106 protein-coding genes, 1 other RNA gene, 1 pseudogene and 1 riboswitch (2 of these 109 running past the window's edge) are annotated in these 113,865 nt (G+C 60.8%); of the genes and pseudogenes, 49 read left to right on the top strand and 59 right to left on the bottom strand.

Translation table 11 applies throughout. The features are described from left to right. On the bottom strand, positions 1-3,587 hold the 5' portion of the coding sequence (locus tag WC811_RS04535; RefSeq protein ID WP_372641418.1) for an AsmA-like C-terminal region-containing protein. The gene continues 118 nt to the left of window position 1, outside the view; only the first 3,587 of its 3,705 coding nucleotides appear in the window; the start codon lies at positions 3,585-3,587; its stop codon lies beyond the left edge, outside the window. A gap of 247 nt (positions 3,588-3,834) precedes the next feature. On the opposite strand from WC811_RS04535, the gene WC811_RS04530 reads away from it, so the two are divergent. Together WC811_RS04530 and WC811_RS04525 are read left to right on the top strand one after the other, a co-directional pair. Beyond that, positions 3,835-4,302 (top strand): peroxiredoxin, encoded by a 468-nt coding sequence (locus tag WC811_RS04530; RefSeq protein ID WP_372641416.1) that lies wholly within the window; start codon positions 3,835-3,837, stop codon positions 4,300-4,302. A gap of 234 nt (positions 4,303-4,536) precedes the next feature. Further along, on the top strand, positions 4,537-5,070 hold the full coding sequence (locus tag WC811_RS04525; protein ID WP_372641414.1) for a polymer-forming cytoskeletal protein: 534 nt from the start codon (positions 4,537-4,539) through the stop codon (positions 5,068-5,070). A gap of 49 nt (positions 5,071-5,119) precedes the next feature. Here WC811_RS04525 and WC811_RS04520 read toward each other — a convergent pair whose 3' ends face one another. The 6 genes and pseudogenes from WC811_RS04520 to WC811_RS04495 form a co-directional block, all read right to left on the bottom strand. Further along, positions 5,120-7,381, bottom strand: coding sequence for an ATP-binding protein (locus WC811_RS04520; RefSeq protein WP_372641412.1), 2,262 nt, complete (start codon positions 7,379-7,381; stop codon positions 5,120-5,122). Further along, positions 7,378-8,511 carry an exonuclease SbcCD subunit D gene (locus WC811_RS04515; protein ID WP_372641410.1) on the bottom strand — a complete coding sequence of 378 codons (1,134 nt, stop codon included), beginning with the start codon at positions 8,509-8,511 and terminating at the stop codon, positions 7,378-7,380. The genes WC811_RS04520 and WC811_RS04515 overlap by 4 nt, the downstream gene beginning before the upstream one ends. A gap of 74 nt (positions 8,512-8,585) precedes the next feature. Further along, positions 8,586-9,125: a GNAT family N-acetyltransferase gene (locus WC811_RS04510; protein ID WP_372641408.1), complete on the bottom strand. Its 540-nt coding sequence runs from the start codon at positions 9,123-9,125 to the stop codon at positions 8,586-8,588. Between the two features lie 40 nt (positions 9,126-9,165). Continuing rightward, a complete protein-coding gene (locus tag WC811_RS04505; RefSeq protein ID WP_372641406.1) occupies positions 9,166-9,573 on the bottom strand; it encodes an adhesin in 408 nt (135 codons plus the stop codon). A 129-nt stretch (positions 9,574-9,702) separates the two neighbouring features. After that, a pseudogene (locus tag WC811_RS04500) lies at positions 9,703-10,343 on the bottom strand (MarC family protein). Further along, complete coding sequence (locus WC811_RS04495; protein ID WP_372641404.1) at positions 10,336-10,524, bottom strand: hypothetical protein; 189 nt, start codon at positions 10,522-10,524, stop codon at positions 10,336-10,338. Before WC811_RS04495 ends, WC811_RS04500 begins: the two are co-directional and overlap by 8 nt. Before the next feature lie 44 nt (positions 10,525-10,568). On the opposite strand from WC811_RS04495, the gene WC811_RS04490 reads away from it, so the two are divergent. Beyond that, positions 10,569-10,856, top strand: a complete 288-nt coding sequence (locus WC811_RS04490) for an usg protein (protein ID WP_372641402.1) — start codon at positions 10,569-10,571, stop codon at positions 10,854-10,856. A gap of 693 nt (positions 10,857-11,549) precedes the next feature. Here WC811_RS04490 and WC811_RS04485 read toward each other — a convergent pair. Beyond that, entirely contained in the window at positions 11,550-12,563 is a 1,014-nt protein-coding gene (locus WC811_RS04485; protein ID WP_372641400.1) for a sensor histidine kinase, read from the bottom strand. A gap of 289 nt (positions 12,564-12,852) precedes the next feature. On the opposite strand from WC811_RS04485, the gene WC811_RS04480 reads away from it, so the two are divergent. The 4 genes from WC811_RS04480 (at position 12,853) to WC811_RS04465 (ending at position 16,661) form a co-directional block, all read left to right on the top strand. Further along, a complete protein-coding gene (locus WC811_RS04480; RefSeq protein ID WP_372641398.1) occupies positions 12,853-13,230 on the top strand; it encodes a DUF930 domain-containing protein in 378 nt (125 codons plus the stop codon). Positions 13,231-13,619: 389 nt separating this feature from the next. Beyond that, positions 13,620-13,832 carry a hypothetical protein gene (locus WC811_RS04475; protein WP_372641396.1) on the top strand — a complete coding sequence of 71 codons (213 nt, stop codon included), beginning with the start codon at positions 13,620-13,622 and terminating at the stop codon, positions 13,830-13,832. A gap of 296 nt (positions 13,833-14,128) precedes the next feature. Further along, positions 14,129-15,595 (top strand): ArnT family glycosyltransferase, encoded by a 1,467-nt coding sequence (locus WC811_RS04470; RefSeq protein ID WP_372641394.1) that lies wholly within the window; start codon positions 14,129-14,131, stop codon positions 15,593-15,595. Positions 15,596-15,761: 166 nt separating this feature from the next. Further along, positions 15,762-16,661: a hypothetical protein gene (locus tag WC811_RS04465; RefSeq protein ID WP_372641392.1), complete on the top strand. Its 900-nt coding sequence runs from the start codon at positions 15,762-15,764 to the stop codon at positions 16,659-16,661. Here WC811_RS04465 and WC811_RS04460 read toward each other — a convergent pair. Then, on the bottom strand, positions 16,653-17,261 hold the full coding sequence (locus WC811_RS04460) for a DUF1285 domain-containing protein (RefSeq protein WP_372641390.1): 609 nt from the start codon (positions 17,259-17,261) through the stop codon (positions 16,653-16,655). The two genes, WC811_RS04465 and WC811_RS04460, sit on opposite strands and share 9 nt — an antisense overlap. A gap of 190 nt (positions 17,262-17,451) precedes the next feature. On the opposite strand from WC811_RS04460, the gene WC811_RS04455 reads away from it, so the two are divergent. The 12 genes from WC811_RS04455 (at position 17,452) to WC811_RS04400 (ending at position 32,197) form a co-directional block, all read left to right on the top strand. After that, complete coding sequence (locus tag WC811_RS04455; protein WP_372641388.1) at positions 17,452-18,450, top strand: AAA family ATPase; 999 nt, start codon at positions 17,452-17,454, stop codon at positions 18,448-18,450. Between the two features lie 7 nt (positions 18,451-18,457). Then, a complete protein-coding gene (locus tag WC811_RS04450; RefSeq protein WP_372641386.1) occupies positions 18,458-19,456 on the top strand; it encodes a DUF58 domain-containing protein in 999 nt (332 codons plus the stop codon). Next, positions 19,453-22,476, top strand: a complete 3,024-nt coding sequence (locus WC811_RS04445; RefSeq protein ID WP_372641384.1) for a DUF4159 domain-containing protein — start codon at positions 19,453-19,455, stop codon at positions 22,474-22,476. Before WC811_RS04450 ends, WC811_RS04445 begins: the two co-directional genes overlap by 4 nt. Positions 22,477-22,487: 11 nt before the next feature. Further along, positions 22,488-24,629 (top strand): hypothetical protein, encoded by a 2,142-nt coding sequence (locus tag WC811_RS04440; protein WP_372641382.1) that lies wholly within the window; start codon positions 22,488-22,490, stop codon positions 24,627-24,629. A 19-nt stretch (positions 24,630-24,648) separates the two neighbouring features. Next, positions 24,649-25,443: an NAD(P)-binding domain-containing protein gene (locus WC811_RS04435; RefSeq protein ID WP_372641380.1), complete on the top strand. Its 795-nt coding sequence runs from the start codon at positions 24,649-24,651 to the stop codon at positions 25,441-25,443. A gap of 89 nt (positions 25,444-25,532) precedes the next feature. Then, positions 25,533-27,137 carry a DUF4332 domain-containing protein gene (locus WC811_RS04430; protein WP_372641378.1) on the top strand — a complete coding sequence of 535 codons (1,605 nt, stop codon included), beginning with the start codon at positions 25,533-25,535 and terminating at the stop codon, positions 27,135-27,137. Positions 27,138-27,346: 209 nt separating this feature from the next. Beyond that, positions 27,347-27,455: riboswitch (TPP riboswitch) on the top strand. Positions 27,456-27,565: 110 nt separating this feature from the next. After that, complete coding sequence (thiC, locus tag WC811_RS04425; protein WP_372641376.1) at positions 27,566-29,413, top strand: phosphomethylpyrimidine synthase ThiC; 1,848 nt, start codon at positions 27,566-27,568, stop codon at positions 29,411-29,413. Between the two features lie 91 nt (positions 29,414-29,504). Continuing rightward, positions 29,505-29,915, top strand: coding sequence for a hypothetical protein (locus WC811_RS04420; RefSeq protein WP_372641374.1), 411 nt, complete (start codon positions 29,505-29,507; stop codon positions 29,913-29,915). A 19-nt stretch (positions 29,916-29,934) separates the two neighbouring features. Then, positions 29,935-30,393 (top strand): DUF6790 family protein, encoded by a 459-nt coding sequence (locus WC811_RS04415; RefSeq protein WP_372641372.1) that lies wholly within the window; start codon positions 29,935-29,937, stop codon positions 30,391-30,393. Between the two features lie 7 nt (positions 30,394-30,400). Continuing rightward, positions 30,401-31,105 carry a glutathione S-transferase family protein gene (locus tag WC811_RS04410; protein ID WP_372641370.1) on the top strand — a complete coding sequence of 235 codons (705 nt, stop codon included), beginning with the start codon at positions 30,401-30,403 and terminating at the stop codon, positions 31,103-31,105. Between the two features lie 84 nt (positions 31,106-31,189). After that, positions 31,190-31,474, top strand: coding sequence for a hypothetical protein (locus WC811_RS04405; protein WP_372641368.1), 285 nt, complete (start codon positions 31,190-31,192; stop codon positions 31,472-31,474). A 69-nt stretch (positions 31,475-31,543) separates the two neighbouring features. Continuing rightward, a complete protein-coding gene (locus WC811_RS04400) occupies positions 31,544-32,197 on the top strand; it encodes a hypothetical protein (RefSeq protein WP_372641366.1) in 654 nt (217 codons plus the stop codon). A 650-nt stretch (positions 32,198-32,847) separates the two neighbouring features. Here the strand turns inward: WC811_RS04400 and WC811_RS04395 are convergent. Next, complete coding sequence (locus WC811_RS04395; RefSeq protein WP_372641364.1) at positions 32,848-34,236, bottom strand: polysaccharide deacetylase family protein; 1,389 nt, start codon at positions 34,234-34,236, stop codon at positions 32,848-32,850. 221 nt (positions 34,237-34,457) lie between these two features. Between WC811_RS04395 and WC811_RS04390 the strand changes: the two genes are divergently transcribed. Both WC811_RS04390 and WC811_RS04385 read left to right on the top strand, forming a co-directional pair. Beyond that, a complete protein-coding gene (locus tag WC811_RS04390) occupies positions 34,458-34,769 on the top strand; it encodes a hypothetical protein (protein WP_372641362.1) in 312 nt (103 codons plus the stop codon). Positions 34,770-35,021: 252 nt separating this feature from the next. Continuing rightward, complete coding sequence (locus WC811_RS04385; protein WP_372641360.1) at positions 35,022-35,534, top strand: polymer-forming cytoskeletal protein; 513 nt, start codon at positions 35,022-35,024, stop codon at positions 35,532-35,534. Positions 35,535-35,650: 116 nt separating this feature from the next. On the opposite strand, the gene WC811_RS04380 is transcribed toward WC811_RS04385, so the two are convergent. Next, positions 35,651-35,959, bottom strand: coding sequence for a hypothetical protein (locus WC811_RS04380; protein WP_372641358.1), 309 nt, complete (start codon positions 35,957-35,959; stop codon positions 35,651-35,653). A 205-nt stretch (positions 35,960-36,164) separates the two neighbouring features. Here WC811_RS04380 and WC811_RS04375 point away from each other — a divergent pair, with 205 nt between their 5' ends. Then, complete coding sequence (locus WC811_RS04375; RefSeq protein ID WP_372641356.1) at positions 36,165-37,130, top strand: magnesium transporter CorA family protein; 966 nt, start codon at positions 36,165-36,167, stop codon at positions 37,128-37,130. Between the two features lie 3 nt (positions 37,131-37,133). Here the strand turns inward: WC811_RS04375 and chrA are convergent, their stop codons facing one another. Next, positions 37,134-38,462, bottom strand: a complete 1,329-nt coding sequence (gene chrA / locus WC811_RS04370; protein WP_372641354.1) for a chromate efflux transporter — start codon at positions 38,460-38,462, stop codon at positions 37,134-37,136. A 587-nt stretch (positions 38,463-39,049) separates the two neighbouring features. Between chrA and WC811_RS04365 the strand changes: the two genes are divergently transcribed. Together WC811_RS04365 and WC811_RS04360 are read left to right on the top strand one after the other, a co-directional pair. Further along, positions 39,050-39,580 (top strand): septal ring lytic transglycosylase RlpA family protein, encoded by a 531-nt coding sequence (locus tag WC811_RS04365; RefSeq protein ID WP_372641352.1) that lies wholly within the window; start codon positions 39,050-39,052, stop codon positions 39,578-39,580. 262 nt (positions 39,581-39,842) lie between these two features. After that, positions 39,843-40,352: a septal ring lytic transglycosylase RlpA family protein gene (locus WC811_RS04360; protein WP_372641350.1), complete on the top strand. Its 510-nt coding sequence runs from the start codon at positions 39,843-39,845 to the stop codon at positions 40,350-40,352. On the opposite strand, the gene WC811_RS04355 is transcribed toward WC811_RS04360, so the two are convergent. After that, on the bottom strand, positions 40,331-40,714 hold the full coding sequence (locus tag WC811_RS04355; protein WP_372641348.1) for a lysozyme inhibitor LprI family protein: 384 nt from the start codon (positions 40,712-40,714) through the stop codon (positions 40,331-40,333). The two genes, WC811_RS04360 and WC811_RS04355, sit on opposite strands and share 22 nt — an antisense overlap. A 229-nt stretch (positions 40,715-40,943) precedes the next feature. On the opposite strand from WC811_RS04355, the gene WC811_RS04350 reads away from it, so the two are divergent. Beyond that, on the top strand, positions 40,944-41,741 hold the full coding sequence (locus WC811_RS04350; protein ID WP_372641346.1) for a helix-turn-helix domain-containing protein: 798 nt from the start codon (positions 40,944-40,946) through the stop codon (positions 41,739-41,741). On the opposite strand, the gene WC811_RS04345 is transcribed toward WC811_RS04350, so the two are convergent. From WC811_RS04345 to WC811_RS04335, 3 genes are all read right to left on the bottom strand, one after another. After that, positions 41,742-42,239 (bottom strand): DUF3280 domain-containing protein, encoded by a 498-nt coding sequence (locus WC811_RS04345; protein ID WP_372641344.1) that lies wholly within the window; start codon positions 42,237-42,239, stop codon positions 41,742-41,744. Between the two features lie 150 nt (positions 42,240-42,389). Continuing rightward, on the bottom strand, positions 42,390-43,481 hold the full coding sequence (locus WC811_RS04340) for a patatin-like phospholipase family protein (protein ID WP_372641342.1): 1,092 nt from the start codon (positions 43,479-43,481) through the stop codon (positions 42,390-42,392). Positions 43,482-43,814: 333 nt separating this feature from the next. After that, positions 43,815-44,720 carry a metallophosphoesterase gene (locus tag WC811_RS04335; RefSeq protein WP_372641340.1) on the bottom strand — a complete coding sequence of 302 codons (906 nt, stop codon included), beginning with the start codon at positions 44,718-44,720 and terminating at the stop codon, positions 43,815-43,817. A 96-nt stretch (positions 44,721-44,816) separates the two neighbouring features. Here WC811_RS04335 and WC811_RS04330 point away from each other — a divergent pair, with 96 nt between their 5' ends. From WC811_RS04330 to WC811_RS04315, 4 genes are all read left to right on the top strand, one after another. Continuing rightward, complete coding sequence (locus WC811_RS04330; RefSeq protein ID WP_372641338.1) at positions 44,817-45,269, top strand: NUDIX domain-containing protein; 453 nt, start codon at positions 44,817-44,819, stop codon at positions 45,267-45,269. A gap of 50 nt (positions 45,270-45,319) precedes the next feature. Continuing rightward, the gene (locus tag WC811_RS04325) at positions 45,320-45,838 is read left to right on the top strand and encodes a GNAT family N-acetyltransferase (RefSeq protein ID WP_372641336.1); all 519 of its coding nucleotides are present in this window, start codon (positions 45,320-45,322) and stop codon (positions 45,836-45,838) included. Positions 45,839-46,022: 184 nt separating this feature from the next. Further along, positions 46,023-48,215: a DUF1217 domain-containing protein gene (locus WC811_RS04320; protein ID WP_372641335.1), complete on the top strand. Its 2,193-nt coding sequence runs from the start codon at positions 46,023-46,025 to the stop codon at positions 48,213-48,215. Between the two features lie 243 nt (positions 48,216-48,458). Next, entirely contained in the window at positions 48,459-48,767 is a 309-nt protein-coding gene (locus tag WC811_RS04315) for a hypothetical protein (protein ID WP_372641333.1), read from the top strand. 16 nt (positions 48,768-48,783) lie between these two features. On the opposite strand, the gene WC811_RS04310 is transcribed toward WC811_RS04315, so the two are convergent. From WC811_RS04310 to glmM, 8 genes are all read right to left on the bottom strand, one after another. Continuing rightward, positions 48,784-49,617: a hypothetical protein gene (locus WC811_RS04310; RefSeq protein ID WP_372641331.1), complete on the bottom strand. Its 834-nt coding sequence runs from the start codon at positions 49,615-49,617 to the stop codon at positions 48,784-48,786. Positions 49,618-49,863: 246 nt separating this feature from the next. Beyond that, on the bottom strand, positions 49,864-50,658 hold the full coding sequence (locus WC811_RS04305) for a YdcF family protein (protein WP_372641329.1): 795 nt from the start codon (positions 50,656-50,658) through the stop codon (positions 49,864-49,866). Positions 50,659-50,687: 29 nt separating this feature from the next. Then, positions 50,688-51,977 carry an adenylosuccinate synthase gene (locus tag WC811_RS04300; RefSeq protein WP_372641327.1) on the bottom strand — a complete coding sequence of 430 codons (1,290 nt, stop codon included), beginning with the start codon at positions 51,975-51,977 and terminating at the stop codon, positions 50,688-50,690. Between the two features lie 100 nt (positions 51,978-52,077). Further along, positions 52,078-53,760, bottom strand: a complete 1,683-nt coding sequence (locus WC811_RS04295; protein ID WP_372641325.1) for a mucoidy inhibitor MuiA family protein — start codon at positions 53,758-53,760, stop codon at positions 52,078-52,080. A 155-nt stretch (positions 53,761-53,915) separates the two neighbouring features. Further along, positions 53,916-55,088 (bottom strand): phosphoserine transaminase, encoded by a 1,173-nt coding sequence (locus tag WC811_RS04290; RefSeq protein WP_372641323.1) that lies wholly within the window; start codon positions 55,086-55,088, stop codon positions 53,916-53,918. A 92-nt stretch (positions 55,089-55,180) separates the two neighbouring features. Then, positions 55,181-56,053, bottom strand: coding sequence for a hypothetical protein (locus WC811_RS04285; RefSeq protein WP_372641321.1), 873 nt, complete (start codon positions 56,051-56,053; stop codon positions 55,181-55,183). 278 nt (positions 56,054-56,331) lie between these two features. Then, the gene (locus WC811_RS04280) at positions 56,332-57,120 is read right to left on the bottom strand and encodes an outer membrane protein (protein ID WP_372641319.1); all 789 of its coding nucleotides are present in this window, start codon (positions 57,118-57,120) and stop codon (positions 56,332-56,334) included. A gap of 258 nt (positions 57,121-57,378) precedes the next feature. Next, a complete protein-coding gene (gene glmM / locus WC811_RS04275; RefSeq protein WP_372641317.1) occupies positions 57,379-58,731 on the bottom strand; it encodes a phosphoglucosamine mutase in 1,353 nt (450 codons plus the stop codon). 350 nt (positions 58,732-59,081) lie between these two features. On the opposite strand from glmM, the gene WC811_RS04270 reads away from it, so the two are divergent. The 3 genes from WC811_RS04270 to WC811_RS04260 are packed head-to-tail and all read left to right on the top strand — an operon-like array spanning position 59,082 to position 61,849. Further along, positions 59,082-59,990, top strand: coding sequence for a ParA family protein (locus WC811_RS04270; RefSeq protein ID WP_372641315.1), 909 nt, complete (start codon positions 59,082-59,084; stop codon positions 59,988-59,990). 25 nt (positions 59,991-60,015) lie between these two features. Next, positions 60,016-60,486: a hypothetical protein gene (locus WC811_RS04265; protein WP_372641313.1), complete on the top strand. Its 471-nt coding sequence runs from the start codon at positions 60,016-60,018 to the stop codon at positions 60,484-60,486. Positions 60,487-60,514: 28 nt separating this feature from the next. Continuing rightward, complete coding sequence (locus WC811_RS04260; RefSeq protein WP_372641311.1) at positions 60,515-61,849, top strand: APC family permease; 1,335 nt, start codon at positions 60,515-60,517, stop codon at positions 61,847-61,849. Here the strand turns inward: WC811_RS04260 and WC811_RS04255 are convergent, their stop codons facing one another. From WC811_RS04255 to WC811_RS04150, 22 genes are all read right to left on the bottom strand, one after another. Beyond that, on the bottom strand, positions 61,850-62,473 hold the full coding sequence (locus WC811_RS04255; RefSeq protein WP_372641309.1) for a pyridoxamine 5'-phosphate oxidase family protein: 624 nt from the start codon (positions 62,471-62,473) through the stop codon (positions 61,850-61,852). It abuts the gene before it with no gap. Positions 62,474-62,485: 12 nt separating this feature from the next. Next, the gene (locus WC811_RS04250; protein WP_372641307.1) at positions 62,486-63,085 is read right to left on the bottom strand and encodes a glutathione S-transferase family protein; all 600 of its coding nucleotides are present in this window, start codon (positions 63,083-63,085) and stop codon (positions 62,486-62,488) included. A 129-nt stretch (positions 63,086-63,214) separates the two neighbouring features. Next, positions 63,215-64,318: a dihydropteroate synthase gene (gene folP / locus WC811_RS04245; protein WP_372641305.1), complete on the bottom strand. Its 1,104-nt coding sequence runs from the start codon at positions 64,316-64,318 to the stop codon at positions 63,215-63,217. Then, positions 64,315-64,887: a hypothetical protein gene (locus tag WC811_RS04240; RefSeq protein ID WP_372641303.1), complete on the bottom strand. Its 573-nt coding sequence runs from the start codon at positions 64,885-64,887 to the stop codon at positions 64,315-64,317. The genes folP and WC811_RS04240 overlap by 4 nt, the downstream gene beginning before the upstream one ends. A 1-nt stretch (position 64,888) precedes the next feature. Continuing rightward, positions 64,889-65,089, bottom strand: coding sequence for a hypothetical protein (locus WC811_RS04235; protein WP_372641301.1), 201 nt, complete (start codon positions 65,087-65,089; stop codon positions 64,889-64,891). A gap of 29 nt (positions 65,090-65,118) precedes the next feature. After that, positions 65,119-67,071: an ATP-dependent zinc metalloprotease FtsH gene (gene ftsH, locus WC811_RS04230; protein WP_372641299.1), complete on the bottom strand. Its 1,953-nt coding sequence runs from the start codon at positions 67,069-67,071 to the stop codon at positions 65,119-65,121. Between the two features lie 150 nt (positions 67,072-67,221). After that, entirely contained in the window at positions 67,222-68,568 is a 1,347-nt protein-coding gene (tilS, locus tag WC811_RS04225; RefSeq protein ID WP_372641297.1) for a tRNA lysidine(34) synthetase TilS, read from the bottom strand. Between the two features lie 57 nt (positions 68,569-68,625). Then, complete coding sequence (gene ybgF, locus WC811_RS04220; protein ID WP_372641295.1) at positions 68,626-69,645, bottom strand: tol-pal system protein YbgF; 1,020 nt, start codon at positions 69,643-69,645, stop codon at positions 68,626-68,628. Positions 69,646-69,796: 151 nt separating this feature from the next. Beyond that, a complete protein-coding gene (locus WC811_RS04215; protein WP_372641293.1) occupies positions 69,797-70,588 on the bottom strand; it encodes an OmpA family protein in 792 nt (263 codons plus the stop codon). 153 nt (positions 70,589-70,741) lie between these two features. Next, positions 70,742-71,254, bottom strand: a complete 513-nt coding sequence (gene pal, locus WC811_RS04210; RefSeq protein ID WP_372641291.1) for a peptidoglycan-associated lipoprotein Pal — start codon at positions 71,252-71,254, stop codon at positions 70,742-70,744. A 622-nt stretch (positions 71,255-71,876) separates the two neighbouring features. After that, positions 71,877-72,011 carry a hypothetical protein gene (locus tag WC811_RS04205; protein ID WP_372641289.1) on the bottom strand — a complete coding sequence of 45 codons (135 nt, stop codon included), beginning with the start codon at positions 72,009-72,011 and terminating at the stop codon, positions 71,877-71,879. Between the two features lie 256 nt (positions 72,012-72,267). Next, positions 72,268-73,608, bottom strand: a complete 1,341-nt coding sequence (gene tolB / locus WC811_RS04200) for a Tol-Pal system beta propeller repeat protein TolB (RefSeq protein ID WP_372641287.1) — start codon at positions 73,606-73,608, stop codon at positions 72,268-72,270. Between the two features lie 86 nt (positions 73,609-73,694). Beyond that, positions 73,695-74,888, bottom strand: a complete 1,194-nt coding sequence (gene tolA / locus WC811_RS04195; protein ID WP_372641285.1) for a cell envelope integrity protein TolA — start codon at positions 74,886-74,888, stop codon at positions 73,695-73,697. A gap of 271 nt (positions 74,889-75,159) precedes the next feature. Further along, positions 75,160-75,609 (bottom strand): protein TolR, encoded by a 450-nt coding sequence (tolR, locus tag WC811_RS04190; RefSeq protein WP_372641283.1) that lies wholly within the window; start codon positions 75,607-75,609, stop codon positions 75,160-75,162. 4 nt (positions 75,610-75,613) lie between these two features. Beyond that, positions 75,614-76,330 carry a protein TolQ gene (gene tolQ / locus WC811_RS04185; protein ID WP_372641281.1) on the bottom strand — a complete coding sequence of 239 codons (717 nt, stop codon included), beginning with the start codon at positions 76,328-76,330 and terminating at the stop codon, positions 75,614-75,616. A gap of 406 nt (positions 76,331-76,736) precedes the next feature. Beyond that, on the bottom strand, positions 76,737-77,228 hold the full coding sequence (locus tag WC811_RS04180) for a YbgC/FadM family acyl-CoA thioesterase (RefSeq protein WP_372641279.1): 492 nt from the start codon (positions 77,226-77,228) through the stop codon (positions 76,737-76,739). Beyond that, positions 77,225-78,160: a metallophosphoesterase gene (locus WC811_RS04175; protein WP_372641277.1), complete on the bottom strand. Its 936-nt coding sequence runs from the start codon at positions 78,158-78,160 to the stop codon at positions 77,225-77,227. The genes WC811_RS04180 and WC811_RS04175 overlap by 4 nt, the downstream gene beginning before the upstream one ends. A 102-nt stretch (positions 78,161-78,262) precedes the next feature. Continuing rightward, a complete protein-coding gene (gene ruvB, locus WC811_RS04170) occupies positions 78,263-79,309 on the bottom strand; it encodes a Holliday junction branch migration DNA helicase RuvB (RefSeq protein WP_372641275.1) in 1,047 nt (348 codons plus the stop codon). An 87-nt stretch (positions 79,310-79,396) separates the two neighbouring features. Further along, positions 79,397-79,834, bottom strand: coding sequence for a hypothetical protein (locus tag WC811_RS04165; protein ID WP_372641273.1), 438 nt, complete (start codon positions 79,832-79,834; stop codon positions 79,397-79,399). A gap of 52 nt (positions 79,835-79,886) precedes the next feature. Then, positions 79,887-80,510 carry a Holliday junction branch migration protein RuvA gene (gene ruvA, locus WC811_RS04160; RefSeq protein ID WP_372641271.1) on the bottom strand — a complete coding sequence of 208 codons (624 nt, stop codon included), beginning with the start codon at positions 80,508-80,510 and terminating at the stop codon, positions 79,887-79,889. After that, positions 80,507-81,034, bottom strand: a complete 528-nt coding sequence (gene ruvC, locus WC811_RS04155; protein WP_372641269.1) for a crossover junction endodeoxyribonuclease RuvC — start codon at positions 81,032-81,034, stop codon at positions 80,507-80,509. Before ruvC ends, ruvA begins: the two co-directional genes overlap by 4 nt. Continuing rightward, complete coding sequence (locus WC811_RS04150; protein WP_372641267.1) at positions 81,031-83,133, bottom strand: hypothetical protein; 2,103 nt, start codon at positions 83,131-83,133, stop codon at positions 81,031-81,033. The genes ruvC and WC811_RS04150 overlap by 4 nt, the downstream gene beginning before the upstream one ends. A gap of 162 nt (positions 83,134-83,295) precedes the next feature. Between WC811_RS04150 and WC811_RS04145 the strand changes: the two genes are divergently transcribed. Next, a complete protein-coding gene (locus tag WC811_RS04145) occupies positions 83,296-83,610 on the top strand; it encodes a hypothetical protein (protein ID WP_372641266.1) in 315 nt (104 codons plus the stop codon). A gap of 24 nt (positions 83,611-83,634) precedes the next feature. Here the strand turns inward: WC811_RS04145 and WC811_RS04140 are convergent, their stop codons facing one another. The 6 genes from WC811_RS04140 to WC811_RS04115 all read right to left on the bottom strand — a co-directional run bounded on the left by WC811_RS04140 (position 83,635) and on the right by WC811_RS04115 (position 86,740). After that, positions 83,635-84,384, bottom strand: a complete 750-nt coding sequence (locus WC811_RS04140; protein ID WP_372641264.1) for a YebC/PmpR family DNA-binding transcriptional regulator — start codon at positions 84,382-84,384, stop codon at positions 83,635-83,637. 100 nt (positions 84,385-84,484) lie between these two features. Next, complete coding sequence (locus WC811_RS04135; protein ID WP_372641262.1) at positions 84,485-85,312, bottom strand: TIGR00282 family metallophosphoesterase; 828 nt, start codon at positions 85,310-85,312, stop codon at positions 84,485-84,487. Between the two features lie 18 nt (positions 85,313-85,330). Then, entirely contained in the window at positions 85,331-85,900 is a 570-nt protein-coding gene (locus tag WC811_RS04130) for a 5-formyltetrahydrofolate cyclo-ligase (RefSeq protein WP_372641260.1), read from the bottom strand. 43 nt (positions 85,901-85,943) lie between these two features. Then, a non-coding RNA gene (gene ssrS, locus WC811_RS04125) (6S RNA) lies at positions 85,944-86,104 on the bottom strand. A gap of 60 nt (positions 86,105-86,164) precedes the next feature. Next, positions 86,165-86,473, bottom strand: a complete 309-nt coding sequence (locus tag WC811_RS04120) for a cell division protein ZapA (RefSeq protein WP_372641258.1) — start codon at positions 86,471-86,473, stop codon at positions 86,165-86,167. Between the two features lie 45 nt (positions 86,474-86,518). Then, entirely contained in the window at positions 86,519-86,740 is a 222-nt protein-coding gene (locus WC811_RS04115; RefSeq protein WP_372641256.1) for a hypothetical protein, read from the bottom strand. A gap of 282 nt (positions 86,741-87,022) precedes the next feature. Here WC811_RS04115 and gap point away from each other — a divergent pair, with 282 nt between their 5' ends. Both gap and WC811_RS04105 read left to right on the top strand, forming a co-directional pair. Then, a complete protein-coding gene (gene gap, locus WC811_RS04110) occupies positions 87,023-88,033 on the top strand; it encodes a type I glyceraldehyde-3-phosphate dehydrogenase (protein ID WP_372641254.1) in 1,011 nt (336 codons plus the stop codon). A 78-nt stretch (positions 88,034-88,111) separates the two neighbouring features. Then, on the top strand, positions 88,112-89,146 hold the full coding sequence (locus tag WC811_RS04105; RefSeq protein ID WP_372641252.1) for a class I fructose-bisphosphate aldolase: 1,035 nt from the start codon (positions 88,112-88,114) through the stop codon (positions 89,144-89,146). Positions 89,147-89,225: 79 nt separating this feature from the next. On the opposite strand, the gene WC811_RS04100 is transcribed toward WC811_RS04105, so the two are convergent. Beyond that, positions 89,226-91,601, bottom strand: coding sequence for a L,D-transpeptidase family protein (locus WC811_RS04100; RefSeq protein WP_372641250.1), 2,376 nt, complete (start codon positions 91,599-91,601; stop codon positions 89,226-89,228). A gap of 336 nt (positions 91,602-91,937) precedes the next feature. Here WC811_RS04100 and WC811_RS04095 point away from each other — a divergent pair, with 336 nt between their 5' ends. From WC811_RS04095 to WC811_RS04075, 5 genes are all read left to right on the top strand, one after another. Beyond that, positions 91,938-92,561: a thiamine phosphate synthase gene (locus WC811_RS04095; protein ID WP_372641248.1), complete on the top strand. Its 624-nt coding sequence runs from the start codon at positions 91,938-91,940 to the stop codon at positions 92,559-92,561. Next, entirely contained in the window at positions 92,558-93,649 is a 1,092-nt protein-coding gene (locus tag WC811_RS04090; protein WP_372641246.1) for an SEL1-like repeat protein, read from the top strand. Before WC811_RS04095 ends, WC811_RS04090 begins: the two co-directional genes overlap by 4 nt. An 84-nt stretch (positions 93,650-93,733) precedes the next feature. Beyond that, positions 93,734-94,531 carry an inositol monophosphatase family protein gene (locus WC811_RS04085; RefSeq protein ID WP_372641244.1) on the top strand — a complete coding sequence of 266 codons (798 nt, stop codon included), beginning with the start codon at positions 93,734-93,736 and terminating at the stop codon, positions 94,529-94,531. Positions 94,532-94,663: 132 nt separating this feature from the next. Further along, the gene (locus WC811_RS04080; RefSeq protein WP_372641242.1) at positions 94,664-95,716 is read left to right on the top strand and encodes a flagellar motor protein MotA; all 1,053 of its coding nucleotides are present in this window, start codon (positions 94,664-94,666) and stop codon (positions 95,714-95,716) included. 3 nt (positions 95,717-95,719) lie between these two features. Further along, positions 95,720-96,748 (top strand): peptidoglycan -binding protein, encoded by a 1,029-nt coding sequence (locus WC811_RS04075; protein WP_372641240.1) that lies wholly within the window; start codon positions 95,720-95,722, stop codon positions 96,746-96,748. 223 nt (positions 96,749-96,971) lie between these two features. On the opposite strand, the gene WC811_RS04070 is transcribed toward WC811_RS04075, so the two are convergent. Beyond that, on the bottom strand, positions 96,972-98,795 hold the full coding sequence (locus WC811_RS04070; RefSeq protein WP_372641238.1) for an ABC transporter transmembrane domain-containing protein: 1,824 nt from the start codon (positions 98,793-98,795) through the stop codon (positions 96,972-96,974). 274 nt (positions 98,796-99,069) lie between these two features. Between WC811_RS04070 and rpmE the strand changes: the two genes are divergently transcribed. After that, a complete protein-coding gene (gene rpmE / locus WC811_RS04065) occupies positions 99,070-99,294 on the top strand; it encodes a 50S ribosomal protein L31 (RefSeq protein ID WP_372641236.1) in 225 nt (74 codons plus the stop codon). Between the two features lie 90 nt (positions 99,295-99,384). Here rpmE and WC811_RS04060 read toward each other — a convergent pair whose 3' ends face one another. Both WC811_RS04060 and WC811_RS04055 read right to left on the bottom strand, forming a co-directional pair. Then, entirely contained in the window at positions 99,385-99,933 is a 549-nt protein-coding gene (locus WC811_RS04060; RefSeq protein WP_372641235.1) for a DUF1465 family protein, read from the bottom strand. Positions 99,934-100,314: 381 nt separating this feature from the next. Further along, positions 100,315-100,506 (bottom strand): DUF1192 domain-containing protein, encoded by a 192-nt coding sequence (locus tag WC811_RS04055; protein WP_372641233.1) that lies wholly within the window; start codon positions 100,504-100,506, stop codon positions 100,315-100,317. A gap of 154 nt (positions 100,507-100,660) precedes the next feature. On the opposite strand from WC811_RS04055, the gene WC811_RS04050 reads away from it, so the two are divergent. Then, complete coding sequence (locus tag WC811_RS04050; RefSeq protein WP_372641231.1) at positions 100,661-101,659, top strand: NAD(P)H-quinone oxidoreductase; 999 nt, start codon at positions 100,661-100,663, stop codon at positions 101,657-101,659. A 12-nt stretch (positions 101,660-101,671) separates the two neighbouring features. Here the strand turns inward: WC811_RS04050 and WC811_RS04045 are convergent, their stop codons facing one another. Next, complete coding sequence (locus WC811_RS04045) at positions 101,672-102,529, bottom strand: TIGR01459 family HAD-type hydrolase (protein WP_372641229.1); 858 nt, start codon at positions 102,527-102,529, stop codon at positions 101,672-101,674. Positions 102,530-102,648: 119 nt separating this feature from the next. After that, positions 102,649-104,706, bottom strand: coding sequence for an EAL domain-containing protein (locus WC811_RS04040; RefSeq protein ID WP_372641227.1), 2,058 nt, complete (start codon positions 104,704-104,706; stop codon positions 102,649-102,651). Positions 104,707-105,032: 326 nt separating this feature from the next. Here WC811_RS04040 and WC811_RS04035 point away from each other — a divergent pair, with 326 nt between their 5' ends. The 7 genes from WC811_RS04035 (at position 105,033) to WC811_RS04005 (ending at position 113,238) form a co-directional block, all read left to right on the top strand. Beyond that, positions 105,033-105,773, top strand: coding sequence for an SDR family NAD(P)-dependent oxidoreductase (locus WC811_RS04035; protein ID WP_372641225.1), 741 nt, complete (start codon positions 105,033-105,035; stop codon positions 105,771-105,773). A 102-nt stretch (positions 105,774-105,875) separates the two neighbouring features. Further along, positions 105,876-106,781 (top strand): LysR family transcriptional regulator, encoded by a 906-nt coding sequence (locus WC811_RS04030; protein ID WP_372641223.1) that lies wholly within the window; start codon positions 105,876-105,878, stop codon positions 106,779-106,781. Positions 106,782-106,987: 206 nt separating this feature from the next. Continuing rightward, entirely contained in the window at positions 106,988-107,518 is a 531-nt protein-coding gene (locus WC811_RS04025) for an NAD(P)H-dependent oxidoreductase subunit E (RefSeq protein WP_372641221.1), read from the top strand. Then, positions 107,515-109,080: a formate dehydrogenase beta subunit gene (locus WC811_RS04020; protein ID WP_372641219.1), complete on the top strand. Its 1,566-nt coding sequence runs from the start codon at positions 107,515-107,517 to the stop codon at positions 109,078-109,080. The genes WC811_RS04025 and WC811_RS04020 overlap by 4 nt, the downstream gene beginning before the upstream one ends. Positions 109,081-109,137: 57 nt before the next feature. Continuing rightward, positions 109,138-112,035 carry a formate dehydrogenase subunit alpha gene (gene fdhF, locus WC811_RS04015; protein ID WP_372641754.1) on the top strand — a complete coding sequence of 966 codons (2,898 nt, stop codon included), beginning with the start codon at positions 109,138-109,140 and terminating at the stop codon, positions 112,033-112,035. A gap of 36 nt (positions 112,036-112,071) precedes the next feature. Further along, on the top strand, positions 112,072-112,890 hold the full coding sequence (gene fdhD / locus WC811_RS04010; RefSeq protein WP_372641217.1) for a formate dehydrogenase accessory sulfurtransferase FdhD: 819 nt from the start codon (positions 112,072-112,074) through the stop codon (positions 112,888-112,890). 36 nt (positions 112,891-112,926) lie between these two features. Further along, on the top strand, positions 112,927-113,238 hold the full coding sequence (locus WC811_RS04005) for a formate dehydrogenase subunit delta (RefSeq protein ID WP_372641215.1): 312 nt from the start codon (positions 112,927-112,929) through the stop codon (positions 113,236-113,238). Positions 113,239-113,319: 81 nt separating this feature from the next. Here WC811_RS04005 and WC811_RS04000 read toward each other — a convergent pair whose 3' ends face one another. Then, positions 113,320-113,865: the end of an elongation factor G gene (locus tag WC811_RS04000; RefSeq protein WP_372641213.1), read on the bottom strand. The gene runs 1,539 nt beyond the window's last position; 546 of the gene's 2,085 nt are visible here — the last part of the coding sequence; its start codon lies beyond the right edge, outside the window; the stop codon is at positions 113,320-113,322.

Raw genomic sequence — 113,865 nt, 5'->3', positions numbered from 1 at the left:
GGGTCGTCGGGAGGTCCAGCGCGAATGGCGCTCACGGCCGGCGCCTGTCGGCCGCCATCGTCGCGAACCTGAATGGTCGGGTCCATCGACGTCATCTGGAAGATGTCGCGGAAGATCCCGGGCGCGACGAGAGAAAACGGATTGACGATAACTTGCGGTGATGATGTCGGTCCTTGCACCGCGAAGGTCATGCCCAAAATACCTTCGCCCTGCGTCCCCGACAGGATCTGGCCAAGCACCGGAATATCCCCAAGCGCACCGTTGAGGCCCTGCAGCGGAATATAGGTGCCCCCGATGTTCACGCGCTTGGTCCTGAAATCGACCTTGCCCCTGAGCGTCGCACCAAGCAGCGGCCCTTTCAAATACGACTCTTGCAAAACGAATTGCCCATAGCCGACTGAAAACGGCGCGCGCATTCTGTTGAACTCGAACACTTCGCGCGTCACGCTCTGGTTGCCGCTGATGGCCGGACGGCCGCTATCCGCGCTGCTGACGACCTCCGTCACGATCGAGTCGCCGAGAATTCTAAAATTGTCGACGACGAGCGTCCCCGTCTTTTCCGCCGGACCCGAGCCGTCGAGCCCGACCTCGAGGCGCATGCGTCCACCCTGCATGTTCGGATAGAAATTGACGAGCTTCATGACCTGCCCGGCGTCGGTCGATGTCACGACGAGGCGACGCGAACCCGAACTTCCATCGAGCGAGGCGACCAGCGGAGCGCCCCCGTCGAGCGTACCCCGAGCGTCGAGGCTCGACAGGTTTCCGTTTCGCGTTTCGACCTCCGCCTTGAGATTGCGCAGCGAAACATCGGAGCTGCCGATCATGTTGGCAATATCGAGCGAGACGTGTGTTCCCTTCGCCGCCGGCTTGTCCTTGCGGTCCGGGCCGTTGCCCACGCTAAACAGCGACTTGAAGAAATTGCGACCGTCGTAGTTTGAGCCGCTGATGTTGACTGTCCAGAAATCGTCGCTGCTTCGTTTGCCGTCAACGTCGAGTTTCGAAATGACGTTGAGATTAAGCCCCGGAAAATCGAATTCCTTGATCTTGTTGTCCGGACCGAACAGGATCTGGCCATCAGCCGCGATATTGTCGCTGATCACCTTGAAATTCTGCAATTCCGTGTCGCGCGTCGGCGTTGTCACGACATCGGTATCGAGTGACGCCGTCCGCCCAGGAGCCTTGCGCCACTGCAATTTATCAATGGTGATCTCGGCATTCGTCAGGTCGGCATGGACCTTGATCGCGGGTTCGGGACGATCGCCTTTCTGATACGAAATCTCGACCGGCACGACACCATGCACCATATCGTTGATATCGAGACCGAGTTGCGTTCGGTCGGTTTCGTCAAGCTTCGCGACGATTTTCAGCGGCGGCTGCTCACCCGCGTCCGGTCCGAGCAGGCGTTGCGCGACGACCTTTGCGGGAACGCCATTGACGAGCAGGTCGCCTTTCGCATCGAGAGACGTCTCGGTCAGGTTGAGATCGAGCGTGAAGCCCTGAACATCGAAGCGTCCAGCGACCTTTCCAAAGCGTCCATCCGAAATCCGCGCCTTCCCCGTAATGGTCATGTCATCACCCGTCACTCCCGGAAAGAGCGGCAGCTTGATCGCGAATTGCGCATTGACTTTTCCTTCGCCCGCCTTCGGCAAAGGCGACGCTTGGCGGACCGCCTTAACGGGGAGCTGCTCGATCGCCTCGACAAACGGCCCAAGATCGCCGGTCGCCGTCAGTGCGATCTCGCCGTTTGGACGTGGCGACATAATATCGTCGGCGCGCATCACGCCGTCGCTGAGCGGCACCTGCCTTCCGTCCGGCAGCGTGACCGAGCCCTCGGGAACGACGATACGAAGCGCGTTGTCTTGAAGTTGGATCGACGCCGATGGCGCCGTAATCGGCAGCATACCCGGGAGCGGCGTGAACACCGCATTTTCAGCTTCGAAGTCTGCGGTGGCCTTCTCCGTCGCGGTCTGCACCGTACCCGGCTCGATGCCGCCGACATTGCTGTTCGTAAACGTCAGCGTGCCGCCTTTGAAATCGACGGCGGTCACGTTCTTGCCGACCCAGTCGCGCGAGCCGGTTGCCACCGCGCGCGGCCAGAGCGCCTTCAGCGTGTTGAGCGGCATCGGCGAAACGTGAAATTCTGCCGACATACTCTGGCCCTCGGGCCTCGCCTTCATCGAAGCTTTGACGGTCGCCTCGCCGCCACCGCCCGCAAGGCGGAACTCGTGGAGGTCGACCAAACCGCGACGCGGAATGACCGTCCCGCTTGCCGTCCAACTGTCGATCGACACCGGCGGCACGTTGAATTCCGGTGCCTCGAAAACCCCGTTCTTGCCGTCGACGGCAAATTTCCAGGTCGGAGGCTCCGATCCCGTCGCGACGTCCATCATGCTGCCGGTGAACATGATCGTCCCGTCCGCCCATTTGACCGGGCTCGGCTTCAGATCCCAGCGCTTGCCCTTGCCGTCGTAGACAAGTTTGAACAGGCCAGCCGTTACGTCCATGGGCTGGACCATATAGGGCAGCCGCGCGCGGCCCTGACCGACCTCGACCGCGAGGTCCGCAGCTTCAATGTCGCCGACCGTCGAAAGATTGACCGTCGCATCGCCCGAAACCGGAAATTCGAAGTTGCCGAGGAGCGCGAGCGGCGGCGCCGCCGAAGCCAGCGTCGACGGCACCAGATCGCGCACCGTCGCCTTCACCTCGAGCTTCCCCGTCTGCTCACTCTCATCTGTCAGGAAGGACACCGACCATGGCCCTCTCGGCGAGGCGACGGTTGCCCGGCCCGAAATGACGCTCCGCCGCGTCGCATGATCGAAATCGACGCTAGCTTCGTCGATCCGCCACGAACTGCGCCGGCCTTCATAATCGACGACGAGGGTCGCGTTCGAAATCCCGAATTCCGTCAGATACGACGTTGCATCGAGCCGTTGGCGCGCCCGGCGCGAAGACTCGCTGAGCATCTTCGCGAGATTGACTTTCGTTCCTGTCGCGGCGGGCTCCTGGGTGACAATCGTCGTTCCGGCCGAACCCACGGCGGCAGCTGCGGCGGGTGAGCCAGCATCCGGATGCAGAGGCACCGGCTTTGGAATGGCCCGCTCGAACACGAAGCCCGACTGCTCCGAATAGGCGAGCGCGATAATAGGATCGATCAGCTCGATACGGGCTGGAACGATGCGCGCCCGCATCAGCGCTCCCATCGAAATCTTCACGGCCGCGAGTGGCGACGAAAGCACCACGTCTCCGCCCTTCTCGAGCACGCTGACGTCTCGCAGCCGGAACTCAAGTTCACCCGTCGGCCCCAGGCGCAGCTCCGCGCCATCGATCTTCACCGAACTGGTGATAAGTTCGGCGTTGATGCCCTGTTCGATCGGCGCGACGACGAAGTCGAATGCGATCGGGCCGTGCCGAAGCCGCACATACAAAATGCCGATCGCCATGACCGCAAACAGTGTCAGCGGCATCACCAGATAGAACAGGATCCGACAGCCACGAAAGAAATGCCGCACGCTTCGAGCCACGGCCGTGTCGTCTGGCAGCGCAGGAGGCGGCGATGCCGGGTCATCTCGCTGTGGAGGTGCCGACATGCGTTGCGAGGCATTTCGCTGCGCGTTTTGGTCAGCGCCGCGCCGAATAGGAGCGCGTCCGCCGGTTACCAGTCTCGTCAACTCCGCTCCTCAAAAACCCCTGCCAGCCCGTTGCGGACCGGTCTCCCGTACTGTAGCCGGGAACGGACGGAAAATGCTTTCAAAAGAAAGTCTAAACCCCTTGGCCCCCGCCACATGCAATGTCAGCTACTAGCGGGAAAAACGACAAAAGAAAGGCACTTTCAAGATGATCGAAGACGGCTCGAAGGCGCCCAACTTTGCGCTGCCGGACGACACCGGCGAAAAGGTCCAACTCTCGAAGCTCAAAGGCCGTCCGGTTGTCGTGTATTTCTATCCGAAAGACGACACCTCGGGCTGCACGCGAGAGGCCAAGGACTTCACCTGTCTCGCCGACGATTTCGCGGCAGCCGGGGCTGAACTCATCGGCATTTCGCCCGACAGTCCCGCAACCCACCGGAAATTCAAATCGAAACACGAGCTTTCCATTCGATTGCTCGCCGACGAGCAGAAGGAAGCCGCCAATGCCTATGGCGTATGGGTCGAAAAATCGATGTACGGCCGAAAATATATGGGGATTGAACGCTCCACGTTCCTGATCGACAAAGGCGGCAAGCTCGTCAAAAGCTGGCGCAAGGTCAAAGTTCCTGGGCACGCCGAAGAAGTCCTCGCTGCACTCCGAGCGCTTAAAACGTAACCATACCCGCCATAACATTAGCCACCGTTGATCTTCCGCCACACTTCTTCCTCAAGAAGAGAGCTGCTGCGTCAAGACGGGGAATTTCCGGTGGAAAGCCTCTGGGGATACGGTGGACTGACGCTTCAAAAGTGCTACGCGAATCAAACGCGCTCGTCGCAAAGCGATATTGTGATGCGTTGAGTCGCTTCGGGTGCGGATCGTTGCTTAAGTTGTGTTAGAGGGAAGTCCGACATGTTGCCAAATTTCCGCCGTTCCGAGCCTGAGTTGTCGAAATCTCAGCCGACGGGGTCCGCAACCGACACGAACCCTGCATCCACCGCTCCGACGTTTCAGCCGCGCCCCTTCTTGACGGTCCCCCGTGCGGCCGCCAACGGTCCGAAATCGATGTCGGTTATTGGAGCTGATCTCACCATTTCCGGCAATCTCATCTGCAAGGGTGAAGTCCAGGTCGACGGCACAGTCGAGGGCGACATCTTGGGTAGCAATGTCGTCATCGGCGAGGGCGCGACCGTCACCGGCAGCATTTCCGGTGAGGAAGTCATCGTCCGCGGCCATGTCATCGGCACAGTTCGTGGCCGCCGCGTGATGCTGCAGACGACCAGCCAGGTCGAGGGCGACATCTATCACCAGTCTCTATCCATCGAGCAAGGCGCGCTGTTCGAAGGCAAATCTCGCCGCACCAAGGAAGATCCCCGCACGGTCGAGATCAAGTCCGAGCCGATCGGCTTCGTTCTGCCTTCGCGCCCGCCTGAATTGCCGAACTGAGTTTACACGACCCCAAACCCCCAAGACCCTTCCCCCAAGGGTCTCAACTTCACCTTTCCGGTCGCCAGTTTGTAACAGTCAGTCGGCGGCCGGGAAGGATTTCAAAAGCTCGCTCCCGGCAGGTGAGAAGCACGATTTGGGGAACGGCGCTTGACGCCGAAAGCTCACCGCAGACGGCCGCGAACCGCGCATCATCAGCATAAACCAGCGGATCGTCGAGCACCAACGGCACACCGTTGCCGCTCCCGGCAAGGATCTCCGCAAACGTCAACCGCACCAGAACGGCAAGTTGCTCGCGCGTCCCATCCGACAACGCCGATACTTTCTCCACCGCGCCACCGCGCAACATCGTATCGACGGCGAAATCATCGCGGAACGTCAACTCGGACGCTCCGAACACACGCGCCAGATGCCCGCTGAGGCGGCGCGAGACCGGAACGAAATAAGCTGACTTCGCCCGCCCCTCGATCTCGATCAGAGTCCGTTCGAGCAGACGCAATGCTTCCGCTTCGTGACGCAGCCTTTGGAACTCGGCCTCTGAGCGCTCAAGATCGCCCTCGCGCGCGGCAAGCTCGCTGGCCCGGCCGCTTTCGTCGATCGCCTGCTGCGCGCCCTTAGCGTGCGCAAGCCCGTCCTTCAACCTCCCGATCTCGGCTTTGCGACCCTCTTCCGCTCTCCGTGCCGTGACGATCCCGCTTTCAAGTCCACGGAAAGCGTCGTCCGGCATCGCTTTGGCGTTCAGCGCATCAAAGGTCGCGCGGGCATCGAGCGCGATCGCCTTCAACCGCTGCACATCTTCGTCCGAGATCGACGATTGCGCATCGGCGTTGAGCACGGCCTCCATATCGGCGATCTCTTTTGCAAGACCTGAAACACCGCGCGGCGAGAGATCGGCAAGCCGCGTCCGGGCCGCCGACACGTCTGTTCCTTTCTTCGCACGCGACAATCCGCGTTGACGCGCGTCCTCGATCGTTGCGACGCCGAGGCGGTTCAAGGTATCGGCGATCTCCCGCGAAATCGCTTCGCTCTCTGTTCGTAACTCAGCGCCCCGCGCCGCATGCGCCGTCGACACGCGGATCGCCGCGATGCCCGCGATGCGGATTTCGAGCGGCTCGACGACTGTGAAGCGAGCGCTCTCCGTAAGCACGCGATCACCGGCTAAGACTTTGCCTTTGCCGCCCTCTTCAAGCGCGATATCGACCGTCGCCGCATGGCCCGAAAGCTCCGCTTCGGCAAGCGCCTTTGCTTTGTCGAGCGTTCCAAGCCGATCGATCACGGATGGAATGGCCGGATCGGCATCAATGTCCGATACCAACGCTTCGATCTGCTGAGCGATCTCGACGGCTTTGTCATGTATGGCCCGCTTTTCTCCAAGCGAGGCGACGTGCTTTTGACGCGACGTCAAGGCGCCAAGCGCGGCACCGTATTCAGCTTCGCGCGCCCGCATCGCCTCGCGTGCAAGATCGCGCCGGGAACGCACGTCGAGTTCGGCGGCGCGCCGCTCCTCAAGCTCCGGAAGCCGCGAACCCGTCTGGACAATGGACGCCGCCTCGCCTTCGAGGTCCGAAAGCTGGGACGTCATCGCCGCGATTTGATTCAACCGCTGCTCCGCCGCGCGCACGATCTCGAACGTCTCATCGCGCTTCGTCTTGGCATCCTCGCGAAGTTGGTGCGCGACGTACAATGGCCCATCTTTTTTCATCTTGTCGCGCGACGGCGTCGACAGAAGATCCAGCGCGCGTTTTGTCTTTTCGAGCACACCGCCGAGCGCCACGTCGGATGCCGCAGCTTCGATCTCGCGGCCGATCAATTCGCGCAGCACGGCTTTCTCGCCGCGCGCCTTTTCCTTCCCGGTTTCGGGATCGAGATCCGGATCGGGCGGCAAAAGACTCCGCTGCTGACGAACCCAGACCAATCCGAGCCCACCCGGTAATTCACCGCTTCGTCCGGTCAACGCCGCGAGACGCTCCTCGGCTTCCGCATTCCGCGCGACGATCGAGCCCGCCTCAAGGTCGCTCAGGGCAGCGCTCGCCCCGCGCCCGAACTGCTTTCGAATTCGCCAGCGCCCGCCTTCAGCCTCAAAATCCACTTCGACAAGCGGCTCGCCACCCGTATAGGGTCGCATAGCGTCGAGCGCGGCGCCGCTCACCTTGTGCCGCAATAGAAACGCCGCTTCCAAAGCATGAAACAGCGTCGACTTTCCCATTTCGTTCGGGCCGCCAAGCACGTTCACGCCGTCGCCAAACGTCTCGATTGCTACGCCGCCGTCAAACCGTCTGAAAGCGGAAACGCGAAGAGCCAGAATTTTCACGATCCCGCCTCGCGTCGTCCCTCGGCCACGAATCCGGCAAGCCGGAGCAGTGCCGTTGCCGCAATTTCGTGATCGGGCCGCGAAGGATCCGAGCCCATTGCCGACAGGTGCCGTGCCGCTTCGAGCAGCGATCCCGAAAGCCCAAGACTTTCGAAATCGGCCGTGCCGGAGGTGACGGTCAAGGCGCGGTCGTCAATTTCGAGGCGGCGCACCCGCGCGCCCCAATCCTCCCGCCAAGCATCGAGCGCGGCGCGATCCGTCAACGACAGATGGCCGCTCACGCTGAGCCGCACCAAAGTCTTTCCGAGCGTTGTTGTCGACGCACGAACATCGCGCTCGATCGCGGTAAAATCCGCCGCCGTCCGCACCGCCCGATCAAGCTTTAGCCAATCGAATTCCGCACTCCGAACCTTTTCGACAGAGGTGAGGTTGGACCCGTCGACCGTCACCAGCAGCGCGAAGCCCGGCTCGTTATCGGGATATTGATCGGGCTCAGGCGTGCCCGAATACCAGGTGTCGTCGGTAACGCGCTGCGCCCCATGCCAATCGCCGAGCGCCAGATAACAAAGCCCGGCCCGCTTTGCGCGATCCACTGCCAGAAGAAGGTCCGCATTGTCGTCGCTGCCGAAGCCCCGGATCGAACCGTGTGCGAGCCCGATCCGCGCGATGCCCGACGCGGTGGCCGCTCCATCCATCCACTCAGTGATATCGCGGCCCGGGGATTTCGATGTCACTGGCGCGGGCAGCACGACGGCCTCACCGCCGATAACATATGGCGACGGCGCGTCGAACATCACGACATTGCCGGGCAGGCCGATGCGCGCCGCTTGCTCCCAGACCCCGCTGAGGCGCAATGGATCGTGGTTGCCGGGCAGCAGCAGCCAGACGATATCGCGCTCCTCGGCAAGCTGCGCCAGCGCCCGCCGGATTTCACTCGTCGCAATCAATTCGGAATCAAAGATATCGCCCGCGACAAGCACATGCCGCGCACCGCGTTCACGCGCAATCCTGGCCAGCCGGCCGATGATCGCCAGCCGCGCCGCCGCGAGCTCGCCCGCCAACGCCGGCTCGAAACGCCGGAATGGCTTCGCGATGTGCCAATCGGAGGAATGCAGAAAACGGAAGGTCATGGGCGCGAGGTTTCGCCTCTTCGTCCGTCAAGTTCAAGGCGACTCTGCCAGCAAAGCCCCCCGGACCAAACTTTTCACAGCGTCCGTGCCAAAAAGACGAGCCGCCCATCCTTTCCCGCCCGTGCGACCTCCGAAAAGCCGTTACGGTTGTAGAAGCCGACGTTCTCGGCACCCACGCTCGTGACCACGTGCACGCCCGGAGCGCGGGCCGTTTTCGCGGCGGCGACGAAGCGGTCGATCAGCCGCCCTCCGATCCCCTGGTTCCGAAAACCGGGGCTGATGTTCACGTGGAGATGCGCCGGAAATCTTTCGGTCTGCTCGGCGAGGTCCGCGAAATATCCGATGTCCGAGAAGCGTGCCGCTTTCGCGGGATCATCGACCGATCCGACGATATAGCCGACGACCGTGCCGTCGCCCGTCCGCGCCAGAAAGGCGAGCGCCGGATCGTGCGTCAGGTAGCGTCCCAGCCAGCGCTCGCGAAAAGCCGCCCGCGCGTCGTCGCTCACGAACGACTTGGTGTTGCTCGCTTCGAAAAAGATCGCGTCGATCTCTTTCGCCAGTTCCGGCGTTTGGGCTATATCGGGATAGCGGCAGATAGCGATAGGTTCGGACATTCGCCGGACTTATCATGCCCCGCGATCGCCCGCACGCGGCTCAGCCAGCGGCATCAACCGCCGCCGCAAGCTGCCGGCGAAACGTCGGCGGTAAATCGTCGGGAATAACCGTCCTCACCGGGGCCATGTCATTCGAAGCTTTGACCGTAGGTTGGGCCGGTATCGTGCTTGCCGGATTGGCGCCGCCGTAATTCGGGCTGAAGGGCTGGTTCGGGTCGTCTGGGAGCTGCCGAATTTGCGCCGACGGCGCAGCCTGCACCGGCAGCCCGTCGCTTTCCATCTGCACGGCCCGGCCCTGCGCGACATAGGTCGCCGGCGCTCCATTGGCGGAATATCCGTTGTTGGTGTTGGCGCATCCTCCGGCCGATATCGCGGCAGCGCTCGCAACAAGAGATAAAAATCCCGCACGCACGGATTGGGCCGTTGAGCGGATAAGAAACGCGGACATCGGATACGCCTTCGACAACGCAACAAAACGCTACGCAAGATCAACAGTTGTCCGGGATTGAAACAGCGAGGCGTTAAAAGCGCCCTAACGCCCGACGATATTCGAGATCAGAACGAGTTGTGGTGGCCGCTAAGGAATCTTCGTTCCCGGCGGAATTAGCCCCGATGCGCCGATGCCGTTGAACAGCGCCTGCACGGCAATCGCCGCCAGCAGAATGCCGAACACCCTGACAAGCACACGCTGCGCCGTGACACCGAGGATGTGATTGAGCTGATTGGCCATCATCAAAAGGATCAGCGTGATCGCCATCACGGCGGCGAGCGCTCCGGCAACGACGGCAAGTCCTAGCGGTTCGCCATGCGCGTTGGCGGCGAGCAGAATTCCGGCACTCATCGCACCAGGCCCCGCGAGCAGCGGCGTCGCCAACGGAAAGACCGCGACGTCGTCGCGCGACTGCGCCTCGGCACCTTCCGGCGCCGTCAGCTTGATCGACCCGCCCGGCCGCGCAAAGATCATGTCGAGCGCGATCATCAGCAGAATAACCCCGCCTGCAACGCCGCGAGCGAAACGCCGAGCTGATTGAGGATCGGACCGCCAAGCAGCGTGAAGAAGGCAAGAATCGCCGAGGCGATCAGCGTCGCGCGCACGGCGATAGCCTGGCGTTCCGCATGCGCCATCTTCGGCGTCAGCGTCGCGAACAACACTGCGGCTTCGATCGGACCGACCGTCGCGAAAAAGGTCGTGAAGCTCTTGAGCGCGATTTCAAGCATGCGCGTTGGTTCCATCGAAAGCGGAAAGCCGCGGCGCGAAATTCGTTCGCGCACATCCGGTCAGCGCCTTGCACAGCGCTTCGGCAGAAAGTGCCAGCACTCGATTGCCACGCTTGCTAACAATGCAAATTTGCTCATCTTCTCGATGGACAAGGAACGAATCTCGCTTGATCATCGTCATTTCAGGGAGGGCGCCCAATCACCTAATTCAAAGGAGATTGCTACGTGACCGAACGGGAAATGTCTTGCGATAACGGCTTCAAGGCTCAGCTTGCAGGGTTCAGCCTGACGACCGCGGAGATCCTCTATCGACTTCCGGATCATCCGTCACTTCTACAGAGCTATATCTGGCAGGAATACGATTCCGCGCCGCGTTTTCCGAAACTCAAATCCTTCCTCGATTTTTGGTCGGCAAAACTCGAAGGCAAGCTTTATCGCGTAACTGTTGCGCATTCGAAGCTTATCCGCCCGTGCGAACTCAAGCTCATCGACGCGGAATTGAAGCTTCACTAGTTCCCGCATTCCGCAATCGCACCGACCACGCGCCGCCGATGCCGCTGAGGGCAGAATCTCTGATCAGACACCGTCTGCCTTCTCGACGATAGACGCGCTCAATTTAGACGGCCGAGCCTGCGCGCCTCGTCGCGAATGCAGCGCAACGAATGCAACGCGCTGCATGTCGATGATCGCTCTCGATCGCAGCTGGCCCCGCCACAGCAGGCGCGACGGCGACATCTCTTTGATGCTTCTACGACAACGACTTTACGAAAGAGTAAGTACCCCGTGCCCGCCGCATCAGTTTAGCTACGCCCCGTTACACGAAGCACGACGCTAGACGGACAACGCCGCCGGGAATGGGCCGGGCTTCGAATTCGAGATCGCTCTCGAATTCGGGGAGATTATGGGCTGTGTCGGCGGTTCGCTCGAGGAGAGAAACCATGAAGTCATTATTGGCCGCGACCGCTGTCGCTGCACTCGCTTTCGGTTTTGCCGGAGCAGCAAGCGCTGCTCCCGCGGATGGCGCATTCGGTGGTATTCACGCCGGTGCAAGCCTTGTTCAAAAGACCGGTTACGATCACCGCCGGCGCCATTGCGCTTGGCGCCACGGCCACCGCCACTGTTGGTGGCGCTGAGCCCTCGGTTTCATCCGAGACTCAGTCACTGAGGCGGTGCGCAAGCACCGCCTTTTTTCGTGCGATACGCTGCTCATTTCACCGACGTTATCGGAATGAGCACGACAACCGCCATTCCGGGCGACATCCGCTCGAACGTGAACTTGCTGTTGAGTTGCGCCGCTAGCATCCCCATCAGTTTGTTCCCTATGCCACCATTCGATACATCGCCGTTGCCGACGCCATCATCGGCCACGACAAGCTTGTAAACGTTTACCTCACGACGAAAATTGACGGTGATATTACCTTGCCTCCCGTCCGGGAAGGCATGCTTGGCGGCGTTCGTCACGGATTCGTTGATGATCAGTCCGAGCGGCACCGCCTTCTCTAAGCTGATCGAATGGCTCTCGACGTCGCACGTAATCGCGATAGGCCGCATCGCGAGACGCGAAAGGCGAAGATCGGCGCACAATTCGCCGATGTAGGATTTCGTATCGACCACGACCCGGTCATTGCGAAGCTCCAACCGCCGATGGACCCGCGCAATGGTCTGCACGCGTTCGGCGGCCGATGTCAGAGCTTCTCGCGCTTCGGCATTGGCCGACCGCGATTGCAGGTTCAGCAAAGTGACGACATTGGCGAAATCGTTTCGCGTGCGATGCGCAAGCTCATTCAGCAGCAGATCTCGGTCGCGCACAGCGGTCTTCGAGCCTTCCCGCTCGGTCGCAAGCGCCACGAGGCCGGTGTGCAGCGCCTCGACGACTGACGAAATACCAAAACCGATGACGATGAAGAGCACGAACGCTCCCTGGTCGCCGGGCTGCACGACAGACAGCGAATGCGGAGGATCGAGAAAGTAATACCTGCACGCAGCCGCACTCAGCACGGTCGCTAGAAAGCCGTTTCCGCGATCGAATAGCGTGCCACATACGAAAACAACGGGTATGAAGGTAAGAAAGGGATGGCAATCGACCGTTCCACTTCCCCACGCGAGTTGCACGCCGACGGTCAACGTCACGAGAGCGACCGTTATTGCGTAGCGCAACGCAACCGGAATGGCGCGGGCCGCGAGCGCGGCGTTGTGAATTGCGGAGATCCATTTGTCCATCGGGATCAAAACGCGGCTGGCGCCCAAATTGTTCAGGTCCGCTTGTGTGACATTCGAACGGCCACCAATCTCGCATTTAAATGCCTACGGGTGGAACCTTAGACCTATCCGCGCGTTTGGATATCCCTCAATCAGCAAGTGCCCCAATCCGCATCGCCGTGAGACGTCATGCGCGGCATTACCATGGCAAGTGCAGTGCGATACGCTGAGATAAGTTTTTTGACGCCCGTCGCAATCGACGCTAAGTCGAGACCGGTCGCAGCGCACAGCGCGCGACGACGGAGGGGGAATGTATCGCTGGTATCTGATTATTCTTGTGGGCTTGGTCACGCCCGCACACGCTGCTTCAATGGACGAAACGCTGATGAGGCTGGAACCGGAGGAACGCGCGCATCAGGCGTGCATTCTTCGCGGCATCGACACGCTTAAACGCTCGAAGAAACTGAAACGAGTCGACCGCCTGAAGACGAGCATCCTATCCCGAGCCAAGTTCGATGGCACCACTGTCACGGCTAAGGGCGGCGCCGTTCGCGCCGACGGCCATTGGTACGAATTGAAATTCACATGCGGCGTCGGCAAGGAGCAATTGAAAGCCACGTCTTTCGACTACGAACTCGGCCCTGAAATACCGGAGGGCCGCTACGAAGACCTCGGGCTTTGGAAATAACGCACGCGGACCGGACCAATGGCGATCACCACTTATCACAATCCGTATTGCGTACGCCGCGCGACACCCTCGCGATGATCCGTAATAGCGGAGTAGAACCGCGCATTATCGAATAAAAAAAAATGCCGCCCAGGCACGCCGAGCGAACGTCCCTTGTCCACGCCATGGACATGGCTCCCCGAGATCTTGAAAGAAGACGGTGAAATCGCCCCGGCTCGAAAGAAGTAAAAACGGTGGCAAACCAAGCGAGCGAACGCATTGGACAGCACGCGGAGGAGATCTTACACCGACTTGTTACAAATGTGGGATATGGGGCCTGGGCGAACTGGGCTCTTCCACCTGAGGATTGGCCGCGAGTCCGCTGACAATCCTATGGGGGGAGCCACCTTATGAACTCAAAAATCCTGCTCGCCGTCGCGGCCATCGCGATTGCATTCGCCGCCACGCCTGCCGCCTACGCCGGCAAGGCCAAGACAGCCCATAAGCACCACGGCCATCACAAATCGCACCACATCAAGGGCTGGAAAGCGTGCAAAGGCACCTACAAATACCTCAAGGACGGCAAGTGCCTCGACGCACGAAGCAAGAAGTCGAAGAGCTGATTGCTTCGCACCTCTTGTGAATATTCGGCGCAACCGGCCAGCGCTAAGGGGCGGCATCGGTTGCGCCGCCTCTTCCGTCATCCGCAAACGGGTGAGCCGCGCGACCTTGTTCGAGAATCCAGCGCGAAAATTGCCGACGGCATCAACTAGCTCCTACGCTTGGGCTAAGCCGAAAGATCTACCTCCCGACTCCAAAGACGCAACGCATACAGAATGGTATGGACGCAAACTCGATTCCGCCTTGTATGGTGGACAAACACTCTCGCCGAGTAGCTCCGAGGTGAGGTGAACAGAAAATGACGGCCGCAAACGATGATTTCAGCATACGAGAAAAACGGCGCCCCTCATCAGTTCAACAATCCGCTCAACAAATTGTTCTATTTTGGGATTGGATCGCCCGCGGAGATTTCTCGTATCTATTGATTATCGGCGTCTGGTTTCTCGTCTCGGTTCCGCCCGCCATTTTTCACGGCTATCACTATGTAGAGGGACTGACGGTAACAATCGCTCAAAGCGCGTTGGACGACGGCAATTGGCTCACTCCGCATCTATATAATTTGCGATGGATAGAGCGCCCGACGCTCCTGTCGTGGGTTATCGCGGCAATGAGCTTTCCATTCGGTCACGTCACTCCGTTTATCGCACGCCTCCCAATAATTCTCTCTCTTCTGACCGGCGCTTTTCTAATCTGGCGAGCTCTGCGGTCCGTAGCAAGTCCAGGCGCGGCGATGTTCGGAGCGCTCGCTTTTTTAGCGTGTCCTGTTGTGATGCGATATTACGTGACATCCGTCGCCGACTTACCGCTCGCCGTTACTCTGTTCGGCGCTTTCCTCCTCTGGTGGAGTGCATTCGTCACCGGACGTATTTCGGTCAGTCGGTGGATTGGCATTGCATGTCTTTTGGCGACCGCGGCGCTCATGAAAGGCCCTCAGCCCGTGGCCTACTTTGCGCTTGGCCTTCTCACCTTTGTGCTTCTGACATCGACGTGGTGGCAAATTCCGGGCCTTGCTCTCGCCGGTGGTCTTGCCATTCTTCCCACCGCATTGTGGTATGTCCACGTTTTCGCCCCCGGCGACCAAAGCGAATGGTTGAGGTACACGCGGCTTTCATCGGACGGTATCGCGCAACCGCACCCCATCGCCAACACGGTCAATTTCTTTTTCGAATGCTTTCCAGCGGCGTTGTTAGCCGGCGCGCTTTTTATGACGCGCGCCAATTCCGGTAAAAAGACCGTACCTCAAAATTTTGTCTTGGCACTGAGCTGCTATGCTTTCGCATGCACGTTGATCATTCTGTTTTGGCCCGCCGAAATTAATCCTCGTTATATCTTGCCGATGGTGCTCCCATTGTGTGTGCTTGCTGGCATAGCGTACGATGCTCTGCCGGATGGATGGGCCCCCCTCGTCGCAAGCGGCATTGGCATCGTGGTGGGTCTGTTGGGATATGCGGCAACCCATTCAGCGGCCGATGTGTTGCTCACGCCGGCATATAATCATTCCAAGATCGCCGGCGCACAAATTGCTAAACTCGTCCGCAGTGCGCCGGCCCCGATTTATCGAACAAATTCGAGCTCGGGCCTGAATGAACTTCCATATGCGCCTTACAGGGTTTCGACGATCACCCCTGCCGCGATATCGATGATCGCAAAGCCCGCATGGATCGTAGTTCCCACTGCCGACGCTCCCGCAATGATTGCACGAGCCAATGGACGAATAAAATCTCGGTTGGTCTTAGACAAATCTATTTTGCTCAGATCGGAATAGGTCGGTGGAGGCTTTTGGTCGAAAAGCTGACCACCTACCCCATCCCCCCGCACACCCGAGCCCTCAACTCCATCCTTCGGATTCAGCAAAGGGATCTGGGGCGCAGCGAATCGGATAGCTTGGATCTGTGTTTTTGCGCGCCTTTTTCTACAGATCTCGCATCCCTATGACGCTCGTACTCGCGGCAATCAGTAAGGAGGCTATTTGGGTCGTCGCTGATCGGCGATTGTCCCAGCGAGGTCGTGCGCTCATTGATGACGCATGCAAAATTATGTTTCTCGAGACAACCGATGGCATAGCAATTTTGAGCTACGCGGGACTCGGGCGAACGATTGCTGGTGTGCAACCATCGGAATGGATGAGCGCCGTCGTTCGGGGGCGGAACCTACCGCTGGAGCAGACACTGGGCCTTCTGGCTGAAGCTATGCAGAGAGAGCTGCCCAAGCACTTGCTTAGATTTCCGCCTGGGATGATGCCGAGCCACACAATCATCGCGCCCGCGTTCGTTGATGATGAACCGAGGCTCTACATCTTAGAGGTGGTTTTGTCAGCTGACCGAAAGCAAAAGAGCTTTCGATTTGTCCGACAAAATGATGCTGGCGGCCGCAAACCTCCGCTACTGGCCGTTGCTGGATCGGGGGGCATGAGTTTATTCCATCGTCGGAAATACTGGATGCGCCCTCTGATGAGAATTGTCCGTGCATACGATCGAAGCCGTGTTTCAGCACAGACCGTGGCCAACCACATGGCAACGCTGAATAACGATGTCCATGCCGTCGATGTTTCAGTTGGCCCCCGCAGCATAGTTGCGTGGCGAAACAGAAAATCTGGAATATACAAAGGCGGAGGGGCCCAGGAGTTCTTCAATAACTGCCAGCGCCAAAATGATTCTATGATTATTCCCACAATAGCATCCGGCATGGATGTGCGGGGAATAGTGCAGGTCCTCTGGGACGACATGATGAAGGGTCGCTTCGGCCTGGATGCGGATTATCACCCCAATACAGACGAAATTAATGCAAAAATCGCGACCTTGCCTCACGGGCCAGACGAGAGCTTACCGTGATGCAATCGCCCACCAGACGCCCCCACTCCACACACCAACCACGTCCCCGCCTTCGTCCCGCGCCGCCGCCAACTCCACCAACTCCGCGTAAACCGCGCGCGTCGCCAGCGCTTCCAATCGTCCTCGCACCACGACATAGGGCTTCAACCCGCCGTCCGGACCTGACGCCTCGAACCGCAGCGGATGCTCGGCATCGACCGCCGCCACGTCGTCCAAATTCGTGCGAAACGTCAGCTGCTGCGCGCGGCCTTCGCCATCCACCGCCAGCTCGACGGCAAGGAACGGCGCGTCCTCGACCGCGACGTCGACCTTCTCGGCAGGCGTCACCAGATACGTTCGTCCGTCGTCGTCCTTTCTCAGGATCGACGCGAACAGCTTCACAAGCGCGATGCGGCCGATCGGACTGCCCTGATAGAACCACGTCCCGTCGCGGCGGATCTCCAAGCCGATGTCGCCGCAGTAGGGCGGATCCCACTTTTCCACCGGTCTCACGCCTGTGGCTCCGCCCTCGGAAGCTCCGCGCAAAAGTGCGTCGAGACCCGATGCGCGTGCGTCAGAATTTCCATTCGACGCCGCAACTTGCGGTTTTTCATTCGGCATTTGCGGCCGCCTATTCGAGGTTCGTTCGGATGCACAACATCCTAACGTAACATTCACTTGACCCTATGAGGGCCGGGCAGGATCGTCTAGGCTTAGGTAAATGCCGGGAACGCCGCCACTCGGCCATTGTTTTATAAGGCGAATTTCGCCGCCAAGAATGACAATAAGCAGCACGCGCGAGGCCTCCGGAATGAGCACTGTCGTCGAAACCCACACCGATATCGTGCCGCGGCTCGAAGCCGCCGCCGAGCGCGTGCAGCGCGCCCACAAAGCCGCCGCGAGCGTCATATTCGGGCAAGACGAAGTGATCGAGCGGACTTTGATCACGATTTTGTCCGGCGGGCACGGCCTGCTGATCGGCGTGCCGGGCCTTGCAAAGACGCTGCTCGTTGAAACGCTCGGCAAGGTTCTTGGTCTCGACGCCAAACGCATTCAGTTCACGCCGGATTTGATGCCGTCCGATATTATCGGCTCGGAAGTCCTGGAGGACGAGCCGGGCCGCGGCCGCGCCTTCCGCTTCATCAAGGGCCCGATCTTCACGCAGCTCTTGATGGCGGACGAAATCAACCGCGCCTCACCGAAGACGCAGTCGGCGCTGCTGCAGGCAATGCAGGAACATCACGTTACCGTCGCCGGTCAGCGTCACGATACACCCGCGCCGTTCCATGTGCTCGCAACTCAGAACCCGCTGGAGCAGGAAGGCACATATCCGCTTCCCGAAGCTCAGCTCGACCGCTTTCTGCTTCAGATCGACGTCACCTATCCTGATCTCGTCGCCGAGCGCCGCATGCTCTACGCGACGACGGGCACCGATACGCCGAAGCTCGAAACCGTCATCAGCGCGCAGGAGCTGATGGCGACGCAGCGTCTTGTCCGCCAGATCCCGGTGCCGGATAAAGTTGTCGAGGCCATTCTAAAGCTCGTCCGCTCGGCGCGTCCAGGCACGAGCGCCAACGCCGATACCGATAAATTCATCGCCTGGGGTCCGGGTCCTCGCGCCAGTCAGGCGCTCATGCTCGCGGTTCGCGCCAAGGCGCTGATCGAGGGCCGCCTCGCGCCGTCCGTCGACGACGTGATCGCACTCGCCGAGCCAATCCTGAAGCACCGCATGGCGCTGACGTTCGCGGCCCGCGCCGAAGGCGAAGACCTGAACCATATCATCGCGCGCCTCGCTGCGGCCGTGGAGTAGGTACGGCATGGCGAGCCCACTCGGGCGGACAGGCGCGGGAAGCGAAGGCCCGGGTTCGGAAACGCGGCGCGTTCTGAAGCTTGAACGCGAAGCCGTAACGCTTGTCGACCGCATGCCGGAGCTTCTGATGGAAGCTGCGCGTATTGCGTCGACCGTCGCGCAAGGCATTCACGGCCGCCGACGCGCCGGTCCCGGCGAAACGTTCTGGCAGTTCCGCCAATATCAGTCGGGCGAAAACGCCAGCCTCGTCGATTGGCGCCGTTCGGCAAGCTCCGATCACCTCTACGTCCGCGAACGCGAGTGGGAAGCTGCGCACACGCTCTATCTTTGGCCTGACATCTCGCCGTCGATGGATTTCAAGAGCCACCTCGCACCCATCACGAAGCGCGACCGCGCCCTTGTGCTGGCGCTAGCGTCCGCCGAGCTTCTCGTCCGGGGCGGCGAGCGCGTCGCGCTCCTGGCCCAAATGCTCCCAACGGCCAATCGCAATGCCGCGACCCGCATCGCCGAGACGATAGCGACCAACGCCAATTCCGAGACCGTCCAGAAGAGCTTGCCGCCGAACGCTGGTCTCAATCGCTTTTCCGGTTTGATCCTGTTCAGCGATTTTCTGGCACCTGTGCATGCCATCCGCGAGCGCCTCGAAGGCTATGCCGGCAATGGCGTCGGCGGCCACCTCGTGCAGGTCATCGACCCGGCGGAAGAGACGTTGCCCTACCACGGCCGCACGGAATTCCTGACGCCGTCCGGCAGCCAACGTTGGGTTGCCGATCGCGTCGAAGCTTTACGCCCGAAGTATCGGGCCCGCTTCGCGGCACACCGCGCCGAACTTGCCGAAATGGCGAAGCGCCTTGGCTGGTCGCTGCTGACCCATCACACCGATCGACCGGCGTCCGAGCCGCTACTCTCTCTTCTCATGCGCCTCAATGGCTCGGCCTCCGGCTATCGCTGGCTGTCATCGAGCTCCGACGCCGTCGCCACCGGCGGCAAGGAGCGGCCCCGATGAGTTTCGGCCCGCTCGCGTTCCTCAATCCCTGGCTGCTCGCCGCACTCGTGACGTTGCCGCTGATCTATTGGCTGCTGCGCGCCGTACCGCCACGGCCGACACAAATCGAATTTCCCCCGACGCGCATTCTCGTCGGCATCGAGAACGACGAAAAGACCGCCGAAAAGACACCATGGTGGCTGACGTTGCTGCGCCTCATCGCGGCAACTCTCGTCATTTTCGCCCTCGCCGACCCGATCCTCAATCCGTCGAAAAACAAGGGACTGGCCGGAACTGGTCCTGTCGCGATCTTTGTCGATAACGGCTGGGCTGCCGCCTCGCGCTGGCCAGAACGCGCCAACGTCATTCAGCGCATCGTCAGCGAAGCCGAGGGCGCCGGTCGTCCCGTGATCATCGTTCCGACCGCCGCCGTGAGCAAATTGCCGACCGTCAAGATCGAACCGCCCGGCGAAGCCCGCAGCACGGCCGCCGCCCTCAATCCCCAGCCGTTCGAGCCGGATCGCGAAGCGGCCTTCAGCACGCTGAAAACGGCACTGTCGGATGCCGGCGTGAAGAACCCGTCGATCGTCTGGATTCAAGACGGCATCGACCACAAAGGCGCTGTCGCCGACGTTGCGAACAAATTGCTAGACCTCGCGGGCGCCGGTACGCTTTCGGTCATCGACGAAACCAAGGGGCATGAAGCGCTCGGCCTTGTCGCCGACCTCGCCGAGCGCGGCAAGCTCGAAGCGACGGTATTGTCGGCCGGCGGATTGGCGCGCGAAGGCATGATCAACGCCTATTCCGGTCGTGGCGAACGCCTCGGAGAGACGCCATTCAAGCTTGCAGCCGGAGCGACGTCTGCGAAAGCCGCTTTCGAAATGCCGCTCGAACTGCGCAACCAAGTTTCCCGCATCGAGATCGCGGGCGAGCGTTCGGCCGGCGCCGTCAGCCTCATCGACGCAATGACGCAATGGCATCGCGTTGGATTGCTTTCAGGCGAAAGCCGCGAAGAAGCGCAGCCTCTCCTGGCGCCGCTCTATTACATTGAGAAGGCGTTGAAGCCTTACGCCGACGTCGTCGCCGCAAAAGATGCCAACCTCGTACAAGGCCTCGACTCGGTGTTGAAGCAGAACATCTCCGTATTGATGCTCGCCGACATCGGCACCCTCAATGGTGAAGCCGCCGAGAAGGTCGACGAATTCGTAAAGCACGGCGGTCTGCTCGTCCGCTTCGCAGGTCCTCGGCTGGAGAAAGCGGGCGACGACATGCTGCCCGTCGTTCTGCGCAGCGGCGGCCGCTCGCTCGGTGGCGCGTTGTCATGGTCATCGCCACAAGCACTCGCACCTTTCGATGAAAGCAGCCCGTTCTCAGGCTTGACCGTCCCGAAGGATGTCACGGTCAATCGCCAGGTTCTCGCCGACCCGGCCGAGTTGACGCCCGACGTCGAGATCTGGGCTCGCCTTCAAGACGGCACGCCGCTGGTCACGTCGGCGAAGCGCGGCAACGGCCGCCTCGTGCTCTTTCATGTAACCGCCAATTCCGATTGGTCGAGCCTGCCAATGTCCGGCCTTTTCGTCGAGATGCTCCGCCGCCTCTCGACAATGGGCACGGTCGGCGCCGCCGCATCAGCGGAGAACGGCGGCCAATCGGAAGCCACAACCACGGCGTCCGACGCGGCGCCGCGCACCAACGCTCCCGGATCGAGCGTCCTCGCGCCGCTCAAGACGCTCAATGGCGTCGGCACGCTCGTTGCTCCGCCGCCGACGGCCGAGCCTTTGAAGTCCGCCGAAATCGGAATAGTCCGGCCGAACTTCGAGCACCCGCCGGGATACTATGGACAGTTGGCAACACCCCGCGCCGTCAACGTCCTGACGCCGAAGAGCGTCCTCGCCCCGTTTCCGGCACTTCCCGCAGGCGTTACGAGGCTGAGCTATGACGACGCCGCCAGCACCTCATTGAAACCCGCCATGCTGGCGCTCGCCCTTGGCTTGCTCTTCATCGATATCATCGCCGTAACGCTTCTGCAGGCAGGCGGCATTGCCGGCCTGTTCGCCCGCCGGCCCGGGACGCGCAGGCGGCCCGCAACCGCCGCGTCGATTGCCCTCGGCGTGCTGGCCTTGAGCGCCGCTGTTCTGACAAGCCTCGCGTTTGGCGTAACGACCGCGAAAGCACAGGAACTCCCGCCGGAATTCCGCGACGCCATTCCCCAACTCGACGGCTTCGCTCCAATTCAACCGTCGCAGCAACAGCAGGGGCCGATCGTCGTCCGGCCGCCCGCATCGCCCACCGACAACGCCGCGATCGACGCGACAAGCAAAGTCACGCTCGCTTACGTAAAGAGCGGCGACCGCGAAACCGATGAAGCGAGCCGCGCCGGATTGCGCGGTCTCGGCCGCGTCCTGCAAACGCGGACCGCCGTCGAACCGGGTGAGCCCGCAGGCGTCGATATCTCCAAGGACGAAATCGCCTTCTATCCGGTCCTCTACTGGCCGGTTCTCAAATCCGCCGAGGCGCTCCCCGATGGGACGATCGCCAAGATCGACGCCTATATGAAAGAAGGCGGCCTGATTGTTTTCGACACGCGCGACTACGGCCAGGGCGGCGCCGATCTTCTCCCGCTCGCCGGAAGTGGCGGGACTGCCTTGCAGCGGCTTCTGAGCAAGCTCGACGTGCCGCCGCTCGAACCCGTCCCTGAAAATCACGTCGTGACGAAATCGTTTTATCTGCTTCGATCTTTTCCGGGCCGATGGGACGGCGGCCAGCTCTGGGTCGAAGCGACACCAAAGAACGACAACGACCCGCACAAGGCTCGCGTCTCTGACGGCGTGACGTCGATCATGATCACGTCGAACGATTTCGCGGCGGCGTGGGCACTCGACGATCGCGGCCGCCCGCTCTATCCCGTCGTCCCTGGCGGCGAGATGCAGCGTGAGATGGCTTTTCGCGGCGGCATCAACATTGTCATGCACGCCCTCACCGGCAACTACAAAGCCGATCAGGTTCACGTACCCGCGCTTCTCGAGCGGCTGGGTCAATAAAGGTATAAAGTTTGAACTGGTCGATTACGTTCGCGCCACTTTTACCGCTGCCGATGATGATCGGCCTGTCGGTCTTGGCGCTCGCGCTCGTTCTGGTGCTGCTCTTCCGCCGTTCGCGCGGCGCCCTTCTGCGCGCAGCCGCCCTTGCTGCGCTGATCGCAGCGCTCTTTAATCCGATCCTCAAGGAAGAACAGCGCGAAAGCCTCGCCAACGTCGCCATCGTCGTGCTCGACGAGAGCCCGAGCCAGAAGCTCGCCGACCGCACCAAGCAGATGGACGAAATCCGCGCCGTTCTCGAAACGAAGTTCTCGAAAATCCCGAACCTCGACATCAAATGGGTGACGGGTGGCGTTCCGTCTGAATCGGCGGCGGCTGGAACGAACCTTTTCACCGATCTTAACGCCGCCCTGAATGACACCGCTCCCGACCGCATCGCCGGCGTCGTCTTCATCACCGACGGGCAGGTGCATGATGTTCCGAAATCTGCCGCGGCTCTCGGTTTCGACGCACCCGTCCATACGCTCCTGACCGGCAAGCGCGACGAATTCGATCGCCGCATCCAAGTGATCGAAGCCCCCCGCTACGGTCTCGTCGGTCAATCGCGCGACATCGAGGTCGCCGTTCGCGAAACCGGGAGCGCTTCCTCGGCAAACTCCGGCGCCGCGACGCTGAAAGTCCGCCGCGAGGGACAGCCCGACGAAACGATCCGGACGGAAATCAACCGCAACGTCAAGATCGACATGCCGATCCCCCATACAGGCACGAACATCGTCGAGATCGAGTTGCAGCCCGTCGACGGCGAACTGACCACCGCCAACAACCGCGCCGTCGTCGCGGCGGAAGGCGTGCGCGAAAACTTGCGAGTGCTGCTCGTTTCCGGCGAGCCGCACCCCGGCGAACGCACCTGGCGCAACCTTTTGAAGTCCGACGCCGCGGTCGACCTCGTGCATTTCACGATTTTGCGTCCGCCCGAGAAGCAGGACGGCACCCCGATCAATCAGCTCTCGCTGATCGCATTCCCGACGCGCGAACTCTTCTCCGAGAAGATCAACGAGTTCGACCTGATCATCTTCGACCGGTACGAGCACCGCGGAATTCTGCAGCTTCTCTACTACGACAACATCGCCCGCTACGTGAACGAGCACGGCGGCGCGCTGCTCGTTGCCGCCGGCGACGACTACGCAAGTCCGTACAGCATTTATAATACGCCGCTCGCGCCCGTGCTTCCCGCCGCGCCGACAGGCCGTGTCCTCGAAATGCCGTTCAAGGCCAAGGTGACGGCCGAAGGCCAGAAGCATCCCGTCACGCGCGATCTTCCCGGCTGGAACGGCGCCCAGGTCGCCGACAATTCTCCGCAGCCGTCGTGGGGCAAGTGGTTCCGTCAGGCGGAGGTGACGCCTTTGCGTGGCCGCGTTCTGATGAATGGCGCCGAGGACAAACCTCTGCTTATTCTTGATCGCAAGGGCAAGGGCCGCGTCGCTCTATTGACGTCCGATCACGCCTGGCTCTGGGCTCGCGGCTACGACGGCGGCGGCCCACACACCGATCTCCTCCGCCGCTTGTCGCACTGGCTCATGAAAGAACCCGACCTCGAAGAGGAGCGCCTGATCGCTTCCGCCAAGGGTCTGAAGCTCACCGTCGAGCGTCGCTCGATGGACGACAAGATTCCGACGGTGAAGGTTCTTGGTCCGGGCGGAGACACATCCACCGTCACGCTCCAGCCGGTGCCGGTCGAAGCGGGTGTCTGGCGTGCGGCCATCGACGTGAAATTACCCGGCCTCTACAAAGTTGAGACTGACGGACCCGACGGCCCGCTGACGGCAGTCGCCAACGCCGGTGTCGAAGATCCCCGCGAGATGAGCGAAGTGACCGCTACCGCTCAGAAAATGAAACCAATCGCCGACGCAACGGGCGGCGGAATTTTCTGGACGAAGCCATCCGGGCTCCTGGCGTCTGCAACCGATATCGAAGTACCGCGTATCTCTATGATGTCAGCAGCCAAGGTGATGGCAGGCTCGGACTGGCTCGGTCTCAAGGACCGGCAGGCCTTCCTGACCCGCGGCGTAAAATTGACACCGATGTTCACGGGCTTTGCGGCGCTTTCCGCTTTGCTCGCTCTCATCGCCTTGGCTTGGTGGAGAGAGGGACGATAACGACGGGGCAGGAAATTTCATGGACAGCGCTTCGAACGCTCATCCGATCGGCATCATCGGCAACGACGAATTCGGTCCAGCCATTGCTGAGCGCATAGCCGCTTGTCACGTATCGGCGCTGTATGCGGCGCTCCCGGGATCACCGGCAGCGATCTACAGCGACCATCTACAGCCGGTATCGCCCGAAGCGCGCGGCAGCATGTCCGAATGCCCCATCGTGCTCGTCGCGATCGAGGACACCGAAACATTTCGCGCGCTCCTGACCGGCCGCAGCGCCGCCGCACCCGGCTTTTCTCTCCAATCCGCGTCCGTCCTTGTCGATCTCGGAGCCCGCACGCCCCGCGAACTCGACGCCTTGCTCGAACTCATCCAAGCGCATGGCGTTTCGCTGACGGACGCCGCCTTGATTGGAGGCCCCGAAGCCGCCGTCGACGGCCGCGCCAAGGTCTTGCTCGGCGGCAATGACGAGTCCGCGGTCGAAATCGCTCAATCCGTTGTTTCCCTTCTCGGCCATGTCGAACGCACCGGCCCGCTCGGTAGCGCCCATGCCGCCGCCGCGCTGATGGGCTATATCGAAGCCGCCCATGCCGTCGCGCGCGAGGAAGCGATGGCCCTTGGCGCAGCTTGCGGCTTGACGCCCGACATGATCGCGCGCGTCCTATCCGAAAGAGCCCCTCCGCACGGAATGAACGTCGTGCAACTTGCCCGGCGAGCCGATCTCGCGCGCCGAATCGCGCGTGACCGAAATATCGGCGCCGACATCATCGACCTCGCAGCCGAAAAACAGGCGCGCGCCAATCGCGAAAACCGTTGATGACGGGGGTTGTCCCTCCCACACGGATCGAGCCCGAACCCCGACTCGCGTAAGCATCGAGCAATTGACCGCTAGATCAGGGGCCGCCGATGTCGCCGCTTTTTCGAATTGTGTATGCCACACATGCCAACGGCACCCATCACAAACTGGCGCTCGACGCGCTGGAGGCAATGACGCGCCCCGACAGCGCCGACTGGACACGCGTCTTCCTCAAATACGTCGAGAAATATCTCGAGGGCTCAAAGGCGCCCGATGTCACCTTCAAGGATTTCAAGAACCACGTCCTGCACGTATCGGACAACTATTGGGGCGGCGCGCCCGAGAAGACGCAGGAATGGTACAACCGCACCGTTTTCGAACTTAAAACCGGTAACTGGCCGGAAGCCGTCTACGCGGCCGGTGTCCTCAGCCACTATTTCACCGATCCCGTGATGCCGTTCCACACCGGGCAGACGGAAGCCGAGAACGCCATCCATCGTGCTACTGAATGGAGCATCAACCGCTCGTACAACACCTTGCGCACTCTTGGCGAAAGTCGCTTCGGAAGACTGAGTGTGGCCGTTCCCTCCGGCCCCAAGTGGCTTTCGAAATTCGTCTGCGATGGCGCCGAGTTTTCGCATCGCTACTACGAAAAACTGATCGCCCATTACGACATCCACAAAGGCGCGACGCGTCCCGAAGAAGGCCTCGATGAAATCGCCAAACCCATCGTCGCGGAGTTGCTGATCTACGCGGCGACGAGCTTCGGCAAAGTCCTCGACAAGGCCATCGCGGAGTCTGGCGTTTCAGCGCCCGAGGTGACGTTGACGGCCGAAACCTTCCTCGCCATGACGCAGATCCCGCGGAAATTCATCGAGAAGCGTCTCTCGAACGAAGAAGACCGCAAGCTCGTCGCCGCCATCTACGACGAATTGAAATCGACTGGCCGCGTCGAACACGCGCTAACCGAAGATGATCGCACCATCCGCGATCTCCATAACGCTGAAGTCCTCGCGCCGAAGCTCGCCCAACAGAGCGCCGCCCGAGCGGCTCGTATCAATGGCCCCGACGATACTCACCTCGAACTCGCCGTCGCTAAATCGGCGGTCGCGAAAATGGCGATTTCCGAGACGCCGCCCACGATTCCTCTTTCTAAAACGCCGCCGCCGATGCCACTCGCGGCTGCGGGCATCGCCGCGCGCATAGAGCCCATTCGCGCTCCCGAACCTCCGCGCCCCGCCGCAACAGTGCCCCCGCCGCGGCCATCGCGGGACCGCCCGTCCGAAACAAAAGTCTATCTCAGCGAGAACGACGATCTCGAGGCCGCGCCCTCCATCGGCCCCCGGATGGCGGAGCACTTCTCCGCCGTCGGCATCCATACGGTTCGCGATTTCCTCGCGCAGGATCCGGTTCGTCTCGCCGAGCAACTCGACGACCCGCATTTCGATGCCGAGACCCTGCTCGAATGGCAGGATCAAGCCAAGCTCGTGATGGCTGTGCCCGGCCTTCGCGGCACGCATGCACAATTGCTCGTCGGCGCCGGGCACCGAACGGCGCAAGCCGTTGCCGATGCCGATCCCGTCGCGCTATCCGCCGCCGTCCTCAAATTCGCGATGACGTCGTCCGGCAAACGCGTTCTCCGCGAGGGCCGCCCGCCCGATATCGAGAAGATCAAAGGCTGGGTCGAATTCGCCAAACAAGCCGCTGCGGCCTAACCCCACTCGCCGTCATCCTCGGCCGAGCGCGGCTGATCTGCGTCGAAGGCCGGGGATCCAGCACAAGACTCGTCGTGAGGCGCAATTAAAGTGCCTTCGGCGTTTCTTATGCTGAATCCTCAAACGCTTTCGCCGCGCTTGCGCGTTCGTGGATGACGAAGCTGCTATAAGCTCGCTTGCCAACCTCACCCATCCGCGCCACAATGGCGCTGTTTTCCGAGGGGCGCCGGTATTCCGGCTGAGATCGCGCAAGAACCGCGAGCACCCTTAGAACCTGATCCGGGTCATGCCGGCGAAGGGACGGAGCACGACGTGGCGCACGCCACATTCCGCACCTTTCCGGACAACGCATTTCTGCGCGCGCATCGCGTTCGCATCTGTGGTGGAGCACTCCCTTACCAAGGGAGAGGCCGAGAGGAACCAACGTCATGAACGAGATTACCCGTGCCACCGACATTCAGACGCCCAAGGTGACCGTCGGCCCGATGAGCGCTTCGACGAAAGCGTATTCATCGCCCGAGGGACATGACGATATCCGCGTACCGTTCCGTGAAATCGCGTTGACCGATGTGAAAGAGCGGTCGTTCCGCGTCTACGACGCCTCGGGTGCCTACGCCGATCCATCCGCGACGATCGACGTCGCAAAGGGCCTGCCGCGCACCCGCGACGCGTGGATTGCCGAGCGTGGCGGCACCGAAACGTACGAGGGCCGCATCATAATGCCCGAGGACAACGGCAACGTCTCCGGCGCCCACGCCGCCCGCGTATTCCCGATCGTGCGTCATCCATTCCGCGCCTCTGACGGCGACGCGCCACTCACCCAATTCGAATACGCTCGCGCCGGCATCGTCACCAAAGAGATGATCTACGTCGCGCACCGCGAAAATCTCGGACGACAGCATGCCCTCGCCCGCGCCAAGGACGCGCTGACCGACGGCGAAAGCTTCGGCGCCGAAATCCCCGAGCACATCACGCCCGAATTCGTGCGCAGCGAAATTGCCCGCGGCCGCGCCATCATCCCGTCGAACATCAACCACGGCGAATTGGAGCCGATGATCATCGGCCGCAATTTCCTCGTGAAGATCAACGCCAACATCGGCAATTCCGCCGTGACGTCGTCGGTCGAAGAGGAAATCGAGAAGATGGTGTGGGCGATCCGCTGGGGCGCCGACACAGTCATGGATCTCTCCACGGGCCGCAACATCCACACCACGCGCGAATGGATCATCCGCAATTCGCCCGTGCCCATCGGCACAGTGCCGATCTATCAAGCGCTGGAAAAATGCGGCGGCGATCCCGTGAAACTCACGTGGGAGCTTTATCGCGACACGCTGATCGAGCAATGCGAACAGGGCGTCGATTATTTCACCATCCACGCCGGTGTGCGCCTGCCCTTCGTGCCGCTGACCGCAAATCGCGTAACGGGCATCGTCTCGCGTGGCGGCTCGATCATGGCCAAGTGGTGCCTGGCGCATCACAAGGAAAGCTTCCTCTACGAACGCTTCGATGAGATTTGCGATCTGATGCGCAAGTACGATGTCTCGTTCTCGCTCGGTGACGGCCTGCGTCCCGGCTCGATCGCGGACGCGAATGACCGCGCGCAATTTGCAGAACTCGAAACCCTCGGCGAGCTGACGAAGATCGCCTGGGACAAGGGTTGCCAAGTCATGATCGAAGGCCCCGGCCACGTACCGATGCACAAGATCAAGGCCAACATGGACAAGCAGTTGAAGGCCTGCGGCGAAGCCCCGTTCTATACATTGGGACCGCTGACGACCGACATCGCCCCCGGCTACGATCACATCACCTCCGGCATTGGCGCCGCAATGATCGGCTGGTTCGGCTGCGCGATGCTTTGCTACGTCACGCCGAAGGAGCACTTGGGCCTGCCAAACCGCGACGACGTCAAGGTCGGCGTCATCACCTACAAGATCGCCGCCCACGCCGCCGATCTCGCGAAGGGTCACCCCGCGGCGCAACTCCGCGACGATGCCCTCTCGCGCGCCCGCTTCGACTTCCGCTGGCAGGATCAGTTCAACCTGTCGCTCGATCCCGACACAGCCATGTCGTTCCACGACGAAACGCTACCGAAGGACGCCCACAAGGTCGCGCACTTCTGCTCGATGTGCGGTCCGAAGTTCTGCTCGATGAAGATCACGCAGGACGTCCGCGACTACGCCGCGACGCTGAACGATAAAGAACTCGGCATGGCCGGCATGAGCGAGAAGTTCAAGGAAATGGGCAACCAGATCTATGTCGAGGCCGAAAAGTCATAGGCAGTGGACGCCCTTTTGATAGGATCGCGGTTGGCGGGAGCAGTACCATTGCGGCATCTCCCCCGCCCGATGCCAAGCGCGGGGAAGCACCATGGGGTTCAGAGGATATCAGATCGGCGAATTATTGGGGATTGCTCTGCTGCTCGGATCGACGGCGGTGCAAATGTTTTACCTCGATCCCTTGAAACGCGAGATCGAATGGCGGCTCGCTGCCTTCAGTATCCAGCAATCGGCTCAAATCCAGATCAAAGCGGTTCACGACAATCGCATCATATTTCTACAAACATTGAATGCGGCCGCCGATAAAATCAAGGAAGCGGAAGCCGCGCGCGAAGAGAGCCTCAACCGTTTCAAGACAGCCGACGCCAATATCTCCGATTTCATGATCGCAAAAGAAAGCGTCGAGGATAATCTGCAGCTCGTCGTGCTCGCGTCGTTCGGTCTCGGTACTCTGCTTGCCGGATTTGGACGCGCGATGGAAATGCGCGCGCATCGCAACTGAGGCGAAAGATCGGAGCATCATGTATTTCGTCACGGTCTTTCATCTGCTTTTCCTGCTTCCTGTTCTCTCCGTTATCGCCGAGGCGCTGCATATCGGCGCCGGAGCCGACATCATGTGGCTCGTCGGAAAATGGTTCGTATTCTGGGCTTGCGGCGTGCGCCTACTTCTTGCCGGAATTATGCAAACGTCACGGCCGGAATTCACGGCCAAGTCCATTTTCGCTATCGATGCGCCCGCAGCGGCCGCAATCGTGCGTGAGGTCGGCTTCGGCAATCTCGCAATGGGAACACTCGGGCTCGCCAGCCTTGCAGAACCTTCTTGGGTCGTGCCCGCTGCGATTGTCGCCGGCCTCTATTACGGACTGGCGGGGTTAGGACATCTCTTCCGGAAGGGAAACTTGAAAGAACAGATCGCGCTATGGTCGGACCTTGGCATCTTCCTGCTGCTCGCAGCCTTCGTCATCAGCCGGTGGGCGTGACGGCATCATGCTCACTCTCTATTCATACCCGACTCTCTTCGGTGTCGCCGATAACAACGGCTACGGCCTCAAAGTCTTCGCGTTCCTGAGACTCGCGGGCGTGCCCTTCCGTCATGAGCACATTTTCGATGCGTCGTCCGCGCCACGCGGGCAACTGCCCTATATCGTCGACGACGGCGAGACGATCGGCGACAGCGAAGCCATCATTGCCCACGTCAAACGCAAATATCACCTCACGATCGACGACGACCTGACCACATCGCAACACGACACCGACCTTCTCGTCACGCGCATGCTCGACGACCTCTACTGGATCATGTCGTATTCGCGCTGGAAGGACGAGCGCTATTGGAAGCAGTTCCGCGATGCGCTCCTGCGCGAGCATCCGCAGCTAACCGAGGAAGGCCTCGTCGGCGCGAAAGACTACAATGCTAAGCGCTATTACTTCCAAGGCATCGGCCGCTGCGAGCCCGACGATGCGATGGCGCGTGGCGTCGCCGACCTCCGAGTTCTGAGCCACCTCATCCCGGCGACGGGCTTCCTGCACGGGCCGAAACCAACAAGCATAGACGCTGGCATCTACGGCTTCATCGCCAACATCTATTTCTACGACATCGAAACGCCGCTGAAAAAATTCATAACCGCACACGACAATATCGCGCGCCACTGTCGGGCGATCCACAACGCGGTCACCAGCCGCGCGAACGCATAAAAAGTTCCGGCCAAACTCGATGAAGTCCGCCAAATCCGTAGCGTTGGAATTGAATTACGCAGCAAACCGCGTATTTTGCGATCTATGCGCATTTACATTCCTCTCCTCGCCATTGACGCTATCGCGTTATTGATCGCCCTCTATTTCTTTGTCGTAGGGATCGGTGACGGCACCGTCTCCTCGTTCAACATACTGCTATGGCTTGCGGTACTTGGCGGCCTCAGTGCGATCATTTTGGCGGGCCGCTATTTCCGAACGCGGCGACGGCTCCTCGCCGCTAATGTCGTGCTTGCCATCGTCGGTGTTCCGGCCATCCTCGCTGGCCTGTTCGTCATTTCGCTGTTGATTTCCCAACCCCGCTGGAACTGACAGGCTCGCCGTCCGACTATGGTCACATCGGCAGGCTAGCCCTTCTCGAAACATAAGAAGGATGACCGCATGCGCATATTGACGATCGCGCTGTTCGCTCTGATCTCAATCGCGACCGCCTGGGTGATGGCTCAGGATGCCCCGAAGCCCGGAAAGAGTGTCGACGCGTCCGCGGACGATGCGCCGATCTTCGGTCAGCGGGTGACGTTCACCGAGCCCCCGAACTTCTCCACCGTCGTCGATCAATCTTCGCTCGACATGTATGTCCGCAAATCCGTGCCGAAGGGCGAAACCTCCGATCATTGGACATCAATGATCACGCTAACCGGAGCGAAAAACGCCGCAACGAACCCGCAAATGTCCGCGCAATATTTCGCTGCCCAGATCGCCGCCGGATTTCAGAAGGCTTGCCCCATGACGTTCTCGGTGAAGCCGCTCGGCCCGACGGCCATCAGCGGCCAGGAGGCGTTCATCGCCGTCGCGAGCTGCGGCAAGGTCGATGCGAGCGCCGAGAAACACAGCGAGACGGCGATCATCGTCGCGATCAAATCGGCAACGAATGTCTACACGGTGCAATGGGCCGAGCGAACGCCAGCGAATGCGGAAAATCTGACGATCGACGAGAGCAAATGGAAAGACCGGTTAGCCAAGCTCGCTCCGATCCGCGTCTGCACGATCAAGCCCGACGAAAAGCCGCCCTATCCAAGTTGCTCCGACAAATGACGCGAGAGAAACTTAACAAAGCGTCATGAAACAGAGTCTTTTCAAAGCTCGCAAACAATGCCAGCTTATCTCATCTTTCAACAACAGAGAGGAGGTGATCCGATGTCGAGTGGGATCTTGAGGCGGTCGATGTCGTGGTCGCTCGGGCTTGCATCCGGAACTCTCCTGGAGTGCATCTGAGACCAAAGCGGCAGACATTGCACACTCCGCTTTCAGAACGATGATCTCACGAAGGGCCGCTTTAACGAGCGGCCCTTTCTTTTTGCCCGACGATGCGCGCAGATAAAGACAATCCACAACAAGATATGGCGGGCACGGATTATTCACTTCGTTGTATCTGAGCCGCAACACCGATTCGGATTAACGCCGAACTGATTCGTTTTCTGTGGAAGCGCCCTCCGACCTCCAATAGCCTCTTGTTGTGGGCAGTCGATCGGGGGGTCGATTGGGGGACCAAAGCCCACACGATGCCGGAAACGTTACGCCTCTGATTATCAGCGTCAGACCGTAGCGAACGCCCAAGAACTTGCCGCTGCGCTGTTGTGCGCTCGGGCATAAGACTTGGTTTGCGGCGGGCCCGGGGGGGCCTTACAGGGCGTCCAAAAAGAATTGGGTGGCACACCCTGCCGCCCAATTCTTTTTTTATTCGCCTATTCGCCGAACCAGAACCGCCAGGTTTCCTTTAGCTTTTCCGAAATCGATTTCGGCGGCTGAGCCGGATGCGTCTCGCCGAGCGTATCCGTGTTGTCAGAAGCCACCACGGCGTGCGCCGCTGTAGTCGCGCCCGGCGCTGCTCCCGACACCGTCTTGATCGGCGAAGTGTCCGCAGCAGCAATGCTCACCCGCGCGGCCGGAGCGACGCCCGCTATTGAGGACACCGTCGCGACCGGCGAAGCGATAGGGAGAATGGCTTGCTCTTCTGCAGTTGTCTTCTCTCCATCCGAGATAACGCCTTCCGGCTTTCCAGACTCCGTCGAGGACTGCTTGCCCGGCGCGGCCGGAGGAGTCGCGGCCGGAGCCGGCGGTTGCGGCGAAGACGCTGACGGCGACGCCGGGAATGCGGGAAGAGGTGACGTCGCCGGAGCCGAAGACGCGGCTTCCGGCGGGGGCGATGTCGGCATTCCTTCGGGCTCGCCGCCGCTCGAAGACGATGCCTCGCCCGCGGGTGGCGTCCCCTCGATCGTCTTTACGATGCTCGATACCGGCCGCTCCGCGCCGATCTGCGGCAATCCCTTAGCTTCCTTCTCGATGGCCTGATCGTACGCCGCGACCGTCGTCACCGGGGACTTCGCGGTCATATGAACGATTTTATAGCCCTTGGCCTTGAGCTGCGCGATCAGCATCGGCAGGGCCTTGGCCGTCGTCTTGTGGATGTCGTGCATCAAAAGGATGCCCTTGCCCCTCTTGTCGAGCTTCTGCATCAACGACGTGACGAGATGATCCGCGCTCTGCGGCTTGAAATCCATGCTGTCGATATCGGTCGAGAAGATCGCGATATTGCGCTTACCGAGATACGCAACGGCCTCGGGCGTATCGACGAGCGTCGGAAAACGAAAGAATGGCGCGATCGGCCCACCAACCGCACGATGCACGGCGCTGATGCCGCGCTCGATCTCATCTTTTCCGTCATCGAAGGTTTTGAGCTTGGCGATCGCCTTATGGCTCCAAGTGTGCGTGCCGACCGTATGTCCGGCCTTCGCGACCTCGCGGATGATTTCCGGGTAACCGAGCGCCATCTTGCCGATGGAAAAGAAAGTGGCTTTCACGCATTCGTCCGCCAGCGCCTTGAGCACGGCCTCAGTCGTATATTTCTGCGGACCATCATCGAAGGTCAGCACGACTTCCTTGTCCTGCAGGAAGTCGTAGGCCTTGTAATGCTCCATGCCGAAACCTGGGCCGCCGGTCGTATCGATTTCGACCGTGCGCGAAACGCCGAGCGTGCCAGCTCGCGGACAGGCACCTTCGTCCGCAGCGCGCGCCGGGGAGAAACCGACAAGTGCCGTCAACAGAATGGCAAGCCCCACCCGGCGAATGAGCATGTCGTCCTCCCCTTTTTTGTTAATGAAGCCTAACAGACTCCCTCCGTCCCGGAAGTCCGGAACGTAAATTCCACAGGGTACGTCACATTACGGCGTCACCGATTGGATCACATTGAGCATAAAAGCCCGTTGGTCAGCCATTTGCCGCATTGAAACTTGCGAACCAAAAGCGCGCTTCCTAGTTTTCATGGCGTAGAAGCAAAAACGGAAAGAGTGTTGTCATGACGGTATTTTCCCGTCCCTTAGTAGCTATTTCGGCGGCCATTGCGTCGCTTCTGGCGGCCTCCGCGGCCAGCGCCTTGCCGGTCGCAAAGCCCGCGGCGGCGGAGCCCTCTCCCAACCTCGTGAAGGTAGACGACCGCTACGATGGCCGCTATCACCGCCATTATTATCGTGGTCGCCGTGTCGTGCACGCTCCGTTTTCCCGAGTCGAAACTGGACGTCGGACGGTGGTCGACGCGCCGTTCGCCCATGTCTACAGCGGTCGCCGCGGAACGCACGTCGTGGCTCCGTTCGTCGATCTTTGGCGCTAAGCTTCAGCCGGCGAACTTGCGGATACGCGGATTTGAACGAGCGGGCCTCCGGTCACGGCGGCCCGCTTCGCTTTTGGGCTCTCCTGCCGCGACAGCCCGGCGCATGAACGATTTGCTTGCGAAATCAAATCGAACCGCGGCGAAACAATCCTGGCGCCTCCGCCGACTTGGACATAATGTGCCCAAACTAGCGTGACTATTCTGCTGCAGCGGGACGGGCGACAGCAGTTATTTTTTGTTGGGGGTAAACCGATGTTCAACCGCGTAGCGACGCCGGATCAACGCGTCGCAGAGCCAGCCAAGACACTCACGCCGCAAACGCCACCGATTGCTTCGATGGCGCCAATCAAGGCCCCGGCTCCGCCGCTGTTCGGCTCGCCGATTCAACATTCAAATTCACACACTCACGCCATCGATGCGCCGACGTCCGTTCTCGGGCAGGACATCACCATTTCGGGCCAGCAGCTCGTTATCAAGACTCGGGGCTCGCTTCTCATCGCCGGACACATCCAGGGCGATGTCCACGGCGAGTCGGTCACGGTCGGCGAGACCGGCAGCGTCGTCGGCGTCATTACCGCCCGCACGATCACGGTTCAGGGTGAGGTCAGCGGCGCCCTCAAGGGAACGTCCGTGAACCTCAACGCCACATCACGCGTCGAAGGCGACATCATCAAGCAGACGCTCTCGATTGATGAAGGCGCTCAGTTCGACGGTAGCGTTCGCCGCGCCAAGGATGTGAGCGAAGTGACCCCCGATCTCCGCTGAGAGATCAACGGCCGGCAATCTGCGGCTGTCAGCTTCATTTGAAGAATATGCGGTGACGATCGCGAAAAGCGGTCGTCACCGTTTTTGTCTCTGAACGCGCGCCCGTGTCCGCGCAACTAGAAGCGTCCGCGACCCGCCGGATTGACCTCGTCGCAGGATTCCTTGATCCGGATATCCTGGCCGATGAACCTGCAAAGGCGCTGCTTGAACATCGGATTGTTGCGAACCTCCGCCGCCGACGCCTTGAATCCATACTCGTGCGCGACCTCGGCGACATAATTATCTTGACAGTAAGGCGTCGAAAGCCACGAGCCTTGGACGTTCTGGAAGCCCTTGTTGCACTGGATTGCCGCCTGCGCTGGCACAGCGAGGCTCGCCAGGAAAAGTCCAGCGGCGCCCGCCGCGATTTTCAATCTTGGAGACATGTGTCGCGCTCCATTAAGAATCAATTTGTCATGCCGGAGACCTACACCCACGACAAAAGCCGCGTAACCAGTCTCGTCCATTTAGCAGACTTGCCCGGCGTCGGCCGACGTGAAATGGCTGCCGCCGGTCGAAACCGGGGATCCGGGATAGCCACCGCCGTTCTACCATTCTCCCCGCTCCCGCCGCCCGATGAGGTTGATATCAATGATAACGGTCTATGATGCTGTCGGCGGAAAATTGATCCAGCGCACTGAACCGGGCGATTTCGCGACGAGCGTTTGGATCGACCTCGTCAATCCCAAGGAAGACGAAGACAAGCTCATTGAGCAAGCCCTCGGCATCGAGGTCCCGACGCGATCCGAGATGCGCGAGATCGAAGCCTCGAACCGTTTCTACACCGAAAACGGCGCCTACTACATGACGAGCATCATCCTGCACAACAGCTCGCAGGACGTGCCGATGACATCCGTCGTCACCTTTATTCTTTCAGGCTCCCACCTCGTGACCGTCCGATATGCGGAGCCCAAGGCCTTTCCCGTCTACGTCGCGCGGGCCGCAAAGGGCGACGCCGACTGTATGACCGGCGCGGGCGTTATGATCGGCCTTTTCGAAATGCTGATCGAAAGGGAAGCGGATCTCATCGAGCGCGTGCAGGACGAGGTCGAAAAAATCGCTCCGCTCGTGTTCGGTCAGCAGGGCCGCACGTCGCAAGAACACAGCCTCGGCACCCTTCTGAAGACCGTCGGTAAGGAGGGCGACGTGACGGCGAGAGCCCAGGAAAGCGCCATGTCGCTTCATCGCCTATCACTCTTTTTTGCCAACGCCGCGCGCGAGCGCAAAGACGATCCGCGCGTGCTGGGCCGCATCGAAGCCGCCAATCACGATATCCTTTCGTTGATGGAAAGCATGCGCTTCCTCTCAACGCGCACAAGCTTCCTGCTCGACGCCACCCTCGGCATGATCTCGACCGAGCAGAACCAGATCATCAAGCTATTCTCGGTCATGGCCGTGATGCTGATGCCGCCCACCCTCGTCGCGTCGATCTACGGCATGAACTTCCAACACATGCCGGAACTCGCGCTCAATTGGGGGTATCCATTGGCGCTCGTTCTGATGTTCGTGTCGGGGTTGGTCCCCTACATCTATTTCAAGAGGAAAGGCTGGCTCTGACCTTTACGTCACGAGCGCCAGAAGCAGGGAAACCAGCGCCGATACACCGAGCGTTGCGGCAATCCCGAAGCGAAAAACGAAAAGCATCAGCGCGGCCAGCAGCGCCAGCCCGGCGGCGGTGAGGTCGAGGCTGGCGAATGACGGCACATCGAGCCGCAACGGACCTATCCCCACCTCCGAACGCTCCCAGAAAAACACATGCAACGCAAACCACAGCGAAAGGTTGAAAATCACGCCGACGACCGCCGCCGTGATCGCTGATAGCGCCGATTTGAGCCGCGGCGCCGACTTCAGCCACTCGACGTAAGGCGCGCCTGCAAAAACAAAGAGAAAGCACGGCGCGAACGTCGCCCAAAGCGTAACCACTGCGCCCAACACACCAAACAGCAGCGCCGACCCGCCGCCATGGCGCGCAGCAGCCAGATAGCCGACGAATTCCGTGACGAGGATCAGCGGCCCCGGCGTCGTCTCCGCCAGGCCAAGCCCGTCCAACATCTCTCCGGGTTTCAGCCAGCCGTAGGTCTCGACGACGTCCTGCGCCATGTAGGCCAGTACGGCATAAGCGCCGCCGAACGTCACCACGGCGAGCTTCGAGAAAAACAGGGCGAGCCGGGTCAGCACATGATCGAAGCCAAAGATCAGAGCGACAGCGGCGAGCGGCAGCAACCAAATCGCGAGCCAAAGCGCAACCGTCCGCAACGTCGAAGCGATTGCCACCGGAGGAGCTTCACGCGTCGGGACGGTCGTCCAGTTCCCGGAAGCCATGGTCCGCCAGAACCCGACGACCGCCGCTGCCAATACGATCAGCGGAAACGGGATCTTGAACAAAAAAATCGCAACGAACGACGCGGCGGCGATCAGCCAATCCACCCGCCCCTTCAGCGAGCGTCCGGCAATCCGTATCAGCGCCTCGACCACGATTGCGAGGACAGCGGCCTTGATGCCTTCGAACACCGCCGAAACGACCGGGACGTTCCCGAAGTTCGCATAGAGAATGGAGATCGCGAGGATGGTCGCCGCCCCCGGCGCGACGAACAGCACCCCCGCCGTCAGACCGCCCCGCGTCCCGTGAAGCCGCCATCCCGCATACGTCGCGAGTTGCATCGCCTCCGGACCCGGCAACAACGTGCAGAAGTTCAGCGCCAGCAGGAACGTCCCCTCATCGAGCCACCGCTTCTGATCGACGAGCACCTTGTGCATCATCGCGATCTGTCCGGCCGGGCCGCCGAAAGACATCAGCCCGATGCGTGTCCAGACTTTTCGAGCCTCGCTAAAAGATGGATTGGCCGTTGCTGTCGGCCAATCAACCGTCTGTGGCCGGACGTCGCCCATCGATCCATCTCACCCGTGAAGCCGCTGACAATACTCGCGTTCGCGTAACCGGAATATCAAGCCATCGCCGCCACGCGGATCTCCCAAAAGGCAGTTCCGAATACGCGTATTCGGCGCATGCGGACGTTCAACGCCAAGTCGGTGGGATAGCCAATTGAATGGTAAACAAAATATGGCGAAGGGGTTGTTAAGATTTTCGTTCCGTAAATGACCGCTAAATTCTGCGACCTGGCGTCGCGCAACCTAAAAGTGCAGTTAAAATAGTCGATACTTTTCTATGAGTTACGAAATATGGTTAAAAAGTGTTGGCAGCCATGGGTTGACCGCATCGCCCTGCCAGTGCTCGGTGTCGGCTGCCAGGACGGGGGGAGACCCCAGTCAACAAGCACGGGCAGCAGTACGAACTGGGTTCTGGAGTTCAGTTTCGGGTCACACGGGGTTTCCGATTTAGGGGCTACTTTCTCCCAACATTAAGGACGGTGCCGCCACCGAGGCGGTTGACCCGTAATCGCCATGGCTGATTACGGGCGGGGGAAACCGCTCATTCGACCCGCAACCACTGCTGCTCCTGAAAAAAGGAGTGCATTATGCGTTCAACTATCGCGATCGCCGCGTTCGCTTTGGCAGGGATCACCATTGCCGCCGTGCCCGCAGAAGCGGCCCGGAAGTGCCACGGTTCGTCCCATGTTTGTGGCCAGTCGTCTCACAAGGCCACCTATCGCAAGGCTTCATATAAGTCATACCACAGGTCTTCGCAGCCCCGGTACGCCCACAAGCAGTCCGGCAAGCACTATGCACAGGGTTCGTCGCGCAAGCGCCACTATGCTTCTGGCGGCGGCTCGGGTGGCGGCATGGCATCGTACTACTGGCAGGGCCAGCGCACTGCGTCCGGCGCTCGCTTCAATCCCGACGGCTTGACGGCGGCCCACCGCTCGCTGCCGTTCGGCACGCGCGTCCGCGTCACGAACCAGTCGAACGGCCAGTCGGTCGTCGTGGTCATCAACGATCGTGGCCCCTTCGTCGGCGGCCGCGTCATCGACCTGTCGCGCGGCGCTGCCCGCGCGATCAACATGACGGGCGCCGGCGTCGCACGCGTAGCGCTGCAGGTCTTGAACTAAGACTTATGCTCGGACGGCATCTTCGGGAGGCGTTGGATAACCAGCGCCTCCCGACGTTTTTCCGCCATTCGAATCGTCATAGTCTCGATGATTGGGGGAAGTTCCGGGGGGAATGTGCGTGCGCCGAAGCACTCGTGTGGCTTGTGTTGCCTTTCTAGTCGGTCCGGCCGTCCTTGTGGGGGCCGCCGTTGGCCCGTTGAAAGCTCAATCGCTGTCTGATGCCTTGTCTGGCCCCGCGGCCAACGCTGCCAATTTTGCGGCTATGAGCAACTGGTCGACGATCACTCAGCCAGACCCGCCAAAACCGCCGGCAGCCAAATTCGATCATTGGCAAGCCAAGATCACGCTCGCAAAGCCCACCCTTAAACGGGTGAGCAAGGTCGCTTTAGGCACCGAACCGCCATTTGCTCTCCACGGCCCGATCGCGGACGGTGTCGAACACGCCATGAAGGGCATCGCCTCATATTATGGATCGGGCGCAAAGACCGCCACGGGCGAACGCTTCAATCCCGACGATCTGACCGCAGCGCACCGGACGCTGCCCTTCGGAACTCGCGTCCGCGTCACGAGGGTCGACAACGGCCAGAGCGTCATCGTCCGCATCAACGACCGCGGCCCCTTCAAACCCGGCCGGGTCATCGACCTGTCGCGCAAGGCTGCCGAAGATCTCGCGATGACAGATACGGGCCTGACCAACGTCAAACTCGAGGTGCTCAGTCGCGAAGATCCGCGCAGCGCCGAGAACATCGCTCAGCGTTCGCTGCGCCGATAGGCCTGCTCAAGGCGCGTTTCCAGAACGCTGATCTGATCGAGATACGCGCCCTTGATGCATTCGGAGTCGCGGCCGCAAGCATCGCGCGCATCGAGAAAATGCTGCTGGTAGACCTTAAGGTCCGCGCGTTGGTACCGGCTTCCATAGGCTGCTTTCAAATTCGCATAGAGCCCGCTCATGCGCTCATCGAGTGCCGATAGCCGGTCGCTGCCGCAGATCGTTCTTTCCGACGCGAACTCAGCGTTGCGGCAATCGAATTCCTGAGACACCGCCGGGCGCACGCTGCCCGCCATGATCGCAAGCGCCAGCAGCGAACCCGCCGAAATCAACCCCGCCAATTTCAATGTATTCGTATCCGACATGGTGCCCATCTCCTTGCGTCGCGCGCCCCAGGCGTGCGTGTTTCCACCCCAGCGGTGATGGAGGCAGAGTGCCAAAAGCGGCCCGGAAAGATCAGCCCGTTAACCGCCAGCAGGCGGCAATCGGAAGAACCTGAAATTTGACCTTCGATTCCGATTGCTTCCTGCCGGTAAAAATCGGTAATTTCCAGCAACGGCGGCGTCCGTCGCCACGCATCAAAACTCGTGGTCCATGAAGAAAGCCGCCGCCCAGATCGCTCCCGCCACAACGCGCGCCGAGGCTCTCGACCGCATCAAAACGGCGATGGTCGAGAAGAAGCTGACGCAGGCTGAACTCGCCGATACAGCCGACTGTCACGAAAAAACGATTCAGAACCTGCTCGGCGGCCGGTCCGTCCGGGATCAGACGCTGTTCGACGTCTGCATGGTGCTGGGCCTCGATTTCCACGGCCTTCGCGACGCTTGGCACGGCGAGACGGTTGCCGTCGAAAGCGCCAACGGGCCTCTCGAATTTGCCGGCAACGGCGGCGGCATCGCGCCGATTTACATGGGCGCCTATACGCAGGCCGCCGTCGATCACTACATCGGCAGCTATCTGACGCTTCGGCGCTCGTTCTCGCTTCCCGATACCATCGTCGCCTATCGCACAGACATCAGTTGGGACCCCGATTGGCCGAGTCTCCTATTTCAAGAACGTGATCGTCCGGACGCACCCTACGCCCATCGCGGTCGCCTCTATATTCCGGCGTCGTCGAGTTTCATACACCTCGTCTCTCTGACGAAGGGCGCGATGCGGATGGTGGTCGTCTCGCAACTCGACCGTGCCGGCGAAATGCGCGGTATCATCACGACGCTCAATAAGCAGCGCGCCATTTTCATTCCGGTCGCGACACCCATCCTCTATGCCCAGCGCCAGAATTTCGATGCCGACACCTTCGGCGAAGTCACGCCGAAAAATCAGGCCTACGCCGAATACAAGCGCTTGCTCGATGAAACCGTCACCGAAGGCTACGCCCGCCTCGTCGGCTGACTACGATTTCTGTTCGAAGAAGTAATTGTCGAGCAGATATTTCAAGCTCCGCGACCAAGATTCATCGGTGTTGCCACGGATGTCTACACTCTTGATGAACAGATATTTGTCTGTTTCCGGATCCGCTATATAGACGTTCATGTTGAGGATCAGGTTCGAGACTTTCTGTACCGTGATCCACCCGACGCGGTCGGCTTTGAGCGCCTTTCCATAATCCGCCTCGCAGCCGCCACATGTCCCTACCGGCTGACCACTCGCAATCTTCGCTCGCACCTCGTCCGTCAGCGGTACAATAACATAGCCGCCGGATGTCTCCAGCGCCGAGGTGAATTGCCCCCCGATCGCGGTCATGCGATCGCGCTCGGCGCGAGTCGTTGGTTCTAACCGCTCATTGTCGTTTTGCAGACGAACACCGAGGAAGGCGAACCGCAGTTGCGCCGCTTCTGCACCCGCACTTCCGATAAGAGACGCCGAAAACAGCAGCAAAACAGTGAGCAAGCAAAAAGTGGCCTGACGACAGTAATACATGGCGATCGATCCTCATCTGCTAAGGATCAAACCGTCTAAGGGAAGGTTGGTTGCTTCGGTCGCAAAAGCCTTGGACGACACGTCAGGCGAGACATCGTCCCGCCGAACGCGAAATTTTACTTACTTCTCGCGCTTCGCGCCCATTCGGCGCCGTTGCACCTGTCGCTTCGGTTGCGCCACGGTGCGAAACTGCACACCGTCCTCGACCGGCGGGAAGAAGTAATTCGCAAGGTCGACCGTTTCGAGCCTTCCGACCGCCGAGCGCGCGACGGCGAGCCACTTCTCCGCATGATCGCGCCCAGCGCCGTGCAGATACGTGATGACATCCCAATTGGGACTCATGGTCGTCTCGGGATTGAGCGTCCCTGTGATCGGACCGCCGTCGATCAAATGAAACCTGTGGCGACAGATTGGCGCCAAGCGTCCCTTCGCCAGCAGCGGCCCCGATGTCTCGCGCACCGCCGTTACGATTTCGATATCGCGCAGCAGCGGTGCGTTGAACGTCAGCCGGTTGGCGTGATTTGAGATATCGCGCGACGTCGTCGGGAGATGTTCGTTGACCCGCGGCGAAACCATCACGAGCAGCGTGTCGCCGATCGGACTTTCGCTCGCCAGCGTCACGATATCGGGATTGGCCGAGAAGCCGCCATCCCAGTAGGCCGAGCCTTCGATCTCGACGGCATGGTGCATCACCGGTAGACACGCCGACGCCAACACCGCTTCGATGGTGATTTCATCCTGGCGGAAAAGACGCGCGCGCCCCGTCGCGACATGCGTGGCCGCTATCAGCAGCTCGACCGGAGACTTCGCCCGAATGAGGTCGAAGTCGACATGATCGGTAATCAGCCTGCGCAGCGGATCGAAGCCGAGCGGATTGAACTCATACGGCGACAGCATCGTCGCGAGGTGCGTCGTCAATTGTGACGGCCGAACAAGTCCGTTCAGAAACGGATTGAGACGCGTGAGGTCCGGAACACCGGCCTGATGGATCGCGTGCCAGATCTTGTACATCTTCTCGCGCGCCTTCGCTCGCGAGCCTTCCGCCAAACCGGCGGCTAACGCCACTGCGTTGACGGCACCGGCGCTCGTTGCGCTGATCCAGCCGAACTGCAGCGTTTCATCTTCTAAGAGTCGATCGAGCACGCCCCACGTAAAGGCGCCGTGCGCTCCACCGCCCTGAAGGGCAAGATTGATTTCGACAGGCTTCGCCAAATTTGCATTGCTCCCCGCAGACCTTCTGAAAAACGAAAGCCAGCGTGCGTCCATATCAATACTGCTCGCGGCAAGCTTGTGTCATTGGCGCCGCGTCAGAACGACAGGCTTTCACCCACCTTAGTCACTAGCGTGTAAATGTTACATAGGCTCGTCGCGCGTTACCGGCCCATCCCGTGGGCGTCCGTGCGATCATGACGGCTTAGCAGGTAAGCATACATACAGCGCGCACGAAGACGACGCGTCACGATGCGGCATCGCAGATACATTTTCGTTGATCGCGTGGCATTTGGCCGCGATGTATACAATGCGGCAACACATCGTGACGAATTTTTACGCAGGCGCGTTCAACACGGTTTCGCTTATTTTCTTGACCGTCCCGACGTCGCCGTCGATGCCGCGCACAATATGACGAATGCGCAGGCCATTCTCGTTTTTGAAAAACGTGAAGAGATTGTAGTTCGCGGTTGGCTCCTCGCCATGCGCAATCGCCGCCGATGCCGATCCGATTCCGACAACAGGAATTGGACCTCGCCGCGACGCCAGCCAATCGACGCGTGTCCGGTGATTGTGACCGTAGAGCACGAGTTCGGCGTTACCACGCTCAAGAAGATGCGCGAGATGCGCCGCGTCGCTCAATGCCCGTCGCGAAGGCGCGAGATCCGGCAACGGCGGATGATGGATCAGCACCACGCGGACTGCACCCTCCTCGCCGAGCGCATCGAGAAGCTCGCCTGTAATCTCAAGCTGGTGCCGGCCAAGTTTGCCGCTGGCGTAAAAGGGCGGCGTCTCAACCGCGGAATTCAACCCGACCAGTGCGATCGGCCCGACTCGCCGAACGAACGGAAACGCCAAGTTGTCGTCTTCGCCGCCCATGTAGTCTGCCCATCGCGCGACCCCGGGATCGCCATGCAGGCTGGAGTAGATGTCATGATTTCCCGGAACGACCGTGACGTTGGCAGGCTTGCCGACCTTTTTCAGCCACGCGAGCGCCGCCTCGTATTCCTGCGGTAACCCGAGATTGATGAGGTCGCCGGTAATCGCGATATGATCTGGCCGCAAGGCTTTGGCGTCGGCGATCAGCTTATCGGCAATCGTCCCATGGTGGACGCGGCGGCGCTTACGCATCCAATTCAAGTACCCGAGCATCCGTTTCGCATTCCAATACGGCCACCCCGCACCGAAAACGGGCGGCAAGTGCACGTCGGAAAAATGTGCGAGGGTGAATGCTTCGGTCATTTGCTGCGGGAAGGATATATTGGGAGGGGCACAGTCTAGATCACCTTGCGGATTGGGAAATGTCCAGCGACGGGCACGAAAAAGGAGAGTTTGCCGTTGAGAGAAGACATTCCTCTGGTCGGCCGGTGGATTGCCCGTGCCTTTCAAAAATATTGGCGGGTGGTCCGCGGACTCCGCCTCGCCGTCGATGCCTGTGTCGTCGACGAAGCCGGTCGCATCCTTATGGTCCGAAATGAAAGTGGCGGCAGCTGGGAATTACCCGGCGGAGCAGTCCAGAAAGATGAAAATCTCGAAACGGGCTTGCGCCGGGTCCTCCGGAGCGCGGCCGGCATTGAAGTTAACGGCAAACCCGAATTGTCGTTCTTTTACGCTCCGGACAAGAGCGGGCAGACGGGTGTGTATGTCGTCCGCCATTGGCGGCCCCATCCCGGACCGGCTCCTCGCAAAACGAGCTTTTTTCACACCGCGCGCCTGCCATCAGGCATCTGTCCGCTGGCGGCCGAGCGAATTCGCCGCTCCCTTAGAGATCGCACAGCTTCGGAAGTGTGATAGAAGCCCCGCCGGCCCTCCTCAGTCCGTAAAGCTTCTTGTATCCACGCATGCCTTCATCGTTGACCATCCGAGCGGCACTCCCCGACGATATCGCTGAGATATCCGAGTTGCATGCACGAGTCTTTGGCCCTGGGCGCTTTGCCCGGTCTGCCTATCGGGTCCGCGAAGGCAAAGGCCATCTATCGCGGTTTTGCCTTGTTGCCTGCCTTGGCAAAACGATCGTCGCCTCCATCCGAACCACCGAGATCACCGTCGGAGGCAAATCCGGCGCCGTGTTGCTCGGTCCGGTCGCCGTCGATAGCGAGCATCGGAGCCTCGGCCTCGGCAGCAAGCTGATCGCCGCTGCGTTCGACGCCGCGCGCACCGGCGGCGCGAAACTTATCGTCCTCGTCGGCGACGATCCCTATTACGGCCGGTTCGGTTTCAAACGCGTGCCGATGGACCAGATCGTCTTTCCCGGACCTGTCGATCCGCAGCGCATCCTGGCCTGCGAATTGGAGCCCAATTCTCTCGCCGCGTACCAAGGCCTCGTGGTTGCAGAACCACCAGCCAAAAATCCCGGCTAAATCCGGCACCCTCGGAAACAATCGTAACGTCGTCGTAACCGAATCCGCTGACCATCACGCGGATACGGTCGAAGGCGGTCGCGAAAGTTGTATCCAGAACAGTAGGTGTGGCTTCGGCAGGCTCGCGCAAGCCGTGAGACCGAAAGTTCGCCAGACACAAGGCACCTGAAGCGGAATATCGGCAATGACCTCGACGTATCTCCTCTACCAGAGCTACGCGGCCAACCTCCCGAAAACGCTTGCGCGTATCGGCGCTCAATCCGACGTCTCGAACGCGGCAAAATATTATCAAGACAACATCGGCAAAGTGTCCTCGGTCGATGATTTCCTGAACAACCCGCGCCTGTTCTCGTACGCGATGACGGCCTATGGCTTAAGCGATTTCAACTACGCCAAGGCCTTCATGAAGAAGGTTTTGACAAGCGATCTCAGCGACAGCAGCAGCTTCGTCAACCATCTCACCGACCCGCGCTTCCTAACGTTCGCGAAAGCCTATCAATTCTCGACCGAAGGCACCATCGCCACCCAACCCGTCGTCGTCCAAAATTCCTCCGACGAAGACGACACCGTCGATGCCTACACGCAGACTCAGGTCAATAAGGGCACGGCCGCCTCGACCGAAGCGACGTACTACCAAGCGAATATCGGCAACATCACATCCGTCGATCAGCTGATGTCGAACCCGCGCCTTCTGAACTTCGCGGTCTCCGCCTATGGGCTCAATCCCGATCTCGTATCGAAGACGACGATCCGCGCCGTCCTGACGAGCGATCTTTCAGATCCCAACAGCACCGCGAACACGCTGAATAACTCAAACTACAAATTGCTCGCCGGAGCTTTCAACTTCAACACAGATGGCAGCGTCAACGGCACAGCGCAGTCGGCAGCCAAGACCACAACGACGGTCTATCAATATTATAACGCCACCGGAACCAGCGCGACACCTGCGGCCGCCGCCTACAAAACCCAATATTATAAAGCCGGCATAGCGGGCATCACGTCGGTCGACGATCTCCTCGCCAACAGCACCTTGATGGACGTTGCGCTAAATGCTTTCGACCTGAACCCAAATTTGCAATCGCAAACCTTGCTTCGTCAGGTTTTGACGAGCGATCTTTCGGACCCGAACAGTGTTGCCAACCAACAGAGCAACGCTGCGTTTAAAAAGCTCGCGGCGGCGTTCAACTTCAATTCCGACGGCTCCGTCAACGGCTCGGCTCAAACGACGGATCAGACCAACAGCGTCGTCAATCTGTATTCGACGGGTTACGACGACGCCCAGCAGACGGCCAACGATACCGCGACAACCGCCTACAAAAATGCCGTGGGCAGCGTCTCGACGATCAACGACCTGCTGAACACCACGGCCTACAATTACATCCTGAGCGCGTATGGCTTCGATTCCAGTACGATGTCGAAATATACACTCACGAAGATTTTGGAGAGCGACCCGGACGACCAGAAAAGCTTCGTCAACCAATCGCACAACGCCGCTTATATAAAGCTCGCCTCCGACTTCAATTTTGACTCGAAGGGCAACGCCAAGACCGCATCCGTGGCCCAGACAAATACGAATTTGTCCGCGACCGTTACGCAATATCTATTGAACAATGGCGGCGTCGCCGCCTCCGGCGCGACCGAGACCCAGCAGCAAACGATGGCGCAAACCGAAGGCACCTACTACGCGACCACCATGGGCACGATCACGAATGTCGATGATTTCCTCAAGAACTCACGCCTCGTCAAATTCGCCCTCGATGCATACGACCTGAAGAGCGCCAATCTTTCGACCGACGACTTGCGCCAAATTCTGACCAGCGATCCGACCGATCCCAAGAGCTACATCAATAAGCCGGAGAACTCGAAGTATCGCGCGCTTGACGTCGCATTCAATTTTGGCACCGATGGCAAGACGCTCGATGTCCCGGCGACCATCGTTCAAGACCGCAGCCAGCTCATCACGACGACAGATGGCTACGTCGAGCAGACGATGGAAACGCAGGCCGGCAATCAAAGCGACGGCGCCCGCCTGGCCCTCTATTTCCTGAAGAAGGCATCGAGCATCACCTCGCCCTATCAGATCTTGGGCGACAAAGCGCTTCTGCAATTCACCCAGACTGCTCTCGGCCTTTCGAGCTACATGTCGGCCGCCGACATCGACGTTCAAGCGACGATGATCACCAAGAAACTCAATATCTCCGACCTTCAGGACCCGACAAAGGTGAACAAGCTCATTGCCCAGTTCTCCGCGCTCTATGACGTCAACAACTCAGACGTCGCGTCGACCTCCGCCGTTCTTCAGATCTTGCAAGGAAACTCCAGTTCATCGAACGGCATCATCACGATCGATCCGATCACCGTTCCAGTCAGCTTCTGACCTATTCAATTAATGCCGGCGTTTTAACGGTTCGGCGTCGCTTTTGCTCCACTATCACGACGCCTGTACTGCATGGAAACTCGGGGACCGGCGGCCCCATTTTCCTGCAGGAGGCGGTGAAAACCAGTAATTTGTGCCTTTATGGCAGCAGCCGCGAGGATAAGGGCGGATGGTCTTTTCGCCGGGGCTTCCAGGGGCTAATCTAATGTTGGAAATTCCAAGTCTCACCCAGAGGACATCCCGATGAGACCCTTCGCCATCGCAAGTGCGGCCGCGACCTTCTTGGTCTTGTCGCTCGGTCCGGTCGGCGCAGAACCCCGTTCAGGCTCCGGCCCCCGGGCAGCGGCAGGAGACGTCCCCGTCGCGCCGGTCGACCAGCGCGGACCGACGTTACCGCCCGACACCATGCTCGGACCGGATTCCGGTTGGAACGGACGAAATAGCGGTGGCGCGGCCGGGCCAAACTACAACTTGGTCCAACCGCTGTTTGGGCCTGCGCTTCCGACGCTGCCGAAGCCGCGCCGCAAGCCGCGCATTATTCTCGGCGAATAACGTGCCGCTAACAGGTTCACCAGCCTGAGAACCTGAAGCGCGCAGGGGTGTTTTCATCGCGGCTTTTGCCACCGCGAATGCCGCCAAACCACGCCGCGACAAGCCCGATAAGAAGTCCCAATCCCGTCAGCAAGCCTGAAAGTTCGGTTGCCTTCTTAGCTTTGTCCAGGGCCACGATCGCATCTGCATAAGCCGCGTCCACCCGCGTTTGCGCGTCAGCGAGCGGGATACCCGTCTTCGCCGCAATAATATTCGCAACGAAGGTTTTATCGGTGGTTGCAAGCCCGTCGCGGCCGAATGATTTGAGGAAAATGCCCTCGATCGTTGTTGTCTCATCCGTATTGAGCAATTGCACGGCGGTTACCGGCTTCCCATCAGGCGGCGCCACCATCGTCGAGACGATCGCTGACAAAGGACTGCCAGCATTTGAACCGGAAAACTTGGCGACCGCCGAGCCCGCATGAAGAGCCGCGGCACCCGCACCCAGCGCCAGGAGGCCTCCGAACAATACGCATACAGCGCCGGTAACGAGACCCTGAAGCCCATCACGAAATTCGACTTCGTCGATGGGCACGTCGGCAATCCGAGGCCGCACGCGCGCCGCTATGAATCCCGCCACGAGGAAAGCTCCGATCGTCGCGATCAATCCCCATGCTGCGGCAACGCTCGCGGCGATGCCCGTATACGATTGGCCGGGCCACGGTGAAAGCAGCGACAAGCCGCCCGCAACTCCGAGCGACACTAGGATCAACGACACCGCCGATCCCGACACGGCACCCGCGAGAACGCCCCGCCAACTCAAAAATGATTCCGCAGGACTGCTTGCTTCGATCTCGATGACGTCGGCCATCACAGAATCTCCATCGATCATCTAAAACCCAGAAGGCTCAGAAGAAACGAGATGACCACGATTAATCCGATAAGATAGATGATCTCGTGCATTGCACGTCTCCTCGCCAAGACACAGACCCCCAACCGTGCCCGCGACGCGTTTGTTCCAAACGAAAAGCGTCGGCGAGATTGCGATCCTCAGCGTGCGGCGCACAACAGCCAAGGCTGACGCATCGAGGCACGCACCATCCAATCGAGGGCGACGTCAGGGTCCGGGAAAGAGCGCGGAACTTCGGCCCGAGACCCAATATGCGACAAGGCCGATCCATTCCTTGACGGCGAGATCGGTGCGCTGCAATCCGGCCGCGATGCTGTCGAAGGGACGAAACGCATCACCCTCGCCGCTCGTCCGGAAGTCGACAGGATACGGCACGACATCGAATCCGACCCGACGAAACACACCCACCGAACGCGGCATATGATAGGCCGACGTTACGAGAAGCCAGCGATCCTCCGGCGTCGGTTTCAGCAAAGCCTTCGTGAACGTCGCATTCTCATAGGTATTGCGGGACGCATTTTCGACGACGATGCGATCGGGCGCGATCCCGGCATCAATGAAATACTGCCGTACCGGACCGCCAATACCTTCCCCGCCGAACAGCGAACCGCTGCCGCCTGTGAAAACCACCTTGGCGCCGGGAAGCGTCCGCGCGAGGCGAAGCGATTCCGTCAACCGTTCGGCCGCTTCATTGAGCGCGAGACCGCCACGAGTCAGCGTAACCGAACCGTCCTCGAAACCGCCGAGCAGAATGATGCCGCTGATTTTTTCTTGTGGCAGCGGCGGCACATGCAATCCGAAGCGCTCTTCCAGCGGCAGCACCAGGATGTTTCCGCCGGGAAGGATGCCGAAAAGCACGACAATCGCGAGACCGGCATAAAGAAACCGCCGTCCCCACTTCGGACACCTGCGCACCATAAGCACACCGAGCAGAAGCGCGAAGAACGCCAAGCTCGACGGCTGAATGCAGAAGAAGATAACTTTCGACGCGATAAAAAACATCGAAATCGCCCCCTTCCGCAAACTTCAGATCAGATGAAAGGATCTTTCATCAGGATGGTGTCGTCTCGCTCCGGACTTGTCGACAGGAGCGTCACCGGGCACTCGATCAGTTCCTCGACGCGGCGAACGTACTTCACGGCCTGCGCCGGGAGATCCGCCCAGCGCCTCGCGCCGTAAGTCGATTCCGACCAACCTTCGAACTCTTCGTAGATTGGTTCGACCTCGGCCTGCGCCGTCGCGCTCGCGGGCAATCGGTCGAGCGTCTCGCCGCCGAACTTGTAACCGACGCAAATGCGGATCGTGTCAAATCCGTCGAGGACGTCGAGCTTCGTCAGCGCGATGCCGTCGATCCCGGAGACCTTCGCCACCTGCCGCACGAGCACGCTATCAAACCAGCCGCAGCGGCGCTTGCGTCCTGTCACGGTTCCGAACTCGCGGCCACGCTCGCCGATTTTCTCCCCGATCGCGTCCACCAGTTCCGTCGGAAATGGCCCCGACCCCACGCGCGTTGTGTAGGCCTTGGCAATGCCGAGTACATAGCCGACATGACGCGGTCCGATACCCGAGCCCGTCGCCGCCTGCGCCGCAACCGTATTCGACGACGTGACATAGGGATATGTGCCGTGATCGACGTCGAGTAATGCGCCCTGCGCGCCCTCGAACAAAATACGCTTACCCTGCCGCCACGCCCGATCGAGAAACTCCCACGTCACGTCGGCGTAAGGCAGAACCTTCGGCGCAATCTCGACCAGCTCCGCGATGAGTTGGTCTTTGGAAACTTCCGGCTGTTCGAGGCCGCGACGTAACGCATTGTGATGTGCGAGCACGCGATCGATCTTGGGGCCGAGAGTGGCGGGCGACGCCAGATCCTGAAAGCGGATCGCACGGCGGCCGACCTTGTCTTCGTAGGCGGGACCAATGCCGCGCCCCGTCGTGCCGATCTTCTCGGTGCCGGCTGCAGCTTCGCGCACGACGTCGAGCTCACGGTGCAACGGCAGGATCAGCGTCGCGTTCTCGGCAATGCGCAGATTATCCGGCGTGATGACGATGCCCTGCTCCTGCAGCCGCTGAATCTCGCTGACAAGCGCCCACGGATCGATGACGACGCCATTGCCGATGACCGACATTTTATCCGGCCGCACGACTCCTGACGGCAATAGCGAGAGTTTGAACGTCTTGCCACCGATGACGAGCGTGTGCCCGGCGTTATGACCGCCCTGGAAACGCACGACCACGTCGGCGCGCTCCGAGAGCCAGTCCACGATCTTGCCTTTGCCCTCGTCGCCCCATTGGGCTCCGACCACGACAACGTTCGCCATTGCAGTTAAACCTTCTTAGCCTTCTCATGATTTGGCCCCGGCTTGAGCCAGGGCCTCGCGGATACCCGCTTGTAGACGTCTTGGACCGGAAGCAGCCGCTTCAAGGTCCGTAAACGATAGACTTCGCCGCCGGCCACGACACCCGATAGCCGTACTCGAGGATCTTCTCTTCATCCGGTTCGAGCCGCGCCGTAAACGCAATGACGCCGCGCTTGCCGTCGACGTTTTGCGTCGTCGGCGACGCCCGTCCGGTCACCTCCACCTTGATATCGTCGTTCTGTGAGATCGGAACGCGATCGAGTATCGTTACGTCGATGGCCCGCTCATGCAGATTCTTGACATTGACCTGGAAATTCCGGCTGTCGACATGCGACGTCGAAATGAGACCGGTCTCGCCGCGCTTGTCTTCGAGCACCGAATGCTTGACTTTAACCTGATCGTCAACGCCGAAACCGATGTCGTGGTCTTCGCCAGGCCGCAAAAGCGGTAAATCCCCGGCTCCGACGAACGTCCCGTCGCGGAACAGATAGACGGTCCCCGGCAACATCGGCAGCCCCTTGGTCACTTTGATGTTGGCATAGAGATAGGCGTTAGCGTCAACCTTCGGCGCCGCCCGGCAGCCCAGCACAGGCTCGCTGTCTTCCGTCGACAGCAGCACTCGCTTGGGTTCCCCCGTGGCGGCAATCGTCACCCGGCCCTGAACCGCGAACGTCGCATCGAACGGCGCGCTTTTGATCTGTGCGACGGTCTCTGCGGCCTCCATCGGCGCGTTCGCCTGGCCGCCAAGCGCTGGAGCCGCGTCCAGTTCTGCAGCGGCTGAGCGCTTTGCCATCAATGTCGGGGCTGGCGACGGCGGCGGAGACATTGTCGCGACGGGCTTCGCCTCGGGCTCGAAATCGACGAGCTGCGTCTCGAGGTCAGGAGCGGACGAACCGTCCGACGGCCGCGCCGTCGAAAGTTCCATAGTGACCCCGTTCCAATCTTCCCCGGAAAGCTGCGTGATCTCCGCGCGCCGGTCGAGCGAAAGCCTCGGCGGCTCGGTCTTCGAACCGGTCGACAGCCGTGCATCGTAAAGCGGCACCCAGCGGGCGTCCGGGACCTGATAGTGAATGCTCAAATCGACATCGAGCGGGCTCTGCGCAATGACATGAATCCGCAATTCCGTTTGCTCGGTGCGCGTCGGCGCGAGCGACGACAGCAGCGCATTGACGTCCGCGATCTGACGATCGATTTGCCGTGTCTTCTGCTCGGCATCGAGCGCGAGCTTGCTGGCGTCCGTCGTCCCTTGCGCGATCAGCGCCAGGACCTTCGTCCAATCATCGAGAGACGTCCCCGGTTCCGATGCCGACGCCCGGCGCATTGGCAGCTGAGCCAAATTCCCAATGAGCTTCTTTTGCGTCTTCGCCGCCTGCGCCTGCGCGTCGATCGTCGTCTTCTGGTCCTTCAGCGCCTGGATTTTATCTTCGAGCATTTTGCGTTGAGCGTCGGCCGATTCGCTTTCGGCCTGCTGCAGAAGTTTCCGCGCCGTATCGACCGAGCCGATATCGAGCTTGCCCGTCGCCCGGCCTTCGACCCGGATCGAGCCGGGTACCGCGCTCGCGGACACGTCGCTGACGATAATCGTGTGCTCTCCCTTGTCGAGATGGGCCTTCGCGATCCGCGTCACCTCCGCGCCCGATAGAAACACCGTGACCGCATCGACCGTCGATACCGCCGGAACCTGCGCCGCAAGCGCGTTCACGGAGAAGCCGACAAAACAAACGGCCGCTAAGACAAGGCGCATCGAGCTATGACCTCTTGTTGATCGTTTGTGACACCTGGGGGGATCGACGCCGTAGCGGGCTGGCGGATCCGACCGAGTATGGCCGATGGCGGCCGCGATAGAAAGACATTGACACGCCCGGTTTTAACCAGATTGCGCGAAGGATTTCACGATTTTCAGCCACGGAGCGCCGCTGAGCGAGCCTCCGCATAGGCCCAATCGAGCCACGGGAGAAGGGCCACGATGTCCCGTGTCTCGACCGTCGTGCCGCACCAGATCCGCAAACCCGCCGGCATGCCACGATACGCCGCGATGTCGAAGGCCGCACCTTCGTTCTCAAGCCGCCGTACCATGCCGTGCATGACACCGAGACGCACGCTCTCAGGTGCCCCCGAGATTTCCGGCTCCGCAAAGCGCAGCGCGACGGATGTATGCGACCAAGTCCGCGGATCGACGGCCAGAGGTTCCGCCCAATCCGTTCGTTCGATCCAATCGTAAAGCGCCGCCGAATTGGCCCCGGCCCGCACAATCGTCGCCTCGATACCGCCGATCTCGGCCGCCCACGCAAGCGCATCGAGATAATCCTCGACACACAGCATCGACGGCGTGTTGAGCGTCACGCCTTCGAAAACATCGCGCAGAATACCGTCTGCATTCCACAACCGGAAAAGCTTCGGCACCGGCCATGGCGGCCGATACGACTCTAAACGCGCGAGCGCGCGCGGCGACACGACGAGCATGCCGTGCGCGCCTTCGCCGCCAAGCGCCTTCTGCCAAGAGTAGGTCAGCACGTCGATCTTGCGGAGATCGATGTCTTCCGCGAACAGCGCCGAGGTCGCGTCGCAAAAAACCAAGCCGTCGCGATCCGCCGCGATCCAATCGGCGTTCGGCACGCGAACGCCCGTCGTCGTGCCGTTCCAGGTGAAAAGCACGTCGCGTGCGAAATCGGCTTTGCCGAGATCCGGCAGATGCCCCGGCTCGGCGTCGAACGTGCGCAGATCGGGAAGCTTCAATTCCGCCGCCGCGTCGCGCAGCCAATTTCGCCCGAACACATCCCATGCAAACACGTCGACACCGCGCGCACCGAGCAAATTCCACATCGCGAGTTCGAACGCACCGGTGTCCGACCCCGGAACGATCGCGACTTCATAGCCCGGCGGCAAACGTAGAACGTCGCGCGTCCGCGTGACTGCGAGCTTCAATCGCTCGCGGCCTTCCGCTGAGCGATGCGAACGGCCGACGAACGCGCCATTAAGCACGTCCGGCCGCCATCCTGGGCGTTTCGCGCACGGGCCGGAGGAGAAGAATGGCCTTTCAGGCTTCGTTTTTGGCTTTAGAGGCTTGATCATCGGCGCCTCTTAGCACGTCGTCCGCACAAAGAAAAAGGCGGTCGCGAACGACCGCCTTTTCGGCACCAAAGCAACACGAGGGTGCACGCTTTCTAATCGAACTTGATACGCAGGCCCGAGCGGAACTGCTGCAGGACCGAGTCCTTGAAGGTGAAGCGATTGTCGCCTGAAATCGAGTCGCCATCGATCGAGATGCCACCGCTCTCCCAGAGCATCTGCCAGCCGTTGTCCCAGATGATCGAGTCGGTGAGTTCGGTTGCGATGCCTGCCTGCACGGCAGCAGCAAGGTTGATTTGATTTTTCGAGCTGGAACCACTCCTGCTCACTGGGCCCGGTGTCCCACCATTATTGCAACTTATGCCGGGAAAATCGAACGTATCGGAGCAACTAGCCGTTTCGGTATAGTTACGTTGCAAACGTCGCCACGAGAACCCAAATCCGCCGCCGAGGTAAGGCGTGAAGCGCGTACCCGTCGGAATATCGTAAAGAAGATTAAAGAGCGCTGTGGTCCTTGAAAGCTTTACGGTTTCATTGCGAAAAACGCCATATTCCTGGGTTTCTATCGCGGTCCCCGGCTCCCCGAATGTCCTATATTTCATTTCGCCGTCGATGAGATTTGTATTCGGCGTGTAATCGACCGCAATCTCCCAGCGCAATGACGGCGTAATGTAGCGACCAAACATCAATCCAAAGGTGGGCGACATCGCAATATCGCTGCCGTCCTTTACGGGCATGTTGGGGTCGGAATCCTTGATCGTCGCATCCGTGAGCAAGTTGCCGCCGAGCGCCAGCCCGACATACCAGTCGCTGTCCGCATCATAGGTCGGCACCGGCGCGGGAGCAGGCACCGGGATCGGAACGCCGCCGCCCATGTCCTTGACGCCTCCCCAGTCGGCCGCCATCGCAGGCGCCACACCGGAAGCCATCACAAATATCATCGCAATCCACGATTTCGCAGATCTCATAACCCCACCCCTCAATGTTGGCGCTGCGAAACATACGCGCGCCACTCGTGACTCTGCTCAACGCTACGCTTGCGCTAACAAAGCCTAGGGAGGGAAAAGCAGGCTCCGGTCGGTGTCCTGTGCGCTCCTCAAAAGAGGAGCGCACCACGCGTAACGAGGACACACGAACGCGAAACACCACAGTACAAACCGCACCTTTTGGCATTTCAAACAGGAGCGAAAACGACCGCGCCTGCCTACAAAACTTTCCGAGCGGCAACACGCCCGGACCGTGAAAACTAGTTCAGGTCGTAACGCACACCGACGCGAAACTGATGCGCCGTAATCTCTTTCAGCTTTTCAGTACCCGGCGTGCCGTCGGCATCGAATGAAGCCGTCTTGGCGTCGCCGAGATAAAGAAAGCGGTATCCGAAATCGAGGTAGACGGCGTTGCCAGTGTTGACCTGCACCGGTTCATCGTCTTTGGAACTTCCCGAAACGTACATCGTGCGACCGCCCCAAAGGCGCCACGAAACGCCAGCCATTGCAGCTACCGCGAAATTATCCGTCGACTTGCCGCCGAACGACGACGTGCCCGTGCCATCAACGACCGTTCCGGAATTCGTTTCGTTGTGCGCGTAGCCGAGACCGGCGCCGATATACGGAACGAACCGGTCGCCGCGATTGAATTCATAATACAGGTTGGCGAGCACGACCATGCTGTTGAAGTCGAGCCGCGACGATCCGAAATCGAAGTTGGTTTCGCTCGTGGCGTCGAACATGTGGTCGACGGTGATGTCGCCCCGGAAGCCCCAGGCATAATATTGCCCGATGCCGCCGCCGACGGTCCACGCCCCGTTCGACTTCGTGCTGTGATTATCGAAATCGCCCAAACTTATTGAAGGCGTGGGATACCAGGAATATCCGCCATCGGCCCGGATATACCATTTCCGCGTGTACGCCGGCATCGGCGCCATGGTCGGCGCGGCATTGAGATCAGGTTCGCCGAGGTCGGCAGCCGACGCGCCGACAACACCGCTCAATACCAGTGCAGCGCTGAGAAACGGTACTGTGCGCGCAAAAGACATCCGGGTTCCCTGGTCGAGTCAATCCGGCGCGAAGCACCGAACCGACACAAAAGACGAACCCGAATATTGCCGAGAGTGCTTAAGGGAGACTTAATTGCCGTCGAATTGTGGAACGCGGAAAGGGCGGCAAACCCTAACAAAAGGTAAACGCGGAAAGATTACAACGTTCGCGGATTATTATAGCCTCACCGTCATCCCGGCGCAGGCCGTGATCTAGCCAATCATCAAAGTGCGCGCGTCGAGCCCCGCCGGTTGCCGCTAAGCTGCAGCGGCGGCCGACCGCACGGCATCGACGATATCGCCGACGATGCTCGATACGATCTTCTCGTCATCGCCCTCGGCCATGACGCGGATAACAGGCTCAGTTCCCGAGGGCCGGATAACAAGACGGCCGTTTTCGCCGAGCCGAGCTTTCGCGCCCTCGATCGCCTTGACGACGCGTGTATCTTCAAGCGGCTGACCGCTGGCATAGCGCACGTTCTGCAGGATCTGCGGCAGCGGCCGGAAACGATTGCAGACCTCCGAGACGGTCTTCCCCGTCGCGACCACGCACGCGAGAATTTGCAATGCCGAAACAAGTCCGTCGCCCGTCGTCGTAAAATCCGAAAGCACGATATGCCCCGATTGCTCGCCGCCGACGTTGAACCCGTGCTTGCGCATGTGCTCGGTCACGTACCGGTCGCCGACAGGCGTGCGTGCCAACGTCAATCCGATGGACCTCAGATAACGCTCGAGGCCCAGGTTGCTCATCACGGTCGCGACGATCCCGCCGGCTGTAAGCTTTCCGGTTCGGTGCCAGCTCTCCGCGATCACCGCCATCAGCTGATCGCCGTCGACGAGATCGCCCTTTTCATCGACGATCACGACCCGGTCGGCGTCGCCATCGAGCGCGATCCCGATGTCGGCGCGCATCTCCTTGACCTTATCGACGAGCGCTTGCGGCGATGTCGAGCCGCAGTTCAGGTTGATGTTGAGACCGTTCGGCTCGACTCCGATCTTGATGACTTCCGCGCCCATCTCCCACAGCGCTTCGGGTGCCACTTTATAGGCAGCGCCATGCGCGCAATCGATGACGATCCTCAACCCGGCGAGCCTCAGTTGCTTCGGCATCGTCCGCTTCGCGAATTCGATGTACCTCTCTTGCGCGCTCTCGACACGCGTCGCACGGCCGATCCGGTCGGCATCGACGAGCAGCGTGGCGCCGTCCGCCTCGATCAGCTCCTCGATCTCCTTCTCCATGTCGTCGGAAAGCTTGTAGCCGTCCGGATCGAACAGCTTGATGCCGTTGTCATGCGACGGGTTATGCGATGCCGACAGCATCACGCCGAGATCCGCACGCAGTGACCGCGTCAGCATGGCGACCGCGGGTGTCGGCATCGGCCCAAGCAGAAACACGTCCATGCCGACGGCAGTGAAGCCCGACATCAGCGCCGCTTCCAGCATATAGCCCGAGAGGCGCGTATCCTTGCCGATGACGACGCGATGGCGATGCGCGCCCGATCGAAAAACGGTTCCCGCCGCCATACCGATCTTCAACGCGATTTCCGACGTCATCGGATGACGATTGGCGAGACCGCGAATTCCGTCCGTCCCGAAATAGCGCCGTACCATGGTATCCTCCCGTGCAGCCGGAATGCTCGAATTCAAACCTAGGGCCTGAATGCGCTAATCCGAAATATTGATGAAACGCGTGTTGCGACGCGCCAATACACCACTCGTCCCCTCGCCATCATAGATGCCCGAGCCCGCATCCGCATTCCATCCCCATGGTTGAATGAAGCGGAATTTTGCACGGAATTCCACTACGGGTTGCAAACAGCGCTAATAAGGCCCCACCCGTCGGGCATCCACGCGCGGGGTGGCGAAGCGACATGGAATCGGCCCATAGGTCGGCTATTGATGTTGAGCGCACCGCAGAGGGCAGACGGTTTGGCGTGCGCGATCTGAGAGGTAACGCAATTATGGCAGTGTTTCTGGCGGTGGCGAACCGCAAGGGCGGCGTCGGCAAATCCACGGTCGCAGTGATGCTCGCGCACGGTCTTGCCGTTTTCGGCGGCAAGCGCGTCCTGCTGATCGATCTCGACTCCCAATGCAACGCATCGCTGATCCTAATGGGCGGCCAAGGCTGGAACGAGGCGCGCAAGGCGGGCAAGACGATCGCCGACTACTTCTATGATCTCTTCGACGGCATTCCGGCCGACGCCCGCGACTACGTAGCGAAGAACGTCGGCGATGTTGCTGCCGCCAACGGCAAGCCAGCCCCGATCTCGCTGGTGCCGGGATCTCTCCTGCTTGAGGATATCCAGGGCGAGCTTTATCTGAAGCAGGCGAACCAGAGCAACGTGCCGGAAGTCGTCGCGAACCGCGTTCGCGGCCGCATGGAAAGCCTCATCCGCCGCTTCGAAGGCGACTATGACGTCGTCATCCTCGATTGCGCCCCCGGTCTCTCGTTCGCCGCGCTGGCCGCATTGAAGACCGCCGACAAGGTCATCGTTCCCTTCCGGCCGGACTATGTCTCGCAGCTTGCCGTCGACCGTGTCGCCATGTTGATCGAAGACATGCGCAACCTCGACGACCTCGCGGAAATGGCTCCCGAAGACCGCCGCTATGTCTGCCTCGCGAATTACGTGCGCAACGATGATCGGGACTATATGATGATCGAGGAAATCAGCCTCGTTCATCCGGTTCTTGAGACCTTCCTGCCGCAACGCAACGGCATCGCCAACGCTTTCGACTACATCGGTCAGCTTCGCCCGATTGACGTCAAATATTCCGACGCCGCGGGCGACGTAAAAGAACTCCACCTGGAGATCGCGCGGCTGGTCGAAACCGTCGCTGCGAAGAAGAAAGCAAAAGTCGCAGTTTCTTAACCGCTGAGGCGAGAAGACCTCGATCATGAGCAAAGGCAAACAGCTCTGGCCCGGCGACGAGATGCTCGCGTTTTTTCGCGCCCACATTCGGCGCGAAACGGCGGTCGACGCCGAAACCGCCGAAAAGCTCGCGGCTGCGCTGACGAAGGCCGTCAATCGGATGCTCGTCCGGGAAGTCCCGGCCGATAGCCCAGAAGCGCCGGTCGCCGCGCCCGCTCCCGAGATCAAGAGCCCTATTGAAGTTCAGGAACGCCATGACCGCGCGGAGAACTTCAATCCCTATCTTTTCTCCGCTCTCGTCGCCCTCGCCAAGCATGGCCGCGACGGTCTGATGCTGCGCTTGAAGGACATCAAGTCGGCGGAACACCTTCGCGCCTTCGCCGAAGCGCAGCATGTGCCTGTTGACGCTTCGCTGAAGCGGACCGACGATATCCGCAAGGCCATCGTCGTGGGTGTTGAGCGACGTCTCGCGGATCGCAAAGCCGCAGCGAGCTGATCGCTGCGATCCTCAAAGCCGGAGAAGCATGTTGGTAGCTGATACGGCAAGCAAAGGAACCCCGCATCTCCGCCGCTCCATCGGCACGACCCAACTCGCACTCTATGCTCTGGGAAGCATGGTTGGTTCCGGCATCTACGGTCTCATCGGCAAGGCCGCGGGCGAAGCCGGATCCGCCGTCTGGCTGTCGTTTCTAGTGGCCCTGGTCGCGGCCCTGCTGACGTCCCTCTCCTATGCGTCGCTGGGCTCCCGCTATCCACGCGCGGGTGGCGCGGCCTACGTTACGGATCGCGCCTTCGGCCTTCCGATTCTGAGTTTCACGATTGGCCTGGCCCTCGTCGCGTCCGGGCTGACGTCGGTTGCGACGCAGTCAAAAATTTTCGCCGCCATCGTTGCCGATCTCGCCGGCTGGGAAGCTTCCTCGCCCGCCATTATTGCAATGGGCTTCCTCCTCATTCTTTCCGGCATTGTCTTCCGCGGCATCCGTGAAAGCATGTGGGTCAACGTCGTCTGCACGTTGATGGAGGTTTCGGGCCTGTTGCTCGTCATCGCCTCGGGTCTGTCGTACTGGGGAACAGTCGATTACTTCGAAATTCCCCCCGCGCGCGCTGACGTCGGCCTCGCGGTTGTCGTGCTGCAAGCCTCGGTATTGGCGTTCTTCGCCTTCATCGGCTTCGAGGACGCGGTCAATGTCGCCGAGGAATGTCGCGATCCCGAACACACGATCCCACGCGGACTGATCATCGCCACGCTGGCGGCCGCCGTCCTCTATGTCGCCGTTTCCATTACGGCCGTGTCGGTCGTGCCTTGGCAGGAACTTGCCGCCGCGCCGAGCCCGCTCACCGCCGTCATTCAGAAAAGCGCGCCGAACATCCCGGCCGAATTGATGACGCTCATCGCGCTCTTCTCCGTCGCCAATACTGCCCTCGTCAATTACGTTACGGCCTCACGCTTGATTTACGGCATGTCGGGACAAGGCTTGCTGCCGAAATTCATCGGGCGCGTTCATGCGACACGACAAACGCCGCACATCGCCATCGCCATGCTGCTCGGACTGCTTTTGCTTCTCGTCGTTGCCGGACAGATCGCCGACCTCGCCGCCGCGACCGTTCTGCTGCTTCTCGCGATTTTCATTGCGGTGAACGCCTCGCTCGTCGTTCTCAAGCGCCGTCCCGGCGAAACGCATGGCCGCTTCGAAATTCCGATCGTCATGCCGATCGCCGGTATCGTGGTCTGCAGCGGACTTCTCGTCACGCGCCTAGCAAGTTCGGATTGGCGCGCTCCAGCTATTGCAGCCGCTATTCTCTGCGCAATCCTCGCCCTCTACGCCGCGTTGCGGCTGACAAACGCCAGCGTGCGCTGATCAGTGCGCCTCCGATTTGACGCTGCTCCTTAACTGCGCGTTCTCCGCTTCGAGCTCCGCGATGTGCGATTGCAAGCGGCCGATCGCGTCCTTGACCTCATCGAACGGCAACATGCGCGGAATATGCTGCGGGCAATTCCTGTCCCAAGCCTCAAGCGTGAACACGATCGCCCGCTCCGGCCGCCCGCGATAACTCGGATCGCTCAGGGTCGATAACAACTCGTCGTCGCCCTCGATGACCTTTGCCGTGCCCCATAGCTTGGCGCGGCGCTGGTGCACGTAGTCCATGATGAAGATGTACGCCTTCGGATTTTCCGCGAGATTGCCAACGGTGACGTATTGCTTGTTGCCGCCGAAATCCGCGAAGGCCAGCGTCTTCTCGTCGAGAATTTTCAAGAAACCTGCTGAGCCGCCGCGATGCTGAATGTACGGCTGCCCATCGGCGCTGGCCGTCGCGAGGTAGAACGACTTTGTTTCCGAGAGGGTCGCGGCAAGATCCGCCGTGACCGTTGTCGGCCAGCCATGAACTCGTTCCATGCGCTCATACTGCGGACGCGAGCCACGGCGGGCCTGCTCGGCTTTGACCGCCGGCGTGAATGCAATGTCAGACGCTACTCCAGTCATGGCGTGCTCCTTTTACAGACCCGGCATCCCGACGAAATTCGGAAGTTTCCTGATACGTTCGATCCAAGCCGCGACAGCCGGATAAGGTTCAAGCGTCACCCCGCCTTCCCATCCAAGCGCGATGTAGGGCATGCAGGCGATGTCGGCGATTGTCGGCCGGTCGAGGACCAGCCATTCGCGCGCCGAGAGATGCTCGTCCATGATCGTCAGGATGCGCTTGGCCTTCTGACGCGCCTCGGCGATATCGAGCTTATTTCCGAATTTGTCGTGCAACCGCGCATCGCCCGGGCCGCGCGCGATCTCGTTTTCCGCGACCATCAGCCATTGCGTGACGAGGCCGAGTGACGCCGCATCCGTCGGTAGCCACGCCTCACCGCCCCACTTCCGGGCGATGTAAACGAGGATCGCCTGACTATCGCGCAAGATGAAGTCGCCATCTTTCAGGACCGGCAACTGCCCGAAGACGTTGAGATCGACGATTGGGCTCCGCTTGTGAGCGCCGGACATAAAGTCGACAGGCACGAGCTTAACGGGAACACTCAACAGAGCGCACAAAAGGCGCACCTTGTAACAGTTTCCCGAGACATCCAGATCGTAAAGCTTCATCGGCATTGGCATTTCCTCTCGGCATCCTGGTCCAGGACCCACGAAGTAATGCATCTCGCAGAGGGGTGGCACCCCGCGATCCCGGCAGACACCCTTCCGATTTTTGGAAGGATCTAACGCCGACGAGAAAGCCCGTTAATCGAGCCCCTTTTCCGTGCCTGCCGTGCAGGCGCGCCAGACTTCGATCGCTTGCTTCGTCTCCGCGACATCGTGGGCGCGGACGATCTGCACGCCGGCGCCAACGCCCGCGATCGCGCAGGCGAGCGAGCCCGGCACACGATCCTTCGCACCGTCGACGTTGCAAAGTTGGCCGATCATCTTCTTGCGGCTCGCACCCAGAAGGATCGGCACGCCGAGACCGTGATAGAGAGACAGCCCCGCCATCACCGCCACGTTGTGATGAAGATGCTTGCCGAACCCGATCCCCGGATCGGCGACGATCTTCGCCTTCGGAATGCCCGCCGCGATGCACGCCTGGATGCGGCCTTCGAGATAGTCGAACACGTCGAGCACGACATCGTCATACTGCGGATTGTCGTTCATCGTTTTCGGATCGCCCTGCGCGTGCATCACCACGACCGGCAATCCGGTCTCCGCCGCAACTTCGAGCGTCTCCGGCTCATGCGTGAATGCCGAGACGTCATTCAGAATGTCGGCGCCAGCCGCCGCGGCCCGCCGCATCACCTCGGCCTTCCGCGTATCGACTGAAATCACCGCATCGGTCTTCGCGCGCAGCCCTTCAATCACCGGAATGACGCGCCGAAGCTCCTCTTCAAGCCCGACCTTGTCCGCTTGCGGCCGCGTGCTTTCGCCGCCGATGTCGAGAATGTCGGCGCCTTGCTCGACGAGGCGTAAGCCATGCTCGACAGCGTCGCGCGTCGAAGCAAACTCGCCGCCGTCCGAAAAGCTGTCGGGCGTCACATTGACGATGCCCATGATGCGCGGCCGGTCGAGCGACAAACCCGCGAGGCGTGCGCGCGGTTCGGAAAGTTCCTGCAGAATATCGGCGGCGGCAAGAGCTTCCCGTCCCCAATCGCCACTGAAGGCATCGCCCAACACCACGGTTCGCCGCTTCGTGCCGGGCGAGCCGCGCGTCAGCACATCGAGCGCCGCAAACGACAGACGGCCTCCGGCCAACGGCAGCCCCTTCCACTCGGGAACATCCGCCTCGTCGATGGCGCGGCGCTCGCTGCGGTCCCAGAAGAGTGCTGTCGGCTGCAGATAGATCGAACGTTTCACGACTGCGTTGCACCCTGAGAGACTCGAAACACCCCTTTGATTTGCGCAGGATTGCAAACACAAATCTGCACGTGAGACTTTTCGTAAAAATATGAATTTGGATAAATCGGCTCACCCTCGAAAAAAATGCCGAGCACTGTATCGATTGGCGGCAGTCCGCTGCTCTTTCGAATATCGTGTAAGACGCTTATAACGGCGCAATCAAGCTTCGGGCGTCCAGCCTCGTTGGCCGGATATTGCCCACCTGATTTTTGAATAATCTCGGAAAGAGCTTCCTGAGCCGATCTGAGTTCGCCGACTCCCGCTTCAGTGGTGAGATCAAGGCACAAGCCCATATCGATCACCACACCGACAGCCGCGCCCTGCCACCCCGCCTTCGCCCGCTCTTTCTTCTCATTCACAAAAGACAATGCTCTGCCAGGATTAGACTGCCAGAAATAAATTCCGGGGCCGAGCCAGTCATAGGAATTATCGCTTGGCTTGAAAGGTTCGCCAGCTAGAAGTGCTTCCGCCGTGTTCTTGGGACAGCCGTGATAGCCCAAGACAAACGACGCAGACAATCGATGCACTTCACTTGTAATCCTTGCCTAATTTGCCTCGATTATCATGAATCCCGAGCTCGTGGAGTTTTGCACGCGCGGCGTCACGCGTCACGGAGTTAGCAGATGCCCATTTGCTGGCCTGCTCGACAAATTTACCCGAAGAAGCATCTCGTCCAACTCTTCCAGTCTTCGGAGAACTGCTGCCCTTGGTGCCTTCGAACTTAGCCATCCATCATGTCCCTAGTTCGCGAAAAAGGCTTACTGCGGCTGAGGTTCAGGTCCGATGTCGATACCGGCGGTCGGTTCGCTACGCGGACGCGGCGGCTGCCGGCCAGCGGAAGGAACAGCCGAACCGGCCGGACCTTTCGAACCGTCATCGTCGGTCGGACGCGAAACCTTCTCGCCACGCATGATCGCCTGGCATTCATCGCCAGTGAGCGTCTCATATTCCATCAGCGCCTGCGCCATGAGCTCAAGTTCGCCCTTGTGCTTCGTCAGAACTTCCCAGGCAATACCCTGACCGGTCGTTACGATCCGCCGCGTTTCCTCGTCGATGAGCTTGGCGGTTTCCTCGCTCATGTTCTGCTGTTGCGTGATCGAATGGCCGAGGAACACTTCCTGCTGGTTTTCCGAATAGAGCAGCGGGCCGAGCTTGTCGCTCATGCCCCACTCCGTCACCATCTTCTTGGCGATGTTCGTCGCCTGGCTGATGTCGCTCGACGCGCCCGTATTCAAATGCTCGCGACCGTAGATAATCTGCTCGGCGACACGTCCGCCGAACGCCATCGCGATCTTGCCCTCGCACCACTGCTTGGAATAGCTGAGGCGGTCGCGCTCGGGCAAACTCATGGTCACGCCAAGGGCGCGGCCACGCGGGATGATCGTCACCTTATGTAGCGGATCGTTGCCCGGCACGACGAGATTGACGATGGCATGGCCCGCTTCGTGGTATGCGGTCGCGAATTTTTCTTCCTCGGTCATGGCCATGGTCTTGCGCTCGGCGCCCATCATGACCTTGTCCTTGGAGTCTTCGAACTCGGCCTGGGTCACGAGCCGCTTGTTGCGGCGCGCGGCAAGCAAAGCCGCCTCGTTGACGAGGTTCGCGAGATCGGCACCGGAAAAGCCCGGCGTACCGCGCGCGATCACCTTCGGATCGACATCCGGTGCCAGCGGCACTTTCTTCATATGAACGCGCAAGATCCGCTCACGGCCGAGAACGTCCGGATTGGGCACCATGATCTGGCGATCAAAACGACCGGGACGCAGCAACGCCGGATCAAGTACATCTGGACGGTTGGTCGCCGCGATGATGATGATGCCTTCGTTGGCTTCGAAGCCGTCCATTTCGACGAGCAACTGGTTGAGCGTCTGTTCGCGCTCGTCGTTGCCACCGCCGAGACCGGCGCCACGATGGCGACCGACGGCGTCGATTTCGTCGATGAAGATGATGCACGGCGCGTTCTTCTTCGCCTGTTCGAACATGTCGCGCACTCGGCTCGCGCCGACGCCGACGAACATCTCGACGAAGTCGGAGCCCGAGATCGTGAAGAACGGCACATTCGCTTCGCCAGCCACGGCGCGCGCGATCAGCGTTTTACCGGTGCCCGGAGGCCCGACGAGCAGACAACCGCGCGGAATGCGTCCGCCAAGCCGCTGGAACTTCTGCGGATCGCGCAGAAACTCGACGATCTCTTCAAGATCGGCTTTGGCTTCGTCGACACCCGCCACGTCTTCGAACGTGACGCGGCCATGCCGTTCCGTCAGGAGCTTTGCGCGCGACTTGCCGAAGCCCATCGCTCGGCCCGAACCGGACTGCATCTGACGCATGAAGAAGATCCACACGCCGATGAGCAGCAGCATCGGGAACCAGCTCAGAAGAATGCTTGTGATCGACTGCACTTCATCCTCGGAGGGTCGCGCTTTGAATTTCACACCCTTCTCGCGCAAGCGTGTCACGAGGTTGGGGTCTTCCGGAGCGTAGGTCGAGAACGAGGCGTCGCCCGCCGTCGCATCCCGTCTCGTCCCCGTAATGCGATTACCTGCAATCACGGCTTCCGTTACGTTACCCTTATCGACGGCATCAAGAAATTCAGAATATTGAATTTCGTTGGTCCGGCGGGTCGTACTCGGATTGCTGACGAGATTGTACAGCGCAAGCAGCAGGACGAACAACGCCGCCCAGATCGCAAGTTTTTGATAATTCGGATTCATTTTTTTCCTTGATGGTGCCATCGGCACCAAAACGGCGCGTTCCCGGTGGCACTGCTGCCCCCAAAGCTAGACGCTAACATAGGTGCCGGCGTACCGGCGCACAAGTTCGCGCGTTTACCAATCCTTGCGTGAGAAAATACGACCTAATCCTTAACATGTGGAAGAGAATGCCAAGGGATTGAGTTCGCATCCAACCGGATCGAGCGGCGGCAGATTGAAGAGCGCAAATGGGGCGAGAGAAGGGGCCGCAATGAAGGTTTCCCCTGCCCAAAAAGATGGGAGCGCCCGGGCGGCCCGCGTTGGCGGCCGTCGTGACGGCGCCAACCGCGACATGATCGCCGCATAACCCTTTTCGCCCAAGGGCTTGATGGTCACAGCTCCTGATTGCGCCCGACCGAACCAATCCCCAGTCACACGCAGCACGAAGCGCCGGTCCCAGACCTGAGCCTCTCCAGGAATGAGCGAAATCTCCGCATGATCGAGCCGCCCGGCTTCGCGCCAGACGCGAATGAATCGCGACCCGCACGAGATCATCGCCCCACCGAGTGTGACAGTTGCTGCATTTTCGCGTTGCATCCGCGCCACCAAGTCCTCGACCTCGGAAAGTTGCGGCGCCGGGCTTGCCCCGCCGTAACGCCCGATGAGGCGTGAGATGACTTTCTGGCGCAGGAACACGGGGCCGTCGTCGAACGCCCGGCGATCGAACCTCGCGAAGACTTCGTTGCCGAAGGAAAGTTCGAGCGATGCCACGAAGCGATCCTCCGCATAGACCAACGCCGTGCGGGCGTCGTTGAGGCGCCGCGCCGACGTCGCGAGAGCCTCGGGCGTCAATCCTCCGGCCGCGAGTTGAGGTAGAAGCGATCGTACCCGAGCCCGCTCGAAACGCTGGTCGCCATTGCTCGGATCATCGGTATACGCAATCCCGCGCGCCGCGAGTGTCGCGATCAGGCGTGCTTTCCCGACCGCAAGAAGCGGCCGCACGAGCGTGAACGGAGAGCTGTCATGCAACGGCCGCTCGCTCCGCATCCCGGAAAGTCCGTCGATCCCTGCCCCCCGCGCGAGCCGCATCGCCAACGTCTCGGCTTGGTCATCAAGGTGATGCGCCGTGACGATTGCGAAATGCCCCGTCCCAAACGAACGCGCGTGATCTTCGAGCAGTCGATAGCGTGCCTCGCGCGCAGCCAGCGGCAATCCTGTACGTGGCTTCGCGCCATCCCAAGTCAGAATGCTATGCGATAAGCCGAGGCGCTTCGCCTCCGCCGCCACATGCTCGGCTTCCCTACGCGACTCGGCGCGAAGGCCATGATCGACCGTCGCCACCGCTAAAGCCGTCGTGGAATGCGCGACACGCTCCCGCCATTCTGCGGCGAGAACCATCAGCGCCACGCTGTCCGGGCCGCCGGATACCGCAAGAACCACATGATCGAAGCGCGCGAGCCCGGCGAAGGCAGCGTCGGCCTCGACATCCGTAATCGGCAACTGTGGGTCTCTACTCACGGGGCTCACGGGCTTAAAGGTTCGGCGGCTAAGCTCAACCCAGCCGACGGCTTCGGTTTACTGACATCCGACCCGTTGGCGCTCGCTTTGCGCGCGGGCCTTCACGTTCTGCGGAGCGGTCGGAAATTTCGTACCAAGCTCCGCGAATGACGAGCAAGCTGCATCCTTCTGGCCGAGCCTGTCCAGAGACATCGCAAGCTTCAGCAGACTGTCGGCAGCTTTCCCGCTCTGTCCATATGTTTGGTAGCCCTTGAGAAACGCCCCCGCCGCCGCTTTGTACTGACCGCGCACGAAGTAGGTCTCGCCCAGCCAGTACTGGGCATTGCCCGAAAGCGAGTCGTTCGGAAATTTTGTCAGGAAGTCTGTAAAGGACGTTTCCGCGGAGCCGTAATCCCGCTGCAGCAGATAGCCGTAGGCCGTCTCGTAGGCCTGCTTGGGATCGCCGCTCGTCTCGCTCGCGGCCGGCAATGCCGCAGTCGACACGGCGGCAGGCGGGGATTCTCCTCCGGTAGCCTGCCCCTGCTTGCCATCGTTGTCGAGGAAGCCGCCAATGGCATCGTGTCCGCCGTTCCCGGACGAAACGGTCGTCGACCCGAAACCTCCGATAGGAGCGGAATCGGCCTGTGGCGTGCCGTTGCCGCTGCCGCTGCCGAGAGACGCGGTATCCGCTCCGCTCGGAATATCCGATCGGCGTGGCGTCCCGCCCAGGCTGCGAATCTGGTCGGACAGCTGCTGCACTTGTGAGGAAAGCGCACGCACCTGCGTTTCGAGACTATCGATTCGCGCGGTGTCGGCGCCGCTCCCGGCTGACGGGAACGGTGCGGCCGCTCCACCCCCTCCGTTCTTAGCGAGCGATTCCAAGGTCCCGACGACGACCTGCATATCGACGAGTTGCTCTTCAAGAGCCTCGACCCGGGATTTGAGGCCGGCATCCGGCGTTTCGGCTGCAGCGCTGGCTTTGGGCTGCCGCACATCGGCGGCCTGTGCATTGATGGGAGCCGCAGCCAGCGCGAGCACCAGCACAACCGCCTGGACTACCCCAAAGCCGCCTCTGTAGATCTGCGCAAGCTTGGCCATGCCCGGCTCTGCTCCTCGGATTCGTTGAAACGTCAAATCGCCAAAGCCATGATCGTCATCATCCGCCTCGCGACCTCGGAACCCTACTCCAGGCGCCCCCGCACCTCCACCTACGCCGGGTCGCAGGTCTCGTTCAACCCGCCTAAGACAATTACTGCGAAATCTGGTCGGACGAATCGGGCAACTGGCTGTTCGAGATGCCAGCAGTCGGCTTCGACAACCCCAGCGGCTGCGTACCGCGCTGCGAATCTCCATACGCATGCCAGTAATTGAGGAGGACCTCGGCGTTTCTATTCTGCGCTTCGCACATCGAACTCCCACACGTCGCGATCCGGTCCTGATCCCCTGCAGCCTTGATCTCGATGCGATTTTGCGCGAGTCCCGCGCTCACGAGACGATCTCTGACGGCCTGCGCCCGAAGCAACGATAGTTCGCGTGCGGCCTTCCAGTCGCCTTCCCCATCGGCACGTCCGATCACCATGACGGAAAGATCGGGACGAGCCTTCAGCCAACGCGCCTGTTGCTCGATGATGCTCCGCGCCCTGCCACCGATCGCGGCGCTATTCTCCGCGAAAAAAACGCGATCCCCCGCATCGACGAGAAAGGCATGGCGGTATTCGGTGGTCTTTTCGGCTTCGTCAGCCTTGAGCTGGGCGCTATATTCGGGATCGGGTTCGCCCCTGTCGAGCGCCACGAGTGCGCGCTTCGCCCGTAGCGCCGCCGCTGTGCTGGGAAATTCGCTGACGACTCGCTCGAGCAGACGACGGCCCGATTGATCGGCATGGTCGGAGAGAGCGTCCAAACCATCTTCGAGGAGTTCTCCGGCCGTTATGCCGTCGTCATCGATGTCCTGTGCGCCGACACGCACTGACAGCACGCTCATGAGGCCCATGACGCAGCACACGACACCGGCTACAAAAAATGAAGTCCGCAATTTCAGCATTGAATAGGGGCGCCGCTACAAAGAAGAGAGCGGTGCCGTTATGCGAGTCCAATTGGGCCAAACTTTGCTGAATCAAAACAACGCAAAAGCTTTGCTAAGATGTTGCCGAATTGAGCCACACTTCGCTCGAACCCGGCAACTCTCTGGCTCCGATCAGCGCTGGCTGACCACGCCGCCGCTGTTGAGCACCGTCTGCGCGCGGCGATTCTGCGACCAGCACGAGATGTCGTTGCACACCGCGACCGGGCGCTCTTTGCCGTACGAGATCGTGCGGATGCGAGCGCCGTTGATGCCATGCTGCGAAAGATAGTTGCGCACCGTCGATGCGCGGCGAGCACCGAGCGCGATGTTGTATTCACGGGTGCCGCGTTCGTCGGCGTGACCTTCGACCGTGATCGTGTATTGCGGATACTGCTGCAGCCATTGCGACTGCTTCACCAGCGTCTGTTCCGCTTCCGGCGTCAGGTCGACCGAGTCGGTCGAGAAATAGACGATATCGCCGACATTCTGGGTGAAGTCGCGCTGTGATCCAGGCGTAGCGTTGCCGTACTTGCTGCTCAACGAGTCGGGCTGCATGTCCTTGTTGGCACACGCACCGAGCGTCGCGGCAAGAATCGAAACGGCGGCAAGGCGCAGACCCATGCTCCGCGCGAACGTGGCCATCATTTCGTAAATCCCCTTCGTATCGATCTCGTCTCTCGCGCGAGTCGCACCGCGTATCGTCCGCTAAGAGAAATGGTTTATCTCTTGCGCAGATAGCCGAGCGTTCGGCCAAAAATATGGCCATTTCCGCAGCGTCAGCCCCCAATTTCCCCACTAAAAAGTCGGATGCTTGGGCACCCCGCTACTCGCCTCGCCCGGAACTATTACCATCGGGCGTCAAGGTGTGTGTGCGACTAATTTGAATTACGAGCACTTTTCTCTACGTTTTTCCCAGAATTCATCGGGCCCAACGAAAGAACAACTTGATCAGAGAATCGAGATCTTCCCTCAGCACGGGGACGAAGGCGCCGAGCCGTGAAGACCCCTTAAAAAGACTCAAGACCGAGCTGGTGACAGATAACTGCCGACAACTCGGTCTTGAAGATTAGGATGAAAAACGCAGTACTAGGAAGGCAGGGTGCGCTTAGTGCGCAACCTGCTCCGAAGCGACGGGCCCGCCAAGTTTCAGCGGCGTATGTTCTGCTTCACGACGGCAAGCGCCGAGAGCAACAGCAACTAAAACGGTAGCGAGAACGATTGCGCTTTTCATATGTAGTCTCCTAAAAGTTCTTAATTACCCGCTAAATTAGCGAGCAACCGAGTCGCTGGCGACCGGGCCGCCAAGCTTCAGCGGCGTATGTTCTGCTTCACGACGGCAAGCGCCGAGAGCAACAGCCGCAACTACTGCTGACAAAAGGATCAGCCCCTTCACACCCTGCATGGTCATATCTCCTGATACGATTCCGGCAAAAGCCGTACTCTGGGGTACCGGGAGGGCGCTCTCCGATCAAGAACTGAGGCGACAATTCCCAAGTTTTCCAAACCTATAGGTGCGAAAATGCAACGGGCGCTAGTGGGGAAAAGTCAACACTTTTGCCGCTATCGTTAAGATGCACAAACCATTGTTTCTGCGCATCTTTTTCAACCTGCTGCACGCCACCGTTAATAACTTGGGCAGCCAATTTGTAAACGCGGTGTTAATTCAGAAGCGGCGACCAAGCAGGGTCTGAAGCGAACGACGGCGTCTCAACTTTGCGCTCGTTATACCCGGTGATGTCGACCGAGTAGATTCGCGCTCCACCCTCCTCGCCATTGCTGAGATCCCGGAAGAACATCAGCACCCGCCCGTTAGGCGCCCACGTCGGCCCCTCATTATGGAAACCCTCAGTCAGCGTCCGCTCGCCCGAACCATCCGGCTTCATGACCCCGATGATGAACTGACCGCCGGCCTGCTTGGTAAAGGCGATGTAGTCGCCACGCGGCGACCAGACGGGGGTGGAATAGCTGCCGTCGCCCTGTGAGATCGGATGCTGGTTCGAACCGTCGGAGTTCATGACCCAGAGCTGCTGCCGGCCGCCACGATCGCTCTCGAACACGATTTGGCTGCCGTCGGGAGCATAACTCGGGCTCGTATCGATGCCGTTCGATTGCGTCAGGCGGCGCGGTTGCCGCGAACGGAGATCCATCTCGTATATGCTTGCGCCGCCATCCGGCGCGCCGAGGCTCATGATCACCTTTTGCCCGTCGGGAGAGAATCGCGGTGCGAAGGTCATATTCGGAAAATCACCAACGAGCTCCCGCTTCCCCGTCTCAAGGTTCATGATGAAAACCTTGGGCTGGTCCGCCCCGTAGGACATGTAGGTGATTTCCTGGTTCGTCGGCGAGAAGCGCGGCGTCAGCACCAGCTCGTTACCCTGCGTCAGCAGACGAACGTTGGCGCCGTCCTGATCCATGATCGCCAACCGCTTGATGCGGTGCTCTTTCGGTCCGGTTTCATCAACGAAGACGACCCGCGTGTCGAAGTATCCTTTTTCACCCGTCAGACGTTCGTAGACGCTGTCGGCGATCATATGCCCGATACGACGCCAGTTGCGCGCGGCCGTCGAAAACCGCTGCCCCGTGAGCTGCTTTCCACCCGCTACGTCCCAGACCCGGAACTCGGCGCCGACCCGGCCGTCGCCACCGTTGACGACGCGGCCGACCACGAGGGCATCGGCCTGGATGGATCGCCAGTCGCCGAAACGCGGAGCCGCGTTGACGTCTCTCACCTGTTCCAGAAACGACGCGTGATCGAGCGGTCGAAACAAACCGGAGCGTTCGAGATCCGCCTCGACGACCCCCGAAATCTGCTGCGCGAGTTGCTGGTCGTCACCGAGGAACGTCGGGATCGCGATCGGGATCGGTGCGATCGTGCCTTCGGTCTGCGTACCCTTGAGCTGCGCCAGAGCAGGCGTAGCAAGACCTGGGACGAACCAGATGCCGGCGGCGATGACGGTCGCAACGTAAAACAGCCGTTTCAGGCGGACTTTCAAGATCATGAAGGCTCTCTCATGCGTCACTGCGGCAAATCCGGAATTGAGGCGGTCATTTCGCTTCGCGGTCGATTGAAGCAACTTTTAGGCGTTTACAACATTTGTCGCGGATCGAAAGTCCAGTCGATGTACTTCCAGCCACTTTCATACTTATCGGCTGGCAAGTGGAAAGGCGCGCACGTTCTAACGGCTCGAAGCGCCGCCTCGGCATAAACTTGTCCCGCCGCCGTGTTCGGAGACGACTCCACACGCGGTTCGCCCGAGAGCGTCCCATCCGGATTGAGTTCCCAGTGAAGCACGACCACAGGCACTTCATCCCCGCCCCCGGTTCCTGGAGGCCGCCAGCAACCGTTGAGCTGGGACTTCAGCATCCCCTTGAGCAAATCCTGCTCGCGCGCCGAAAGCACGGTATCGGTGCCCGTCGCCGTGCCGGCTTCCTTGCCGGTATCGAAAGCATCGGATTTCGATCCGGAAGCCTGCTGCCCCTTCTTCCGCTTGTCCTTGTCGAGCAAGGCCTTCGGAGGCGCATCGTCCGGCGATTTATCGAGCAGCGACGCGATCTTGCTCGGATCGAATTGCTTCTTGGCCGCCTCGGCTTTCTTCTTGGCTTCTTCCTGCTTTTTCTTCTTTAGCTCCGCGGCTTTCTTGCGTTTCGCTTCATCCGCGGCCTTCTTCTTCGCATCCGCTAGAGCTTTCTTCTTGGCGTCATCCTCAGCCTTCTTCTTGGCGTCGTCTTCCGCCTTTTTCTTCGCTTCTTCGTCAGCTTTTTTCTTCGCTTCCTCAGCCTGACGCTCATCCTCAAGCTTCTGTTCGAGAAGCTTCTTCTCGTCAGGCGTCGGACCCGGCGCGGGTTCGGGCGGCGGCGGCGCCGGAGGCGGCTCCTCGATCTTCTTCGCTATCGGATCTGGCGGAGGCTTTGTCGCCTCCGGTGGTGGAGGCGGCGGAGGAGGAGGTTCCGCAACTTCGGGCGGCGAGGGCTCCGGCGGCGGCTCGGTTTTAGCGACCTGCTCCTCTGCGGGCGGCGGAGGAGGTGGCGGTGCGTTGGCCGGCTTTGGCGTATCGTTCTTGCTGTCGTCGGGCTTTGGCTTGTCGTTCGCCTTCGTATCGAGCTTCTTTGCGTCCTCGCTGCCCTGCTTCAACCGCAGAAAATCCGAAGGCGTGATGATGTCGGCCGAGATCGCCGGCGTGTCCGGCGACAACGGCGGCGACGAATGATGCATGGAAAAAAGCGCCCACCCGAGGAGCGAAGCGTGAAAGAGAATGGACAGAACAAGTCCGAAGGGCACGGTTCAGCACCCACAATCGCTAGAGGACAGCACATCTGATCGCCGATACGAGTGCCGACTCGACATGAACGAGGCACAGTCACTGGCGTTCGCTAAGCACAAGTCCCGCGACGAGCCGACCATCCGAGGGCGCTTACCCGCAGGGCGAACCAGGATGCGCGTAGGCGGCGTCGAACCGCTCGTGCGATGTGTCGGCATCGACCTCCGCATCTCTCCGGGCCGACGCGCATCCTCGTTCGTCATACGTATCGTCCTTTAGTGACAACGGTCGCTAAGTGCCCCCCTTCTCCCCATTGAGAACGAATGACAGCTTCTTGAAGCCGCCCTGATTGATGCGGCTCATGACTTCCATCACCGTCCCGTAATTCACGCCCTTGTCGCCGCGAACAAAGATCGTCTCATCGTATCCGTTCTGCGAAATCGCCTTCAGCTTCGTCGCCAGATCGGCCATCTGCACCTGCGAATCGCCGATGAAGATGTCGCCGTTTGCCTTCACCGTGACCGCCACTGGATCTTTCTTCGGCGCCTCGATCTGCTGCCCCTTGGACTCTGGCAGGTTAACGTCGATGCCGGTCTGCAGCAGCGGCGCGGCGACCATGAAGATGATCAACAGCACGAGCATCACGTCGACCATTGGCGTGACGTTGATCTCGCTCATCGGCGCATGCTTGCCACGGCGTCGGCGACCGCCGCCTCCACCTGCATTAACGCTCATACCCATCGGCTCAAGCCCTCACGTCGATCTGCCGCGATACGATCGCTGCAAACTCATCCGAAAATGCGTAGAGACGCTGCGATATGGCAGCCGAATCCGCCGAGAACTTGTTGTAGAAAATAACGGCAGGAATAGCGGCCATCAGGCCGAGCGCCGTAGCAAAAAGCGCTTCCGCGATGCCGGGGGCCACCACCGCCAGCGACGTATTCTTGGAAGCCGCGATCGATTGGAAGCTCGTCATGATGCCCCAGACGGTGCCGAAAAGACCGACGAACGGCGCTGTCGAGCCCACTGTCGCAAGGAACAACAGACGGCGATCCAGGCGTTCCATCTCCCGGCTGATCGTCACATCCATGACTTTCTCGACGCGAAGCTGAATGCCGCCGAGTGCCCGGATATTGCCCTCGACCGATCGCTTCCACTCGCGCATCGCGGCGACGAACAGAGCCGCCATCGTGATCGTGCGGCCGCGGGAAAGATTGGCATACAGCTCGTCGAGCGACTGACCCGACCAGAAAAGCTGCTCGAAGCGATCGCTTTCGACGCGTGCGCGCCTGAAAGCTAGAAGCTTCTCGAAAATGATCGCCCACGACCAGATCGATGCAAGCCCGAGCCCGGACATGATGAGCTGGACCGTGATGCTCGCGTGTAAGAAGAGTTCGATGAAGGAAAGGCCGCCAGCGGCGACCGGGGCAACGGCGCTTTGGGCGACATCCGCGGGGTTCATTTCACCATCCATGTCGAAGAATTACGATACCCGTGCGCAACCGCACGAGCCTTGAAATTTCGGCGGCATTGGCACGCGCCGCCAATGACGTGAGAAGCGCCGAGCGCACACCCGGCAAAGCAAGACGCGCCCGACGCGGGCTCGATGAAGAAAGCATATGACGGCGTTATGGCGTCCACCCCGACCAGCAGCGCCCCCGCCACCTGCGCATTGAAGCTGAGAGCTTTTGCCGCCCAATATGACCAAACGAGGGCTTAGTGCAGCCCACGGCAACGCCGCATCCGTGTGTTTATCCACGAAAATTACAGGCGTTGACCTCCCGAGGAGCCATGACGATTGGGGTTGCGAATGTCAATCGGCGTCTGGACGCAATCCGGGGCACTGCGCCAATCACGCCGCCATCCCTTTATACGGACGAGCTTTTTGCGCTTTCCGCATACGTTTCGAACGCCTCGCGCACGGCCGCGCTGAGGCGCAGAGGTTTTCCCGAGATCGAGACGAGAACGACAACGACCTCCGCCGATACGAGCCGCTCGCCGTCGCGGCTGATCGTCTGATCGAGCCTCACGCTCGCGCCGCCAAGCTCCCTGACACGCGTTTCGACTTCCAGAAGATCGTCCATCCGTCCGGGGCGGACGTAATCAAGCATCATGCGCCGGACGACAAACGCCGCCGGCTCGCCGCTATCGGATCCGTCGATCAGCCGGCGCGCATCGGTTCCGAGCAGCCGCAGAAAATCCGTGCGCCCACGCTCGGCGAACCGCACATACGACGCGTGATAGACGACGCCGCCCGCGTCTGTGTCCTCAAAATAGACCCGCACCGGAAGAATATGCCGCTGGCCGTCCGCATCGCGAATGATGCGGCCTGCGATATCCGGCCATTGCTCAATGCTCAAACTTCGCCCCCGTCCTCTCCGCCAAGATCGGCGACGACAATCTCAGGCGGAGATCCCAACCGGACCGGCAGCGACGAACAGCCGAGGCCGCCCGAAACGATGAGATGCCGCCCGTCCTCGATTTTATGTCCATACGCATACCGCGATCCGTAAATCGACGGCACGATCGGCGCGTAGCCGAAGATACGCACCTGCCCGCCATGCGTGTGTCCCGCCAATGTCAGCGATACGCGCTTGGAGACCTGCGGAAATATATCCGGCTCATGCACCATCAGAATGACCGGCGCGTCATCGGAGATTTGCCGCATCGTCGCAGGCAGATCGTCGACGCCCGTATAGTCAGCACTCGCAGCCTCGTCGCGCTCGTCGCTGCGCTTGCGGAACGCCCACTGATCGCCAAGACCCGCGATCCAGAAGGCATGGCCATCCTTTTCAAGCCGCACGGCTGTATTCTCATAAACCGGAATGCCGACTGCGGTGAGCGCCACCGCAGCGGGAACCGGACCGGCGCGCCGCCGCTGAACCTCCGCCGATTGCCACCAGTCATGATTGCCGAGAACCGCATGCACACCCAGCGGCGCCTTGAGTTTCGCGAGGACCGCAGCCCACGCATCGTTGCGAACAGGCCCGGAATACGTACCGAGCCGCATGCCGACGACGAAATCACCGAGCAGCAAAACGGCATCGGCGTTGAGCGCGTTCGTTTGCTCCACGATGCCCTCGAGCCGTTCGATCGACATCCACGGATCGCAGACGTGTAAGTCAGCGAGCACCGCAAGGCGCAACTTGAGGCCCGGTGTCCAATTCGGCGGCCTGAATGCGTAAGTGGTGACTTGCTCTTGCAAGGCTTCCGCGATGGCATATCCGCTAAGCGCCGTCGAGCCGACACCCGCTATGCCCGTGACTTTCAAGAGATCGCGACGGCTGATCACGCCAAGGTCCTTGGTTCAAGGAATACGATGCACGGGTCGCACAATCGCTAAGGAATACCGTCCAAACCATGAATTTTTTAAGATTTTGGACGAGGAGCGGCGTTAAGCCTCTTCCCCATCATCCTCGAAAATCGGGAGTTCGGGCGTCGCCCCCCGTGCCGGACCGTTAACGCCGAGATGGCGATAGGCTTTTAGCGTCAAAACTCGCCCGCGTGGCGTCCTGCCGATGAACCCCTGCTGCAGCAAGAATGGCTCGACAATTTCCTCCAGCGCATCACGCGGTTCCGAAAGCGCCGCCGCCAGTGTCTCGATCCCGACCGGACCGCCTTCGTAATTCTTCAGGATGCAGCCGAGATAGCGGTGGTCGAGCGCATCGAGGCCCTCAGCATCGACCTCGAGCATCTTCAACGCCCGGTCCGCGACCTCCGCGTTGATAATGACAACCCCATCGACCGCTGCGAAATCGCGGACGCGCCGGAGCAGACGGCCCGCGATACGCGGCGTTCCGCGCGACCGCCGGGCAATCTCACGAGCCCCATCCGGCGAAATCGCCGCGCCGAGCACCCGCGCCCCGCGCCCGACCACCAGTTCAAGCTCAGCCACAGAATAGAAATTGAGACGCACTGGAATTCCGAACCGGTCACGGAGCGGATTGGTCAGAAGTCCCGCCCGCGTTGTAGCTCCGACCAGCGTAAATTTCGGCAGATCGATGCGAACGGAGCGCGCGGCCGGCCCCTCCCCGATCATCAAATCGAGCTGAAAATCTTCCATCGCCGGGTAGAGAATTTCTTCGACCGCCGGATTGAGTCGATGAATTTCGTCGATGAAAAGCACGTCGCGCTCTTCCAGATTGGTCAGCAGCGCCGCGAGGTCGCCCGCCTTCGAGATCACCGGCCCAGACGTCGCCCGAAAACCGACCCCGAGTTCTTTCGATAGGATTTGCGCCAGCGTCGTCTTACCGAGGCCCGGAGGTCCGGCAAAGAGGACGTGATCGAGCGCATCGCCCCGTCCCCGCGCCGCCTTGATGAACACCCTGAGATTGGCGCGCGCCTGCTCCTGCCCGACGAAATCGTCGAGCGACTGCGGGCGGATCGTCGCCTCGAAGGCGTCCACATCCTTTCGCGCACCGCTGACGAGCCTGTCGGTCATGGTTTGTTCGTGAGGCTATTCGCCAGAGTCGTCAAGTCTAGTCGTCGAGTCGGAACCGGAACACCCCGTGCAAACGCGACACAAAGCTCAGTTTTCCGGCGCTTCGCGCAGAATACCGCCCGCGATCAGAAGCGCCCGCATCCCAATTCCCACGAGCCCGGCTAGAAACGCCAGGAACGGCAGCGTCCCAGCGGCCGGAAACGGAAAAATGACCGCACCTGCCATGAATGCAATAACGCCCGCGACCGCGGCGTGAAGCCAACCGTAGGTTCCATGTTGCAGGACGAATGGCGTCAAGCCCAGCGCCGCGACCGTTGCGGGCAGCGCGCTCCAGACAAACGCGTCAACGCCCACTTCCCCGATCGCCTCCGCGCCATGAGGCGGCAACAGAAAGTCCGTCGCCGGGCCGAGAAGCCGCAGGGCTACAACGATGAAGCCCGCGAAGAACGGCACCGCTAAGGACGTGATGAGCACCATCCAGAGCGCACGCATCGCATTGCTGAGCTTGTTCTTTTCGTTTGGCAAAAGCGCGTTTCCGATTTGAGTAAAGCCGAGCCCCGAAAGTGCCCGGCGAGCGCTAGCGCGCCAGTTCCTTGAGGCTGCGCTTAATGAGACCCGGCGTATCGGCGGCCTCTCCGAGCTCCTGCGCGGCGACGGATACGGCCGCATTGGCCTGGGCCGGGTTGTAGCCGAGATTGGTCAAGGCCGAGAGCGCTTCCGCGAACGCCAAGCTCGATGGCGGAACGGTCGCCGCCCGGGCCAACGTACCGCCTGCCGGAATGTTGTGCCCGCTGAGCGAAAGCCCGACCGCCTTATCCTTCAATTCCGCGACGATGCGCAGCGCGAGCTTCTTGCCGACACCCGGCGCTTCTTCGACCGCCGCCGCGTTTCCGAACGCGACCGCGTTCGCGAGATCCTGCGGCGCCATCACGCCGAGCACGCTCAAAGCCACCTTGGCGCCGACGCCTTGGATCGTCTGCAGCGTTCGGAACCAGCTCCGCTCAAATTCGCTCTGAAACCCGAAAAGCCGGATCGCATCCTCGCGGACGTGCGTGTCGATCGTCAGCGCCACGTCGTCGCCGGGCTTCAAATTGCGCAGCGTCCGCGTCGAGGCCTGCACCTCATAGCCGACCCCGTTGACGTCGATCACGAGGTGGCTCTCACCGATCGCGTCGACTTTGCCCTTGAGCTTGCCGATCATGCTTCCGCGACCTTCGAGGCGAATGCCGCCATCCGTTGTTGACTGACGCGATGATGCGCGTGCGTGATGGCAATTGCCAACGCATCGGCTTCGTCTGCGCATCCGAACGTCGCTTTCGGCAGCAGAAACGCGACCATCGCCTGGATCTGCTGCTTTTCCGCGTGCCCCGTGCCCACCACCGACTTCTTGATTAGATTCGGCGTATATTCCGCCACCCGCAGTCCGAGCCGCGCCGGCGCCAGCAAAATAGCGCCCCGCGCCTGCCCGAGCTTCAACGTCGAGCGGGGGTTTTCGTTGACGAACGTCTCTTCGACAGCCGCCTCCGATGGACTGAAACTTTGAATGACACCCGTCACCGCGTCGAACAGCGCCGAAAGACGGTACGCGAGTTCGTCGTCCTTGGGCGGCGTGATCACACCCGACGCGACATAGACGAGCCGGACGCCATCGCTCTCGATGACACCCCACCCCGTGCGCCGCAGCCCCGGATCGAAACCAATGATGCGAATCGTTCGTCCACTCATGCTCTCCGCATAGCACGAACCGCATAGGGAGCCGATGGCGTCATTGGCGGCGGCGGTAGCGGTGGTGGCTTGGTCGCGTCCGCAACCTTGCCCGTCAGAATGGCGTCGAGCGCCTCCGCGATATCCGGCTCCGTCCAATAGCCCGTATGGCCACCCATGCCCATGACGTGATTATCGACCCGCAATCCCGGCGGCGCCGAGATGCGCCCGCCGATGTAATCGTCCACCCGATAGAGGTTGATCCAACATTTCAACCGCGCCGCGATTCCGAGCGGAACGGTCTTCGACGCTGCGTATTCGTGGAAATACTTTTGATAGACGCTGCCGAGCGGCGAGCCGAATGTCAGCAGCGCGGGAGCCGCGTCGCCAAGCCGGGTATAATGCGGGCCGTTATCGCGCAGAAAATCATAGACGATGACGGAGCCTTGGCTGTGCGCCAGGAAGATGACGCCATCGTAGCCTTGGTTCTGCACGAAGTGTTCAAGAACGAGATTGAGCCGGTTCTGAATGCGTTCGCGCCGCAGCCGCCGTAACCGCATCCGAAACACCGACGGAATGAAGTACGCGGCAGTCTCCTGCCTCGGCTGATAGTGGTGATCGATCAGATCGCGGGCAAAATGCACCACGTTAGCGACGCGCCGTCCGAAGAAAAACGGCAGGATCAACGCCACGAGCGCGGCGACCGGCAGGATATAGCCCCTCAGCGTCACGAACACCTGATTGCTATCGAGATAGGGCTGCACGAAGACGAGTGCGAAGACGACGAGGTACGATAGGATGATCAGCCCAACGAGCACGGGGTTGAACAGCATCCTCGGCATGTTGCGCGCCGTCTGCTCAAGATCGCGAAGTCCGCGCCGAGCCTTCATCAGGCGTATCCCGATCAGCACCATACCGGCAAGGATCAGCATCAAAATAGTAAATGCAGCCGAAGCGTAAATGAACTTGAAGCGGCCTATCCAGTCGAGCTCGATGTTCGGAACCTGAACGAGCTTTGCGATCGGACTGGCCGGATCGATCTGATGCGCGTCGATCGCGCGTTGGATGATCGGCTGAGCTTCCCGCAACGTGGTGATCGCTTCCGCGCGGTTCAGCACCGGATAAATGACGCTGACGACGACCGTCGTCCAGAGCATGAACTGCATGATCAGAATGGCGATGCTCGTCGACAGCGTTCCGAGCCGCGAACGATCGTAGGTGACACGCGCGCGGATGTAGGCGACGCCCAGCAAGAAGGTCGCGAACAGCATCAGCGCGCCCCAGAACCGCCAGCCCCAAATGATGACCTTATAGAGCCCGTCGATGTAGCACGCGGCATCCGTAGACCCCGCCGGGCAGTCGAGCAGTTGCGTGCCCGCCAGCCGCTCCGGTCCAGTCTTGAGATCGGGAATATGCTTCAGCAGTCCAAGAAGCGAATTGTTGTACGTCAGCGCGAACACCGCGAGTGCCGAGAGCGCCAGCCAGAATACGGTATCGTACCACGAGTAGTCCTGCTGTCGGCTAATCCGGTAGAAGACGTAGAGCGCGCCGATGAAGATAGCGCCTGTCACGAGCAAGACTTGCGATCTGACGTCCATGACGTCGGCCGTCACCGTCACCGGCTCGAACAAGAACAACGCGCAGATCGCCGACGTCACGATGGTCAACGCCGCGCTCGGGCCGCGAATGATCCACCCTGCCACCCAAAGCAGTTTGCGCAGGATCCACGACACCGCGTCCTTCGACCGGTCGAGCATCGCGTCGACGAGGTGATGAGATTCGAAGATGACGCGAAAGAGCTGCAGCAGCGTGTTGACTCGTCCGGGCTGGCCTTCTGTCAGATCCGCCCAATGCAGCTCGACCGCCTCGATCTCGATACCGCTGTTATGTGCGGCACCCCGCCGAATGACGGGAAACACCGGCGGCGGATTGCCAGCCTCCGGCTCCGGCATGCGGTTGTATTCGTTGGCGGGAGAGACGCTGTAACCGGGTCTCGTCGCGGCAAGCGTATCGAGGACCGCGTTGACGCAATAGCCGGGCTCGGTCTCGCCCACACCGTGGACAACGACCAATCCGACACGAACCCGGCCCCTACCCCCCGATGGTCCGTCCGCCGCCATGCTGACTCCCGTACGCGTACGCCCCGATCATAATGCGTTTTCCCCGCAAAGCACGCTTCCCCGCTCTGCGCCGCACCAGACCTCGTAAAAACTCAAGATTTCGGCTTTAGTGTTGCGAGATGAATAATATCTTGGCAACCCGGCTCGACCGCAGAGGATATAATGGACCCGACCTTCGCCCATCCACGATGGATTGTGGCGGGCATATTGCTGATCCTTGGCGGTTTCTGGCTATTTCGCTGGGCTAGACGAAATGATAGCCGCGCCGAGATCGCCGCCCTGACGGCCAGCGCCGCCATTAACAAGCTTCGCAAAAATTCTCCGGGAAGAAGTCAGATCAAACCGGCAACATCTGCCAGAGGTGGTGCCATGGCCCGCTTCCGCAACTCGATGGCCCAATTCCTCGGCATCGTCGGCCTCCTGATGATCATCGCCGGGCTGGTCGCGATGGTCTTCGGCGCCTTTTACGCCGGATAGCTCCCCAAGACTTCAGGCCGGCGATCAGGCCGCCGTCAGCTTCTTCATGACATCGTCCGGTATTTCGAAGTTGGCGTAGACATTCTGAACGTCGTCGTCATCTTCGAGCGCCGAAAGCATTTTCATGATCGTCTGAGCCCCGTCCTCATCGACCGTGGTCGTGAGGTTTGGCTTCCAGACCGACTTGACGCTTTGCGCTTCGCCGAGGGTTTTTTCCAGCGCCGCCGCAACTGTGCCGAGCGTTTCGAAGGCGCACGAAATCAAATGGCCGTTGTCGTCCGATTGCACGTCGTCGGCGCCAGCCTCGATTGCCGCCTCGAGAACAGCCTCCGCCGAACCGGCCCCCGACTTATAGGTGATTTCGCCAATATGATTGAACATATGGCTGACGGAGCCGGTCGCGCCGAGGTTGCCGCTGAATTTCGTAAACACGCTTCTGACCACGCCGCCCGTGCGGTTGCGATTGTCGGTCAGCGCTTCCACCATCACCGCGACGCCGCCGGGTGCATAGCCCTCGTAGCGCACGGCCTCATAGTTCGCGAGATCGCCGCCTTGCGCCTTCTTGATCGCGCGCTCGATGTTGTCCTTCGGCATATTCTCGGCCCGCGCCTCTTGGATCGCGAGGCGAAGTCGCGGGTTCATATCCGGATCCGGCGTGCCGGATTTGGCCGCAACCGTTATCTCGCGCGCGAACTTGGCGAAGAGCTTCGAACGCATGGCGTCCTGCTTGCCCTTCCGGTGCATGATGTTCTTGTATTGGGAATGGCCAGCCATGCTCGTGCTCATTGCGTTTGGGAATTGCCGCGGAGCCCCGTCTTTTGCGCAACGGCCGCGCGGCGGTCAAGGGCGGGGTCGTTTAAACGCCGTGCAGGCCCTAACCCGCCGTCCAGAAAGACGGCATGGCCGGTTCGAGGTGAGGCCCGAGCCGTAAAGGCCCGGCATTTACCGCAAGACCCGTGCTGTCATCGGTATCGACGGCAAAGCCCGAAATCGTTCCCGGCCCGACCGCCGGTTCGTAACGGCCGCGCGGAATTCTCGTCAGAAACCGGTTGATAGGCTCCTCGACATCCATACCGAGGACAGAGTTGTAGTCCCCGCACATGCCCGCGTCCGACATGTAGGCGGTCCCGCTTGGTAGAATGCGGCCATCCGCCGTCGGCGTATGCGTATGCGTTCCGACCACGAGACTGACGCGCCCGTCTAGGAATACGCCCAGCGCTTGTTTCTCGCTTGTCGCCTCGGCGTGAAAATCGATCAGAACCGCATCGGCTTCCCGCTTCAGCGCGCACGCCGTCAGCTCCGCATCGATGGCGCGGAACGGGCAATCGATTTCCGGCATGAACACCCGTCCCATCGCGTTGATGACGAGCACGTCCGCGCCCTTCTTCGAACGCAGCAGCGTCGCGCCTTTTCCCGGCGTTCCCTTCGGATAGTTGAGGGGCCGGATCAGCCGCTCGTGCCGCTCGATGAAGACGAGGGCTTCCTTCTGATCGAACGAATGATTTCCGAGCGTGACGCAATCGGCTCCGGCGTCGATCAGATCGTTGAAAATGGCTTCCGTTATACCGAAGCCGCCCGCCGAATTCTCACCGTTGATGACGACGAAATCCAAGCCATATTGCTTGATGAGGCCGGGCAACGCATCGCAAACCACCGCGCGGCCCGACCGGCCGACGATATCGCCGAGAAACAGAAGACGCATGAAAAACCTGAATGAGATTTATTTGCATTTTTGGGGCCCTGAGGGCGTCAGGACCCAATCGAGCTTTTCGTCATAGCTTTCGACCGGCACGGCGTCGACCTTTTGTTCGTCGTAGGCCAGACCGACGGCAACGATCCGCTTCAATTTCCGCAGCCGGTTAAGCGTCCGATCGTAGAACCCGCCGCCGTACCCGAGGCGATATCCGCGCCCGTCGAACGCCAGCAGCGGCACCAGAACGATATCCGGATCGACGGCCGGCTTGTCGTCCAGTGGTTCGGCAATGCCCCAGGCCGCCGGCGCCATGGCGTCGCCAGGCGACCAGGAGCGCATCAGGAGCGGCTTTCCACGTCCCTGCATGACCGGAAGCGCCAGCCGGAAACCCTCCGCCTGCAGCCACGTCATCAGCGCGATTGGATTGATTTCGTCGGAAATGGCGGCAAATCCCGAAATCGTCGCCTCCGGCTTTATGCCGAGAAAATCGAGACCTTGGGCGGCGATCATCCGGCTCGCCTCCGTCCCGTGGCGCTCGAAAGCTTCCTTCCGCCGTAACACCGCTGCGGCGCGCAGCTCTTTTTTTGCGTCCGCCATCACTTCGCCGTTTGACGCCAACCTGTCTGATCTGCCGTTAAAGAGTAATGCCGCGAAGGCCGTTGAGACGATGATCCCGCGTGGTCCCTACGAGTGTAGGTGGGCACCATGTGTCCGGAGCCACGGCTCCGGTCAGGGACAGCACCCGTGCGGATCTTATAGGCCCCCGGGTCATATTGTCCCTGACGAGCCCCGCAGCATCTGTAGATGTATGTGACCTGGAGCGAAAAATCCAGAGCCGTCGCAGGGCCTTTACACCGGCATCTACGCCCGGCGTTTCTCCGGCTTGCCATCCTCGTCAGCCTCGAGGCTGCGAATTGCGGTGGACCGGAGCTCGGCCGCGCTGCCCTCCAACAGGTCGTCGACATCGGCGCGGGCATCAAAAAGTTCGTCGGTAATCATCAACGCAGCCATCAGGATCAGTCGCTCATCGCCGACAGAGCCATGCTCCCGGACCAGCCCATCTAATTTTGACGTGAAATACTCGACGATGTCCGAAAGGCGTCGGGCATCGTGCTCGTCACAATGGAAGCGATAGGTGCGCTGATTAAAGGTGAACGGGACTTCAGCCATCCTGTCCGGCGACCCTGCCGGTCTCCCCCTGAACGACGCTCACGGTCACTCGTTCTCCTGCAGACTATGGAGCGAATCGAGAACCCAATCAATGCGGTTGAGCGCATCCGCCGTCCGTTGCTCAAGCTCCGCGATACGCTGCTGCGCGGTCGCAAGCTCGGTCCGCAGGCGTGCGTTCTCCGCACGCAAATCGACGTCCCCTAGCGGCTTGCGGGCAGACTTCGAGTCTTCCGCGCGCTTGATTTTAAGTGTGTTGCGTTCAGTCATGGCCTCTTATCGCCCTCTCGGGCGACACGATTGACGCATCGATCACCTATGCTTGGTCTTTAGGTTACGTGGCTAAGGTAAACGACGTCAACAAACGAGACCGTGTTTCCCCCGTTCGGAATGAAAAGAATTCCGCGAGCGTAACCCAAACCCTTAGTCTTGCCTGATTGACAGGCGGCCACCAACTGACGTTAAAGACCCGAAAACCTTGAGACGGACGGCAATGAGACAGCGAACTTGTCCGCGTCCGTCACAATTCTCAGCTCCGGAGGACCCCCAAGAATGGCTGTGAAGGTCGCGATCAACGGTTTCGGCCGCATCGGTCGCAACGTGCTGCGCGCAATCATCGAGAGCGGACGGACCGACATCGAAGTCGTCGCCATCAACGATCTCGGCCCCGTCGAAACCAACGCCCACCTGCTGCGCTATGACAGCGTGCATGGCCGCTTTCCGAAGGAAGTGAAGGTCGAGGGCGACACGATCGACGCCGGCACCGGCCCGATCAAGGTCACGGCGATCAGGAACCCCGCCGAGCTTCCCCATAAGGCGATGGGCATCGACATCGCGCTCGAATGCACGGGCATCTTCGCTTCGAAGGAAAAGGCGAAGGCCCATTTGGACGCCGGCGCCAAGCGCGTTCTCGTCTCCGCTCCCGCCGACAATGCCGACCTGACCGTCGTTTACGGCGTCAATGATGACAAGCTGTCGAAGGAGCACGTCGTCGTCTCGAACGCATCCTGCACGACGAACTGCCTCGCGCCCGTCGCTCATGTGCTCCACAACGCCTTCGGCATCGCCCACGGCTTCATGACAACGATCCACTCATACACAGGCGACCAGCCGACACTCGACACCCTGCACAAGGATCTCTACCGCGGCCGCGCCGCGGCGTTGAACATCATCCCGACGACGACCGGCGCCGCCAAGGCCGTCGGCCTCGTCATCCCCGAGCTCAACGGCAAGCTCGATGGCGCATCCATGCGCGTCCCGACGCCGAACGTGTCACTGATCGACTTCAAATTCGTCGCCAAGCGCAACACGACGGCTGAAGAGGTGAACAACGCCATCATCGCAGCCGCGAAGTCGAACCGGCTGTCGGGCATCCTGACCGTGACGAACGAAAAGCTGGTGTCGATGGACCTGAACCACGACCCGTCGTCCTCGACGGTCGCGCTCGATCAAACCAAAGTGATTGACGGCAACTTCGTTCGCGTCGTTTCCTGGTATGACAACGAATGGGGCTTCTCGAACCGCATGGCCGACACCGCGGTCGCGATGTCCAAGCTCATCTGAGCCGGAATTCGGGCGGGCGTCGGCAACGGCGCCCGTTCTTGCGAGTATTAAAGATCAAACGGCCTGCGGAGACAAAGTATGAGCGACAGACTCGAGGATATCGCCCGCGCTCTCGTAGCACCGGGTAAGGGCATTCTTGCCGCCGACGAAAGCACGAGCACGATCAAGAAGCGCTTCGACGGCATTAAGCTGACGTCCACTGAGGACAGCCGCCGCGACTACCGCGAGATGTTGTTCCGCGCGACCGAGGGCATGAAGAACTACGTCTCGGGCGTCATTCTCTATGACGAAACGATCCGCCAGAAGGCGAAGGACGGCACGCCCCTCGTCGACATCATGAAGTCCGCAGGCTCGCTCCCCGGCATTAAGGTCGACATGGGCGCCAAACCGCTTCCCGGCCCGACATCGAAGGTCGAGACGATCACGGAAGGCCTCGACGGCCTGCGTGAGCGTTTCGCCGAATACTACAAGCTCGGCGCTCGCTTCGCGAAATGGCGCGGGGTCATCACCATTGACGACGGTCTGCCGTCCTGGAATTGCATCAAGGCGAATGCCCACGCCCTGGCCCGCTACGCCGCCCTGGCGCAGGAAGCCAATATCGTTCCGATCGTCGAGCCCGAGGTGCTGATGGACGGCGCGCATTCCAGCCACGACATCGACGAATGCTATCGCGTGACGGAGTGGACGCTGCGTACGGTCTTCCGCGAACTCTACGACGCTCGCGTGAACCTCGAAGGTATCGTCCTGAAGCCGAATATGATCATCGCCGGCCAAAAATGCCCGAAACAGGCAAGCGCCGCCGAAGTCGCGGAAAAGACCGTTCGATGCCTGAAGGCGACGGTGCCTTCAGCCGTTCCGGGCATCGCGTTCCTTTCTGGCGGCCAGTCGGACGAAGCCGCCACCGAGCATCTCTCGCTGATGAACTCCTCGGGTCCGTTACCCTGGCCGATGACCTTCTCTTACGGCCGCGCGTTGCAAGCCGCTGCGATCCAGGCTTGGGGCGGCAAGCCGGAGAACGTCGCTGCCGGTCAGCGCGCGTTCACGCATCGCGCAAAAATGAACAGCTTGGCCGCGCTCGGAAAGTGGAACGAGACGCTCGAAAAAGCCGCCTGACGCGCGGCTAACGCATCGCTTGAATCAAAAAAGGGCGGATCCAGCGATCCGCCCTTTTTCGTTGTTCGGTAAAGCGTGCTCAGTTCAGGAAGATATTGGAGAGCGCATCCTGGATAGGATTGTTCCCGCCTCCGGACTTCTTCGCCGTTGCACTCCGCTTGGCCGGCCGACCATCCGGCCGATCATCCTGCTGGCGAGTATCCTGAAGATCGTCCGATCCCGCATCGTTCGAAACACTGGCGCCGGCGCCCGGCTCCGAAGCTTCCGTCGGATCAATCGCTTCCTGCGCGATGAAGCGTACCGGATGTCCTCGTAGCGCCGACATCACGCGGCCGTCGATTCCGTAGACATCGGAGTAGTTATCGAGCTGACCGTCGTCACCGATGCGCGCCGTGAAGTAGACGAGATAGACCGGCACTTCTTTCGATAGCGTAACGCTGGCGCCGCCATCCCAAAGCTCGCCGACCTTTTCCGGCGAATAGCCTTTGTCTTCGCCGAGAATGACTTCGGCTGTCCGACGGGGGTCCTGGACACGCATGCAACCGTGGCTCAGAGCCCGCGCACTTTGGCTGAACAAGCCCCGCTCCGGCGTATCGTGCATGTAGACGTCATGCCTATTCGGGAAACGGAATTTCACGAGCCCGAGCGGATTATCGGCTCCCGGCGGCTGAATGAAGCTGTACTGGCGAACATCGGCCGTTTTCCAGTTGACGGAATTCGGGTCTACGCGTTGGCCATTGGAATAAACCTGCAGCTTATAGGCGGAGATCACGTCCGCGCCGGTATAACCGCCGCCGCCGCCGAACAATTGGTCGAAGAAGCCAAAACCGGAATTCCCCGATGCCTGCCGAAGACGCGGTGCAAGCTCCTTGGCCTTGATGCCGTCCGGCATGCCCCAGCTCGGCTTGAAAATCACGAACTGCATCTTCGCGGAGAGCAACGGCGTCGGCCACGACGGTTGACCAACGATCATTCTCTGCTTCAGCTCTATTCGGTCGTCTTTCCAGATCTCGCTGGTATATTCCGGAATGTTGTTCATGACATAGAACTTGCCAAGATCGGTCGGCAGCCACCGCCAGCGCTCCATGTTGGCAATGAGCCGATCTACATTCTCCGATGGGCTAGACCTCGTCTTCTTGGGCTGGCCCGCGCTGTTCAGGGCGGACCGCACGCGATTGTTCACCACGCCGTTCGCTTTGAGACCGTTGTCGTGCTGAAAGGCGCGGACAGCGTCGGCAAGCTTGTCATCGTAAACGACATCGTTCGCCGGATCGTCTGCCGGAGCCTTGAGTCGCTGACGCAGCAGCGCAACCTGATCGTCCTTGACGCCGCTCTTCAGCGTCTTGCCCTTGGCCGGCAGCTTGACGAGAAGTGCGGGATCGACCGGCTCCTCAGCCACCGCGCCACCGCGCGCCTTCAGCAGCGCTTGGCGAAGCCGTTCGAAGCCGACGTGCTTTGGATTGAGCCCGCGCAAGTACGCTCCCGGATCCGAAGCGTTCGCGAGTTCACGCATCGCGGACTTCGCGTCTTTGACCGGCGGTTTCATGTCGAGGATGTTGCTCAGCGAAACCGGATCGAGACGGCCGCCCCGCGCGTACCGCGCGTATTTCAAGGCGGACAGCGTGAGTTGTGCTTCCGCGGCTCCTCCCGCCGCGGCTCCGTCGCTAACCGACGGAATGACGAAATCAGATGACTCGAGACCCCAGTCGTCGGCGTTCTTCAGCGTCGCGATGAGTTCCTTCGCCTTACGCGTGAATTCGCCGCCGCTGACCCACAACGGCTCGGTGTGCGCATTGTAGTAATCGCGCGCCGCAGTCACGTCGTCGTTGGTGTTGTTTCGGCCTGCGAGCGCTTTATCGGAAAGCTTCGACCGCGCAGCTTCGACGATCGGATTGACCGGCGGCGGTGCGGGTGGCGCAGCAACAGGCGTCGTCTCGGCAGGCTTCGGCTGTTGCGCCGTATCGGCAGCAGGCGGCGTCGCTGGCTCGGCCGTCGCGGCAGCGGGCTTGCTGTCGGCCGAAGGCTCAGCCGTCGGTGCAGGCGAGGCCGCCGGAGCCTCCGACGCTGGTGGCGTCACGATCGCCGTATCCGTAGGCGGCGTCGAAGGCGCCGCATCGGGCTTGGAATCTATCGCTTTGGAATCGACGGCCGCAGGCGATGCTGGCGTTTCCACGGCTGGTGGCGTCACCGCCGCGGTCGAAGCGGGCTCAACCTTCTTCGGCGGGACCGCGGATGCGGCCGGAAGCGCGTCCTTTGGCGGATCGGATGATGTTGGCAGAGCAGCCGTCGTAGCGGGCGCATCCGCAGGCGGCTTCTGCGACTGCGGAAAATACGTTGTCGAACCGCTCGAAGAATCCTGTCCTGCCGTCTCGGCCATGACCGCTGGAGCATTTCCAGCCCAGCAGATCCCCAACAAACTAACGCCGAGAAGGCGAAGCGTGACTTGTTTGATCATTCCCCGTTTGGCTCCGATAGGGCGAGAGGCGCGGCATGCCGACACTGCCGACACTACGTGAGCCCTCAAGTTGGCGGAAAAACGCCTAAACTCAGAGATGGGCGACCATGACCCGTTCCCGAAGTCTGGTAAACTGCGCGACAGCCCGAATCCGGCGAAAAAACCGTGCTGTGGCCCTTAAAACCCGATTCGACTTGAGTATAGCCCCGTTTATTGCAACGCAGGGAACGAAACCCGGTTGATAGCTGGCGCTTCTTGTTTCCGCCGCAATCCGAACCGAATTGAACATTCAAAATCCGGAGCCCTCCCCGCGTGTCCACCTCGAGCAGCTTATATTTGGACTTCCAATTCGATGGCGGTTCCGCCGCGCAGGCGCTCGGCGTGCTTTCATCCGCGATCGACGCGGCTCCAATCGAAAGCGCCCTTCTGCGCTCTGCTCCGGGCGTAGAACTCGACGCCGCAATTGCCCGCGCACTTATCGCCCGCGCCCAAGAGAAGGGTATCGCGATGCTCATCGCGTCGAGCGCCGGCGATGCGGCGAAGCTCGGCGCCGATGGCGTTCATGTTCTGTGGTCGCCGGATATCGGCGAAGCATTCAAAACGCAGCGTCAGGCCGCGCCTAAGTCGATCGTCGGCGCCGACGCCGGGCGCAGCCGCCACGACGCTATGGAACTGGGCGATGCCGGTGCCGATTATGTGGCATTCGGCATTCCGCCTCACGTCGAGGATCGTGCGAAGGCCGCCGAGCGTCAGCGCGATCTCATCGTATGGTGGAGCGAACTGTTCGAGATCCCTTGCGTGGCCTTCGACGTTCCCGACAGCGAAGCAGCGCATCAGTTGGCTGTTGCCGGCGCCGACTTTGTCTCCGTCCGTGTGACGAGTTCGGAACCGGGACCAGACGCCGCCGCCCGTGTCCGCGAATTTTCAGAAGCCCTGCGCATGCCTGAGTCAGCGGAATGAACGTACTCGCGGCGAGAACATCGGTTTGTTTGGCTTTCGTCGCCGCGCTCGGCCTCGGTGCCTCGTCGGCACGTGCCGTGGCCGAAAGCAGCTCGTGGTTCTCGCGTGACGAAACGACCATCCCAAAGCTCGCGCCAGCGCCCAAATCGACCGCTCCGGAAGCCGGACCCAATGCGCCCGCCGCCGTTGGCATGAAGACCCGAATGCCCTCGCTCGTTCCCGCCACCGGCGACGACGCTGCCTACACCGCCTTCGACCAAGGCCAATACCTCACCGCGTTGAAACTCGCCGAGGAAGCAGCCGCTCGCGGCGAGCCGCAGGCCAACACACTCATAGGCCGTATCTACGCCGACGGCCTCGGCGTCCAGAAAGACAATGGCAAGGCCGACGAGTACTTCAAGCGCGCGTCCGACATGGGCGACGTTCAGGGTACCTTCGCGCTCGGCATGTCCTACGCGCAGGGGCGCGGCGTCAAAAAAGATTTCAAGACCGCCGGAGAGCTTTTTGAGAAAGCCGCCCTCACGGGCAACGCCGAAGCCAATTACAATCTCGGCCTGCTGTTCCTCAATGGCAACGGCAAGCCCTTAAGCCCAATTCGGGCCTACCAGCACATCCGCTACGCCGCCGAGAAAGGCATCCCTCAAGCGGAGTACGACCTCGCGGACCTTTTCCAGACCGGAACCGGCGTTGACGCCAACGCGCTTGAAGCCGCGAGATGGCTATCGCGCGCCGCCGACCACGGCCTCGCGGTTGCCCAATACGATTATGCCGTGCGGCTGCTTCAGGGCTACGGCCTGACGAATGACGAGGTCAAGATTCCGGCTCTGTTGAAGGCCGCAGCGGAAAAAGACATTCCGGGTGCCCAGAACCGCCTGGGTTACGTTTACCTTGAAGGCATCAAGGTCAAGAAAGACCCCATCGAAGCCGCGAAATGGAGACTGATCGCCCAAAAGAACGGCATCGAGGACAAAGCCTTCGACGAGATTCTTGCAAAAATGTCGAAAGCCGATCGCCTGAAAGCGGCGGTCGAAGCCTCCGCGTGGATGGACCGCATCGCGGTCGATCCCGAGATGTCCGCGGTTCCTTAGGCTTTCCGTCACCTTGCCACGGTCGTGAAGAGCCGTTAGAGCCGCGTCTCCGCCTTTTCCCGCGCCATTCCCGGATATCTCGACATGAGCAGCAACGTATCCCCGACCCTGAACGTCATGATATCCGCGGCGCGCAAGGCCGGGCGCAGCCTCGTCCGTGATTTCGGCGAGGTCGAGCATCTGCAGGTCTCGATCAAAGGCCCGGGCGACTTCGTCTCCGCGGCCGACCACAAGGCTGAGGACATCATCTTCAAGGAACTGTCGAAGGCCCGCGTCGGCTACGGCTTCCTGATGGAAGAACGCGGCGAAATCATCGGCGCCGACAAATCACACCGCTGGATCGTCGATCCGCTCGATGGCACGACGAATTTCCTCCATTCGAACCCGATGTTCGCCATTTCGATCGGCCTGGAGCGTGAGGGCCAGCTTGTTGCCGGGGTGATCTATAACCCCGCCAGCGACGAGCTCTTCACCGCCGAGAAGGGCAAAGGCGCCTACATGAACGACCGCCGCCTCCGCGTTGCCGCGCGCAAAACCGCGGCCGATGCCCTGGTGACGACGGGCATCCCCCATCGCGGCCGCGAGGGCCATCCCCGTTTCCTCAAGGAGATGGGACTGCTGATGGGCGAAGTCGCGGGCATCCGCCGGACCGGATCGGCGGCGCTCGACCTTGCATTCGTCGCGGCCGGCCGCTTCGACGCCTACTGGGAGCATAACCTGAAAGCCTGGGACATCGCGGCCGGAATTGTGATCGTCCGCGAGGCAGGCGGCTTCGTCAGCGATCTCAAGGGCGGCGATAAGATGCTCGACAGCGGCGACGTGCTCGCTGCCAATCTTCACCTTCACAAAGTGTTTGGCTCTGTGCTCTTCTCCAAGGCCTGATCTCTAACGCCTGAGACACGTCCGGATGTCCCGAGGAAATCTGGACTCCGGCATGATGTTGCCGGTTTTCGATGTCACAGCGTTGCGCTAAGGTCTCGTGTTGGGACAGCGGGGACGTTCCGGAGACGAAGAATGGCCAAGATCCGTCCGGGCGATGCCTCGGCACTCGCGCCGGTTTCACGGCGCCTGACACCACCCGGTGTCTTTTTATTGCGCATGACGATTTTTCTGACGCTTGTCGGCTTTCTGGCCGCCATTCTCTTCGATCAGTTACAACACTCCTTCCTGAACAATCCGGGCCTCAACGGCCTGATTTTGGGCACGTTGCTTCTCGGCATCATTTACGCCTACCGCCAAGTCTTTCGCCTCTATCCCGAAATTCGATGGGTCAACGCCTACCGCATCTCGGACCCCGGGCTTTCGATCAGCGCCCGCCCCGTCCTGCTGGCCCCGATGGCGACCATGCTGCGCGACCGAACCGGCACCCTGTCGCTGTCGACCGCCGCAATGCGCTCCTTCATGGATTCGATCGGTTCGCGCCTCGATGAAGCCCGCGATACCGGCCGCTATCTCGTCGGCCTGCTCGTTTTTCTCGGCCTGCTCGGAACGTTTTGGGGACTTCTCGAAACGATCGGCTCAGTTGGCCACGCCATCGACTCGCTCGATAGCAAAGCTTCCGACAATGTTCAGCTCTTCAGCGACCTGAAGGCCAGCCTCGCCGCACCGCTCAAAGGAATGGGAACGGCATTTTCGTCATCGCTGTTGGGCTTATCGGGCTCCCTCATCCTCGGTTTCCTCGAACTGCAGGCGAGCCACGCCCACAATCGTTTCTATAACGAACTTGAGGAATGGCTCTCCGGCAGCACCGAGTTGGCGCCCGCTGGCGGCGTTTCATCGAGCGACTACGTCAACCGCCAGCTTCTCGCAGCCGTCGTTGACATGCAGCGCTCGCTTGAAGATTTCACGAACCACCTTGCCGAGCAGCCGACCTCGGCCGTGAAAGCCGCGCCTCCGCAATCTCAGGAGGAAGTTCGCGACCTTGCGCGCGGCGTCAATCAACTCGTGACCCAAATGCGCACCGAACAGAAAGTTGTGCGCGAATGGGTCGACGAACAGGCCCAACAGCAGGCTGAGGTTGCCAGCATGCTGCGCAGCCTTGCTGATGCGATGAAGCGCGAGGGTTAACGCATGGCGCGCGGACGCTCCCGCCGCAGTGGCGAGTACGGCGAGTTCTGGCCCGCCTATGTCGACGTGCTATCGACGCTGTTGCTCGTCGTAACCCTGCTCATGTCGATCTTCATGATTGCGCAGTACTTCTCAGCCCAGGAATCAACTGGCAAGGATTCCGCCCTCCAGCGCTTGACGCTGCAGATCAGCGAACTGACTTCGTTGCTCTCGCTCGAAAAAGGCAAATCGCAATCCGCCCAGGATGAACTGGCCGCACTGCAGGCCTCCCTCGCCTCGATCAAATCCGAGAACGAGAAATTGACCGGTGCCGGTCTTGGCGCCGACGAACGTGCCAAGGACGCGGCGGGACAGATCGCGGGCCTCAGCGCCGACCTCGACAAGCAGAAGAATATTTCAACCGAAGCGCTCTCGAAGGTCGACCTGCTCAATCAGCAGCTCGTCGCGCTCCGCCGCCAGATCGCGGCGCTGAACGATGCGCTCAACGCGTCCGAAAAGAAGGGCGCCGAAAGCGACAAGACCATCAAGGACCTCGGCGCGCGGTTGAATACGGCCCTCGCCCAACAGGTCCAGGAATTGAAGCGCTATCGCTCAGACTTCTTTGGCCGCCTTCGCACGCTATTGAAGGATCGCAAGGACATCCGCGTCGTCGGCGATCGCTTCGTGTTCGAATCCGAAGTCCTCTTCGCGTCGGGTTCCGCGACGCTGACGCCGGAGGGCACCGCCGCGATGGATCAGATCGCAGAAGCCATCGTGGAACTGCAGAAGGAAATTCCGTCAGATATCGACTGGGCGCTACAGATCAATGGCCACACCGATGCGCGCCCGATCTCGAAAGCGGAATTCCCCTCAAACTGGGAACTCTCGACCGCCCGCGCGTCGTCCGTCGTGAAATATCTCATCTCGCGCGGAGTTCCAGCGGACCGCCTTGTCGCCGCCGGTTACGCCGAGTTCCAGCCTGTCGACACGGGCAACACCGAGGACGCCTATCAGAAGAACCGCCGCATCGAGTTGAAGCTGACGAACCGCTAGGCGGCGGCTGGCTGCAGGCTCGTGAACGCGATTGGACGGGACACCGAGAACTCAAGCAAGACCGAGCAACGATCCCACCCATCGCACGATCTGCCCGTCGTTGAACGAAAGATCGTACGCGAAAACAGCAAAACCGATGACGATGACCGTGAGCGCTTTCATAGCGACAATGATCTGTAGACAGATCTTAATATTCGATTAAGTGCGGCATCCGCCTTTCGGCCTATTCCGCCGCGTCGCGCCCGAACTGAAGTTCGGCAAGACGCGCGTAAATCCCGCCGCGCCGCACCAACTCGTCGTGTGTGCCCGCTTCCGCGATACGGCCGTTGTCCATCACAAGAATACGATCGGCCCTCTGAACCGTCGCTAAGCGATGGGCGATGACGATCGTCGTCCGGTCCGCCATCAGGCTTTCGAGAGCCCGCTGCACCGCGCCTTCGCTTTCCGCGTCGAGCGCGCTCGTCGCTTCGTCGAGCAGCAGGATCGGCGCATTTTTCAGAATGGCGCGCGCGATCGCGATCCGCTGACGCTGACCGCCCGAAAGCGACGTGCCGCGCTCTCCGAGCCGCGTGTTGTAACCATCGGGAAGGCGGCGAATGAATTCGTCGGCCTGCGCCGCCGTTGCCGCGCGGCGGACCTCCGACAACGTCGCGCCCGGCGTTCCGTAGCGGATATTTTCAGCAACCGTATCGGCGAACAGCGCGACGTCCTGGGGAACGAGTGCAATGCGGTTGCGAAGCGCCGAGAGATCCGCGTCTTTGACGTCCACACCGTCGACGCGAACAACACCCGTATCGGGATCGTAAAACCTTAAAAGCAAATTGAAGATCGTGCTCTTGCCCGCTCCCGAGGCGCCGACGAGAGCCAACGTCTTGCCCGGCTCTGCGCGAAACGAGATGCCGTCGAGCGCTTTCTCGTTCCGTCGTGCCGCGTAGGAAAACGAGACGCTCTCGAACGCGACGCTTCCGATTGCAGGCTTCGGCAGCGGCGTCGGATTCTCCGGCGAGCGGATTTCCGGCACTGTCGCCATCATTTCCGAAAGGCGTTCTGCGGCGCCTGCGGCCTGGCTGATTTCACCCCAGACTTCCGATACCTCGGCCAACGCGCCCGCAGCGAAAAGTGCGTAGAGAACGAACTGACCGAGTCGCCCCCCGGTCATGTCGCCGGCGATGACCGCCGAGGCACCGTACCAGAGCACGCCCGTCACGCTCGCGACCGTCAGAAAAATCGCGATGCCCGTGAGCGCAGCCCGCGCCCGCATCCGCCGTCGCGCTGCAACGAACGTCCGCTCGACCGCGCGTGCAAAGCGATCCGACACAGTCTTCTCGTTGACGTAAGACTGCATCGTCCGATAGGCGGCGAGGTTCTCGGACGCATAGGCCGATGCCTCTCCGAGGGTATCCTGCGCTTCCCGCGACAAGCGGCGAACGAGACGCCCGAAGCCGACGAGCGGCAAAACGATAATCGGGATCGCAAGCAACACGAGCGCCGATAGCTGGGGGCTCGTGATGAACATCATGATGAGCGCACCGATCAGCATGATCGTGTTGCGTGCCGCCTGGCTGAGCGCGGAACCCGCAACAGCTTTGATCTGCGTCGTATCCGCCGTCAGGCGGCTCATGATCTCGCCGGAATGGTTGACGTCGAAATAGGCCGGTCCGAGCTTGGCGAGTTGCGTGAAAACCTTGGTGCGGAGATCCGCGACCACGCGCTCGCCCATCCAATTGACGAAGTAGAAACGCGCCGGGCTCGCAATCGCGATAACGAGGCCGATGCCGATCAGCGTCAGGAAGTAATTGTTGATCAGCGCTGAATCGTTGCCTGCGAAGCCCTTGTCGATCATGCGCCGAACGGCGAGCGGTACCGACAGCATGGCGATCGCGGAAACGACCAGCGAGATGATCGCGCCCCAGAGCGCCCCCTTATGAGCAAGAATGAGGGGCTTCAGCGTCATCAGCGGCTTGAGCGAGGGGCGTTGACGTTGCTGCGTGGTTTCGTCCGTGGGTTGAGCCCTCGCCGAGTCCAGGTCTGCAACGTCGCTGCTCATGGGGTTTTCTGGTCCAAGTCATGGGGAAACAAGATGTTTCAACCCTTAAGCCGCGGGGACCATGCCCCACCGGGGCCGACGGCTCAAGAGGCAATGGGCCGCTCCTAAGCCACCGAAAATTACGAATTGCTTAGGTTTGGCGCGCCGTGCGGCTTGTGCGTCGCGGCTAACTCGGCTAAACAACCCGCCAATTCAGTCCCCTTTGCACAGAGCGGGGCCGGAGCTCTCCGGAGTTTCGCCGTGAAAAATCGTATTACCGAACGGACTAAAGGCCATGAAGAAAGACGCTGACCTTCACCCCGATTACCACCAGATCACTGTGGTGATGACGGATGGATCCGAATTTACGACGTATTCGACCTACGGCAAGGAGGGCGACAAGCTCACCCTCGACATCGACCCGAATACGCACCCGGCCTGGACCGGCGGCGACGCGAAGTTGATGGACCGTGGCGGCCGCCTGTCGCGCTTCAAGAAGAAGTTCGAAGGCATGTACTGATCGCCGAATGGCGTCAGCAACATCATCGGCAGAAACAAAAAGGCCCGTTCGAAAGAACGGGCCTTTTCAATTTCCGAAGCTCTGTGAGGTTCAGCTGACCTTGGCGGCGAACGCGCGCTGCAGCAATCCGACCTGATGCGCAACGGGGTTCAGTGCGGCCTCAGGCATTTCCGCCGCCGACGGTCTCGTCAGGACGCGATCGAGCTGCGAGATGCGATCGTGCAGAGCAAAGCTTTCCTCGATGAGGTGCTGCAAGCCCTGCGGCAATTCCGAATATCCCTTGACGTGAGACGGCCGGCCGAACGCCTGCAGCTTCACGCGACGGCGCTTCTTTTGCGCTTCGTCCTCGGTGATCTCGCCTTCGCGCAACGCGCGGCGGATCAGAAGCCACGACGCAAGATCGAGCAACCGTGTCGTCAGCCGCATGCTCTCGGTTGCATAGAGGACGCCGACCCCGCCAGCGAGCGCCTTCGCTTCCTTGCGGCCCGGGCCGTCAAGGTAGCTTGCTGTGCGCTCGACGAGCGCCATGCCTTCTTTGAAAATGTGGTCAAACTGTTCGGAGGCCTGAAACCGCTCTCCGAACGAGACCGTCGTGGCGCTGCCAGTCGGCACGCCATCCACGCGATATACGTTACTCATGACCCTCAACGATACAAACGCTTACCCGTGCGCAACTGCTACCACGATCCAACACTAGAGCACCATAGTTAACAACATCGCCCAAAACGGGGCACCTTCGATCGTACTTCGATCGTGCTGTGGACAATGCAAAAAAAGAGCCGCCCTGAAGGAGCGGCTCGAAAGTCAACAGGGAGGCGTCAGAGGAAGCGGCAGAGGCGCCGCTTCAAATCCAGATGGCCTGGATTGACGGCGAAAGTGCTCTAATATGCTTAAAGTTCAGTTAAGTGGAATGATGAGCTGCGCATGTCGTTGTTAGGATTCGGAACGCCAGGACAAATTCGCGCCATCCCAAAATCGAACGGCATACAGCGCATTTCAAATAGATCCTTTGGATCTGCTTCATGATTTGAAAAGCGCGCGCGCAGCCTCTTCGTGACGCTTCTTCCTATCGACCTCGGTACGCACCCGAACAATCTCTGTTTCGAGATCCGTGATGCGGCTTTCAAGCTCCGAGACAGACAGCGTATCAAGGCTGTCCCCGATTGCCACGCCACTCGGCTTTTTTTGCGGCAGGAGATCGTCGAGGTCCATAGCGTGTCCTCCAGCTCTTATTCGCCCACTCTATTGAAGATGCCGCGAACGGTCGAGATCGGATGAGCGGTCGTGCCGCTGACGCCACGTCTTGCCCCGATCTCCACCACGGTGCATTCCTCTCAACCATCGACGAGCCAAGAAAGCGAACGTGATGAGCCTCCCCACATCGATGAAAGCCATAGCGATCAACGGCGCAGGCGGACCTGAAGTCCTGACGCCGACAGACATGCCGATACCCGTGGTAAAAGCCGGCGAAGTGCTCATCAAGGTCGTCGCTGCCGGCGTCAATCGGCCGGATATACTGCAGCGGCAAGGAAATTACCCAGCCCCCAAAGGCCATTCCGAACTCCCCGGCCTCGAAGTCTCCGGAACCGTCGCGGCATTGGGCGACGGCGCGACGCGCTTTGCACTCGGCGATCCCGTAATGGCTTTGGTGCCCGGTGGCGGCTATGCCGAATACGTTGCAGTATCGGAACTTTCCTGCATCGCGAAGCCGGATGCGATCTCGTTCGTCGAAGCCGCAGCAATTCCCGAAACGTTCTTCACCGTCTGGCATAACGTCTTCGAGCGCGGGCATCTCAAATCGGGCGAAAAATTTCTCGTCCACGGCGGCACGGGCGGCATCGGCGTGACAGCGATCCAACTTGCGAAAGCCTTCGGCGCAACCGTCTTCACGACGGTCGGATCGGAGGAAAAGTGCGAGGCCGCGCGGGCGCTCGGCGCCAACATCGCAATCAACTACCGCACGCATGACTTCGCCGAAGTGATCAAGAGCGAAACGGCAGGCAAAGGCGTGAACGTCATTCTCGACGTGGTCGGCGGCGACTACATCGAGAAGAACATTCGTTCCCTCTCCGACGACGGCCGCCTCGTCAACATCGCGTTTCAGAACGGCTCGAAAGCTACCGTCGACTTCATGCGCGTCATGCTGAAACGCCTAACGCTGACGGGATCGACGCTGCGCATTCGCTCGCCGGAAGTGAAGGGCGAGATCGCACGCGCCATCGCCGAGAAAGTCGTGCCGCTCATCGTATCAGGAAAGATCAAGATCCCGCTCGACGGAACCTACCCTATGGCACGCGCCGCCGACGCCCACACGCGAATGGAAAGCAGCGCCCACATCGGCAAGATCGTTTTGATCGTCGCGTGAGCCTAATTCGGCTTACCAAACAAAGTCCTTCATCACCGCGACTGGCTTCACGGCGCTGTCGCTCTCGAATAGCCGGCTAGCGGCATGGCCGATGGCTTCTCCGGCCTGCACGTAAACACCGCTCGCAATGAAGACCGAGCGGATGCCGAAGCCCGCCGCTCCTGCGATATCGGTCGCAACGCCGTCGCCGATCGCCAACACGCGCTCTTTGCTGATCGGCGCTTCGCGCAATCCGGCTCCTGTCTTGAGCGCCAACTCGTAAATCGGCAAATAGGGTTTGCCGGCATAGCTGACGGTCCCGCCCAGCGCGGCATAAGCCGCTGCGATTGCGCCCGCGCAATAGATGATGCGGCCGCCGCGCTCGACCTTCAAATCCGGATTGGCGCAGATCATCGGAATGTCGCGCACCTTGAGTTTGGCGATCAGCGACGAATAATTATCGGGCGTCTCAGTCTCGTCGTCATAGAGGCCGGTGCATACGGCGACATCGGCATCCTCCGCCGTCGCACCAGGCTTGGCCTGCAACCCTTCGAATATCGGTAGATCGCGCGATGGTCCGATATGCAGAATGGGCCGCCCTGCCCACGCTTCTATCAGGCTGCGCGACACTTCGCCCGAACTGACGATCCCGTCATAGGCATCGCGAGACACGCCAATGCCGTCGAGTTGCCGGCCGACGCTTTCGCGCGGACGCGGCGAGTTCGTCACGAGCAGCGCCGTCCCGCCCTGCTTTCGAAAGGCCTCGCAGGCCGCCACCGACGACGCGAACGGCCGCACGCCGTTGTGAATGACGCCCCAGATGTCAACGAACCAGAGATCGGACGACCCTGCGAGGGGAGAGATCGACGTGAGGACGGGAATGGCAGTCATGGCGGACCCTGCGCGCTCGGCCGCTCCATGCGGTCTCGATCAGCGGCCCTATAAACGAGCAAGCGCCGGACTGTCATCCGGCGCCGTCGTCACAGTGCAAGGGTCGGCCGTGGCGGCGATCAGGCCGCCGCCGCAGACCCCGATGATTGCTCCGTTGGTCCAGCGCCGCCATCGACGTTGACCTGCCTGGGGGCTCCGAACAACGGCCCTTGCCCCAGCAGAATACCGGAGTCGAGAAGACGCTTCTGCGCAGCCGCATCCTGGATGCCGCCGGCGATGATCGAAAGTCCCGCCAGCGTCGACCGCTGAAGGATTTCATCCGCCGGTACGAACCGCTCCGGCGTCGCCAGACCCTCAAGCAGAATCTGCGCGTCGAACCGCACGAACCGGAATCCGGACCGCTGCAGCGCCGTGAAGTCGGTTCCCATGTGGCGAACCTTGTCGAGCGCCAAGCGGAATCCGAACGCGTGCATGTCGCGAACGGCTTGCCATGCCGAAGGCGAGAACTCGTCGACTGCCCGCTGCGAGAACGTCAGCACGAGCTGTTGTGCAATCCTCTGCCGCGACTCGTAGGCGCTTGCGAAGGCTTCGAGGAACGCCCTGCTCGTCATCGACGAACCGAGAAATTCCGCAAGCAGAGAACCTTCTCGCTCACGCGCATCCATGCGGGCAGCCAACGCCGCGGCTCGATTGAGGCGCGCGACATCGAAGTGCGCATCGAGGTCGTCGCCGATCTGGGCGAAATCGTCCTCGTTGAAGTCGAGTGACTCTCCCGCTTCCGAACGTAGGCCCGCCACCATCTCGTAATGACTGACGGAATGCTCCGCGAGCGTCACGATCGGCCCGAGCAGAAGTTCCACGGAATCGTCTTCCACGGCCCGGGCGATTGCGGCCGAACGCGGAGACAATACCGGTCGCGTCGGCGCGGCGAAATTGGGAAGCGGCAGTTCCAGGCTCGGCGGCGCAACATCACGGTCGCCAAAACTTGGCGTCGGAGCAGCAAGATCCGAACCCGCGATCCTCTCGGCGGTCGCCGGAATAACGAGTTCTCCGAAACCTTCGTTCGACTGCGCGGGAACGGGCGTGGCCGCAGGCACAGCCACCGAAGCCGGTTGCGGAGCAAAAGCCTGCGCTTCGAACTTCGGAATGAAATCGCCGAGCGTCGGCCGGCCCCGCATGTTTTTCGCCGCAGCCCTCAACGCGCCGATGGAATCCTCAAGCGCATTCGTCGGCTCCTTCGGACGCGGACTGACGCGCAGCTGCTTGGGACGCAGCGCTTCCGCCGCGTTCACCTCGTCGGCGAGTTCCTTGATCTTTCGCTGAACCAATTCGAGGTCACCCTCGACGGTCATCACTTTCGGTGCGCTATGCGCCTGGCCGCCGACATTTATGACGTTTGTCGCCGCCGATGCATCCGGCGCGGATGCTTGATTGCCGGTCCGCGGCCGGAATGACCACTGCTCGCGGCTCGGCTCGCCCTGCGGAGGCTGCGGCCCGGCCGTGGGGGCGTCGCCAGCCGGAAGCGATGCAACCGGCGACGCTGCGTTTGTTTCCGTTGCGGGTTTGACCGGAATTTCAGCGTTTGGCTGCACGGGAGCGCGCAACGGTCTCCGCTGCCCGCGGTCACCTGCCGCCAGCGCCGCGATCGATGGCGGCGACGCCGGATGCATGGAAGTCTGATCGCTGACCCCACCCGCGTCCGAACGCGGCACGAGATTTCCAATGTCGCGGCTCAGTTCGCGGATGCGCTCTTCCGTGGAGACCGGAGACGATGCAGTTGCTGGAGCAGCGCGAGCCTGTGCTTGAGCCGGTGCCGGTGCTTTCGGCCTTTGGCGGCTTTGCGCAAGCTCGGCTTTAAGCTGCGCGATCTGCGCCGATTTCTGCATTTGCTTGTGAATGAGCATCAAGAGCGCAAGCGCCGTAACACCCGCCACCCCCGAAATGGCGAGCGACAGCTTGAGCTGCGAAAAGGACATGACGGAAATCGCGACGGAGACGATCGCTATGGAAGCGATGACGAACCAATCGCTCGATTTGCCTTCGCGCGGCGTCTCCGGATCCTGAACGGCTGCAGGAACGGCGGGACCGCTTGCCGGAGTAGGTCCAAGAGCCGCCGATGGCGCAGCAGCGCTTTGGGCGGGATTGGCCTGCGGCTTTGAATTGTCCTGTTTTGTCATCGTATTCCAAACGCCTAGCCGATTCGTCTGGTTCAACATTCGCAGACGCATCAAAAGATAAGCAACGCTTCGCCAGCTGACTATCACCAGCTTTTGCACCGACCGGTCACGATTGCAGCAGATCGAAGCCCAGCCGGGGCACGGGGGTCACAGCATTATAACCCCGAGCGCGGTGCATAGCCGCAAAAGCGCCCTTGACCCGTCTCCCCCAAACCCGAATCGGCTGGCTGTTTAGGTCTCGTTAGGCGAATCGGCGTGCTATCGTGCGACCGACGGCGCCTCTCGCGTTCGCCGGTTCAGCGTATTGTCAGGAGGGGAAGAGCGCCATGTACATGGATCGAGTTGGTACCAGCGTCGAAGAAGAAGTCTCGAGTGAGCTTTCGCGGGCGCGAATCCTAATCACGGGCTTGACTGGGCATGCGGGCGTCGATGTCGCCCGGACTTTCGCCGATCTTAACGTCCGCCTCGTTGTTCATACGACTGAACTATCCCCCGAACTCGTCGAGCTTGTCGCTTTCCTGTCTCAGAGCGCCAGCGAGATCCGCCTCCATACCCTCGATATTTCTTCCGCCAACGCAGCCGCGCGGTTCGCACAGACCTCGGCGCAGGCCTTTGGCGGCCTCGACGCCGCGATCAACATGATGTCGATCTCCGCGGCTGAAATCGACGCGATCCGCGACGACCTCGACCTCGAAGCGCTCATCGAAACCAAGCTTGCGCCCCTCGCACAGCTCACGCGCGTCATCGCCAACCGCATGTGCGTGGTCATGAGCGAAGGTCTGATTCTCAATGTCGTAAACATGCCCGCCCCCCGCGACGCCCGCTCGTCGGCCGTGGCTGGCGTCGTCCGGACGGCACTCGCCGCAATGATCGCTCACGAAGCCCAGGATTGGGCAGAGAAAGGCATTCGAATCAACGGCGTCGGCCCGCGCGCCTTCTTCGACGGCAGCTCCGGCGCCTGCCTCGCTAGCGAGCCCGACGTCGCGTCTCTCGCGCTGCACTTGGCCTCCCGCCGGGGCCGTTCGCTCTCGGGCCATGTCTTCGACGCCTTCGGGCTCGACGGCTGAGATAGCCTTCTTAAGATCAAGCGCAGCATCGAGTGGCCGCTTGATTGCCTTTACACGTTGAAACGTCGATAACCGCCGCTCTCTCAAACGAGAGTGGCAGGGATGGACATCCGTCAACTTCAGTATCTCGTTGCACTTGCGCGCGAAAAGCATTTCACGCGCGCGGCGCAGGCGTGCAACGTCACCCAGCCGACGCTCTCGGGCCGCATCCGCCAGCTTGAGCTTGAACTCGGCGCGCCGATCGTCGAGCGCGGGCAGCGCTACCAGGGCCTGACGCAAGAAGGCGAGCGCGTCCTCAAATGGGCGCAGCTCATCCTCAACAACTGGGCCTCGATGCATCAGGAGCTGGCCCAGTTCGCGATCAGCGATTTCGGCCTGACCGGACGGCTCGCTTTAGGCGCCATCCCGTCGGCGCTCCCCATTCTGCCCTACCTGACGCGGGACGTTCAGCGCCTGCATCCGAAGATCAACTTCACGGTCATGTCGATGAGCTCGGAGGAGATCCTGCGCGGGCTCGAAGAATATTCGATCGACGCCGGCATCAGCTACCTCGATAACGAGCCGATCAACGGCCTAATCGCGACACCGCTCTACGTTGAGCGCTATTGCCTCTTCATTCCAGCGGGCCACCCGCTCGCCGGACAGGACACAGTCACCTGGCGCGAAGCAGCCGAATTACCCCTGGGCCTGCTGACGGCGAACATGCAGAACCGCCGCATCATCGACCACGCCTTCGAAGCCGCTGGCCGCCATCCCCAGCCCGCGCTTGAAACCAATTCGGTCATCAACCTCTATTCCAACGTCCGGCTCATGGGGCTGGCGAGCGTGATGCCCCATTATCTCTTGAATCTGCTCGGCGATGACCCCGGCATCAGGGCCGTACCCCTGATCGAGCCCGAAGTTGCCCATAGCGTCGGCATGATCACACCGGATCGTGATCCGGTTGCGCCGCTCGTTCGCGCGTTTCGAGAGGCTGCCGCCAGCTTCTCGGCGAAGGGCATTTCTTGAGACTTGGCCTAAGGTTAACCGGCTCAACCTCACAAAACTGCAGGTTTAGTCGTAGTTATCGCGGTGCATTATCGACGGCGTCTATGATAAGATCGACGATATCGATTTGAACGAAAGGTCAGAATGACCCACTAAAAATCATGCGGCAAAGTGCGCATCTGCGTCATGAACGACCGCCAACAAGAACGAACGAGGAAACGCCAGATATGGCGAAGAAGGCCGGGAATAAAGCAAACGGCTCACCCGCGGACCACTTGCCGGCACCCACTGCCGCCGAGGTTGCCGCTCTGGCGGTATGTGCCCGCCACGGCAACAAGCCGGATGAGCTGCTCGAAATCTTCCATGAGTTGCAGCATCAGCTCGGCTACGTGCCCGACGCGACGCTGCCCGTGATCGCCAGAGCCTTGAACCGCTCGCGCGCCGAAGTCTATGGCGTGTTGACGTTTTATCACGAGTTCAAGCGCCATCCCGTCGGCAAGCACGTCGTCAAGATTTGCCGCGCCGAGGCCTGCCAGTCGATGGGCACGGACGCGCTTTGCCAGCACGCAGAGCAATCGCTTCGTACCAAGCTCGGCGGCACCACGGCGGACGGCGCGATCACCATCGAGCAGGTCTTCTGCCTCGGCAACTGCGCCCTCTCTCCCGCGATCATGGTCGGCGAAAAGCTTTACGGCAAAGTCGATCCCAAGCGCTTCGATGAGATCATGGGCGGACTCGAAAAGGAGGCCGCGGAATGATCAGGATTTTCGTCCCAAGAGATGCCGCCGCCCTTTCTGTCGGCGCCGATGAAGTCGCCGCCGCCATCGCCAAGGAAGCGAAGGCGCGCAATCTCGACATTCAAATCGTCCGCAATGGTTCGCGCGGCATGCTCTATCTGGAGCCGCTTGTCGAAGTCGAAATGCCGAAGGGCCGCATCGCTTACGGTCCCGTTGCAGCTTCCGACGTTGCAAGCCTTTTCGATGCGGGCTTCCTCGAAGGAAAATCACACGCGCTGGCCCATGGCCGCACGGAAGACATTCCCTACTTCAAGAACCAGGAACGGCTGACGTTCGCGCGCTGCGGCATCACCGATCCGCTCTCCATCGAAGATTACCGCGCTCACGGCGGCTTCGATGGGCTTTCCAAAGCCCTGCACATGAAACCGATCGACATCGTCACCGAAGTGACGACGTCCGGCCTTCGTGGCCGTGGCGGCGCAGGCTTCCCCACCGGCATCAAATGGAAAACGGTCCACGATCTTGCCGGAGCCGAAAAATACGTCGCGTGCAATGCCGACGAAGGCGACAGCGGAACCTTTGCAGACCGCATGTTGATGGAAGGCGATCCCTTCTGCCTGATCGAGGGCATGACCATCGCCGCCGTCGCGGGCAACGCCACCAAGGGCTACATTTACGTCCGCTCCGAATATCCCCATGCCGTCCATGTGCTGCGCGAGGCTATCGAAATCGCGCGCAAAGCCAACTGGCTTGGCGACAATATTCAAGGAACCAAATATTCTTTCGATCTTTTCGTCCGTATGGGCGCCGGCGCTTACATCTGCGGCGAAGAAACTTCGATGCTCGAAAGCATCGAGGGCAAGCGCGGCATCGTTCGCTATAAACCGCCGATTCCGGCGATCGAAGGTCTGTTCGGCAAGCCGACCATCATCAACAATGTGATGAGCTTCGCAGCCGTACCGATCATCATCGCCAAGGGCGGCGAGTTTTATCGCGATTACGGCGTCGGCCGTTCGCGCGGAACGCTGGCGTTCCAGATCGCAGGCAATATCAAGCAGGGCGGTCTCGTCGAGAAAGCCTTCGGCGTGACGACGCGCCAGCTCATCGAGGATTGGGGCGGCGGCACCGCAACGGGACGTCCCGTACGCGCCGTCCAGGTCGGCGGCCCGCTCGGCGCTTACATTCCGGAATCGAAGTTCGACGTGCCGATGGATTACGAAGAATTCGCCAAGGTCGACGCCATGGTCGGCCATGGCGGTCTTGTCGTTTTCGACGACACTGTCGATATGGCTAAGCAGGCCCGTTTCGCGATGGAATTCTGCGCCATCGAAAGTTGCGGCAAGTGTACGCCGTGCCGGATCGGTTCGACACGCGGCGTTGAGGTGATCGATCGGATCATCGCCGACGTCCAGCGCGACAAGAATTTGGCGCTTCTTCAAGACTTGTGCGTGACCATGGCCGACGGTTCGCTGTGCGCGATGGGCGGGCTGACACCCTTCCCAGTCATGAGCGCGTTGCGTGGCTTCCCCGAAGACTTCCACAAGCCTTCGCCGAATAAATTTCTAGCAGACGCCGCAGAGTAAATTTCCAGGATCAGCCGACCTCAAAGAGGACGCTCGATGAACCATCACGTTAAGCCGATGAGCCTCATTAAAGAGACCGACTTCGGCACACCGACACCCGAACTTCACGAAGCCACCAAGACGGTGACGCTTGAAATCGACGGCCGCGAGATCACGGTCGCCGAGGGCACGTCGATCATGAACGCCGCAATGCAGCTCGGCGTCCAGATCCCGAAGCTCTGCGCCACCGACAGCCTCGACCCATGGGGATCGTGCCGTCTTTGCTTGTGCGAGATCGAAGGCCGCAAGGGCACTCCGGCGTCATGTACGACGCCCGTCGCCCCCGGCATCAAGGTCACGACGCAGAATGCACGCCTAGCCAACATCCGTCGCGGCGTGATGGAGCTTTACATCTCCGACCACCCGCTCGATTGCCTCACCTGCGGCGCCAACGGCGACTGCGAGTTGCAGGACATGGCGGGCGCTGTCGGCCTACGTGAAGTCCGCTACGGCTACGACGGCGAGAACCACGTCTTCGCCAAGGGCAAGGACAATGTCGAGAACGACCGCTTCAAGCCCAAGGACACCTCGAATCCCTACTTCCAGTTCGACCCGTCGAAGTGCATCGTCTGCTCGCGCTGCGTTCGCGCCTGTGAGGAAGTGCAGGGCACCTTCGCCCTGACGATCGACGGTCGCGGCTTTGCTTCGCACGTTTCCGCTAGCATGGACGAAGAGTTTCTCGCTTCCGAATGCGTCTCCTGCGGCGCCTGCGTACAGGCCTGCCCGACCGCTACGCTCATCGAAAAGTCGGTGCTCGACATCGGCCAACCCGAGCACTCGCTCGTCACCACCTGCGCCTATTGCGGTGTCGGCTGCTCATTCAAAGCCGAAATGCGCGGCGAAGAAGTCGCGCGTATGGTGCCCTACAAGGACGGCGGCGCCAATGAAGGCCATTCCTGCGTCAAAGGTCGTTTCGCGTTCGGCTATGCGACGCACAAGGACCGCGTGCTGACGCCGATGATCCGCGAGAAGATCACGGACGCGTGGCAAGTCGTGTCGTGGGACGAAGCGATCAACTATGCCGCCAAGCGGCTTAAGGAGACGCAGCAGAAGTACGGCAAGGATTCGATCGGCGGCATCACATCTTCGCGCACGACGAACGAAGAAGTTTATGCCGTGCAGCGCATGGTTCGCGGCGCGTTCCAAACCAACAACATCGACACTTGCGCCCGCGTCTGCCATTCGCCGACCGGTTACGGCTTGAAACAGACCTTCGGTGAATCCGCCGGCACGCAAGATTTCAAGAGCATCGACCAGACCGACGTCATCATGGTCGTCGGCGCCAACCCGACGGACGGCCATCCCGTCTTCGGCTCGCGCATGAAGAAGCGCATTCGCGAAGGCGCCAAGCTGATCGTGGTCGATCCCCGCCGCACCGATATCGTCCGTTCGCCGCACGTTGAAGCCGCTTACCACTTACAGCTTCAGCCCTCGACCAACGTCGCGATCATGAACGCCATCGGTCACGTCATCGCGACCGAGAACCTGATCGACCGCAAGTTCGTCAAGCGCCGCTGCGAACCCGCTGACTTCTTCCGCTGGGAAGAGTTCATCAAGCGTCCCGAGAATTCTCCGGAAGCCACGGAGACCGCCACCGGCGTTCCCGCGCAACTCGTCCGTGAGGCCGCGCGTCTTTTCGCGACCGGCGGCAACGGCGCCATCTACTATGGCCTCGGCGTTACTGAGCACAGCCAAGGCTCGACGATGGTCATGGCGATGGCGAACATCGCGATGGCGACCGGCAATGTCGGCCGGGAGGGCGTTGGCGTGAACCCGCTGCGCGGCCAGAACAACGTGCAAGGTTCGTGCGACATGGGCTCGTTCCCGCACGAGTTCCCAGGTTATCGCCACGTCTCGAACGCCGAAGTCCGCAGCATGTTCGAAAAGGAATGGGGCACGAAGCTCGATCCCGATCCGGGTCTCCGCATTCCCAACATGTTCGATGCGGCGTCGGACGGTACGTTCATGGGCCTCTTCATTCAAGGCGAAGACATCGCCCAATCCGATCCCAATACGCACCACGTCGAGCATGCGCTGGAATCGATGGACATCGTCATCGTGCAGGATCTGTTCCTGAATGAGACGGCAGCATTCGCTCACGTTTTCCTGCCGGGCACGTCCTTCCTCGAAAAGGATGGCACTTTCACCAACGCCGAACGCCGTATCAACCGCGTCCGCAAAGTGATGCGCGAGAAGCAGGGCATGGCGGAGTGGGAAGTCATCTCACGCATCGCGACCGCGATGGGCCATCCGATGCACTACAATTCGGCCGCCGAGATCATGGACGAAATCGCCCGCGTCACTCCGACCTTCAAGGGCGTCTCGTTCGACCGTATCGATGAACTCGGCTCGATCCAATGGCCGTGCAACGACGAGCATCCGCTCGGCACGCCCGTCATGCACACCGAAGAGTTCACGCGCGGTAAGGGTCGCTTCATGCTGACGGGCTTCATCCCCACGGCTGAACGCACGAACCGTAACTTCCCGCTGATCCTGACGACGGGCCGCATTCTTGCGCATTACAACGTCGGCGCCCAAACCCGGCGCACCGATAACGTCGCCTGGCATCCTGAGGACATCCTTGAGATCCATCCTCACGACGCTGAGGTGCGTGGCATCAAGACCGGCATGAAGGTCTCCCTTGCAAGTCGCGTCGGAGCCACCAACTTGACGGCGAAGGTTTCCGACCGCATGCCGCAAGGCGTCGTCTACACCACCTTCCACCACCCGGTGACCGGCGCCAACGTCATCACAACGGAAAACTCGGACTGGGCGACCAACTGCCCCGAGTACAAGGTGACGGCGGTGCAAATTCACGTCTCCAACCACCCCTCGGAGTGGCAGGAGGAATGGCAGGAGCGCGAGTTCGAAAACAAGCGCATCGCCAAGGACAAGAAGCTGGAGCCGGCGGAGTAATCCTACTCTGCCAGCCGCTCCCGGAGTTCGATTGCAATGAATGTCGTGCCCAAAGCCGTATCTCAGCCAACCGGCGGCGCGGACCTGTGTTCGCGCCCCGCAACCGGCGAGCAGACGACAGCGTCGGGCACGCAGTCCATTACCTGGCAGCTCCCCGAAGAAACGCCCGTGGCGCTGCAAATCAACTCGGTGCCCTACACGGTGATGATGTCGACGCCGACGGACCTGCGGGATTTCGCCGTGGGCTTCCTCGTCGGCGAAGGCATCGTTCCCGACCCGGGCAAGATCCTAGGCGTCCTCGTAATGCCGGTCGACGGTGGCATGGCCATCGATGTCGCCGTACCGGAAGAAGCGATCGACACGACGCGGCTGTCGCGCCGCACGATCGAAGCGCGGACCGGCTGCGGCCTTTGCGGCGTCGAAGATATCTCTTCCGCTGTCCGTCCGCTGCAAAGGCTTGAACGCTCGTGGGCGCCTTCGCCCGAAGCCATCCGCCGCGCCGCGCAAAGCCTTTCCGGCCAGCAGCCGATGAATCGCTTCAACAGATCGGTTCACGGCGCGGCGTGGGTGTCGAGGGACGGCGAAATCCTTCTCGTCCGCGAAGATGTCGGCCGCCACAACGCCCTCGATAAGTTGATCGGCGCCCTCTACGCGAACGGCGTCGACCGCGCTGACGGCTTCGTCCTGATGACCAGCCGCTGCAGCTTCGAGCTTGTCCAGAAGACCGTGACGGCCGACATCGGCGCGCTCGTCACCGTCTCCGCCCCGACTGTGCTCGCGCTGGAACTTGCAACCAACGCCAATCTCTTCCTCGCGGCCCTAGGCCCCGGCGGTCCCGTCGTCTTCAATCGCTGAACGTCCATCCAGCCAAAACAGAAAATCGGTTTCACGATGCAAAGCTCAGATCTCGTCCGCATGGCCAATCAGATTGCCGCATATTTCGAGACCTACCCGAAGCAGGAAGCGCTCGACGGCATCGCCATGCACATCCACAGTTTCTGGGAACCACGGATGCGCAACGCGCTGAAGGCCCATATCGACACCGGCGGCGAAGGCCTTTCGCCACTGTTTCTCGAATCCATGGAAGCCTACTTCAAAGGCCCGAAGTCGCCCGTGAAGCAGGCGGCAGTTCAAAACCAAAAGGCAACAGCTCCGAAGGGCGCTGCACCGAGCGTCGCGAGCGGCGGCGGCGACGCTGGCTAAGGTTTTCTGAATTTCTTTTCGTCATCCTCGGCCAAATGAGCGAAGCGAACGCAGACCGGGGATGACGATACTACTTCCTCGCTACTCTGCCGCGGCCCTGCTCGCGGCAAGAACCTGATCGCGAAGCCGCCCCGATACTTCCGAGAGATGATCGAACCTGAACGTAAACGAGCCGACGCCCGCCGTCGCTGAGCGCAGGTCGATAATCAGATTATCCATCTCCGCTTCCGGAATATGCGCCTCGATCACGTCCCAGCCAGGCCAGCCTTGACGGGCGTCGAAGCCCAGGATTTGCCCGCGACGTTGCGAGATGATGCTGTTGATGCGCGCATTGGCATCCGACGGCACAGCGATGGATACCGCCATGATCGGTTCGAGCAGCACCGGATTGCACTTCGGCATACCCTCCGTCATCGCGAGACGCCCGGCCTGACGAAACGCCATGTCCGATGAATCGACCGAATGGTACGAACCGTCCGTCAGCGTGACGGCAACATCGACCACAGGAAACCCGAGCGGACCTTCGCTGAGATAATCGCGAACGCCAATCTCAACCGACGGAATGAAATTCCTCGGAATGACGCCGCCGGTGATCTTCTCGTTGAATGCGATACCGCTACTGCGCGG

This window comes from Hyphomicrobium sp. (assembly GCF_041659645.1).
In the GTDB taxonomy this organism is placed as follows: Bacteria; Pseudomonadota; Alphaproteobacteria; order Rhizobiales; family Hyphomicrobiaceae; genus Hyphomicrobium_B.
Note: the sequence above shows the minus strand (reverse complement) of the source record. Positions and strands in the feature narration are given on the sequence as shown.

What these genes read in the sequence shown, in the direction of transcription:
- WC811_RS04530 (WP_372641416.1), top strand. Translation starts at nt 3,835, where the DNA reads ATGATCGAAGACGGCTCGAAGGCGCCCAACTTTGCGCTGCCGGACGAC.
- WC811_RS04525 (WP_372641414.1), top strand. Translation starts at nt 4,537, where the DNA reads ATGTTGCCAAATTTCCGCCGTTCCGAGCCTGAGTTGTCGAAATCTCAG.
- WC811_RS04515 (WP_372641410.1), bottom strand. Translation starts at nt 8,511, where the DNA reads ATGACCTTCCGTTTTCTGCATTCCTCCGATTGGCACATCGCGAAGCCA.
- WC811_RS04510 (WP_372641408.1), bottom strand. Translation starts at nt 9,125, where the DNA reads ATGTCCGAACCTATCGCTATCTGCCGCTATCCCGATATAGCCCAAACG.
- WC811_RS04505 (WP_372641406.1), bottom strand. Translation starts at nt 9,573, where the DNA reads ATGTCCGCGTTTCTTATCCGCTCAACGGCCCAATCCGTGCGTGCGGGA.
- WC811_RS04495 (WP_372641404.1), bottom strand. Translation starts at nt 10,524, where the DNA reads ATGACGATGATCAAGCGAGATTCGTTCCTTGTCCATCGAGAAGATGAG.
- WC811_RS04485 (WP_372641400.1), bottom strand. Translation starts at nt 12,563, where the DNA reads ATGGACAAATGGATCTCCGCAATTCACAACGCCGCGCTCGCGGCCCGC.
- WC811_RS04480 (WP_372641398.1), top strand. Translation starts at nt 12,853, where the DNA reads ATGTATCGCTGGTATCTGATTATTCTTGTGGGCTTGGTCACGCCCGCA.
- WC811_RS04475 (WP_372641396.1), top strand. Translation starts at nt 13,620, where the DNA reads ATGAACTCAAAAATCCTGCTCGCCGTCGCGGCCATCGCGATTGCATTC.
- WC811_RS04470 (WP_372641394.1), top strand. Translation starts at nt 14,129, where the DNA reads ATGACGGCCGCAAACGATGATTTCAGCATACGAGAAAAACGGCGCCCC.
- WC811_RS04465 (WP_372641392.1), top strand. Translation starts at nt 15,762, where the DNA reads ATGACGCTCGTACTCGCGGCAATCAGTAAGGAGGCTATTTGGGTCGTC.
- WC811_RS04460 (WP_372641390.1), bottom strand. Translation starts at nt 17,261, where the DNA reads ATGCCGAATGAAAAACCGCAAGTTGCGGCGTCGAATGGAAATTCTGAC.
- WC811_RS04455 (WP_372641388.1), top strand. Translation starts at nt 17,452, where the DNA reads ATGAGCACTGTCGTCGAAACCCACACCGATATCGTGCCGCGGCTCGAA.
- WC811_RS04450 (WP_372641386.1), top strand. Translation starts at nt 18,458, where the DNA reads ATGGCGAGCCCACTCGGGCGGACAGGCGCGGGAAGCGAAGGCCCGGGT.
- WC811_RS04445 (WP_372641384.1), top strand. Translation starts at nt 19,453, where the DNA reads ATGAGTTTCGGCCCGCTCGCGTTCCTCAATCCCTGGCTGCTCGCCGCA.
- WC811_RS04435 (WP_372641380.1), top strand. Translation starts at nt 24,649, where the DNA reads ATGGACAGCGCTTCGAACGCTCATCCGATCGGCATCATCGGCAACGAC.
- WC811_RS04430 (WP_372641378.1), top strand. Translation starts at nt 25,533, where the DNA reads ATGTCGCCGCTTTTTCGAATTGTGTATGCCACACATGCCAACGGCACC.
- thiC (WP_372641376.1), top strand. Translation starts at nt 27,566, where the DNA reads ATGAACGAGATTACCCGTGCCACCGACATTCAGACGCCCAAGGTGACC.
- WC811_RS04420 (WP_372641374.1), top strand. Translation starts at nt 29,505, where the DNA reads ATGGGGTTCAGAGGATATCAGATCGGCGAATTATTGGGGATTGCTCTG.
- WC811_RS04415 (WP_372641372.1), top strand. Translation starts at nt 29,935, where the DNA reads ATGTATTTCGTCACGGTCTTTCATCTGCTTTTCCTGCTTCCTGTTCTC.
- WC811_RS04410 (WP_372641370.1), top strand. Translation starts at nt 30,401, where the DNA reads ATGCTCACTCTCTATTCATACCCGACTCTCTTCGGTGTCGCCGATAAC.
- WC811_RS04405 (WP_372641368.1), top strand. Translation starts at nt 31,190, where the DNA reads ATGCGCATTTACATTCCTCTCCTCGCCATTGACGCTATCGCGTTATTG.
- WC811_RS04400 (WP_372641366.1), top strand. Translation starts at nt 31,544, where the DNA reads ATGCGCATATTGACGATCGCGCTGTTCGCTCTGATCTCAATCGCGACC.
- WC811_RS04395 (WP_372641364.1), bottom strand. Translation starts at nt 34,236, where the DNA reads ATGCTCATTCGCCGGGTGGGGCTTGCCATTCTGTTGACGGCACTTGTC.
- WC811_RS04390 (WP_372641362.1), top strand. Translation starts at nt 34,458, where the DNA reads ATGACGGTATTTTCCCGTCCCTTAGTAGCTATTTCGGCGGCCATTGCG.
- WC811_RS04385 (WP_372641360.1), top strand. Translation starts at nt 35,022, where the DNA reads ATGTTCAACCGCGTAGCGACGCCGGATCAACGCGTCGCAGAGCCAGCC.
- WC811_RS04380 (WP_372641358.1), bottom strand. Translation starts at nt 35,959, where the DNA reads ATGTCTCCAAGATTGAAAATCGCGGCGGGCGCCGCTGGACTTTTCCTG.
- WC811_RS04375 (WP_372641356.1), top strand. Translation starts at nt 36,165, where the DNA reads ATGATAACGGTCTATGATGCTGTCGGCGGAAAATTGATCCAGCGCACT.
- chrA (WP_372641354.1), bottom strand. Translation starts at nt 38,462, where the DNA reads ATGGGCGACGTCCGGCCACAGACGGTTGATTGGCCGACAGCAACGGCC.
- WC811_RS04365 (WP_372641352.1), top strand. Translation starts at nt 39,050, where the DNA reads ATGCGTTCAACTATCGCGATCGCCGCGTTCGCTTTGGCAGGGATCACC.
- WC811_RS04360 (WP_372641350.1), top strand. Translation starts at nt 39,843, where the DNA reads ATGAGCAACTGGTCGACGATCACTCAGCCAGACCCGCCAAAACCGCCG.
- WC811_RS04355 (WP_372641348.1), bottom strand. Translation starts at nt 40,714, where the DNA reads ATGTCGGATACGAATACATTGAAATTGGCGGGGTTGATTTCGGCGGGT.
- WC811_RS04350 (WP_372641346.1), top strand. Translation starts at nt 40,944, where the DNA reads ATGAAGAAAGCCGCCGCCCAGATCGCTCCCGCCACAACGCGCGCCGAG.
- WC811_RS04335 (WP_372641340.1), bottom strand. Translation starts at nt 44,720, where the DNA reads ATGACCGAAGCATTCACCCTCGCACATTTTTCCGACGTGCACTTGCCG.
- WC811_RS04325 (WP_372641336.1), top strand. Translation starts at nt 45,320, where the DNA reads ATGCCTTCATCGTTGACCATCCGAGCGGCACTCCCCGACGATATCGCT.
- WC811_RS04320 (WP_372641335.1), top strand. Translation starts at nt 46,023, where the DNA reads ATGACCTCGACGTATCTCCTCTACCAGAGCTACGCGGCCAACCTCCCG.
- WC811_RS04315 (WP_372641333.1), top strand. Translation starts at nt 48,459, where the DNA reads ATGAGACCCTTCGCCATCGCAAGTGCGGCCGCGACCTTCTTGGTCTTG.
- WC811_RS04310 (WP_372641331.1), bottom strand. Translation starts at nt 49,617, where the DNA reads ATGGCCGACGTCATCGAGATCGAAGCAAGCAGTCCTGCGGAATCATTT.
- WC811_RS04305 (WP_372641329.1), bottom strand. Translation starts at nt 50,658, where the DNA reads ATGTTTTTTATCGCGTCGAAAGTTATCTTCTTCTGCATTCAGCCGTCG.
- WC811_RS04300 (WP_372641327.1), bottom strand. Translation starts at nt 51,977, where the DNA reads ATGGCGAACGTTGTCGTGGTCGGAGCCCAATGGGGCGACGAGGGCAAA.
- WC811_RS04295 (WP_372641325.1), bottom strand. Translation starts at nt 53,760, where the DNA reads ATGCGCCTTGTCTTAGCGGCCGTTTGTTTTGTCGGCTTCTCCGTGAAC.
- WC811_RS04290 (WP_372641323.1), bottom strand. Translation starts at nt 55,088, where the DNA reads ATGATCAAGCCTCTAAAGCCAAAAACGAAGCCTGAAAGGCCATTCTTC.
- WC811_RS04285 (WP_372641321.1), bottom strand. Translation starts at nt 56,053, where the DNA reads ATGAGATCTGCGAAATCGTGGATTGCGATGATATTTGTGATGGCTTCC.
- WC811_RS04280 (WP_372641319.1), bottom strand. Translation starts at nt 57,120, where the DNA reads ATGTCTTTTGCGCGCACAGTACCGTTTCTCAGCGCTGCACTGGTATTG.
- glmM (WP_372641317.1), bottom strand. Translation starts at nt 58,731, where the DNA reads ATGGTACGGCGCTATTTCGGGACGGACGGAATTCGCGGTCTCGCCAAT.
- WC811_RS04270 (WP_372641315.1), top strand. Translation starts at nt 59,082, where the DNA reads ATGGCAGTGTTTCTGGCGGTGGCGAACCGCAAGGGCGGCGTCGGCAAA.
- WC811_RS04265 (WP_372641313.1), top strand. Translation starts at nt 60,016, where the DNA reads ATGAGCAAAGGCAAACAGCTCTGGCCCGGCGACGAGATGCTCGCGTTT.
- WC811_RS04260 (WP_372641311.1), top strand. Translation starts at nt 60,515, where the DNA reads ATGTTGGTAGCTGATACGGCAAGCAAAGGAACCCCGCATCTCCGCCGC.
- WC811_RS04255 (WP_372641309.1), bottom strand. Translation starts at nt 62,473, where the DNA reads ATGACTGGAGTAGCGTCTGACATTGCATTCACGCCGGCGGTCAAAGCC.
- WC811_RS04250 (WP_372641307.1), bottom strand. Translation starts at nt 63,085, where the DNA reads ATGCCGATGAAGCTTTACGATCTGGATGTCTCGGGAAACTGTTACAAG.
- WC811_RS04235 (WP_372641301.1), bottom strand. Translation starts at nt 65,089, where the DNA reads ATGGCTAAGTTCGAAGGCACCAAGGGCAGCAGTTCTCCGAAGACTGGA.
- ftsH (WP_372641299.1), bottom strand. Translation starts at nt 67,071, where the DNA reads ATGAATCCGAATTATCAAAAACTTGCGATCTGGGCGGCGTTGTTCGTC.
- ybgF (WP_372641295.1), bottom strand. Translation starts at nt 69,645, where the DNA reads ATGGCCAAGCTTGCGCAGATCTACAGAGGCGGCTTTGGGGTAGTCCAG.
- WC811_RS04215 (WP_372641293.1), bottom strand. Translation starts at nt 70,588, where the DNA reads ATGCTGAAATTGCGGACTTCATTTTTTGTAGCCGGTGTCGTGTGCTGC.
- pal (WP_372641291.1), bottom strand. Translation starts at nt 71,254, where the DNA reads ATGATGGCCACGTTCGCGCGGAGCATGGGTCTGCGCCTTGCCGCCGTT.
- WC811_RS04205 (WP_372641289.1), bottom strand. Translation starts at nt 72,011, where the DNA reads ATGCAGGGTGTGAAGGGGCTGATCCTTTTGTCAGCAGTAGTTGCGGCT.
- tolB (WP_372641287.1), bottom strand. Translation starts at nt 73,608, where the DNA reads ATGATCTTGAAAGTCCGCCTGAAACGGCTGTTTTACGTTGCGACCGTC.
- tolR (WP_372641283.1), bottom strand. Translation starts at nt 75,609, where the DNA reads ATGGGTATGAGCGTTAATGCAGGTGGAGGCGGCGGTCGCCGACGCCGT.
- tolQ (WP_372641281.1), bottom strand. Translation starts at nt 76,330, where the DNA reads ATGAACCCCGCGGATGTCGCCCAAAGCGCCGTTGCCCCGGTCGCCGCT.
- ruvB (WP_372641275.1), bottom strand. Translation starts at nt 79,309, where the DNA reads ATGACCGACAGGCTCGTCAGCGGTGCGCGAAAGGATGTGGACGCCTTC.
- ruvA (WP_372641271.1), bottom strand. Translation starts at nt 80,510, where the DNA reads ATGATCGGCAAGCTCAAGGGCAAAGTCGACGCGATCGGTGAGAGCCAC.
- ruvC (WP_372641269.1), bottom strand. Translation starts at nt 81,034, where the DNA reads ATGAGTGGACGAACGATTCGCATCATTGGTTTCGATCCGGGGCTGCGG.
- WC811_RS04150 (WP_372641267.1), bottom strand. Translation starts at nt 83,133, where the DNA reads ATGGCGGCGGACGGACCATCGGGGGGTAGGGGCCGGGTTCGTGTCGGA.
- WC811_RS04145 (WP_372641266.1), top strand. Translation starts at nt 83,296, where the DNA reads ATGGACCCGACCTTCGCCCATCCACGATGGATTGTGGCGGGCATATTG.
- WC811_RS04140 (WP_372641264.1), bottom strand. Translation starts at nt 84,384, where the DNA reads ATGGCTGGCCATTCCCAATACAAGAACATCATGCACCGGAAGGGCAAG.
- WC811_RS04135 (WP_372641262.1), bottom strand. Translation starts at nt 85,312, where the DNA reads ATGCGTCTTCTGTTTCTCGGCGATATCGTCGGCCGGTCGGGCCGCGCG.
- WC811_RS04130 (WP_372641260.1), bottom strand. Translation starts at nt 85,900, where the DNA reads ATGGCGGACGCAAAAAAAGAGCTGCGCGCCGCAGCGGTGTTACGGCGG.
- WC811_RS04120 (WP_372641258.1), bottom strand. Translation starts at nt 86,473, where the DNA reads ATGGCTGAAGTCCCGTTCACCTTTAATCAGCGCACCTATCGCTTCCAT.
- WC811_RS04115 (WP_372641256.1), bottom strand. Translation starts at nt 86,740, where the DNA reads ATGACTGAACGCAACACACTTAAAATCAAGCGCGCGGAAGACTCGAAG.
- gap (WP_372641254.1), top strand. Translation starts at nt 87,023, where the DNA reads ATGGCTGTGAAGGTCGCGATCAACGGTTTCGGCCGCATCGGTCGCAAC.
- WC811_RS04105 (WP_372641252.1), top strand. Translation starts at nt 88,112, where the DNA reads ATGAGCGACAGACTCGAGGATATCGCCCGCGCTCTCGTAGCACCGGGT.
- WC811_RS04100 (WP_372641250.1), bottom strand. Translation starts at nt 91,601, where the DNA reads ATGATCAAACAAGTCACGCTTCGCCTTCTCGGCGTTAGTTTGTTGGGG.
- WC811_RS04090 (WP_372641246.1), top strand. Translation starts at nt 92,558, where the DNA reads ATGAACGTACTCGCGGCGAGAACATCGGTTTGTTTGGCTTTCGTCGCC.
- WC811_RS04085 (WP_372641244.1), top strand. Translation starts at nt 93,734, where the DNA reads ATGAGCAGCAACGTATCCCCGACCCTGAACGTCATGATATCCGCGGCG.
- WC811_RS04080 (WP_372641242.1), top strand. Translation starts at nt 94,664, where the DNA reads ATGGCCAAGATCCGTCCGGGCGATGCCTCGGCACTCGCGCCGGTTTCA.
- WC811_RS04075 (WP_372641240.1), top strand. Translation starts at nt 95,720, where the DNA reads ATGGCGCGCGGACGCTCCCGCCGCAGTGGCGAGTACGGCGAGTTCTGG.
- WC811_RS04070 (WP_372641238.1), bottom strand. Translation starts at nt 98,795, where the DNA reads ATGAGCAGCGACGTTGCAGACCTGGACTCGGCGAGGGCTCAACCCACG.
- rpmE (WP_372641236.1), top strand. Translation starts at nt 99,070, where the DNA reads ATGAAGAAAGACGCTGACCTTCACCCCGATTACCACCAGATCACTGTG.
- WC811_RS04060 (WP_372641235.1), bottom strand. Translation starts at nt 99,933, where the DNA reads ATGAGTAACGTATATCGCGTGGATGGCGTGCCGACTGGCAGCGCCACG.
- WC811_RS04055 (WP_372641233.1), bottom strand. Translation starts at nt 100,506, where the DNA reads ATGGACCTCGACGATCTCCTGCCGCAAAAAAAGCCGAGTGGCGTGGCA.
- WC811_RS04050 (WP_372641231.1), top strand. Translation starts at nt 100,661, where the DNA reads ATGAGCCTCCCCACATCGATGAAAGCCATAGCGATCAACGGCGCAGGC.
- WC811_RS04045 (WP_372641229.1), bottom strand. Translation starts at nt 102,529, where the DNA reads ATGACTGCCATTCCCGTCCTCACGTCGATCTCTCCCCTCGCAGGGTCG.
- WC811_RS04040 (WP_372641227.1), bottom strand. Translation starts at nt 104,706, where the DNA reads ATGACAAAACAGGACAATTCAAAGCCGCAGGCCAATCCCGCCCAAAGC.
- WC811_RS04035 (WP_372641225.1), top strand. Translation starts at nt 105,033, where the DNA reads ATGTACATGGATCGAGTTGGTACCAGCGTCGAAGAAGAAGTCTCGAGT.
- WC811_RS04030 (WP_372641223.1), top strand. Translation starts at nt 105,876, where the DNA reads ATGGACATCCGTCAACTTCAGTATCTCGTTGCACTTGCGCGCGAAAAG.
- WC811_RS04025 (WP_372641221.1), top strand. Translation starts at nt 106,988, where the DNA reads ATGGCGAAGAAGGCCGGGAATAAAGCAAACGGCTCACCCGCGGACCAC.
- WC811_RS04020 (WP_372641219.1), top strand. Translation starts at nt 107,515, where the DNA reads ATGATCAGGATTTTCGTCCCAAGAGATGCCGCCGCCCTTTCTGTCGGC.
- fdhF (WP_372641754.1), top strand. Translation starts at nt 109,138, where the DNA reads ATGAGCCTCATTAAAGAGACCGACTTCGGCACACCGACACCCGAACTT.
- fdhD (WP_372641217.1), top strand. Translation starts at nt 112,072, where the DNA reads ATGAATGTCGTGCCCAAAGCCGTATCTCAGCCAACCGGCGGCGCGGAC.
- WC811_RS04005 (WP_372641215.1), top strand. Translation starts at nt 112,927, where the DNA reads ATGCAAAGCTCAGATCTCGTCCGCATGGCCAATCAGATTGCCGCATAT.